Annotated in this window: 109 protein-coding genes, 1 tRNA gene, 1 other RNA gene and 3 riboswitches (1 of these 114 running past the window's edge); of the genes, 28 read left to right on the top strand and 83 right to left on the bottom strand. The window is 49.0% G+C overall.

The genetic code is table 11. The annotated features are described in order from the left end of the window. The 5 genes from Q4G98_RS03980 to Q4G98_RS03960 all read right to left on the bottom strand — a co-directional run. Positions 1-1,320 carry the 5' portion of an MATE family efflux transporter gene (locus Q4G98_RS03980; RefSeq protein WP_298565550.1) on the bottom strand. 36 nt of this gene lie to the left of the window's left edge, so only the first 1,320 of its 1,356 coding nucleotides appear in the window; it begins with the start codon at positions 1,318-1,320; its stop codon lies off the left edge, out of view. Positions 1,321-1,347: 27 nt separating this feature from the next. After that, positions 1,348-3,264, bottom strand: a complete 1,917-nt coding sequence (locus Q4G98_RS03975; RefSeq protein WP_298565549.1) for an ABC-F family ATP-binding cassette domain-containing protein — start codon at positions 3,262-3,264, stop codon at positions 1,348-1,350. A gap of 63 nt (positions 3,265-3,327) precedes the next feature. Next, positions 3,328-3,597, bottom strand: a complete 270-nt coding sequence (locus tag Q4G98_RS03970) for a barstar family protein (RefSeq protein WP_298565547.1) — start codon at positions 3,595-3,597, stop codon at positions 3,328-3,330. 11 nt (positions 3,598-3,608) lie between these two features. After that, a complete protein-coding gene (locus Q4G98_RS03965) occupies positions 3,609-4,127 on the bottom strand; it encodes a ribonuclease domain-containing protein (RefSeq protein WP_298565545.1) in 519 nt (172 codons plus the stop codon). Positions 4,128-4,138: 11 nt separating this feature from the next. Next, a complete protein-coding gene (locus tag Q4G98_RS03960) occupies positions 4,139-5,623 on the bottom strand; it encodes a helicase HerA-like domain-containing protein (protein WP_298565543.1) in 1,485 nt (494 codons plus the stop codon). 177 nt (positions 5,624-5,800) lie between these two features. After that, positions 5,801-5,886: riboswitch (ZMP/ZTP riboswitch) on the top strand. Positions 5,887-5,963: 77 nt separating this feature from the next. Here Q4G98_RS03960 and Q4G98_RS03955 point away from each other — a divergent pair. From Q4G98_RS03955 to Q4G98_RS03945, 3 genes are all read left to right on the top strand, one after another. Next, positions 5,964-7,187, top strand: a complete 1,224-nt coding sequence (locus Q4G98_RS03955; protein ID WP_293717454.1) for an OFA family MFS transporter — start codon at positions 5,964-5,966, stop codon at positions 7,185-7,187. A gap of 250 nt (positions 7,188-7,437) precedes the next feature. Further along, a complete protein-coding gene (locus Q4G98_RS03950; protein ID WP_298565541.1) occupies positions 7,438-8,001 on the top strand; it encodes a chromate transporter in 564 nt (187 codons plus the stop codon). Beyond that, a complete protein-coding gene (locus Q4G98_RS03945; protein ID WP_293717450.1) occupies positions 7,998-8,576 on the top strand; it encodes a chromate transporter in 579 nt (192 codons plus the stop codon). The genes Q4G98_RS03950 and Q4G98_RS03945 overlap by 4 nt, the downstream gene beginning before the upstream one ends. A 51-nt stretch (positions 8,577-8,627) precedes the next feature. Here the strand turns inward: Q4G98_RS03945 and Q4G98_RS03940 are convergent, their stop codons facing one another. The 3 genes from Q4G98_RS03940 to Q4G98_RS03930 all read right to left on the bottom strand — a co-directional run bounded on the left by Q4G98_RS03940 (position 8,628) and on the right by Q4G98_RS03930 (position 11,050). Further along, on the bottom strand, positions 8,628-9,332 hold the full coding sequence (locus Q4G98_RS03940; protein WP_298565538.1) for a 4Fe-4S binding protein: 705 nt from the start codon (positions 9,330-9,332) through the stop codon (positions 8,628-8,630). A 127-nt stretch (positions 9,333-9,459) separates the two neighbouring features. After that, positions 9,460-10,632, bottom strand: coding sequence for an iron-containing alcohol dehydrogenase (locus Q4G98_RS03935; protein WP_298565536.1), 1,173 nt, complete (start codon positions 10,630-10,632; stop codon positions 9,460-9,462). Between the two features lie 13 nt (positions 10,633-10,645). Then, positions 10,646-11,050: a cupin domain-containing protein gene (locus Q4G98_RS03930; protein WP_366917023.1), complete on the bottom strand. Its 405-nt coding sequence runs from the start codon at positions 11,048-11,050 to the stop codon at positions 10,646-10,648. A 433-nt stretch (positions 11,051-11,483) separates the two neighbouring features. Here Q4G98_RS03930 and Q4G98_RS03925 point away from each other — a divergent pair, with 433 nt between their 5' ends. Continuing rightward, a complete protein-coding gene (locus tag Q4G98_RS03925) occupies positions 11,484-12,191 on the top strand; it encodes a flavodoxin (RefSeq protein WP_298565531.1) in 708 nt (235 codons plus the stop codon). A 41-nt stretch (positions 12,192-12,232) separates the two neighbouring features. Then, positions 12,233-13,087: a carboxymuconolactone decarboxylase family protein gene (locus Q4G98_RS03920; RefSeq protein WP_298565529.1), complete on the top strand. Its 855-nt coding sequence runs from the start codon at positions 12,233-12,235 to the stop codon at positions 13,085-13,087. 63 nt (positions 13,088-13,150) lie between these two features. Here Q4G98_RS03920 and Q4G98_RS03915 read toward each other — a convergent pair whose 3' ends face one another. From Q4G98_RS03915 to Q4G98_RS03890, 6 genes are all read right to left on the bottom strand, one after another. Next, positions 13,151-13,801 (bottom strand): flavodoxin, encoded by a 651-nt coding sequence (locus Q4G98_RS03915; protein WP_298565527.1) that lies wholly within the window; start codon positions 13,799-13,801, stop codon positions 13,151-13,153. A gap of 127 nt (positions 13,802-13,928) precedes the next feature. Next, positions 13,929-14,408: a 23S rRNA (pseudouridine(1915)-N(3))-methyltransferase RlmH gene (rlmH, locus tag Q4G98_RS03910; protein ID WP_298565525.1), complete on the bottom strand. Its 480-nt coding sequence runs from the start codon at positions 14,406-14,408 to the stop codon at positions 13,929-13,931. Then, a complete protein-coding gene (locus Q4G98_RS03905) occupies positions 14,409-15,512 on the bottom strand; it encodes a S1C family serine protease (protein ID WP_298565523.1) in 1,104 nt (367 codons plus the stop codon). It lies immediately after the preceding gene. An 11-nt stretch (positions 15,513-15,523) separates the two neighbouring features. Continuing rightward, a complete protein-coding gene (locus Q4G98_RS03900; protein WP_298565522.1) occupies positions 15,524-16,303 on the bottom strand; it encodes an MBL fold metallo-hydrolase in 780 nt (259 codons plus the stop codon). Beyond that, complete coding sequence (gene deoC, locus Q4G98_RS03895) at positions 16,300-16,950, bottom strand: deoxyribose-phosphate aldolase (RefSeq protein ID WP_293661244.1); 651 nt, start codon at positions 16,948-16,950, stop codon at positions 16,300-16,302. The genes Q4G98_RS03900 and deoC overlap by 4 nt, the downstream gene beginning before the upstream one ends. 239 nt (positions 16,951-17,189) lie before the next feature. Continuing rightward, positions 17,190-17,615: a Fur family transcriptional regulator gene (locus tag Q4G98_RS03890; RefSeq protein WP_177560455.1), complete on the bottom strand. Its 426-nt coding sequence runs from the start codon at positions 17,613-17,615 to the stop codon at positions 17,190-17,192. A 229-nt stretch (positions 17,616-17,844) separates the two neighbouring features. Between Q4G98_RS03890 and Q4G98_RS03885 the strand changes: the two genes are divergently transcribed. Both Q4G98_RS03885 and Q4G98_RS03880 read left to right on the top strand, forming a co-directional pair. Next, positions 17,845-20,010, top strand: a complete 2,166-nt coding sequence (locus tag Q4G98_RS03885) for a Tex family protein (RefSeq protein WP_301961844.1) — start codon at positions 17,845-17,847, stop codon at positions 20,008-20,010. Between the two features lie 79 nt (positions 20,011-20,089). Continuing rightward, positions 20,090-20,875, top strand: coding sequence for a 4Fe-4S dicluster domain-containing protein (locus Q4G98_RS03880; RefSeq protein ID WP_298565519.1), 786 nt, complete (start codon positions 20,090-20,092; stop codon positions 20,873-20,875). A gap of 62 nt (positions 20,876-20,937) precedes the next feature. Here the strand turns inward: Q4G98_RS03880 and Q4G98_RS03875 are convergent, their stop codons facing one another. The 15 genes from Q4G98_RS03875 to Q4G98_RS03805 form a co-directional block, all read right to left on the bottom strand. Continuing rightward, positions 20,938-21,543 carry a lysine exporter LysO family protein gene (locus Q4G98_RS03875; RefSeq protein ID WP_177560461.1) on the bottom strand — a complete coding sequence of 202 codons (606 nt, stop codon included), beginning with the start codon at positions 21,541-21,543 and terminating at the stop codon, positions 20,938-20,940. After that, on the bottom strand, positions 21,540-21,836 hold the full coding sequence (locus tag Q4G98_RS03870; protein ID WP_293545223.1) for a LysO family transporter: 297 nt from the start codon (positions 21,834-21,836) through the stop codon (positions 21,540-21,542). The genes Q4G98_RS03875 and Q4G98_RS03870 overlap by 4 nt, the downstream gene beginning before the upstream one ends. 68 nt (positions 21,837-21,904) lie before the next feature. Beyond that, a complete protein-coding gene (locus Q4G98_RS03865; protein ID WP_298563157.1) occupies positions 21,905-23,515 on the bottom strand; it encodes a DAK2 domain-containing protein in 1,611 nt (536 codons plus the stop codon). A gap of 19 nt (positions 23,516-23,534) precedes the next feature. After that, a complete protein-coding gene (locus tag Q4G98_RS03860; RefSeq protein WP_298563156.1) occupies positions 23,535-24,392 on the bottom strand; it encodes a DegV family protein in 858 nt (285 codons plus the stop codon). Positions 24,393-24,708: 316 nt separating this feature from the next. Next, entirely contained in the window at positions 24,709-26,157 is a 1,449-nt protein-coding gene (locus tag Q4G98_RS03855; protein WP_298563155.1) for an LCP family protein, read from the bottom strand. Between the two features lie 26 nt (positions 26,158-26,183). Beyond that, entirely contained in the window at positions 26,184-26,837 is a 654-nt protein-coding gene (locus tag Q4G98_RS03850; protein ID WP_298563152.1) for a CoA pyrophosphatase, read from the bottom strand. Positions 26,838-26,967: 130 nt separating this feature from the next. Continuing rightward, complete coding sequence (locus tag Q4G98_RS03845; RefSeq protein ID WP_177560474.1) at positions 26,968-28,179, bottom strand: dicarboxylate/amino acid:cation symporter; 1,212 nt, start codon at positions 28,177-28,179, stop codon at positions 26,968-26,970. A 193-nt stretch (positions 28,180-28,372) separates the two neighbouring features. Beyond that, positions 28,373-29,191, bottom strand: a complete 819-nt coding sequence (thiD, locus tag Q4G98_RS03840; RefSeq protein ID WP_298563149.1) for a bifunctional hydroxymethylpyrimidine kinase/phosphomethylpyrimidine kinase — start codon at positions 29,189-29,191, stop codon at positions 28,373-28,375. Between the two features lie 22 nt (positions 29,192-29,213). After that, positions 29,214-29,549 (bottom strand): pro-sigmaK processing inhibitor BofA family protein, encoded by a 336-nt coding sequence (locus Q4G98_RS03835; RefSeq protein WP_293545244.1) that lies wholly within the window; start codon positions 29,547-29,549, stop codon positions 29,214-29,216. Between the two features lie 18 nt (positions 29,550-29,567). Further along, positions 29,568-30,167 (bottom strand): recombination mediator RecR, encoded by a 600-nt coding sequence (recR, locus tag Q4G98_RS03830; RefSeq protein ID WP_177560478.1) that lies wholly within the window; start codon positions 30,165-30,167, stop codon positions 29,568-29,570. Positions 30,168-30,169: 2 nt separating this feature from the next. Further along, a complete protein-coding gene (locus Q4G98_RS03825; protein ID WP_177560480.1) occupies positions 30,170-30,496 on the bottom strand; it encodes a YbaB/EbfC family nucleoid-associated protein in 327 nt (108 codons plus the stop codon). A 43-nt stretch (positions 30,497-30,539) separates the two neighbouring features. Then, positions 30,540-32,288 (bottom strand): DNA polymerase III subunit gamma/tau, encoded by a 1,749-nt coding sequence (gene dnaX / locus Q4G98_RS03820; RefSeq protein WP_298563144.1) that lies wholly within the window; start codon positions 32,286-32,288, stop codon positions 30,540-30,542. A gap of 207 nt (positions 32,289-32,495) precedes the next feature. Further along, positions 32,496-32,595: signal recognition particle sRNA small type (ffs, locus tag Q4G98_RS03815), an RNA gene on the bottom strand. Positions 32,596-32,650: 55 nt separating this feature from the next. Further along, a tRNA-Ser gene (locus Q4G98_RS03810) sits at positions 32,651-32,740 on the bottom strand. 151 nt (positions 32,741-32,891) lie between these two features. Beyond that, on the bottom strand, positions 32,892-33,752 hold the full coding sequence (locus Q4G98_RS03805; protein ID WP_177560484.1) for a universal stress protein: 861 nt from the start codon (positions 33,750-33,752) through the stop codon (positions 32,892-32,894). Positions 33,753-33,941: 189 nt separating this feature from the next. Here Q4G98_RS03805 and Q4G98_RS03800 point away from each other — a divergent pair, with 189 nt between their 5' ends. Continuing rightward, positions 33,942-34,973, top strand: coding sequence for a magnesium transporter CorA family protein (locus Q4G98_RS03800; RefSeq protein WP_298563141.1), 1,032 nt, complete (start codon positions 33,942-33,944; stop codon positions 34,971-34,973). A 67-nt stretch (positions 34,974-35,040) separates the two neighbouring features. Here Q4G98_RS03800 and Q4G98_RS03795 read toward each other — a convergent pair whose 3' ends face one another. From Q4G98_RS03795 to Q4G98_RS03785, 3 genes are all read right to left on the bottom strand, one after another. Beyond that, positions 35,041-36,438, bottom strand: coding sequence for an FAD-binding oxidoreductase (locus tag Q4G98_RS03795; protein ID WP_298563139.1), 1,398 nt, complete (start codon positions 36,436-36,438; stop codon positions 35,041-35,043). 76 nt (positions 36,439-36,514) lie between these two features. Further along, positions 36,515-37,915, bottom strand: coding sequence for an FAD-binding oxidoreductase (locus tag Q4G98_RS03790; RefSeq protein WP_298563137.1), 1,401 nt, complete (start codon positions 37,913-37,915; stop codon positions 36,515-36,517). Then, the gene (locus Q4G98_RS03785; RefSeq protein ID WP_298563134.1) at positions 37,912-38,706 is read right to left on the bottom strand and encodes an EFR1 family ferrodoxin; all 795 of its coding nucleotides are present in this window, start codon (positions 38,704-38,706) and stop codon (positions 37,912-37,914) included. The genes Q4G98_RS03790 and Q4G98_RS03785 overlap by 4 nt, the downstream gene beginning before the upstream one ends. Before the next feature lie 221 nt (positions 38,707-38,927). Between Q4G98_RS03785 and Q4G98_RS03780 the strand changes: the two genes are divergently transcribed. Next, positions 38,928-39,299: a helix-turn-helix domain-containing protein gene (locus Q4G98_RS03780; protein ID WP_177560997.1), complete on the top strand. Its 372-nt coding sequence runs from the start codon at positions 38,928-38,930 to the stop codon at positions 39,297-39,299. Positions 39,300-39,384: 85 nt separating this feature from the next. Here the strand turns inward: Q4G98_RS03780 and Q4G98_RS03775 are convergent, their stop codons facing one another. From Q4G98_RS03775 to Q4G98_RS03725, 11 genes are all read right to left on the bottom strand, one after another. After that, on the bottom strand, positions 39,385-39,984 hold the full coding sequence (locus Q4G98_RS03775) for a hypothetical protein (RefSeq protein WP_298563131.1): 600 nt from the start codon (positions 39,982-39,984) through the stop codon (positions 39,385-39,387). A gap of 5 nt (positions 39,985-39,989) precedes the next feature. Beyond that, the gene (locus Q4G98_RS03770) at positions 39,990-40,445 is read right to left on the bottom strand and encodes a D-Ala-D-Ala carboxypeptidase family metallohydrolase (RefSeq protein ID WP_298563126.1); all 456 of its coding nucleotides are present in this window, start codon (positions 40,443-40,445) and stop codon (positions 39,990-39,992) included. Further along, positions 40,432-40,812, bottom strand: a complete 381-nt coding sequence (locus tag Q4G98_RS03765; protein ID WP_298563123.1) for a hypothetical protein — start codon at positions 40,810-40,812, stop codon at positions 40,432-40,434. Before Q4G98_RS03765 ends, Q4G98_RS03770 begins: the two co-directional genes overlap by 14 nt. Next, complete coding sequence (locus tag Q4G98_RS03760; protein ID WP_177560993.1) at positions 40,812-41,162, bottom strand: hypothetical protein; 351 nt, start codon at positions 41,160-41,162, stop codon at positions 40,812-40,814. Before Q4G98_RS03760 ends, Q4G98_RS03765 begins: the two co-directional genes overlap by 1 nt. 169 nt (positions 41,163-41,331) lie before the next feature. Continuing rightward, positions 41,332-41,826, bottom strand: coding sequence for a DUF4376 domain-containing protein (locus tag Q4G98_RS03755; protein WP_298563121.1), 495 nt, complete (start codon positions 41,824-41,826; stop codon positions 41,332-41,334). Further along, a complete protein-coding gene (locus tag Q4G98_RS03750; protein ID WP_298563119.1) occupies positions 41,807-42,811 on the bottom strand; it encodes a radical SAM protein in 1,005 nt (334 codons plus the stop codon). The genes Q4G98_RS03755 and Q4G98_RS03750 overlap by 20 nt, the downstream gene beginning before the upstream one ends. After that, a complete protein-coding gene (locus Q4G98_RS03745) occupies positions 42,735-43,559 on the bottom strand; it encodes a hypothetical protein (protein WP_298563116.1) in 825 nt (274 codons plus the stop codon). Before Q4G98_RS03745 ends, Q4G98_RS03750 begins: the two co-directional genes overlap by 77 nt. Beyond that, positions 43,556-44,587, bottom strand: a complete 1,032-nt coding sequence (locus tag Q4G98_RS03740; protein ID WP_298563113.1) for a radical SAM protein — start codon at positions 44,585-44,587, stop codon at positions 43,556-43,558. The genes Q4G98_RS03745 and Q4G98_RS03740 overlap by 4 nt, the downstream gene beginning before the upstream one ends. Further along, a complete protein-coding gene (locus tag Q4G98_RS03735; RefSeq protein ID WP_301961843.1) occupies positions 44,559-45,476 on the bottom strand; it encodes a radical SAM protein in 918 nt (305 codons plus the stop codon). Before Q4G98_RS03735 ends, Q4G98_RS03740 begins: the two co-directional genes overlap by 29 nt. Next, the gene (locus Q4G98_RS03730; protein ID WP_298563108.1) at positions 45,473-46,714 is read right to left on the bottom strand and encodes a hypothetical protein; all 1,242 of its coding nucleotides are present in this window, start codon (positions 46,712-46,714) and stop codon (positions 45,473-45,475) included. Before Q4G98_RS03730 ends, Q4G98_RS03735 begins: the two co-directional genes overlap by 4 nt. Before the next feature lies 1 nt (position 46,715). Beyond that, positions 46,716-49,628: a phage tail protein gene (locus tag Q4G98_RS03725; protein ID WP_298563106.1), complete on the bottom strand. Its 2,913-nt coding sequence runs from the start codon at positions 49,626-49,628 to the stop codon at positions 46,716-46,718. A 160-nt stretch (positions 49,629-49,788) separates the two neighbouring features. Here Q4G98_RS03725 and Q4G98_RS03720 point away from each other — a divergent pair, with 160 nt between their 5' ends. Further along, positions 49,789-50,259 carry a hypothetical protein gene (locus tag Q4G98_RS03720; RefSeq protein ID WP_293661287.1) on the top strand — a complete coding sequence of 157 codons (471 nt, stop codon included), beginning with the start codon at positions 49,789-49,791 and terminating at the stop codon, positions 50,257-50,259. A gap of 12 nt (positions 50,260-50,271) precedes the next feature. Here Q4G98_RS03720 and Q4G98_RS03715 read toward each other — a convergent pair whose 3' ends face one another. Then, a complete protein-coding gene (locus Q4G98_RS03715; protein ID WP_298563099.1) occupies positions 50,272-50,931 on the bottom strand; it encodes a hypothetical protein in 660 nt (219 codons plus the stop codon). Positions 50,932-50,972: 41 nt separating this feature from the next. Between Q4G98_RS03715 and Q4G98_RS03710 the strand changes: the two genes are divergently transcribed. Further along, positions 50,973-51,476, top strand: coding sequence for a hypothetical protein (locus Q4G98_RS03710; protein ID WP_177560664.1), 504 nt, complete (start codon positions 50,973-50,975; stop codon positions 51,474-51,476). Positions 51,477-51,521: 45 nt separating this feature from the next. Here the strand turns inward: Q4G98_RS03710 and Q4G98_RS03705 are convergent, their stop codons facing one another. The 14 genes from Q4G98_RS03705 to Q4G98_RS03640 form a co-directional block, all read right to left on the bottom strand. Continuing rightward, positions 51,522-52,337, bottom strand: a complete 816-nt coding sequence (locus tag Q4G98_RS03705; RefSeq protein ID WP_298563096.1) for a DUF2163 domain-containing protein — start codon at positions 52,335-52,337, stop codon at positions 51,522-51,524. Beyond that, entirely contained in the window at positions 52,334-52,684 is a 351-nt protein-coding gene (locus Q4G98_RS03700; protein ID WP_298563090.1) for a hypothetical protein, read from the bottom strand. Before Q4G98_RS03700 ends, Q4G98_RS03705 begins: the two co-directional genes overlap by 4 nt. Continuing rightward, the gene (locus Q4G98_RS03695; RefSeq protein WP_298563087.1) at positions 52,681-53,088 is read right to left on the bottom strand and encodes an NlpC/P60 family protein; all 408 of its coding nucleotides are present in this window, start codon (positions 53,086-53,088) and stop codon (positions 52,681-52,683) included. The genes Q4G98_RS03700 and Q4G98_RS03695 overlap by 4 nt, the downstream gene beginning before the upstream one ends. A 13-nt stretch (positions 53,089-53,101) precedes the next feature. Then, positions 53,102-55,111, bottom strand: coding sequence for a hypothetical protein (locus tag Q4G98_RS03690; protein WP_298563084.1), 2,010 nt, complete (start codon positions 55,109-55,111; stop codon positions 53,102-53,104). Between the two features lie 164 nt (positions 55,112-55,275). Continuing rightward, complete coding sequence (locus tag Q4G98_RS03685) at positions 55,276-56,922, bottom strand: hypothetical protein (protein ID WP_298563081.1); 1,647 nt, start codon at positions 56,920-56,922, stop codon at positions 55,276-55,278. Positions 56,923-56,936: 14 nt separating this feature from the next. After that, positions 56,937-57,095, bottom strand: a complete 159-nt coding sequence (locus Q4G98_RS03680) for a hypothetical protein (protein WP_298563079.1) — start codon at positions 57,093-57,095, stop codon at positions 56,937-56,939. Between the two features lie 44 nt (positions 57,096-57,139). Next, positions 57,140-57,508, bottom strand: coding sequence for a hypothetical protein (locus Q4G98_RS03675; RefSeq protein ID WP_298563077.1), 369 nt, complete (start codon positions 57,506-57,508; stop codon positions 57,140-57,142). 63 nt (positions 57,509-57,571) lie between these two features. Then, the gene (locus Q4G98_RS03670; RefSeq protein ID WP_177560672.1) at positions 57,572-58,339 is read right to left on the bottom strand and encodes a hypothetical protein; all 768 of its coding nucleotides are present in this window, start codon (positions 58,337-58,339) and stop codon (positions 57,572-57,574) included. Positions 58,340-58,361: 22 nt separating this feature from the next. After that, positions 58,362-58,775 carry a hypothetical protein gene (locus Q4G98_RS03665; RefSeq protein ID WP_298563075.1) on the bottom strand — a complete coding sequence of 138 codons (414 nt, stop codon included), beginning with the start codon at positions 58,773-58,775 and terminating at the stop codon, positions 58,362-58,364. A 375-nt stretch (positions 58,776-59,150) separates the two neighbouring features. Next, positions 59,151-59,882, bottom strand: coding sequence for a LysR family transcriptional regulator (locus Q4G98_RS03660; RefSeq protein WP_298563072.1), 732 nt, complete (start codon positions 59,880-59,882; stop codon positions 59,151-59,153). Between the two features lies 1 nt (position 59,883). After that, positions 59,884-60,156, bottom strand: coding sequence for a hypothetical protein (locus Q4G98_RS03655; RefSeq protein ID WP_298563069.1), 273 nt, complete (start codon positions 60,154-60,156; stop codon positions 59,884-59,886). A gap of 124 nt (positions 60,157-60,280) precedes the next feature. Then, positions 60,281-60,433 (bottom strand): hypothetical protein, encoded by a 153-nt coding sequence (locus tag Q4G98_RS03650; RefSeq protein WP_177560676.1) that lies wholly within the window; start codon positions 60,431-60,433, stop codon positions 60,281-60,283. Positions 60,434-60,859: 426 nt separating this feature from the next. Next, the gene (locus Q4G98_RS03645) at positions 60,860-61,378 is read right to left on the bottom strand and encodes a hypothetical protein (protein WP_298563066.1); all 519 of its coding nucleotides are present in this window, start codon (positions 61,376-61,378) and stop codon (positions 60,860-60,862) included. A 151-nt stretch (positions 61,379-61,529) separates the two neighbouring features. Next, positions 61,530-62,780: an OmpP1/FadL family transporter gene (locus Q4G98_RS03640; protein WP_298563063.1), complete on the bottom strand. Its 1,251-nt coding sequence runs from the start codon at positions 62,778-62,780 to the stop codon at positions 61,530-61,532. Positions 62,781-62,969: 189 nt separating this feature from the next. On the opposite strand from Q4G98_RS03640, the gene Q4G98_RS03635 reads away from it, so the two are divergent. The 5 genes from Q4G98_RS03635 (at position 62,970) to Q4G98_RS03615 (ending at position 67,259) form a co-directional block, all read left to right on the top strand. Continuing rightward, positions 62,970-63,416 (top strand): MarR family winged helix-turn-helix transcriptional regulator, encoded by a 447-nt coding sequence (locus tag Q4G98_RS03635; RefSeq protein WP_298563060.1) that lies wholly within the window; start codon positions 62,970-62,972, stop codon positions 63,414-63,416. A 9-nt stretch (positions 63,417-63,425) separates the two neighbouring features. Next, the gene (locus tag Q4G98_RS03630) at positions 63,426-63,920 is read left to right on the top strand and encodes a GNAT family N-acetyltransferase (protein ID WP_298563057.1); all 495 of its coding nucleotides are present in this window, start codon (positions 63,426-63,428) and stop codon (positions 63,918-63,920) included. A 220-nt stretch (positions 63,921-64,140) separates the two neighbouring features. Continuing rightward, positions 64,141-64,635, top strand: a complete 495-nt coding sequence (locus tag Q4G98_RS03625) for an ECF transporter S component (protein WP_298563055.1) — start codon at positions 64,141-64,143, stop codon at positions 64,633-64,635. 20 nt (positions 64,636-64,655) lie between these two features. Continuing rightward, positions 64,656-66,659, top strand: a complete 2,004-nt coding sequence (locus Q4G98_RS03620) for a TonB-dependent siderophore receptor (RefSeq protein ID WP_298563053.1) — start codon at positions 64,656-64,658, stop codon at positions 66,657-66,659. Between the two features lie 9 nt (positions 66,660-66,668). After that, a complete protein-coding gene (locus tag Q4G98_RS03615) occupies positions 66,669-67,259 on the top strand; it encodes a class I SAM-dependent methyltransferase (RefSeq protein ID WP_298563051.1) in 591 nt (196 codons plus the stop codon). A 98-nt stretch (positions 67,260-67,357) separates the two neighbouring features. Here Q4G98_RS03615 and queC read toward each other — a convergent pair whose 3' ends face one another. The 11 genes from queC to Q4G98_RS03560 all read right to left on the bottom strand — a co-directional run bounded on the left by queC (position 67,358) and on the right by Q4G98_RS03560 (position 81,401). Next, complete coding sequence (gene queC, locus Q4G98_RS03610) at positions 67,358-68,035, bottom strand: 7-cyano-7-deazaguanine synthase QueC (RefSeq protein WP_293545306.1); 678 nt, start codon at positions 68,033-68,035, stop codon at positions 67,358-67,360. 12 nt (positions 68,036-68,047) lie between these two features. After that, positions 68,048-68,779, bottom strand: coding sequence for a hypothetical protein (locus Q4G98_RS03605; protein WP_298563049.1), 732 nt, complete (start codon positions 68,777-68,779; stop codon positions 68,048-68,050). 171 nt (positions 68,780-68,950) lie between these two features. Next, entirely contained in the window at positions 68,951-70,075 is a 1,125-nt protein-coding gene (gene alr, locus Q4G98_RS03600; protein WP_298563047.1) for an alanine racemase, read from the bottom strand. Between the two features lie 151 nt (positions 70,076-70,226). Further along, on the bottom strand, positions 70,227-70,388 hold the full coding sequence (locus Q4G98_RS03595) for a FeoB-associated Cys-rich membrane protein (RefSeq protein ID WP_177561513.1): 162 nt from the start codon (positions 70,386-70,388) through the stop codon (positions 70,227-70,229). Between the two features lie 215 nt (positions 70,389-70,603). Next, a complete protein-coding gene (locus Q4G98_RS03590; RefSeq protein ID WP_177561514.1) occupies positions 70,604-71,260 on the bottom strand; it encodes a YitT family protein in 657 nt (218 codons plus the stop codon). A 261-nt stretch (positions 71,261-71,521) separates the two neighbouring features. Next, positions 71,522-76,609 (bottom strand): autotransporter domain-containing protein, encoded by a 5,088-nt coding sequence (locus Q4G98_RS03585; RefSeq protein ID WP_301961842.1) that lies wholly within the window; start codon positions 76,607-76,609, stop codon positions 71,522-71,524. A 217-nt stretch (positions 76,610-76,826) separates the two neighbouring features. After that, positions 76,827-76,912, bottom strand: a riboswitch (cyclic di-GMP riboswitch). A gap of 183 nt (positions 76,913-77,095) precedes the next feature. Beyond that, on the bottom strand, positions 77,096-77,404 hold the full coding sequence (locus Q4G98_RS03580; protein WP_177561516.1) for a DUF898 family protein: 309 nt from the start codon (positions 77,402-77,404) through the stop codon (positions 77,096-77,098). A gap of 42 nt (positions 77,405-77,446) precedes the next feature. Beyond that, entirely contained in the window at positions 77,447-78,889 is a 1,443-nt protein-coding gene (gatB, locus tag Q4G98_RS03575) for an Asp-tRNA(Asn)/Glu-tRNA(Gln) amidotransferase subunit GatB (RefSeq protein WP_177561517.1), read from the bottom strand. After that, a complete protein-coding gene (gatA, locus tag Q4G98_RS03570) occupies positions 78,889-80,355 on the bottom strand; it encodes an Asp-tRNA(Asn)/Glu-tRNA(Gln) amidotransferase subunit GatA (RefSeq protein WP_301961841.1) in 1,467 nt (488 codons plus the stop codon). Before gatA ends, gatB begins: the two co-directional genes overlap by 1 nt. Before the next feature lie 17 nt (positions 80,356-80,372). Further along, a complete protein-coding gene (gene gatC / locus Q4G98_RS03565; RefSeq protein ID WP_177561519.1) occupies positions 80,373-80,660 on the bottom strand; it encodes an Asp-tRNA(Asn)/Glu-tRNA(Gln) amidotransferase subunit GatC in 288 nt (95 codons plus the stop codon). Positions 80,661-80,825: 165 nt separating this feature from the next. Next, complete coding sequence (locus Q4G98_RS03560) at positions 80,826-81,401, bottom strand: hypothetical protein (RefSeq protein ID WP_293661319.1); 576 nt, start codon at positions 81,399-81,401, stop codon at positions 80,826-80,828. Positions 81,402-81,618: 217 nt separating this feature from the next. Between Q4G98_RS03560 and Q4G98_RS03555 the strand changes: the two genes are divergently transcribed. Continuing rightward, positions 81,619-82,119, top strand: coding sequence for a flavin reductase family protein (locus Q4G98_RS03555; protein ID WP_298562720.1), 501 nt, complete (start codon positions 81,619-81,621; stop codon positions 82,117-82,119). Between the two features lie 87 nt (positions 82,120-82,206). On the opposite strand, the gene ligA is transcribed toward Q4G98_RS03555, so the two are convergent. From ligA to Q4G98_RS03530, 5 genes are all read right to left on the bottom strand, one after another. Continuing rightward, positions 82,207-84,339 (bottom strand): NAD-dependent DNA ligase LigA, encoded by a 2,133-nt coding sequence (gene ligA / locus Q4G98_RS03550; RefSeq protein ID WP_298562718.1) that lies wholly within the window; start codon positions 84,337-84,339, stop codon positions 82,207-82,209. 767 nt (positions 84,340-85,106) lie between these two features. Then, complete coding sequence (pcrA, locus tag Q4G98_RS03545; protein WP_177558865.1) at positions 85,107-87,335, bottom strand: DNA helicase PcrA; 2,229 nt, start codon at positions 87,333-87,335, stop codon at positions 85,107-85,109. Positions 87,336-87,494: 159 nt separating this feature from the next. Then, on the bottom strand, positions 87,495-87,878 hold the full coding sequence (gene mutT / locus Q4G98_RS03540; protein WP_298562716.1) for an 8-oxo-dGTP diphosphatase MutT: 384 nt from the start codon (positions 87,876-87,878) through the stop codon (positions 87,495-87,497). Continuing rightward, positions 87,875-89,830 carry a DUF2075 domain-containing protein gene (locus Q4G98_RS03535; protein WP_298562714.1) on the bottom strand — a complete coding sequence of 652 codons (1,956 nt, stop codon included), beginning with the start codon at positions 89,828-89,830 and terminating at the stop codon, positions 87,875-87,877. Before Q4G98_RS03535 ends, mutT begins: the two co-directional genes overlap by 4 nt. Before the next feature lie 148 nt (positions 89,831-89,978). Next, positions 89,979-92,468: a LuxR C-terminal-related transcriptional regulator gene (locus tag Q4G98_RS03530; RefSeq protein ID WP_298562711.1), complete on the bottom strand. Its 2,490-nt coding sequence runs from the start codon at positions 92,466-92,468 to the stop codon at positions 89,979-89,981. Between the two features lie 419 nt (positions 92,469-92,887). Here Q4G98_RS03530 and Q4G98_RS03525 point away from each other — a divergent pair, with 419 nt between their 5' ends. The 3 genes from Q4G98_RS03525 to Q4G98_RS03515 all read left to right on the top strand — a co-directional run bounded on the left by Q4G98_RS03525 (position 92,888) and on the right by Q4G98_RS03515 (position 94,480). Continuing rightward, the gene (locus tag Q4G98_RS03525) at positions 92,888-93,100 is read left to right on the top strand and encodes a cold-shock protein (RefSeq protein ID WP_177560584.1); all 213 of its coding nucleotides are present in this window, start codon (positions 92,888-92,890) and stop codon (positions 93,098-93,100) included. A gap of 132 nt (positions 93,101-93,232) precedes the next feature. After that, positions 93,233-94,024, top strand: a complete 792-nt coding sequence (locus Q4G98_RS03520; protein ID WP_298562709.1) for a tRNA 2-thiocytidine biosynthesis TtcA family protein — start codon at positions 93,233-93,235, stop codon at positions 94,022-94,024. Between the two features lie 84 nt (positions 94,025-94,108). Continuing rightward, on the top strand, positions 94,109-94,480 hold the full coding sequence (locus Q4G98_RS03515; protein ID WP_301961840.1) for a DUF805 domain-containing protein: 372 nt from the start codon (positions 94,109-94,111) through the stop codon (positions 94,478-94,480). 149 nt (positions 94,481-94,629) lie between these two features. On the opposite strand, the gene Q4G98_RS03510 is transcribed toward Q4G98_RS03515, so the two are convergent. The 4 genes from Q4G98_RS03510 to Q4G98_RS03495 all read right to left on the bottom strand — a co-directional run bounded on the left by Q4G98_RS03510 (position 94,630) and on the right by Q4G98_RS03495 (position 95,907). After that, complete coding sequence (locus Q4G98_RS03510; RefSeq protein WP_177560587.1) at positions 94,630-94,785, bottom strand: YvrJ family protein; 156 nt, start codon at positions 94,783-94,785, stop codon at positions 94,630-94,632. A 1-nt stretch (position 94,786) separates the two neighbouring features. Continuing rightward, positions 94,787-94,999, bottom strand: a complete 213-nt coding sequence (locus tag Q4G98_RS03505; protein ID WP_293545336.1) for a DUF2922 domain-containing protein — start codon at positions 94,997-94,999, stop codon at positions 94,787-94,789. 75 nt (positions 95,000-95,074) lie between these two features. Beyond that, positions 95,075-95,296, bottom strand: coding sequence for a DUF1659 domain-containing protein (locus Q4G98_RS03500; protein WP_177560589.1), 222 nt, complete (start codon positions 95,294-95,296; stop codon positions 95,075-95,077). Positions 95,297-95,301: 5 nt separating this feature from the next. Next, positions 95,302-95,907: an N-acetylmuramoyl-L-alanine amidase gene (locus Q4G98_RS03495; protein WP_298562705.1), complete on the bottom strand. Its 606-nt coding sequence runs from the start codon at positions 95,905-95,907 to the stop codon at positions 95,302-95,304. A gap of 420 nt (positions 95,908-96,327) precedes the next feature. Between Q4G98_RS03495 and Q4G98_RS03490 the strand changes: the two genes are divergently transcribed. Continuing rightward, positions 96,328-99,000 (top strand): transporter substrate-binding domain-containing protein, encoded by a 2,673-nt coding sequence (locus tag Q4G98_RS03490; protein WP_298562704.1) that lies wholly within the window; start codon positions 96,328-96,330, stop codon positions 98,998-99,000. Positions 99,001-99,129: 129 nt separating this feature from the next. On the opposite strand, the gene Q4G98_RS03485 is transcribed toward Q4G98_RS03490, so the two are convergent. The 3 genes from Q4G98_RS03485 to Q4G98_RS03475 all read right to left on the bottom strand — a co-directional run bounded on the left by Q4G98_RS03485 (position 99,130) and on the right by Q4G98_RS03475 (position 102,842). Continuing rightward, positions 99,130-101,175: an autotransporter outer membrane beta-barrel domain-containing protein gene (locus tag Q4G98_RS03485; RefSeq protein WP_301961839.1), complete on the bottom strand. Its 2,046-nt coding sequence runs from the start codon at positions 101,173-101,175 to the stop codon at positions 99,130-99,132. Further along, a complete protein-coding gene (locus Q4G98_RS03480; protein WP_301961838.1) occupies positions 101,087-101,539 on the bottom strand; it encodes a hypothetical protein in 453 nt (150 codons plus the stop codon). The genes Q4G98_RS03485 and Q4G98_RS03480 overlap by 89 nt, the downstream gene beginning before the upstream one ends. Positions 101,540-101,981: 442 nt before the next feature. After that, positions 101,982-102,842: a methionyl aminopeptidase gene (locus Q4G98_RS03475; protein ID WP_298562702.1), complete on the bottom strand. Its 861-nt coding sequence runs from the start codon at positions 102,840-102,842 to the stop codon at positions 101,982-101,984. A gap of 177 nt (positions 102,843-103,019) precedes the next feature. On the opposite strand from Q4G98_RS03475, the gene Q4G98_RS03470 reads away from it, so the two are divergent. Beyond that, positions 103,020-103,676, top strand: a complete 657-nt coding sequence (locus Q4G98_RS03470) for a DedA family protein (protein ID WP_177560594.1) — start codon at positions 103,020-103,022, stop codon at positions 103,674-103,676. Between the two features lie 13 nt (positions 103,677-103,689). Beyond that, a complete protein-coding gene (locus tag Q4G98_RS03465) occupies positions 103,690-104,724 on the top strand; it encodes a low specificity L-threonine aldolase (RefSeq protein WP_298562701.1) in 1,035 nt (344 codons plus the stop codon). Positions 104,725-104,812: 88 nt separating this feature from the next. On the opposite strand, the gene Q4G98_RS03460 is transcribed toward Q4G98_RS03465, so the two are convergent. Together Q4G98_RS03460 and Q4G98_RS03455 are read right to left on the bottom strand one after the other, a co-directional pair. Then, the gene (locus Q4G98_RS03460) at positions 104,813-106,942 is read right to left on the bottom strand and encodes a diguanylate cyclase (protein ID WP_298562699.1); all 2,130 of its coding nucleotides are present in this window, start codon (positions 106,940-106,942) and stop codon (positions 104,813-104,815) included. Between the two features lie 141 nt (positions 106,943-107,083). Next, positions 107,084-108,283, bottom strand: a complete 1,200-nt coding sequence (locus tag Q4G98_RS03455) for an alanyl-tRNA editing protein (RefSeq protein WP_298562697.1) — start codon at positions 108,281-108,283, stop codon at positions 107,084-107,086. Positions 108,284-108,944: 661 nt separating this feature from the next. Between Q4G98_RS03455 and Q4G98_RS03450 the strand changes: the two genes are divergently transcribed. The 5 genes from Q4G98_RS03450 to Q4G98_RS03430 all read left to right on the top strand — a co-directional run bounded on the left by Q4G98_RS03450 (position 108,945) and on the right by Q4G98_RS03430 (position 115,286). Further along, positions 108,945-109,595: an HAD hydrolase-like protein gene (locus tag Q4G98_RS03450; protein ID WP_298562695.1), complete on the top strand. Its 651-nt coding sequence runs from the start codon at positions 108,945-108,947 to the stop codon at positions 109,593-109,595. A gap of 224 nt (positions 109,596-109,819) precedes the next feature. Then, a riboswitch (cobalamin riboswitch) is annotated at positions 109,820-109,991 on the top strand. 162 nt (positions 109,992-110,153) lie between these two features. After that, complete coding sequence (locus tag Q4G98_RS03445; RefSeq protein ID WP_301961837.1) at positions 110,154-112,304, top strand: TonB-dependent siderophore receptor; 2,151 nt, start codon at positions 110,154-110,156, stop codon at positions 112,302-112,304. 59 nt (positions 112,305-112,363) lie between these two features. Then, entirely contained in the window at positions 112,364-113,452 is a 1,089-nt protein-coding gene (locus Q4G98_RS03440) for an ABC transporter substrate-binding protein (RefSeq protein ID WP_301961836.1), read from the top strand. A gap of 11 nt (positions 113,453-113,463) precedes the next feature. Beyond that, the gene (locus Q4G98_RS03435; protein ID WP_298565940.1) at positions 113,464-114,516 is read left to right on the top strand and encodes an iron ABC transporter permease; all 1,053 of its coding nucleotides are present in this window, start codon (positions 113,464-113,466) and stop codon (positions 114,514-114,516) included. Next, positions 114,513-115,286, top strand: a complete 774-nt coding sequence (locus Q4G98_RS03430; RefSeq protein ID WP_298565937.1) for an ABC transporter ATP-binding protein — start codon at positions 114,513-114,515, stop codon at positions 115,284-115,286. Before Q4G98_RS03435 ends, Q4G98_RS03430 begins: the two co-directional genes overlap by 4 nt. Positions 115,287-115,343 lie beyond the last annotated feature (57 nt).

The raw sequence follows: 115,343 nt of genomic DNA, 5'->3' as shown, positions 1-115,343 counted from the left end.
GAACATCCGCAGCGTTAAGAAAACCGCCGAGAAGAACAAACCTATATCCAGGCTCTGCCAGTAGGCGGCCGGGCCATGATCCAGCACAAAATCGAGGAAACAGCCCAGCGGCAGACATACTGCCCAATAGGCGAAAAAGCCGGAATAAAAGGTCGCCTTCACATCCTTATAGCCGCGCAGTATACCCTGGATCGGCGCTGCCGTTGCGTCAAACAGCTGGAAGAAGATCGCATAGAACAAAAAGCCGACGACCTTTTCGATGATGACGGGATCAGTGGTATAAAGCAGGGCGATCTGCGGCCTGTTGGTATAAACAAGGATCGTTAAAAAGACGGCGATGCTCATATTGACGGCAATGCCCAACCGGCTGATTTTTTTTGCTTCTTCAAAGCGTCTGGCCCCCGCTTCGACACCGACTAAGATCGTCAGCGCCATAGAAAAGCTGAGCGGCACCATGTACAGCAGCGAAGTGAAACCCAGCGCCGCCTGATGCGCCGCAATGATGACCGTGCCGAATTTGGCGATGAACAGCGCTACGACGCCAAAAATACTGGCTTCCATAAACATGGCCAGACCGATCGGCACCCCGATGCTGAGATTTTCCCGCAGCTGTTTAAAATCCAAGCGGAAGCGGTCTTTAAAGATCCTGAAATCAGCAAAAGCAGGCAGCTTGTGCACGATCCAGACAAAGATGGCAAATTCCAGCCAGTAGGTGATGCCAGTCGCCACACCGGCGCCAATACCGCCCAGCCGCGGCAGCCCCAGCTTGCCGAAAATAAAGCAGTAGTTCAAAAAAGCATTGACTGGCAGTGCCAGCAGATAGATTTTCATGGTGATGCCGGTATGACCTAAAGTGTCGATCAGCGCCCGCAGCGAGGTAGACATAAAGAACGGCACTACGCCTACAGCCACGGCCGCCATATACATTTTGGCGATATAATGCACCTGCGCTTCCAAATGCAGGTGCGTCAGCAGGGTATCTAAAAACAAAACTCCCATTAAAATAATGACAGCTGAAAAAGCTAACGCCAGAAAAATCGTATGCCGGATAACTTTACCGATGTCCCCGCGTTTGCCGCCCCCTAAAAGATGGGCGACGATCGGCATGGCACCCAGTAAAACGCCGTTAGTGCCGACAAAGATCGGCATCCAGATATTACCGCCGATGGACGTGCCGGCCAGATCGACCGCACCCGCATGGCCCGACATGGAAGAATCAAAAAAATTCATGGCCATGATCGCCGTCTGAGTGATCAGGATCGGGATCATCACCGAAAAAAGCCGCCGCAGGCGTTGTTTAAAATTTTCGTCTACTAACATAGCTCTCCCTTTCTATAGAGGAACAAATCAGGAAACTCCGCCCGCCTCAGCCAGCTCCGTAAGATAGGCCCAGCGTTCCACAAGCTGTTCCAGCCGCTGCTCAGCGTCCTGCTGCTGCTTGGTAAGCTCGCCCAGCTTCACAAAATCGCTGCCGGCGCTGTTGATTTCCTGCGCCAGCATTTTCAGTTCGGCTTCAACGCCGGCGATGGTCGTTTCGATCTGCTCAAATTCCAATTTTTCTTTATAAGTCATCTTCTGCGGTCTGGCCTTGCCGGCAGTATTTTCTGTTTTAGCAGCAGTTACAGCCGCTTTGGCAACTTTAGGCGCAGCTGCCTTAGCCGCTGCGGCAGCCGCTTCGTATTTACTGTAATCGCCGATAAACTGTCTGATCTCGCCGCCGCCCATAAAGGCGAAGATCTTCCCTGCAAAACGGTCCAGAAAGTACCGGTCATGGGAAACGGCGATAACGGCGCCGTTAAAGCTGTCCAGATAATCCTCCAGTACTGATAACGTCGGAATATCAAGATCGTTGGTCGGTTCGTCCAAAAGCAGTACGTTGGGTGCGCCCATCAGTACCCGCAGCAGATACAGGCGCCGTTTTTCGCCGCCTGACAGTTTATTGACCGGCACCCATTGCAGTTCAGCGGGAAATAAGAAGCGTTCCAACATCTGCGCAGCCGTGATCCTGGTCCCGTCCTGAGTTTCGATATGGTCGCTCACGTCGCGGATATATTCCAGCACCCGCTGCTCACTGTCCGGGAACTCGCTGTGCTGCGAAAAATAACCGATCTTGACAGTCTGCCCGATCTGGACGCTGCCGCGGTCAGGCGTCAGCCTTCCGGCCAGAATATCCATCAGCGTGGTCTTGCCGCTGCCGTTGGGCCCCACGATTCCGACACGGTCGTTACGCAGCAGCACATAGCTGAAATCTTTGATGTAGGTGACGCCGTTGTAATCAAGCCCCAAATGCTCGCACTCGACTACGGTCTTACCCAAACGGCTGCCTGCCGAAGACATTTCCAGCTCGCTTTGATTGGAAATACTTTTTACTTCCTGTTCCAGCTCATTAAAACGCTCGATGCGTTCCTTGCTTTTAGTACGCCGAGCTTCCGCACCACGGCTGATCCAGGCCAGCTCACGTTTATAAATATTGCGCAGGCGCTGGGCCGCCGTCTGCTCTGACTGCCGCCGTTCCTCACGCTTTTGCAGGAACAGGCTGTAATTGCCCGTATATAAATAGCATTGTCCGCCGTCCAGTTCCAACGTGCGGTTGACGACTCTGTCAAAAAAATAACGGTCATGGGTAACCATCAGCAGCGCGCCTTTGCGCTTCAAAAGGAGCTGCTCGAGCCAGGCTACGGTCGCATTATCCATATGGTTGGTCGGCTCGTCCAAAATCAACAGGTCGGACGGGCGTACTAAAACCCCGGCCAACGCTACCCGTTTACGCTGACCACCCGAAAGCTCTGCCATCGGCTGCTGGAAATCACTGATCCCCAGCTGGTCCAGCACTGCTTTAGCCTCGCTTTCCAGCTGCCAGGCATAGGCGCTGTCCATCTGCTGCTGCAGTTCCAGCAGCTGCCGCTGCCGGGCACTGCTTTCAGGTTCAGCTGCTGCCAGCGCGGCGGCCCGTTCATAACGGCGCAGCAGGTCAAGCTGCGGTGAATCGCCCTGAAAAACCTGCTCTAATACCGTCGCCTGCGGATCATAGTCGGGATTCTGCGGCAGATATTCGATCACACAGCTGCCATTGGCCGTGATCCTGCCGTTTTCGCCGTTTTCGCCGGCTTCGCCGCGGGCGATATCACGCAGCAGCGTGCTTTTACCGGTGCCGTTGATGCCGATGATACCAATCTTATCGCCCATTTCAATATTAAAAGTTACATTTTGAAACAAAGTTCTGACGCCATAGCTGTGCGACAGATTTTCTACACTTAAAATCATACTTTTCGCCCTCTGTAAAACAGAATAAAAGCAGCCTGCCGCTTGGAGCAGACTGCATATATTTTAAATAAGCTCTACCTGGAGATTAGGATTGACAGCGGCAGCATCCTGCACCACTGCAAGCAGCCTTGCGCCATACCACCCTAATTCCGAACCTGCGGCTACCGCCTGCGGTATTTTTAGTATAACAGGCTCGCAGACTTCCGTCAAACAATCATAAAGCGCGTCCAGATTCTCTCCGTAATACTCCGGCAGATCGAGCTCCGCACGCAGGTAATTATGCAGCTGTCTGACCGACCGCATCTTTGCCAGTGCCAAAGTTACCGTTTTCATCAGCAGCCTCCTTAATATAGCCTTGTAAAGCTTTTATAGTGATCGTCGGTGTAGTAGATTAACCCGTCATTGGAATAAACGATCCGTCTGGCATCACGGCTGCCGCCCTGATAGCCGATGTCACATTCCTTCCAGCTGCGGCCTTCCTTCTGCGGCAGCCGCCCTTCATAATTGCCATACCTGTCGCCGCCGATACTTTTGCCGGGCGCCACTTCGTCCAGCGTGCCTTTACGTTTCCAGCCCAGACGTTCAGCCTCGCGCTTGGTAATAAAATTACCCGGCAGTTTATGAAAGGTATGGATATATAAGGCCACCTCCGCTTTACCTGTATAAGCACGCCCTTCTTCGACTTTAACAGGTGCCTGCTGCGTATCCTGCAGCTTGTCCAGTCCCTTTTGGGCCGCTTTGGTCACCTGTTCAACGGCCTGTTGTTTGGCCTGATTCAGTTCTGTAGACGGCGCTTTGCCACAGCCGAGCAAAACGCCGGCCATAAATAATACAGCCAGTAAGACTGCAAAAAGTTTTTTCATTTTCAGCACCTTCAGAACCATTTTTTCATTTGATTGAAAATACCGCGGACGATAGTGTCCACAGCTTTATTTTCCATACGCGTCATCGTTTTATTGAGCAGCTTCTCAGCGACCGTCGGCGGTTCTTTTTTCGCTGACGTACTGCGGCTGCGCAGCTCCTTCTGCAGCTCTGCTTCTTCCTGCGCTTTGGCGGCGGCTTCCGCATCCTGCCGCGCTTTGGCCGTCAGTATTTCGTAAGCCGACTCTCTATCGACAGCCGTGGCATATTTACTATACAGCGGGCTGGCAGCGATCAGCTGATTGCGCAGGGCATCGTCGGCTACGCCCAGATAACTGCGGGGCGGCATGACATAAGCACGCTGCACCATTGCCGGTACGCCGTCGGCATCCAGCAGCGACACTAAAACTTCACCTGTTCCCAGCTCTGGCAGCACTTTGACTGCGTCCAGGTCAGGGTTGGCCCGAAAGGCCTGCGCCGCGGCCTTCAGGCCCTTCTGGTCTTTTGGCGTATAAGCGCGCAGCGCGTGCTGCAATTTGTTGCCCAGCTGCGACAGCACCGTATCAGGGATATCCGACGGCTGCTGCGTGATAAAATAGATACCCACGCCTTTGGAACGGATCAGACGCACGATCTGCTCCACTTTATCCAGCAGTGATTTCGGCGCGTCTTTAAAAATCAGATGCGCTTCGTCAAAGAAAAAGACGATCTTCGGTTTTTCCAGATCACCTGCTTCCGGCAGCAGCTCATACAGTTCCGACAGCATCCACAGCAGGAAAGTGGAATATAAAAGCGGATTCTGGAACAGCTCTACGCAATGCAGCAGATTGATATAACCGCGCCCGTCATCGGCAGTTGCCAGCCAGTCACGAATATCCAGCGCCGGTTCGCCAAAAAAGACGTCGCCGCCCTGTTCTTCCAGACGCAGCAGGGCTCGTTGGATCGCGCCGACGCTCTGCGCCGAAACATTGCCATAAGTGGTTTTGAACTGCGCCGCATTGTCGCCCACATACTGTACCATCGAACGCAGGTCCTTTAGGTCCAGCAGCAGCAGTCCCTGGTCGTCGGCGATCTTAAAGACGATCGTCATGATACCGCTCTGGGTAGCGTTCAGCTCCAGCAGCCGGCTCAGCAGGTCGGGGCCCATCTCGGAAATAGTCGTCCGTACAGGATGGCCCTTTTTACCGAAAACATCAAAAAAACGTACGGGAAAGCCTTTAAATTCAAAATTTTCCAGACCTAATTTATGCAGACGTTTCTGAAAGCCTTCGCTGCTTTCACCGGCTTTGCACATCCCGGAAACGTCACCTTTGATATCGGCCAGAAATACCGGCACACCCATCTCGCTGAAGGATTCGGCCAGTACCTTCAAGGTAACTGTCTTACCCGTGCCTGTCGCTCCGGCGATCAACCCGTGACGATTGGCCATTTGGGGCAACATACAGATCTTCTCCTCGCCCTTACAGACCCAGATCTTGTGTTCGTCAGCTAAATACATGCTAGTTCCTCCCGAATTTTTATAAAATAATTCACATCTTTATATTAAATTTATTATACGTTATTTGCAGTCAGTAGTAAATAAGCTGAACAGGCACTGCTTTTGCACTGCCGGATTTTTTATTTTTCCTCGCTTGACAATCTCGCACAGCTTGCTATAATTAATACATAAATCAAATAGACCTCGCAGGACTGACGGATAAAGTGGAATCAACCACGTGTACTGCGAAGCCATAGAAACAGCCGACCGTCTGGGCAGAGAGTACTGATCCCGGATGGTTTTTTTATTTTCCGGAACAGGGCTCTCGGATTTTTCTAGTGTGAAAAGGAGATGTTTACCTATGAAAAACAGATGGCTCATTGCTTTGTCGGCTATCGGCATCCATATCTGTATCGGCAGCGTTTACGCCTGGAGCGTACTGACCAAGCCCATTATGCAGGCTATGGGTTTTACCCTGAAGGAAACGACCTGGACTTTTTCGATCGCGATCTTATTTCTCGGCCTGTCGGCGGGATTCTTAGGCGATTATGTAGAAAAATACGGTCCGCGTAAAAGCGGCCTCACCTCGACCTGCTTTTTTGGTCTGGGCATGTTCGGTACGGCGCTGGCGCTGCACCTGCACAGCTTGACACTGCTGTATATCTGTTACGGCGTGATCGGCGGCATCGGCCTGGGCACAGGTTATATCACCCCTGTTTCCACGCTGGTCAAATGGTTCCCCAACAATCGGGGCTTTGCCACCGGCCTGGCTATCATGGGCTTCGGCTTTGCCAGCCTGATCGCCGGCCCGCTGATGCAGATTTTAGTTGCTAAATACGGTTTAGTACAGAACTTTATCATCCTCGGCTGCGCGTACATGGTCATCATGGCCGCGTCGGCTTTATATCTGGAACCGCCTAAAGCCAGTAACGGCGGCCCGGCCAGCAGCAACGTCAAAAGCATGCTGCCGGATACCCAGTTCACTTCTAAAGAAGCACGCAAGACCTGGCAGTTTTACGCCCTCTGGTGGATCTTCTTTACCAACATCACCTGCGGCATCGGTCTTTTGGCCGTAGCCTCGCCCATGGCGCAGGAAGTAGTAAAAATGACGCCGATGGCGGCGGCCTCCATGGTCGGCATCATCGGTCTGATCAACGGTCTGGGACGTATCTTCTGGTCGACTATTTCCGACTATATCGGGCGCAGCACTGTTTACGTAGTCTTTTTCCTGATCCAGATCATTGCTTTTTATTCGCTGGCAGAAACAAGCAGCGCCTTTATCTTCCAGCTGATCGTCTTTGTCATCATTTCCTGTTACGGCGGCGGCTTCTCCTGTATGCCTGCTTTCCTCAGCGATCTGTTTGGCACTAAAGAACTCAGCGCGATCCACGGCAAGATCCTGACTGCCTGGGGTATGGCAGGTATCGCCGGTCCGCTCCTGCTGTCCTGGATCCGTGAAACGACCAACAGCTATTCCATTACCCTGTATTTCTTCTCCGCCTGCTTTGTTGTCAGCCTTATCATCGCCATTATTTTAAAATGGCGGACTTCCGTAGGCGTACTGATCGAAAAAAAACATCTTTGATTTAACTGCACACCCTCCGCTGCAACTGCGGAGGGTTTATTTTATGCCTTTTTAGACTGCCGTTATTCGTTAGCGTCATAGCGTGGGCAGTTTTTCTCTATATCTGGTATTGATTTTACTTTTCATACTATATCTTGGTCCAAAAGCCATAGACGACCCTGCTGCCGATCTCAACCGGGCTTGTAATCCTGAGGCAGATAGCCGATAATTAAAGTATCACCATTTATCAGACTGAAAAGAGGCGGCCATTATGGACACTAAGCACCCGCGTTATCTGCATATGTTTCTTGTTTTCGTTAAGATTGGACTGTTCACGATCGGCGGCGGCCCGGCCATGATCCCGCTGATCCGCGACGAATTTGTGGAAAAGCAAAAATGGATCGGCAATGAAGATATTACTGATGTGCTGGCGCTCTCGCAGTCATTGCCCGGCGTCATCGCCGTCAATGCTTCCACCTTTCTTGGCTACAGACTGGGTGGACTGAAAGGTTCGCTGATAACGACTATCGGCGTGGTGCTGCCTTCCTTCGTCATTATTTTCGTCATCGTTACGCTCTTCACGGCCAGCGGCTTTGACCAGCACCCCCATATCCTGAAATTTTTTGACGGCGTCAATTCCGCTATCACTGCTTTACTGATTGCCGCGACCCTGAAATTGATCCCTTATTCCATCAAAAACAATTTCGGCTGGTTCATTCTGGCCTTTGCACTGCTGGGCATTTATTTTTTTCATCTTGATATAGCCGTGATCGTGCTGCTGGCTTCGCTGCTTGGTTACGTCGCCACTAAATATCTGGGGAGGGCTGCGAAATGATGCTGTACTGGGAATTATTCACTGTCTTTTTCAAAATCGGGCTTTTTTCTTTTGGCGGCGGTCTGGCAATGATCAGCATCATCCAGCAGGAGGTCGTTGGCCGCGGCTGGATACCTGCAGCTGAATATGCGCGCATCATCACGATCTCGCAGATCACCCCCGGCCCTATCGCTGTCAATACGGCGACCTACGTGGGCGCCAGAGTCTGCGGCCCGGAATTCTGGCATGCCCTGCTGGGTTCTTTTGTAGCGACCTTCAGTGTCAGTCTGCCTTCTTTCGTGCTTGTCGCCATCGTGGCCCGCTCGCTCAAAAAATTCAATTCTTCACTGGCCGTCCAGGGTATCCTCAACGGCTTGCGCCCTTCAGTCATCGCCCTGATGCTGACAGCAGTTTTCTTCTTTATGCGGGTCACCTTTTTCCCCGCGGCCGGCGGCGTCACGCTGGAAGCTTTGCTGCCGTATTTTAAACTTTGGCCAACGCTGCTGACGGCGGTGCTTTTTTATCTGCATTACTGCCGCAATCTGGGCGCGATCCCGCTGATGCTGCTGGCCGGCTGTGCCGGACTGCTGATGTGAGCCGAAAAGTAAAATAACCTGCTTGAAGCAGGTTATTTTTTTATTATTTCCTTAATATTTACAGCCCAGAGAAAGAGCTTTGGTGGGACAGACCTGCCGGCATTTACCGCAGCCGATACATTCTCTGTCACCAACCCGCCTGCAATCCATCAGGCAGCTGCGCACACAAAGCTGACAGCCTGTGCATTTGCGCCGGTCGACGCTCATGCCGAAAACGGCCACCCTGTTGAACAGGCTGTAAAAAGCGCCCAGCGGGCAGCAGAAGCGGCAAAAGGGCCGATAGATAAAGACTGCCGCCACAACAAAAACACCAATGACCCAGCGCCAGTCCAACCCATGCAGGTCAAAAAAATAAATATCACCGGCAAAAAGCAGCAGGATCACATATTTAAAGTATGATAAATAGTAAGTAAGTTTATTTTTAGGCAGTTTGACTGCCGGTATTTTATCTAAAAGCTCCTGCGCAAATCCGAAAGGACACAGCCAGCCGCAAAGCAGCCTTCCCAGCAACAGAGCGCTCAAAACCAGAAAGCCCCAGACCTTCCAGCCAAAGGGCAGGGCAAAGCCAGACAGGGTATGCTGCGTCATGCCCCAGGGACAGCCAGCCTCAGCATAGCGGCAATAGCCGCAATTTACACCCGGCAGACAGACATTTTTCCAGTTTTGATCGGCTCCAAACAGATACGCCGCACCGCGGCCATTATAGAGTACCGCTGCCGCCAGCTGCGTGCAACGACGCTGAAAAATTTTAAACATATTTTACCGCCTCTTTCCTGTACTGCTTTCAGTGTAAACGCTGGAGTTAACTCACAGTCAAGCAGTTTACAAAAAATCTACATAATCAAAAAACAGAGTCTGCGATTAATTCGCAGACTCTGTTTTTTTACGCTTGCAGCGTTTCCTTCAATATCGCAATGATCTCGTCTTTATTCAGCACCTTATAGCCGCCCTCAAGAATAAACGATCCCTGGGCAATACCTTCAAGCATCGTTTCGTCCATACCGAGCTCCCTGCCATTCAGCACAAGTCCCAGCTCCCGCATATAGCTTTCCATAGCCGCCAGGCCTGCCTCCGCTATCTGCTCATCAGTTTTGCCCTCCGGCCGCACGTCCCAGACATTGACGGCATAGCGTTTAAATTTTGTCAGGCCGTAAGGCAGGATATGCCTGTAATAAGGTATTGATACCGCCGCTAAAGTCATTCCATGTGTAGCATCCGTATAAGCGCCGATCGACTGGCCGATCATGTGTACCATCCAGTCCGTCGCTTTACCTTTGGCTACCAGCGTATTCAGCGCCCAGGTAGCGGTCCACATGATATTGCTTCGGGCTTCATAATCTTCAGGATTTTTTACTGCGATCCTGGAGCTGTGGATCAGCGACCGCAACAGCCCTTCCATAATGTAGTCGGAGGTATTATCGTCAGTCCCCGAAAAATACTGCTCCAGAATATGCGACATGATATCAAAGAAGCCTGCCACCATCTGATAACGCGGTAAGGTAAAAGTATAGGTCGGATCAAGGATCGAAAACCTGGGGAACACCTCTTCGCCGAACACCCGCCCAATCTTGGCTTTGGCCGCATGATTGGTAATAACTGAACCGCCGTTCATCTCCGAACCTGTCCCCACCATCGTCAGAACACAGCCCACAGGAATGATCTTATTATTTACTTCTTCCTTGCGCAGATAATATTTACCCCACGGATCTTCCTCACAATACGCAGCTACTGAAACAGCCTTGGCATAATCGCAGACCGAACCGCCGCCGACGGCCAGGATCAGATCGACCTTATTTTCTTTGGCGATCCTGCAGCCCCCGTATAATTTTTCCAGCGAAGGATTGGGCATTACGCCCGCATCTTCAAAAACTGTTTTGCCGCTGTCCGTCAAAAGCTGCACGACTTTGGCATAGATACCGTTTTTCTTGATTGAACCGCCGCCATAGACCAGCATTATATTTTTACCATAACGTTCCAGTTCACCTGGCAAATACTCTAAAGAATTTTCACCAAAATACAATTTAGTAGGATTGGCATAAACAAATTTACCCAGCATTATTTTTGCTCCTTTATTTTAAAATATTATACTCCGCATCTGTAACAGGTTCCAGCCATTCATTAGCGGCCCCGTCTGCCGGCACCTCGACCGCCAGATGCGCAAACCAGCTGTCAGGGGCAGCGCCATGCCAGTGTTTCACTTCGGGCGGAATATTGACCACGTCTCCGGGATGCAGCTCACGTGCCGGCTGGCCCCACTGCTGATAATAACCACGCCCGCCGGTGACCAGTAATATCTGGCCGCCCTTATGGTGGATATGCCAGTTGTTGCGGCAGCCCGGTTCAAAAGTCACATTACCGATCACTACCCGCTCCGTTGACAGCATTTGTAAATAACTCTGCCCTACAAAATATTGTGCATAAGCCTCGTTCTTTTCACCTCTGGGAAAAACGCTTAAATTTGTTTCTGACATCATTGCCCACTCCGTTCCTGTTATATTTTCCTGGGCCAAAGCCTGTCCATCACCGGGCATACAGCCAACTGCCGCCAGACTCAGAACCATTAAAAATCTTTTCAGCTTTTTCATAAATATTACCTGCTTTCTCCGTTTAAATAATTAGCATACCACCGCTTAACTGCATCATATCTAATGGAGTTGACTCCAAGTCAAGTAAAATTTTTCAAAAGAACCGGTTCGAAAAAAACTGCCTCAATATCTGTTCCCCAGCTGGTACTGATGCTCATCATATTGCCTCTTCCTAAAAACCGCAGACCTGCAAAACACTTCTCTTATATTATAATTATATCCTGCTTCAGAAAAATAAACCTAAAAATTTCTGAAAACCCTTGACTTGAAGTTAACTCTAAGGAATAGAATAAACCTAAACTTACAAGGAGGAGAATCTATCATGCTCAGAAAAATACTTACTACTTCGCTGACTCTTGTGCTGACTGTCGCCCTTACCGGCTGTGGCGGCGCTTCCACTAAAGAAACCGCACAAACTCCCGTGCCGAAAACAATAACTGCCGCAGCGGCAGCAGAACAATCAGCAGTGCCCGCCCTTCAAGGCAAAAAGATACTGATTGCTTATTTTTCTTACAGTAATAATACCTATAAGACAGCGCAGCTGCTGCAAAACAAGATCGGCGGTGATTTTTTTGCCATAGAACCAGCTACTCCTTACAGCACTACCGATTACCGCAGCGTAGACTCACAAGGTCTGCGCGAAGTTCGCAGCGGTTACAAACCGCCGTTGAAAAATAAACTCGCCAACATTGCCGATTATGATGTTATCTTTCTTGGTTCACCGATCTGGTGGGGGACTATGGCGCCGCCTGTAGCGACCTTCCTGGGCGAACACGACCTGGCAAATAAAACCGTAGTGCCTTTCTGCACCCACGGCGGTTATGGCGCCGGTTCCTATTTTGCCGATACTGCTAAAGCGGCACCGAACGCCAGAGTCCTGACCGGCTTAGCTTTGGACAGACGCAGCGTTCCCGGAGCAGCATTGCTGAATGCTGACGGCGTCGATGAGAAATTACCGCCGGAAGAATTACAAAAATATCCGCCAGCCGATTCGGAACTTGATAACTGGCTGCAGAATCTTCAGTTATAAAAGGACTACAAAATAAAATTTCAGAAAGCGAGGATCAGTCTATGAAAAATTTTATCTCCATGTTCCTTACAGTGTCTTTAATTTTAAGCGGAGTTATCTTTACGATCGGCAAAATGAGCGTTTGTGCCGCTTCTAAAAACCGTGTCGCCGCAGCACAGGAAAAACAGACCCAGCTTTTTGGCGGCAGTCAGAGCAGCCTGGCAAAAACCGATCCCGGTTTTGCCGCTGTTATGGACAATTTTATCTACGGCGACGTCTATAACCGCGGTAAACTGACCGATAAACAAAGAGAATTAGTAACAATCACCACGCTGACAGCCAGTCAGGCTTTCGACGCTCTACCGGAACATATCGACGCCGCACTCAAAACAGGCGCGACGCCGATAGAAATCAAAGAAACCATCTACCAATGCGCTCCCTACATCGGCTTTCCCAAAACCGTCAGCGCTTTAGAGATCAGCAACAAAATCTTTGCCAAGCAGGGCATCAGTCTGCCGCTGCCAGACCAGGCAACCGTGACCGAAGCGACACGCTTTGAGGACGGCTTTCAAGTGCAGAGTGATATTTTCGGCGCAGAACACATTGCCGCCCTGCATAAAAATTCTCCGGCTAACCAAAAGCATATCGCCAACTATCTTTCCGAATTCTGCTTTGGCGATACCTATACCCGCAGCGGACTGGATCTGCAGATGCGGGAATTGATCACCCTCTGCGCCATCAGCACTATCGGCGGTGCGGAGCCGCAGGTCAAGGCCCATGTGCAGGCCAATCTTAATGTCGGCAACGATAAGGAACTGCTGCTGGACGCAGTTACCCAGTGTCTGCCCTATATCGGTTTTCCCCGCACACTGAATGCCATTGCCTGTATCAATCAGGTCATTCCCGACAATGCCTGATAACGGACGCATACAAAAGACCTGTACTGACCTCAAAATCAGCACAGGTCTTTTTTGCTGCCGCTATTGCACTGCCCGTTTTTTGTTAAAGGCGTCTACTTCACCGCGTACGCCTTCCAGCCAGCTGCTGATCAGCCGCTGCATCTTCCCGGTACCAATGTCCTGCAACGCCAGCCCTCTGGTAAAATCGGCCTGCGGGCAAACAGCCTGCAGTTCCTGCACGCTTTTCTCAATACCGCTTTTATTGCTGGTAGCAAAGGGCACAAGCACCTTGCCTCTGAAGTCATGCGCCGTCAGAAAAGTCTGTACCGCCATGGGCGCCCGGCCATACCAGATCGGATAGCCGATAAAGATCGTGTCATACCGGGAAATATCAGTCAGATCTGACGCCAGCGCCGGCCTGATATTTTCCTTTAGTTCCTGCCTGGCCCTTGCGCCGCAGGCTTCGGCATCATCAGGATACGCCTCGGCCGTCTGCAGTTCAAACAGCTGACCTCCGACCGCAGCCTGCACCTGCCAGGCCGCCAGCTGCGTATTGCCTGTATGTGAGAAATACACGATCAGTATTTTGGGATTGCTGGGCAGACCTTCCGGACTTTTGATCGCAACCGGTTTATTTTCATCCGTTACTTCATAACCGATCCCGCCGCAGCCGCCAACTACCGCCAGCAACAGCAGCCCCAACAGCAGCAGATATTTTTTACAGCTTCGCATAGTATCCCTCCAAATGCCAAATCATTCTTTCTTAATTGTATCATAAACCCTGAAGTTTACTCCATGTCAAATAAAACTTTTTCTTTACAAGCAAAAACAGCCCTGATGCATTATCAGGGCTGTTTGCTTACCAGTGGTATTTTTCGCCGCGGCTGATCTTAAAGGCACGATAGATCTGCTCTACCAGCAGCAGCCGGATCATTTGGTGGGTAAAGGTCATTTTGGAGAAGGAAATGCGCTCGTCGGCCCGGCGCCGCAAAGCGTCCGTATAACCAAAAGCGCCGCCGATCACAAAGGTGATATGACTGCTGCCGGCCAGGGCCAGCTTATCGATTTTCTCAGCCAGCTCCGGCGAGCTTACAGGCTTGCCGATAACGTCCAGCAGGATCACATGGGAATTTTCAGGAATTGCCGCCAGCAAACGCTCCGTTTCCCTGCCCAGCACCTGCTCTTTCAGGGCCGGCGACGGATCTTCCGGCATCCTTTCTTCACTGATAGCGATCGTTTCCAGCTTACAAAAGGGCTGCAGCCGTTTTGTAAATTCTTCGATGCCTGCCGTCAGGTATTTTTCCTTGATCTTACCCACACAGGCAATAGTGATCTTCATTTAACGGTTTTCCTCGGGAATTTCTTCCAGCGTCATATGAATGGTTTCTTCGGCGCCGCCGCGCAGGACCACAACGTCCACGCTGTCGCCGACTTTCAGCTCAGCCAGCTTGCCGCGCAGCTCTACTACTTTGTCGATCTTCTCGCCGTTGAATTTGAGGATAATATCGCCGGGGCGCAGACCGGCTTTAGCCGAAGGACTGCCTTCCCAGACCTTCATAACGAAGATGCCGTCATGCAGGTCGATATCAAAGCCGTAACGGTTGGCAATATCCTTATCGACCAGGCTGGCGCCAATGTACGGGCGCACTACGCGTCCTTTTTTAGCCAGCTCGTCCAGGATCGGTTTGGCCGAATTGATGGGGATCGCAAAGCCGATTCCTTCAACGCCGGAAACAGCGATCTTCGCGGAATTGATACCCACGACTTCGCCTTCCGCATTGACCAGCGCGCCGCCGGAATTGCCCGGGTTAATCGCCGCGTCGGTCTGGATCAGATTGAATTTACGTTCGCCCAGCTGGATCGAGCGGTTCAGCGCACTGATCACGCCGGCTGTGACACTGCCGCGGAACTCCAGCCCCAGCGGGTTGCCGATGGCGATAGCTGGCTCGCCCACCTGCAAGGTGGAAGAATCCCCGAAATCAGCAACGGGCAGATTGCTTTCATCGATCTTGACTACGGCAAGATCTGTAGCCGCGTCGGCACCCAAAACCTTGCCTTTGACGCTGCGTCCGTCTGTCAGACTGACGATGATCTCCGACGCGCCTTCAACAACATGGTTATTGGTAGCGATCAGGCCGGATTTATCGTAAATAACGCCGGAACCGGTGCCGCGTTCCGTCAGCTGCACCCGGTTGAAAATATCGCGTACATAGGCTTTATTAGTGATGCCGACTACCGCCGGGCCTACTTTCTTGGCTGCCACTACGATAGGCGTATTGCGGGCGCCCGAAAGGCTGGCGTCCTTCGGCGCTGCCGCGGCAGTTTTTTGTTCCTTCACTGCTTCCGCTTTGTTGTTATCGCTGCAGCCGCCGATGAGTACTGCAGCTCCCAGCAGAGCGCAGAAAAAGATATTCACGGTTTTTTTCATAATACTTCTCTCCATATCAACACTCCTCAATCATAATTTTTCACTATGTTCTCCTGCGAGGTAATATAAATTTTTGTATCCGCGCCCACTTCGTTCGCTTCCAGGATGCCCCGCACTGTCTGCAGGGCCAGGGAAGGCAGATTGTTTTCCTGGCTCAGATGCGCCAGAAAGACCTCCTCCGGCAGACGCTCCATATGCGCCAGCAGCCAGGCTGCCGAAACATTGGATAAATGCCCGCGCGTCCCTAAGATCCTCTGCTTGAGTATCTGCGGATAACTGCCATTTTTCAGCATATCCTCATCGTGATTGGCCTCCAGCACCACTACGTCGGCAGACGCTATATTCTGCCGCACCTCGTCTGTTACAAAGCCTACGTCGGTGAGATATACACATTTACTGCCGCCGCTTTTAAAAACGTAGCCTACTGTAGCTGCCGCGTCATGCGGGACGGCAAAGGGGATTATTTCCAGACTGCCGCTGCTCAGGCTTTTAGGCAGCAACCGGCAGCAGCTGCGTTCCATTTCGCTTTTTTTCGGCAGATACTGCCAGGTTTTTTCGTTGGCAAAGACCGGCAGCCGGTATTTACGGCAAAAGACAGGCAGGCCCTTCACGTGGTCGTTATGCTCGTGCGTTAAAAGCACGCCTGTCAGGTTCTCCGGTTTCATGCCGACCTGACTCAGCCGTTCCGTCAGCTGACGGCAGCTGATGCCAACATCGACCAGAAAAGCCTGCTCGCCGGCACGTATCACGGCAGCGTTGCCTTTACTGCCGCTGGCCAGGATCGTGATTTCAAACTCACTGCTCATGCTTCGCCTGCCGCTATTTTATGGCCGGCACTGGTGCCGATGCGTTCAGCTCCGGCGTCCAGCATGGCCTGCGCTGCTGCCGCATCTCTGATACCGCCGGCGGCCTTGACCTTCAGTCCATATTTTTTAGCCTCCGCTGCCAGCAGCTCCACGTCGCCGACAGTAGCTCCGCCCTGATTAAAGCCAGTACTGGTCTTGACAAAGGCCGCACCGCCTTCAGCAACCAAACGGCAGGCTGTACGCTTTTCAGCGTCAGTCAGCAGACAGGCTTCGATGATCACCTTGACCGGAAACGGTTTCGCCGCTTCGACCACACTGCGGATATCGCTGACCACGGCAGCATGATCCCCGGTTTTAAAAGCGGCAATGTTCATAACCATATCTATTTCATCAGCGTGCGCTTCGACCGCCATTTTGGCCTCCAGCGCCTTGACTTCGGAAAATGTTGCTCCCAACGGGAATCCCACCACTGTTACAACTTTGACGTCGGTACCGCTCAGCAGATGTCTGGCCAGTGCCACATAACAGGGGTTCACACAAACTCCAAGCAGCGCCTGCTCTTTGGCCTGGCTGCAAAGCAGCATGATATCCTCCACAGTTGCTTCGGGCTTTAATAAAGTATGTTCAAGATGCTGCGCAATCGTCATCCCCGACTCCTCCTCATCTTCTGTAATGATTTTTGCTTCTATATATTATATCAAAACTTTACACTTTCTGCTTTGACAAAAAAGTAAATTTTTATAAAAATACAGCCATAAATTTAATTATGACTGTTTATTGTGATTATACACCAACAATATTCTACCTGTCAGATAATAAAAACCTGCGCCGGCAATAAAGAAAGCCCCGGCCATAAGACCGGGGCGCTGCAGCGTCTTTTTGATACTCAGTGTTTTTTACGGCACTTCTCGCAAACGCCAAAGAAATAAAACTGGTGCTTGTCGATGCTGTAGCCGCTTGCTGCTTCCACCTTCGCGATCAGAGAGCTGTCATTGAGGGCAGGCACGTCGTCGACGCGGCCGCAGACAGTGCACTGCACGTGGCTGTGCTCGCTGATATCGGCATCATAGCGGAAGCTGTCTTCACCGGTATTGATGATCTGGATCAGCCCCAGCTTATTGAGGATCTCGACGGTTTTATAAACCGTAGCAAAGCTCATGGAAGGATATTTAGGCTGCAAGGTGCCGAACAGCATTTCAGCACTGGGGTGCTGCTTGGTATTAGCCAGCGCTTCATAAACTGCCAATCTTTGCGGTGTGACTTTATAACCGTTTTGACGCAGCAGAGCAGTCAGTTCCTGGTTGTTTAACATGATTTACCTCCTTGGCGGAAATGTTTCCTTGTTCGGCATTCATTGCCTGTTTAGTTTTAGATAATTTTTATCTATTATTTACTAAATTATAATAAAGAAACTTTTTCTTGTCAATATTTTATATCCTTTAATTGCTGCTCCTGAAACAGATTTCACAAAACTTCCACAAGGATTTTACTAATTAAAAGCGAATTTTATTATTATCTATACACAAGAAAGAGGTAGACCCATGACCATTGAACAACTGATTGCCGGCGAATTGTCGGTCAAAGCGCAGCAGGTAGCCGCAACTTTGGAGCTGCTGGACGACGGCAACACGATCCCCTTCGTCGCCCGTTACCGCAAGGAAGTTACAGGATCGCTGGATGAAGAACAGATCCGCACGATCAGCGAACGTGCCCAATATCTGCGTAATCTGGAAACACGCCGGCAGGATATCCTGGAATCGATAACCGCACAGGAAAAACTGACTCCGGAACTGGAAAGCCAGATCCAGGCTGCTGTAAAAATGCAGGAGCTGGAAGACCTGTATCTGCCTTACCGCCCTAAAAAACGTACCCGGGCCCAGATCGCCCGTGAACGAGGTCTGGAACCGCTGGCTGAACTGATCATGGCCCAGGCTCAGCCGGCACTGACTTTAGACAAACTGGCCGGCCTGCATATCGATCCGGAAAAAGGCGTCAATACTGTTGAAGAAGCCTGGGCCGGCGCCTCTGACATCGTAGCCGAAGATATTTCCGACCGTGCCGATATCCGTGAGCTGATCCGCAAAGAGCTCTGGAAGGGCGCCGAGCTTGCTTCAACGCTGACAGTTGACGAAACCGCAGGCCAGGACTACCTGATGTATAAGGAATACGCCGAACCTGTACGCCAGCTGCCGCCCCACCGCATTTTGGCCCTAAACCGCGGCGAAAGTAAAAACTGCCTGAAGCTCACCTTAAATTATCCGACCGAAGCCATGCTGAATAAACTGGCGCAAAAATTGAAGATCCAGCCGCATACAGTTTGGACCGAGCTTTATACAAACGCCGTAGCCGACAGCTACAAACGCCTGCTCTTTCCCTCGCTGGAACGGGAGCTGCGCAATGAACTGACAGAGAAAGCTGAAAAACAGGCGATCTCGATCTTTGCCGCCAATCTGCGGCAGCTGCTTCTGCAGCAGCCGATCGCCGGCCATACAGTTTTGGGCCTTGACCCAGGCTACCGTACCGGCTGTAAAGCTGCCGTCATCGATCCCAATGGGCGCACACTGGCGATCAACACGCTGTACATCACCGGCAGCCAGCATCAGCGCGAGCAGGCGGAAGCAGGTTTTCTAGAGCTGGTGACCAGACATAAAGTTACTCTGGTCGCTATCGGCAACGGCACGGCCTCTTTTGAAACCGAAGAATTTACGGCCCAGATGATCGAAAAACACCAGCTGGAGCTGGCCTATCTCATCGTCAGCGAAGCGGGCGCTTCCGTTTATTCCGCTTCCAAGCTGGCGCGTGAAGAACTGCCCGACCTCGACGTTTCTCTGCGCGGAGCAGTTTCCATCGCCCGCCGCGTCCAGGACCCGCTGGCCGAACTGGTCAAAATCGAACCCAAGGCCATCGGCGTCGGCCAATATCAGCATGACGTCAACCAGAAGGAACTGACAGCCACACTGGGCACCGTCGTCGAATCCTGCGTCAACCACGTCGGCGTCGAGCTGAATACGGCTTCGCCGGCACTGCTCGGCTATGTGGCCGGCATCTCCGGCACCGTAGCCAAAAATATCATCGCTTACCGTAACGACAACGGCGCTTTCCGCAGACGCAAAGAACTTTTAAAGGTCGCGCGTTTAGGCCCGGCAGCCTTTACTCAATGCGCCGGCTTTCTGCGTATTGCCCAGGCTAAGAATCCTTTGGACAACACCTCCGTCCACCCCGAAAGCTATGCTTTAGCAGAGCAGATCCTGGCGGAGCTGGGCTTTGACCTGAATCACTGCAACGAGCCTGCCGTTCAGGAGGCGGCTGCCAAAGCTGATGCCGCTGCTCTTGCTGCCAAGATGGACGCCGGCCTGCCGACGGTGACCGATATTCTGGAAGCGCTGACACGTCCGGGACGCGACCCGCGCGAAGATGCCCCGGCACCGCTGACCCGCAAAAAAGTCGCTAAGCTGAGCGATCTGGAAATCGGCAGCGTCGTCAAGGGTACAGTCCAAAATGTCGTCGATTTCGGCGTTTTTGTAGATATCGGCCTGAAAACCAGCGGCCTGATCCACCGCAGCGAACTGTCCAACAGCCGCTTCCGCCACCCGCTGGATGTAGTCAGTGTCGGCGACGTTATCGAACCGGTCATCATCAGCATCGACGAACAGCACAACCGTATCGGTCTGAGCCTGAAACAGACCAAAAAACCGGTATCCGAATAAAAAATGTTTTGCCGGCAGCCGGAGCAACAGCCCCAGATCGGCCAGAGCCAGCAAGCAGAACCATGAAGGAGATGGTCTTATGACAACAACGGCCAACAAGCCGGCAGCAATAGCTGCCGCTTATTTCAGTCCTACAGGCGGCACCAGAAAAGCAGCCCTGATGCTTGCAGAGGCACTGGCTGGCACCGCCCCGCTTACGGAAATAGATTTATCCGTACCTGATCTCAAAGGGCAGACCTTCACCAAAGCCGACGTTATCGTCGTTGCCGTACCAGTTTTCGGCGGCAGGGTACCGGCTTTTGCCCTGAAACAGCTGGCAGCACTGCAGGGGCAGGGAACCAGAGCGGTCGCCCTGGTCGCCTATGGCAACCGCGCCTATGAAGACGCCTTGCTGGAATTGAGTGACTGCCTGACCAATCAGGGCTTTCAGGTCATCGCCGCCGCTGCGGTGCTGGCCGAACATTCGATGCTGCGCAGCGTCGCAACCGGACGTCCGAATGCTGACGATCAGAAGCAGCTGGCTGCTTTTGCTGCCCAGATCACTTCTAAACTGCAGACGGAGACAGCGCCGCTGACGACGATACCAGGCAACCGCCCCTATAAAGACTGGCAGCCCATGCCTGTTGTCCCGCAGGTCAGCGAGTCCTGCACCAGCTGCGGTCTGTGCGCCGCTACCTGCCCCACTCATGCTATTCCCGGCAGTCAGCCGCAAACGACGGACCCCCAAAAATGTATCCTGTGCTTACGCTGCACCGTGGTCTGCCCGCAGCAGGCCCGTTCACTACCGCCGCAGGCACAGGCCATGATCGCTCAGAAGCTGGCGCCGATCAAGGATCTTTATAAAAGCAACGAATTTTTCTGCTGAAAACAAAAGCTCCCGCTCTTGCTATAAACAAGAACGGGAGTTTTTTATTTTACGTTTTTATTTCACTGTCCCGGCATCAGCAGCGAAAGCAGTACCGGTACCAGCAGCGTCAGCAGCAGGCCGTTGATGAAGGCAAACAGGCCGACGTGGATATTGGTATATTTGATCACCACCGGCAGGCCCGAATCCATAGTTGCGGCTCCCGAAGGTGCCAGCGCCAGGAACTTGTTGAGCTTGACCAGCAGCGGTATGAACAGAAAAGCCAGCACCTCCCGCAGCATATTGGCCAAAAAAGCGATCGTCCCGACCTCAACGCTGTACAGCGTGCTGATCACTACGGAAGAAAGGCTGTACCAGCCCAAAGCGCTGCCTACCAGCAAAGCGTCCTGCAGTGTCATGCCGGTGACAAAGGAAGAAAGCGCAGCGCCGCCCAGACTGCCCAGTGTGACAGCCGTGGGGATGACTACCGCCAGCAAAATACTCTGCGGATTACAGATTTTTTTGATGATATGCCGGTTGCCGCCGATCTCGATCCCGGCGACAAAGACCATGAAATATAACGCCGACATCAGAATCTCATCCAGCAGCTCCTTATGTTCCAGACCCAAAAAACAATAACCGCCGGCGATACCTAAAGCGATAAAGGCGAAAATCGCGTAGACCATCATTCATCGCTCCCTTCCGCCCGGGCCGCCGTTTTGGCAAACAGTTTCAGCACCAGCCACAACGCCAGTACGCTGCCGCCAATGATAAAAAGCGCCATGACCAGCGATTTGCCGCCCAGCTGAGCCAGCTTGCCCAAAAGCTCCGCGTCGCAGCCGATCTTAGCCCCCAGACACAGCAGCATAATGAACAGGCTGACCGTCGATAAACGGCTGAGCCATTTTTTGACATTGTAATCCAACAGGTCACTGCAACCTACGGCGATCCCCAAAACGATCGCGATCATGATCTCCTGCATTGCTTCCCCTCATTCCTGCAATATAAAACAAGCCCCGCCGCACGGCAGGGCCTGCAGATTATTGATTTTTATTCTAACGACAACAGCAGCGGATACAGCGGCTGACCACCGTCAAAAACAGCTACTTCCCAAGCGCCGTCCAAAGCTTCCAGCTCTGCGGCGATTTTCTCAGCTTCCTCCTGCGTCAGATCGCTGCCATAATAAAGGCTGATCAGTTCCCAGTCGCTGCCGGCCAGCTTGACCGTTGCCGCCGTGACTTCCGCCAGCGTTACGCCGGCATAGACGATCTTGTCTTCCAGCAGTCCGATATACTGGCCTTTTTTGACAGTGATCCCGTTGACGACGCTGTCACGCACGGCAATACTGACAGCCGCGCTGTGAGCCTCCCTGGCCTCGCGGCGCATCACGGCGCTGTTTTCCTGCAGCGTTTTAGCCGCGTCAAAATGCAGCAAAGCCGCCAGTCCCTGCGCCAGATTGGTCGTCGGCACATAATCCACCTGCGCCGCACCCAGCAGTTTTTTGACCTGCTCGGCCGCCAAAATGATATTTTTATTGTTCGGCAAAATAATGTACTGTTCGGCCGAACCATTTTCAATAACTTTGATAAACGCCTCTACAGGAGGGTTCATGCTCTGTCCGCCGCTGATGATCTCGGCCGCGCCCAGCTGATGCATGATCGTGGCGATACCGTTGCCCGCTGCCACCGACAACACGGCCAGCCCCTGCTTTTCAGTCTGTGGGCCTACGACGCGGTGCTGATGCTGCTCAGCCATATTATCGATCTTGATATCGTGCAGCGACCCCCAGCTCAGCCCCTGCTGCAGCACCAGACCGGGAGCCTTGCTGTGGATATGCACTTTGACGATATCGCCGACCACGGCCACGATCAGCGAATTGCCCAGAGGCTGTAAGGCCTCACGTACAACGTCTTCCTTAACGGCGGCGTCTTTGACGATAAATTCCGTACAGTAAGGATTTTCCAGATCGACTTCCATTTCGATCTCATTGGCAAAAGACGGTTTGGCCGGAGGCAGCTGCAGTTCGCCGGCGTCCTCGCCGCGGAACCCTGCCAGACAACCTTCCAGAAAAACTATCAGTCCCTGGCCGCCGGCGTCCACTACACCAGCCGCTTTCAGTGCCGGCAGCAGTTCAGGCGTACGTGCCAGTTCCTTTTTACCGCTCTCCAGCGCTTCGCATAAAACAGCTTCAAAGTCTTCACCATGACGCACCGCATGATAAGCGCCCTTGGCGATAGCGCGGGCCACGGTCAGGATCGTGCCTTCCACAGGCTTCGATACGGCCCGGTAGGCATAGAGGATACCAAACTGAAAGGCTTTGCCAACTTCATTGCTGGTAGCACGTTTCTTGCCGGCCAGGCCTTTGCCCAACCCCCGCAGCAGCTGCGACAGGATCACGCCGGAATTACCCCGGGCGCCCATGATCGCACTGCGGGCTGCCACCGTCCCGACCTCGGAAGCCGTAGCGTTCTGCAGCTGACTGATCTCCCTCGCCACTGCGGCCATCGTGTGCATCATATTAGTACCGGTATCACCGTCCGGTACTGGAAAAACATTCAAATCATTGATATATTGATAATTTTTTTCAAAACTTCTGTAAGCGCCCAGCAGCATATTTTTTATTTGTTCGCCGCTGATGATCGCCTCTTGTTTACTTGTCATAACGAGTCTGCACCTTTCTTCAGCGCTGCCGCCGCACAAAAAGGCCAATAACGCCGGGTCCTAAATGTGCTGCCAGAACCGTTCCGATGCCCGTTACCAATACAGGCACTTCGGGGAACAGTTCCGACATTGCTTGGCGCAAAGTTTCAGCGTCTTCCCGAGCCTCGGCATTCGCCACATAAACAGCTTCTATCGGGGCATTGGCAGCGGCAAGCTCGACCATGCGCTGCAATACTTTTTTACGGGTACGGCATTTATCGACAACAGTCAGCTCGCCGGCTTTGTCGATACGGACGATAGGACGAATGCCCAGGATATTACCCACTAAGGCTCCCACCGCGCCGATGCGGCCGCCCTTCTGCAGATATTCCAGCGTATTGACAGAAAAATAACTTTCCGTGCGGGCGATCAGTCCCTGCAGGTATTCCTCCAGCTCGTCCATCCCCGCGCCGGTCTCCGCATAAGCCAGCACTTCCATAGCCATGCCGCTGATCGGGCAGGCCGCCGTCAGGCTGTCGAACACGCGGATATCAGCGCCGGGGATCTCGCTCATGACCTGCCGGGCCGCTAAACGGGCCGTCTGCACAGTACCGCTCAAAACTCCGTCTACCATGATCGCGATAACCTTTTTGCCGTCGCCGGCCAATTCCGTAAATAAATCAAGAAATCTGCCAATGGCAGGCTGCGAAGTTTTAGGCAGCTGCCCGCTGGCTTCCACCAGGGCAAACATTTCCTGTAAGTTTTTTTCTCCGTCCACCCATTCGGTATCACCGTGCCTTACAAGCAGGGGGACTACATGACAGCGGGGATCATCCCGCAAGGGTGTTTCTTCTGCAACAGCAATACTGTCCAAGACGATATGGATATCGTTTCTCACTGCGCATCCTCCCTTGATCAAATTAACGTATCTGCTCTTATTTCAGTCAGACGCCTTTACAATATGTATATATTTTAGCATATTTCCGTTTCTATTTCCACTTATGGCATAATTAGCTGGCTTTTGTAGCCGTTTTTGTAAAAAAAGAAAGTGCAAACTGGAAAAAAGGCAAAAAAAAAGCCCTTACGAGAAGGGCCAAATGAGGGGCTGTTTTGATACTCTTAGTATAGCATTTTTGTATACAATATGCAATAGCTCTTTTCTGCCTTTTTCAGAAAATTTGTGCAAAGACAATTTACCTGCATTGGACAAAGGTTTATTGATAATCCTTACCGATAAAAATCACCGCGTCATAAGCCGCATCATCTGCACGCAGGATCCGCAGCGTATAAGGGAAAGGCACTGTCGACAGCTTACTGACCACACGGCCGTTACTGGTGGTAGAGACCACTGTCGTCTGAGCACGTTCGGGGTCGCTGCCGCCGTCGATGACATCAAAGCCCATAGCCGCCAGCCTTGCTGCCACATCACTGCCGGCGCCTTTGCCGCTGCAGTCAACGACTTTGACAGATACAACAGCGCGGCTGCTTTCTTTAGCCGGCGGTTTTACAGCCTTCGGTGCAGCAGTCATTTTATCTTCTGTTTTAGTCTCCACTGGTCCCAGTTCGTCTGCCTTGCTCTTTTTCGACTTGGCTTTCTTTTCGGCATCAGCTTTTTCTTTATTTTTCTCTTTAGCGTCTGCTTTGATTTTCTTTTCTGTCTGTTCCTCTTCTTTCAGCTTCTCTTCCACAGCCTGCTGCTTTTCTTTTTCCTGGGCAGCGATCAGGTTACGTTTATATTCGGCTTCCATTTTTTCGGCGCCCTGACGATAACGCTCCGTCATCTGCGCGCCCTGCATATCCACCATCTGCTCGCGCAGGTCGGTAATATCCGGGATCCAGTAGCTGATCTCGTCGATATATTCCGGCGTGCCAGGAACCGTCGCCATCTGCAGGCCGCCCTGCTCTTTCATCATGCCGTGCAGAGCGCCGCCCATCGCCAGCATATCTGAAACCGGCAAATCTGTTTTGACCATTTTCATGATCTCCGAAACCAGTCCCGGCATCTTCGTCAAAATCTGTGCCGAAGCGATCTTTTCGTATACCGCCAGCATAAACTTCTGCTGCCGTTTGATCCGGCCGATATCGCCTTCCTCGTCACGATAACGCACATACTGGATCGCTTTTTTACCGTCCAGATGCTGCGGACCTGCCGAAAGATCGATCAGGAAATCGTCCCAGTCGTCATAATAATACATATCCTTTTCCACATCAATATCTATGCCGCCGATCGCGTCTATCAGGCCTTCAAAGCCGCTGAAATCGACCATCACATAGTTATTGACCTGGATCCCCAAAAGCTCTTCCGTCGTCTGCTGCGTCAGCTTGTGCCCACCAAAGGCATAGGCATGGTTGATCTTGTCCCAGCCATGTCCCGGAATACGCACCCTGGTGTCACGCGGTATGGACAGCAGGGAAACATTTTTACTTTTAGGATCGAACATCACCACAAACAAAGTATCGCTGCGGCCGGGATCGTCGTCCTTTTCCCTGCCGTCCACGCCTAAGACTACAATATTGCGTTTAGACCCCAGACGTTCGTTGCGCGGCAGGTCATCCATAGTTTTAGCCAGCGTCCCGAACATCGGATCACCGTTCATATAAGCATATGCCAGATAACTGGCGGCAGCGATCGCCGCTACGACCAGCAAAATTATTTTCTTCAATCCGCTTCTTCCTTTCCCTCGTGCAATTACAAAATATTAGCCTGCAGTTCCTTCTGAAATCTTTTGAGGAAGCCATGCAGGATCCGGGCTGTAAGCCCCCAGATAACATGCCCCTGATACTCGTAAAAATAAATATTATAGCCCTTGCGTTTATGCCACTCGCGCGGATGCCGCGGCAGCAGATCGAAAGGAAAATCCTCCGTAGCACGGTTGGCCAGCTCCATATGAGCCACCCGCGGCTCGAAACGCAGTAAAAAATCCAGCGGCACTGTAAAGATCTCGGCTACCTCGTCGCTGTTACAGGCTAATTTTACATCATGCTCCAGTTTACCTACAAAGGGATGGATGATCGGGCCCATATGCGTCACTAAATAATCCAGCTCGCCGCATAATTCTATTTTATCTTCCGTGATCCCCAGCTCTTCGCAGGTTTCGCGCACAGCAGTTTTCGCAAAGCTGTCGTCGCCGCATTCATAGCGGCCCCCGGGGAAACACACATCGCCGGGCTGCCAGCCCAGACCTGCCGCCCGTACTTCAAAGAGCACTGCCGGGCCGTTCTCCGTATCTATCAGCGGCACTAAAACAGCGGCGTCCCATAAACGGTCGGCTTTATCGATCCGGGCAGGACGTCGCTCAAGTCGCTTGGTGATCTGTTTCGTAAGTTCAGCCATTTTTTCCATACAACAACCCCATTTCTACCTATATCCCTTCTGCGTGCGCGGCTTTTTTCCTGCCTTCTGTTGTGAATTATTCTTGAAATATAAAAGACGGACGGGTTTTAACCCATCCGTCAAAGAGCCCTGCTGTTTTTTAATAGAGCGGTTCTTCGATTTTAGACTTTTCGCTTTTATCGACCAGATAAGCGACGGTAGCGTCACCGGTAACGTTGACGCAGGTACGCGGCATATCCAGGATACGGTCGATACCGGCGATCAGGGCAGAACCTTCCAGCGGCAGGCCGATAGCGGTCAGGATCATGGTCAGCATGATAAAGCCCGCACCCGGAACGCCTGCAGTGCCGATCGAAGCCAGCGTGCCGGTCAGGACGATGGTTAGATATTGTCCGGTAGTAAGGTCAACACCGTAGATCTGCGCAATGAAAAGCGCGCAGACCCCCTGATAAACAGCAGTGCCGTCCATGTTGATGGTAGCGCCCAAAGGCAGTACGAAGCTGGAAATATCTTTGGAAACGCCTAATTTCTGAATACACTGCATGCTGACAGGCAGAGTGCCGCCGGACGAACAGCTGGTAAACGAAAGTACCTGTGCCGGTAAGATCGCTTTAAAGAACTTGAGCGGGCTGATCTTGCCGATAAATTTGAGCAGGCTGCCGTAAACGATGAGCGCGTGCAGCAGGCAGCCCAGATAAACGGCGACAACGACCTTCAAAAGTGGCAGCAGCACAGCCGGTCCGTTAGCCGCAACGACAGGAGTGATCAAGCCAAAAACGCCGATCGGCGCTACATTCATGATGAAGCCGACGATCTTGTAGCTGACTTCTGCCAGTCCGTCAAAAACATTGTACAGCGCTTTGGCACGGTCGCCGACAGCGGTGATACCAATGCCCATGAACAGGCTGAAAACGATGATCTGCAGCATGTTGGCTTTCAGCATGGCTTCCATGGCGTTAGTCGGGAAAATATCAGTAATTACTTTCATGATAGGCGGTGCAGCTTTAGCGGCTGCTTTAACGCCTTCAGTAGGCATATTGACGCCGGCGCCCGGCTCCATCACGGTGCCCAGCGCAATGCCCAGCACGATCGCGAAGGCCGTAGTGCCCAGATAATAGGCCATGGTCTTACCGCCGATACGGCCGATCTTTTTGATGTCGCCCAAACTGCAGACACCAATAACAAGAGACGAGAAAACCAGAGGAACGATGATCATTTTGATCATGTTCATAAAGATCGTACCAAACGGTCCGATCCACGTTTTAGCGAAATCTACACCTTCCGCACCCAGTTCCAGACCGGCAATGATACCAAGACCAAGACCGATCAGGATTTTCGTTGATAAATTCATCAAAACATCCCCCTTACGCATAATAAAATATTAAAATTACGTTTACAATAATTGGCTAAAAATAATAAAAATCCTGCTATTCATCATCATGTATACAGTATTTCTGCAAAATTGTTGCTGAAACTGCAGTTTTTTCAAAAAAAATATGCTAAAGTTTTTAGTTTTATCTAAAAGCTTTAGCATATTTCTGTATTTATTGATTATTTTCCAGCCGATAAGCGCAATGACTGGTAGCACCGGAATACTGGTTGAGTTTAAAAGAACCACGCAGAGCGGCAGCTACAAACTTCTTGGCCTGCTCGACAGCCTCCCTCACACTCAGCCCATTGGCCAGGCCGGCGGTGATCGCCGCCGAATAAGTGCAGCCCGCGCCGTGATTATAACAGGGCTCGATCTTCGGAGCGCTGGCAATGGTAAATTCCCTGCCGTCGTACAGCACGTCTACAGCTTCTTTACTGTCGTTGCGGGAACCGCTTTTGATAACTACATAGCCGGCACCCAGCTCTTTGATCCTGCCGGCCGCTTCCCTGATCTCGTCCAGCGTTTCTACCTTTGCCATATCGGCCAGATAGGCGGCTTCGATCGTATTCGGCGTAACTACGTCGGCCCGACGCATCAAAACAGCTTTGATCGCTGCTGCCGCTTCCGGCACCATGATCACGTCCACGCCTTTGCAGACCATGACCGGGTCGATAACGACATTACGCAGCTTGAAACGGTCGATGGTGCGGGCTACCAGCTCGACCAGGTCGGCGCTGCCCAGCATCCCCGTTTTCATCGCGTCGATACCGATACCGGCAACGATCGTCTCGATCTGCTTTTCCACAACGTCCAGCCCGATCGGGAAAATTTCGTGGTTCCAGTCTTTGTGAGGATTCTGGGCTACGATAACGGTCAAGGCCGTCATCCCGTAAACGTCCAGCTCCTGAAAAGTTTTTAAATCAGCCTCCATGCCCGCGCCGCCGCTGGCGTCGCTGCCGGCAATGGTCATGGCTTTATGCAGCATCGTCATAACTTACCTCCTGCTTCAAGCTTTACCTGGCGTAAAGCTCCCATAAAATAACTGCCAAACAGCCGGGGATACCAAAGAACCCGGCGATCAGCGCTTTGACAACGGTGATCTTGAGGCCGAAGCCTAAAAAACCGCCGATAAGATTGATAAACCATAAAGCCACCGCGCCGCAGATACCGTTCCAGATGAGCCGAAACGGCAGCGAAAAGCATTTGACGACGATGACCAGGATCAGTACGCCGATAATAAACGGCAGTGTGCCCTCCAAAGTGCCCGAATTGAGTCCTTTGACGGCATGGTCGATGCCCTGCATGGCCGAACCGCCCAGATCGCGGACAGCGCTTTCTATTTCCTGCATGCTCCAGTTCCTTCTTTCTTACATTCTGTGCCTGTTTTCCAAAGCGCGCGATAAAGTCAGCTCGTCGGCATATTCCAGGTCGCCGCCCACGGGCAGGCCATGGGCAATGCGGCTGATCACGATACCGATCGGCTTCAGCAGCTGCGCCAGATAGGCAGCAGTCGCTTCGCCTTCCACGTCAGAATTGGTAGCGATGATGACTTCCCTGACCGTATCGCCCTGCAGACGCCGCAGCAGTTCCTTGACGCGCAGGTTATCGGGCCCGATACCGTCAAGCGGCGACAAAACGCCGTGCAGCACATGGTAAACACCGTTATAGCCGCGGCTGCGTTCCATCGCCAGCACGTCCTGCGGCTGCTCGACGACGCAGACGACGCTGTGGTCACGCCCGGCATTGCCGCAGACCTCACAGGTCTCAGTATCGGTAAGATTGTAACAGATATCGCACAAACGGATCTGCCGTTTAGCCTCCACCAGCGTCTCAGCCAGCCGGCGCACCTCTTCTTCCGGCATATCGATAATGTGATAAGCCAGCCGCAGAGCTGTTTTAGAACCGATACCCGGCAGACGCCGCAGCTGTTCGTGCACATTGGCCAGCGGCCGGATCATTCTGGCCATTTTCAGAACATACCAGGCATTTTCATGCCGCCGGTCAGTTTGCCCATTTCAGCTTCTGTCATTTCGTCGACTTTACGCATACCTTCGTTGACTGCCGCTACCAAAAGGTCTTCCAGCATTTCTACGTCTTCCGGATCGACCGCGCTGGGATCGATCTTCACGCTGACGACTTCCTTCTTACCGCTGACAACTACGGTGACAGCACCGCCGCCGACAGTCGTTTCGATCGTCCGCTGTTTTAATTCTTCCTGCATCTTAGCCATATCGGCCTGTAATTTCTGAACTTTTTTCATCATGCCCTGCATATTTCCCATACCACCGTTGAACATTCTTGTTCCTCCTCATAATGATGCCTTGCGGCAGAAATTTGATTTATAATTTTTGCAGCGTGCCGCCAAAAGCGTCCAGCGCAGCCTTGACGGCAGGTTCGATGTCTTCTGCCGGGGGCTGCTGCCTGGGAGCGGCTTTAGGTTTGGCAGCGGCCGGTTTCGCAGCAGTGACGCATTCGAGCCGTACGCTTTGCCGTGCCAGCCGCAGCAGCACTTCTTCAAAAGCTTTCTTATAATCAGGATCGTTCATCCTGACGCACATAAACTGATTTTTGAAACCGACGGTCAAAACGCCGTTTTCATAGCCGGTAACGAAGCCTCCGGCAGCGCAGGCTACCATGGACTGTTTCTTTTCGTTTTTGAGCAGCTCCAATGCCTGCTTCCACAGGTCTTCCCCCGCAGTCCAGTCGCCGCTGTATTCCAGTGCCGGCGCGGCAGCGGCCTTAGCCGGTGCGGCGGTCGTCACTGTTTCCGTCTTCTCGACCGGTGCGACAGCTGATTCTGATGCAGGTTCTGCCGCAACTGCCGGAGCAGCGCTTACAGCAGGCGCCAATTTTACTTTGGGAGCGGCAGGAGCTGTGGCAGGCGCCGCACTTGCCCGTGCAGATCCGGTATTACTCTGTTCGCTCCCGGCTGCTCCAGTCAAAGGCACACCGCTGCGCACCTGCTGTTCCAGCTGCTCCACCCGAGCCAGCAAAGCAGCGATCGTGCTGCCTTCGATGCGGCACAGGTCAAACAGGCATAATTCCGCAGTGATCCGGCCACGCGCGCTGAAACGCAATTCGCCCAGCGCCTGATGCAGGCGTTCTTCCGCCGCCATCAGCCTGTCATTGGCAAACAGTGGCGCCAGCCCGGCAATCGCCTCTTCCGTATCAGTCAGATAAATTTCGTGATACCCCGGCGAAGCCTTATAAAGCAGCACCGCCCGCAGATATTCAGCCAGCTCCGTCAGGATCTGGCGTACGTCCTTGCCCTGTTCGGTCAACCGGTTCAGCAGCTGCAGAGCTGCCGACAGCTCCTGGTTGCCGATGGCGCGTACCAGCTCACGCAGCGCTTCGCGGCCAACGATACCTAAAACGTTCCGCACTGTTTCCGCAGTTACCGTATCGGCCATGACGCCGCACTGGTCCAGCAGGCTCAGCGCATCGCGCATACCGCCGTCCGACTGGATCGCGATCAGCTTCAAAGCGTCATCGTCGACCTTGATCTCACTGCCGTCAGCAACTTCACGCAGACGCTTTTCAATGTCCGCATTCGTCACCCGTTTAAAATCAAACCGCTGACAGCGGGAATGGATCGTCGCCGGGATCTTATGCGGCTCTGTCGTCGCTAAAATAAAAACGATATGCGCCGGCGGTTCTTCCAGAGTTTTCAGCAAAGCGTTGAAGGCCTCTGTCGTCAGCATATGCACTTCGTCGATAATATAAACTTTATACCGTCCATTGACGGGAGCAAACATTACTTTTTCCCGCAGGTCACGGATCTCGTCGATACCGCGGTTAGAGGCAGCGTCGATCTCGAACACGTCCATGCTGCTGCCGTCGTTGATGCGCTGGCAGTTGGCACATTCGTTACAGGGATTTGCCGTCGGTCCCTGCTCACAATTCAGGGCTTTCGCCAGGATCTTCGCCGTACTGGTCTTGCCCGTTCCTCTCGGTCCGGCAAATAAATAGGCATGCGCGATACGTCCTGTCGTCAAAGCATTGCTCAAAGCGATCCGCACCGCCTCCTGTCCTACCAGGGCATCAAAGCCCTGCGGACGCCAGCGCCGGTATAGTGCTACATAAGCCATTTTCTGCCTCCTTTCCTGTCGTTAAGCCACCAAGTTTCTTATCTACTTATTATATAAAATTTATGGATATAAGTACATATCCAATTTCATTAAAAATTTAAGGGACAGCTTTTGCATTTTCTTTCTGCCGGCTCCGCCTTCCATATACCAAAAAAACCGGCTGTCATAAACAGCCGGTTTCCTCTCAGTTGCTTCCCTGTAGGGCCACAGACGCAGGCACCCCCGCGGCACATAAGAGGCTCCGCTTAGTGCTGCTTCCTTCCGGACCTGACACGGTTCACAGACTCCTATTGCGCAGGACCCGCCGCCTGCGGTCCTACAGAAAAACAAAAAGCCGCTGACCGCGGCAAACTTTTTTTAAGTGGCGGAGAGAGAGGGATTCGAACCCTCGGTACGGTTTCCCGTACACACGCTTTCCAGGCGTGCACCTTCAACCGCTCGGTCATCTCTCCAGGTTGAAAAAATCAGGGATTATACAATTGTTTACCGCTTAAAAATAAACTTGCGGCTGGCTTAATCCAGCCGCAAGTAACAGTATACTGATTTCTGGAAGAGATGTCAAGAGTTTCCGCCGAGATTGTGTAAAAAAATTTTCACTTTTCCTTAATCATTGCTGACTTCATCAGCAGGCAGCAGCAGCAGTGAACGTTCGGAATTCAGCGTCACGTTCTGCGCCGTCGCACCCATTACCAGCCCTTTGACCAGACCGGCGCCTGTTTTAGTCATCGCGATCATCGAAACGTTTTCTTCCTCCGCCCAGCGGCAGATTTTCTTGGAAGCAGCCCCCTTATCGACCAGATAGGAAGCCTTGATCCCAAAAAGCTTCATTTCCGCTACCAGTTCCTCCATCCGCGATTCGGCATTCAGCAGCTTGCTTTCCAGGTCGTCCTGATTACGGCTGCGTTCCACCACATGCACAAATACTACTTCCGCTACGTGCTCACGCAGGCTGCGGATCAAATTGAGCGCCACCAAAGATTTTTTGGAAAAATCCGTCGGGATCATCAATTTGCGCAGCAGGTCGTCATCGGCCAGATCATCGCTGTCGCCATCAGTTTTGGCAACAAACAGCGGCCGCTTCGAAGCTCTGGCCAGATCAAAGGTAGTACTGCCCAGCAAAGCGCTTCTGAAAAAGCCTTTCCCATGCGAAGCAACCAGCGTCAGGTCCACTTCTTTATCGTCGCCGACGCGGGTTATTTCTTCAAATACTTCACCCCAGGGCGTTTCGATGCTGACGGCTTCATAACCGTTGCGCACCAGCTCGTTGGCATAGCCCTGCAGCTTGCTGTAAACTTTTTTATAGCTGCTGCCGTAAGGGTCTGCCTCCTCTTCTTCATCGAATACATAGGCTAAAATGATTTCCGTATTCGTGTCAGGACAGAGACTGTACAGACACGGAAGCAGGATTTCCGACTTAGGGGTAAGATCCATTGCTAACAAAACCCTTGTAAACATATCGTTCATTACTCCTCTTTATTCTTGAATAACCTGCCTTAAGCATAACAGAAGATTCTGCCGACAGGCGTTTTCATCCTATTTAAATAGTTATATTTCGCCATTTATAAAAAAAATCCTGCCTGATTATTGTAACTTACCAATTAACAGGTTAAAATATATACATAAAATCAAATTTGTACAAAAGGGGTCACCGCGATGCTGAAGCAAAAAATAGATACCGCCGCACTCTTTGCCCAAAAAAAAGCAGAAGTTTCCAGCAGCACCCGTACACTGCTGACTCTTGACGGCCGGGAAAACGCTTATTCCACTGTCGAAGAACTTACCGAAGATCTTTTGACTATCCCGGAAGAAGGCGCTCTTTGGCTCGATCTGTCGTTGTTTGGTTCACACGATCAGGTAATGACGATCGCTCGTTCCTTCAAACTAAGCCCCGCGACACAGAATATTTTAGAAAACAGAAAACAGCAGCCGCGGCTGTTCCGCGACGGCAATAACCGAATCCTGATCTGCCGTCATCTGCAGCTGAATGAAAGCGGCAACGCTGTTTTTTATAATAATGTTTGTTTTGCGGCCAGCGCCAACCGCCTGCTTTCCCTGCAGCATGGACGCTGTGACCGTTTAAAAAATGCACGCACTCTTGTCACTACCCTGCAAAAGCCTCATAACACTATCCCGCAGGCTTTGACTTTGATTTTGGGCAAGATCCTTGACGATAACTGCGAGGTCATCAACTTTCTGGAAGAAAGGCTGCAGCTTTTAGCGTCAGCCTACAGCGAACAGGACGAACCGATCGATCCTAAAGAACTGCTGCGCCTGCGCCGCAGTCTGGTCACCGCCAAACAGGCAGTTTATCCGATGCGCCGCATCGTCAGCCGTGCCCTGCGTCAGGACCCGCCTCTGCTGATCGGCTGCGAGAACGCGCCCGAACTTTTAAAGATCAAACTGGAAGGAGCCGCGCTCACTTTATCAGTAGCCGACGAACTGCTTGCTTCGCTGGAACAGCTCTGCAGTAACGCTGTGATCGAACGCAGCGCCGATATCCAGGCTACCCTGACAACAGCAGCGGTAGTCTTCCTGCCCCTGATTTGTATCAGCAGTATCTTTGCCATGAACTTCCAATATATGCCGGAATTGAACTCTCAATGGGGTTATCCCCTGTGCCTGGGCGTCATGGCGCTGGTCGCCATTTTCACGCTCAGAAAATTACAACGCAAAAAATGGTATTGAAACAAGCTGATCAGCTTGCCCCGGCCATACAAAAAAGCATCCGCAGAAAATGCGGATGCTTTTATTTTTAAGCGTTGAAGACCTTGCCCGGATTGAGGATATTTTTCGGATCAAGCGCCCGCTTGATCTCCTTCATCATTTTCATTTCTACCGGTTCGGTATATTTTTCCATAGCTTCGACTTTTTTGGCGCCGATGCCGTGTTCACCGGAAAGACGCCCGCCCAGACTGTAAACATACGGGTAAGCCTCGGCATGGAAGCGGCTGACTTCGTCCTCCCACTGCCCGTCGCTCATCTCGCCCTTCAAGATCTGGAAGTGCAGGTTGCCGTCGCCGGCATGGGCCAGCGTAAAGAGTTTAAAGCTGTAATTTTCGGCGACCTTCGTCAAATGACGGATACAGTTAGCGATCTGATCCACAGGCACGACCAGATCGTCGGAAGTGCTGACCAGACTCAGAACGCGGGTCGATTCCAGACAGTTGCGGCGCAGCTTCCACACGCGCTCGTCAGCTTCCAGCACATCGGTCGCGCCGCTGGCACTGCAAATCTCGTCCAGCTGTTCCATCTTGCTTTCCAGTTCGTCTTCATTAAAGGTTTCTACCGTTACGATAACGTAATAGCCGTCCTCGTAATGGGGCAGCTTCAATTCGCAGTAATCGCTGGAGCTGCGGACAAAGCCGTTATCCATAAACTCGACGCTGGTCGGGTTCAGGCCTGCTTTGATCAGGTTCGGCACCAGACTGACGGCGGCGTCCAGATCGGTAAAGATCGCCAGCAGGTCCAGTTTATAAGGACACAGCGGCAGCAGCTTCAAGGTGGCTTTGGTAATGATGCCCAAAGTGCCCTCGCTGCCCATGATCAGCTGTTCCAGGCAGTAGCCCGTAGATTTTTTCTTTAAGCGCGCGCCCACATTGACGATGTCGCCGGTAGGCGTAACGGCCTCGATAGCGTAAACCTGATCACGGGTAGTGCCATAGCGTACGGCTTTATTGCCGCCCGCATTAGTGGCGATATTGCCGCCGATCAGACAGCTGTCGGCACTGCAGGGATCGCCCGCATACAGAAAGCCTGCGGCGTTGGCCTTTTCCTGAATCTCGACCGTGCGTGCGCCGGCTTCCACTACCATATACATACCTTCGGTATTCAGCTCGATGATCTTATCCATGCGTTCCAGCATCAACACGATACCGCCGAAAACTGGGATCGCGCCGCAGGAAACACTGGTGCCCGCGCTGCGGGGAGTTACCGGCACATTATATTGATTGGCGATCTTCATGACCGCCGCAACTTCCTCGGTGCTGCCGGGCCAGACCACGGCCTCGGGCAGATGATGATAACGGGGATCAGTCTCCTCGTCGGTTTTGTACTTATCAAGTGTTTCAGCGTCGGTCTTGACATACTCCGCACCTAATGCTGTCTGCAGAGCGGCTACCACTTCTGCGCTGACCGGTTCATATTTACTCATAACTTCCATTCCTTTCTACTGTCCTACAAAAATTTATCTTTGCCGCAGCGGCAGAATACCGCCGCAGGCCAATGACCTACAGATCAAAAATCTTGCCCGGGTTCAGGATCAGCTGCGGGTCCATAGCCGCCTTGATCGTACGCATGATCGCCAGCTCCCCGGCCGGAGTATAGGTTTCCATTTCTTTGAGCTTCTTGGCGCCGATACCGTGCTCGCCAGCCAGCCGCCCACCGATGCTGTACGCATAGGTGTAGACCTCCTGGTGGAAGGCTTCTACCTGCTGCTCCCATTCTGCGTCGCTCAGCTCGCATTTGCATAAAACGATATGCAGGTTGCCGTCGCCGATATGGGCGTTGATCTTGACCGGGAAGGAATATTTTTCGCCAATCTGCATAATGAACTTGATCGTCCCGGCGATCTCGTTGACAGGCACGACCACATCGTCCGTCAGGGAGACCAGACTGATCAGGCGCACAGATTCCTGACAGTTGCGGCGCATATCCCAGATACGTTCGTCAGCTTCCAGCACGTCGATAGCACCGGCTTCGCTGCACAATTCGTCCAGCTGCTCCATTTTCAGGTCCAGCTCGTCTTCACTGAAGGTCTCGACCGTGATGATGACATAAATGCCGTCCTCATAATGGGGCGCGCCCTTAAATTCCAGATAATCGGCCGTACCGCGCACATAAGAATTGTCCATATATTCCACGCTGGTCGGATTGATGCCGGCCTGCATGATCTTCGGCACCACGTCCAAAGCCTTGACCGGGTCATCGAACACAGCCAGCAGATCAAAGCGGTACGGCGGGATCGGCTGCAGTTTAAGCGTCGCTTTGGTAATGATGCCCAAAGTGCCCTCACTGCCCATGATCAGCTGTTCCAGACAGTAACCCGTCGAACATTTTTTCAAACGGGCGCCCAGCTCCACGATCTCGCCCGTCGGCGTTACCAGCTCCACCGCATACACCTGATCGCGGGTCACACCGTAACGCACCGCCTTATTGCCGCCCGCATTGGTGGCAAGGTTGCCGCCGATCAGACAGCTTTCAGCGCTGCAGGGGTCGCCCGCATACAGAAAACCTGCTTCGTTGGCATATTTTTGGATATCGACAGTGCGCACACCGGCCTCGACTTCCATATACATACCCTCGGCATTCAGCTCAAGGATCTTATTCAGACGTTCCATTAACAGGACAATACCACCGCAGACCGGGATAGCGCCGTCTGCCAGACTGGTGCCGCCTCCGCGAACAGTCACAGGCACATTATACTGGTTGGCCAGCTTGACGACAGCGGCGATCTCCTGCGCGTCAGCCGGGGCAACAACCACCTCCGGCAGGTGGAACTTGCGGGGATCGGTTTCCTCATCCGTCTGGTACTGCTCTAATTTTTCAGGCTCGGTCCAAACGTAGTCAGCGCCAAGAGCGGCCTTCAATGCGTCCAGCACTGCTGCCGTTACGGGAGCGTAAGTTTTCATACTTCATCTTTCCTTTCCTTCTGCGCTGCCAGCTCCGCCGGTTTGATCTCCGGATGCGTGTAACGCGTTTTAGCATCAGGCTTTAAGCTGCCCAGACTGATAGCAGTCTGCGGGCACCAGTGCGCACAGCCAAAGCAATGCAGGCACTCTGTGCCGAAAACAGGCTTGCCCTCCGACAGCGTGATATTGCCTGCCGGGCAGACAGTAACGCATATGCCGCAGCCTACGCATTTAGCAGCATCGCAGCTCAGCGCGCCGATATTTTTCATTTTCTCCAGCACCCACCAGCCAATGGCTGTGCCGCCATGCTGCCATAAAAAGCTGCGGCTCAGATGACTGTAATTATCATGCCTGTTTTTGATATTGCGGGCGATCAGCCCCAGCTCTGACGGAGCATCGCGCAGCAGCTTTTCCTTCCTTGCAGCCGGAGACGGAAAAACGATGCTGTTATCCGGCAGCGCCGCCTGCGCGCCATAGGACAAACGCAGCTCCCTCTGCTCTAAAAGCTCTTTGCCCTGCCCTAAGGCCTGGCCCGACATGGCGCCCATCGTCACTACTAAAAAAATATACTGCGGCACCATTTTTACCTGCTGCAGAAAAGTCTCCACAACAAGCGGCAAAGCCATGCAATGCACAGGACAGACGATACCGACCACTTCATCCTGCACCTCGTAGGGCGCTTTTAAATAACCGGTAATACCCTCCAAACGGCAGGCTTCCAGTTCCTTTGCGATACTTTCAGCGGCATACAGGCTGTTGCCCGTACCGCTCAAATAAAAAATAACTGCCATGAGATTCGCCTCGCTTCTCGTAATACTTCCTGCGGCAGATAAATAACCGCTTTCATTATATACCAAATGAAGTTGGATAGTCAAAAGAGATACTTAATCTTCCTTTAGCTGCCTTCTACAATATTAGTTACACTTTTGCGCTTCTAGATTTTCTTGATTTTTCGCAGTTAAACTTGCTATAATATAGAAAAACAAGAAACAAAACAACTGGAGGAATCTGAATGGCAGCAGCAAAAACCAAAGCCCGCATCGACGTTAAATATCTGGCCGAACAATTACTAAAATGCCGTTTGGAAGCCGGGCTGAACCAGGCGGAAGCGGCGGCCAAAATCGGCGTTGCGCCTTCTAATTATTTTTATTACGAAACCGCCAACGCCACTAAACCAACCGAAAAATTTATTGCCAAAATAATGCAGGCTTATAACAAGCCCCGCGACTTTTTTATAAAAATCATTGCACCGGAAGATGACTATAATCAGCTGCTGCCGCCGGAAATCAGAACCTGGTGCCAAACAGAAGCTGCTATCCCCTATCTGCTGATGGCACACGCCAAATACGCAGCCGACAAACTGGCTGCCAAAAAAACAGAATAATCCTTACAGCAAGCCGCTACATGCAGCTTGCTTTTTTATTACTCCGGAAAATAAAAAAATGGGGCCGGGTCCTAAGACCCAGCCCCTAAAATTTACCATGCACACCAATCATGACAGCACCGCCGTCAACATCGTGATAAGCGCCGATATCGAACATTTTCGCATTATACCTTATGCCGGCATAAGCGTCTTTACTATCGGTATTATACAAAACGCCAAAATCAACTTTCCACATACGAGTATTGCTTTTAGCTTTGCTCTCTGCCGCTACCGCTTTATTAAACGCTTCAGTCAAATCAATAACTGTTTTCTGCGTTCTATCAATAACCAGCTTGCCCTGTTCAAATTTCTGCTTTTCGTCCACCGCAGACTGCAAAACACTTTCCTCACCATTATATCTGACCGCTATCTGATTACCAACATCATTAAACTCCACGTCAGTTTTTTCACCGTTCACTTTCGGCACATAAGCGACTGCGCTTTTTATATCCTCCTGCACAGTCGTTATCAGCGACGCCCTGTTTTGATAATCCTGAACAGCGGCCTGCAAAACAGCCACCTGCTTTTCGTAAGCAGGCACATACCTCTGATAACAGCAGATAAAACCTGCTGCAAATACTGCAAAACAAGCCAATAAACATAGTACATATTTATTTCCAACCAACCGTTTTATGAATTCCAGCACCACTATCACCACCTGCTGCAATAACCGCGGGTATCAAGATGCAGCCAGTCACCATAACAGCCCAAACCCAGTTCCGAACCATCAATCCCCTGCCAGCCTGCCGCCGTCAGCACCATCTCCTGTAATTGCTCTGCCGTGTACTCCTTACCGGCTACATGAATATCAGCCGCACAGCCACGGGTGTGATAGCTGCCTACAGCACCGCCGCAGGCAGCATTAACACCGTCATCCACCGTCCGAAAACCAGATTTAAAACTGGTCCCATATTCCGCATGATAGCCAGTAGTATTGATGACCCAATCAGAATCGCATTCACGTAAACTATCCAAAATCCTGAACAGTTTTTCCGTTTTGCTGTCTTCAGTGCACAGGCAGCCATTTTCATCATCCCAGGCATAAGCATTTTTATTTCTGCGCCAGCAATCCCATTCACTCACGCTCCAATATTTACTTACATACATTATTATCACCCACTTTACTGCTCACTTCATTCGTTTTATCATCGCACAGCTCTTCGTCGTCAGGGATACCATTATTATTTCTGTCAATTATGATCTTCGTGCTGGCAACTTTATCGGTAACATAACGCAGCAGTGCCAAAATGCCTGCTGAGCCGAGTACATTAACGCCCTTCAGCAGCATCTCCAAATCTAAGATCTTAAAAACTACCCACTGATAGACCCATCCCAACAGAAACAACGTAAACAGCAGACATAAATAAATGCACACGAAATTGATCATGTGCATTTCTCTGACATTATAGGTATTAAGTTTATCACTCGCGACCTGCAGGCTGCTTAGAAATTTGCCCACAAACACACGCCACATTATTGCAGCTCTCCCGGCGGGCAAGTCGGCAGCTTTTCCAGTTTTTTCATCAGGTCTGTACAGATACCGTTGCCACCCAGCGCATGGTAGGCATTATAAATACGGTGAAATTTATAACGTTTTTCCACCGGCATATAACCCTGCGCCGTATATCTTTCGTGCGCCTGATCGATACGGTCATTAAGCAGAGAACACAAGCCTTCTTTGATCGCCAGAAAATCATCGTCACGTTTTTTCGTTTCTATTTCACGCTGCCGCTGCACATTCTTTGCTTCGTCCTGCATCCGCAAAACCACTGCCGAAAGAAAAGTCACTACAACGCCAGTAATAATCTGTAAAATCACTTCCATTTATACACCTCGCTTGTAAAACTATTGATAACTTCTTCTACTTTCTTAAATTATTACGTTAAAACACCAATATCTTTCGCATCCAACTTTCTATTATCGTCTGACCATCTTGGTAACAGGGCTTACATACAAATTATGGTTAACGATTACAATAAGTTATAGTAGTTTCTCACAATGACTTCTCCCACTTAATATTATTTATAAAACTAATATCAGAGCTTCCTTCTATTTGTTCCCTATACTTGCGTGATTTTTGATGAAGCTCATTACTGTAGTTAGACGCAACAAGCGGGATCATTTGCAAATCCGAAAGAGAAAGTTCCATTGTCGAATTATCCTGCATTGTCCATTCCACAGTCGCCTCCGCCTCGGTGATTTTCCCCAAATTTATAGCTTCTTGAAGGGCATCTTTAGCCTGAGTCAACCTAATTACACTAAGCATATCGTAATCGAGAACAGACCCTTTAAATGGTACGCCTGATTTCTCTAAGTAATCTCGCTCTTGTTTTATTTCCTGCCATTTTGCATCTCTTAAATAATTAACTAAATCATTATTGTTATTCAGCAAACTCTCTACACTGTTTCTAAATCTAACAGGTATATCAGATAGCTTAACGATACCTGTCTTAACTTTTATTGCATATTCATATGTTTTGTTTTGCAAATTCTTCACCTACCAACTTTTTATAATATCCATATATTGACTTGAAAATCATACACTCATTATCTGTAATGTTAGCTATACAAGTATTTCTACAAACACTCCATAAATCACATTTTTTGCATCTCTCTGGTTTATATGAATTTACTAAATTCCAATCAATCCCCTTGTAAATATCGCCAACCTTAATATCACCATAAGCACATAACATAAAATCTCCTTCCATTGTTAAATGAACCATAGATTTATTGCAACACTTAAAACCATCATTATCGGGGATAGTTTTGATTATATTTAAGGTATGAGTGAACAATTTAATAAATGGCAATAAATAAAATTCAGCATCCCCTTTTTTATATAAGCTATATTCGTATTTCATTTCTTTGCAAACAAAACAGATATACTTTTCTACTGTCTCCTTATCCACTAAATCGACATTTTCGCGCTCTTTTGTTTGGTGGATAAAATTGGGTAATGACAATAAATTTTTACCTGAAATATTTATTGCCTTTTTTAGGTCATCGTAAAAATCCCCATAATTAAATTTAGCACTTACCACTGTGGATACCCCTGTGAAATTTTCTATCAATCTCACTCTACTAAAATCAGGGGTAAATCCTCTCAAATTATCTTCTCCATCATACGATATGCCATAAGCTATTTTATTATCATTTATCCATTTTATATTATCATCAGTGAGACAAGTTCCATTAGAGACAAAAGAGATAGTTATTTTGTTATTCATCTCTTTAACAGAATCTACAATCAGCTGTATAGTATCTTTGTACAATAACGGCTCTCCTCCCCCAATAGATATATGCTCCAAAGTATTTGTACCTTTCAGGAACTCTAAAACATCTTCATTTACTTTATAATCTCTTTTCTTTTGGTGACAATATTTGCATTTTAAATTACACCTGCTGCCTAATTTCAGATAAACTCTGGTCAAAGGAAGATATGTAAAAGTTGTCTTGTCTTTTTCTAGCATTTGCCTTATCCTTTTCAAATTCATTTTTTATGTTATCAGCGGTTTTAATATCTAGCACCGAAAATCTATCTGCTGATTTTAGAATATCAACTTCGTCAGATTTTCTATTCTCTGACATTTTCAAGACTAATCTTGTCAAAGCATCTACCTGCGACTCTAAATATGTAACAGTATCGTAAATATCCACCCATTCAGTAATATTCTCTCTTTTTTGAACATAATTTTCTATTTTTCTCTTACAAAAATCACTATGCTCCATCAGATGCAAAATATAAGACTTCCAAAGATTAGTTTCCAGTGATACATATTGGCCGTTTTTATAATCAGGCTTGAATGTTCTGCTCCTTAAAAATATTACAACCTCGCTGCCATCTTCATTGACCGAAAAGTTTAATATAGGGGCGTGACCTAAAGACCGATGGCCGTCACTCGTAAAGTCAACTAATCTTTGAAAAGAAAATCTGTCAGAGTAGCATAAAGTATAATCGCCAAATGTTCTCGAAATTCTTAAATTACGTATCTTCCCCTTGTGGTCATTAAAAATGATGTCGAATATTTTATTACAGGCAGGCATTTCAACTTTAGGCTTGTTGTCTATATTTTCTCCTTCGCTCACTTGTTCAGGGAAATACATATTAACTCTTACGCCCCCTGCTATATCTTCTAAACTATAAATACATTCAGGCTGCTTGTATCCTAACTCTGGATTGGTATTTTGTGGATATTCAAAATATAATATTTTTATCATATTACCACCTCCGTAAAAAACTCTTGTATTTTATTAAAATATAAACATTTAGCCTTACATATTGCTAATTTGCCTTCGCATGGTTTTTCAAGAGGACAGCCCGCTTTACAACTCATTACCCAATTACAATTACCACAATCAGCAAAACTAAACGCTTGATTTATTTGTTTGTCATACTTGTCTATCAAATAACTATAGTCATTTTTAATATTTCCTAATTTTACACTGGGGTGACACGCCATAACATTACCCTGTAAGTCTAAATTTAAAACTTTCTTCATTTGCTTACATCTAGGAGATAGTTCAGGAGATGGGCTAAATACAGACTTAATATCAGGGAGTACACTTCTTATCCTTACACTGTAGTTGTCTAAAAGAATGTCCCTTTTGATTACATTAAAATAGCTGTCTAGGTTATATTGATATTGGCTGTAATCTATATTGTATAAATCAGCAGGAGTACCTTCATCGCAATGCAGCCACTCGAAACACACTGGGACTTCCCTATCGAATTTATTATATATGTAGTCAAGAGTTGAAATATAATCATAATTATATGCGGAAATAACACTGTTGATCCCAAAATATTTTAATTTTCTTAACGTGTTTAATATTTTTTTATCCGACAATATATCAATATTTCTAGTCATGATAGTGTTAACTCCATCATGACTAATACCAACAGAAATTTTATTGTCATTAAAATAATCTACTATTTTATCTGTAAACAAAGAGCCATTACTTACAGTTCCATAAGTAAACGGCAACCCTTTTAATTCAGATATTATTTCTTGGATAACATACATATAAATTAGCGGTTCTCCACCCCAAAACATAATTTTAGTAGGTTTTTCTTTTGCAAATGGTTTTATGCTAATTAGATATTTTAGATAATCAATCAAATCCTTCTCAATATGCAAATCTGCCTGCTGCATATTTTTTTCATAACAATATTTGCAATTAAAATTACAGTTTAGTCCCAATACTATATATATAGTATCAATATCCATTTCTGTATAAATTCTCATATCTTTCCTCGTTCTCCAAATAATTACTGGCCTCTATTATTGCAAACTCTGCATTACAAAAATGTTTGTTGGAAAGCTGTCTTTTACCAAAACAAACAGAAGTATATTTACAACCAGAACACTTTTTAAAATCATCCCTTATTTTTTTGTGAACAATATCCTCATCATCAAAAACTGTTCCATACTTCTTAAATGTTGTTAAGCATACAATATCCCCATTTAACAAGACCATTGTTCCCAAAACATCGTCACAATCTTTATATTGTTTTACTGATACATTTTTGCTTTTATACACTGTTTGATACTCTACAAGATTCTTTCTAAATACTTTGTAGTCAAATTTATCTAAAAAGCGATCATCGTCATTTTTGTTTAAGTAAACATTGACAATGTGATTAAACGGTTTATTATTAAGTTTTTCTTGAATATCATTGTATACTTCTATCATATCAATATTTTCTCCTGATATTACAGAAGATATATACAATTTAGAGATCAAAGGAATTACATCTCGTTTCTTATCCAAAATATCACACCCTCTGTTTTTTTTAGTGCTTTTGCCGTCATAAGATAATGCGATTTCTATATTGTTTTCATTACAATATTCCACCACTTCTTTTGTTAGTAATATTCCATTAGTCATAATTCTTTTGGGTACAAATTTTGGAATAACCGTGCAACAATCTTTTATAGTCTTAAAATACAACAATGGCTCTCCACCAATAAATACTACTCTTTTGTAAAAAAAGGAGTATTCTTTCAAATACTCCTTAAATTCATCCGTTGCTATATTAGGGACATTCGGTTTTTTGTCAAAATTCCTGAAGCAATATTTACAACTACCGTTACAAGCTCCACCCAAGTATATGTTCAGCCACTTTAAAATCATTTTATATGCCTTGCGCAAGCAACAATATCTAGACCAACCATGCACCACTCGCAATTTTCAACGATAGGGGTATATGTTATAGTGCCACTAGGCATTTCTATAACCTCTATCCCTTCTGTGAGTTGACAAACTTTCTTGTCGTCTTGTCTTGCATATGTTCCCCAAACATATCCATCAGTAAGGCTTCTGCTTGCTTCTCGATGATAACCATTGATATCATAAGCATAATATTTATCATCATTGCTCCAAATTAAATGGTCGTCTGTTAAAATAATACCTGTATTTTTTAACTTTACAGCCTTCCTGTTCCCCAAACTAGATTTTTTTATGCCAACTACTTTGTGGAATCTAAACCCATCTCCTAATATAAAATCTCCAATGGCTAAACATTCAATAGGTTTAGCTCCACCAGCTGTCAATATATTTCCCTCAATAATACAAGAACCGTCGCTATCAGAACAATTACAATTACAGTTAGAATAAACATTAACAGAGCCATGAGTATGGCTTTTACTGACTAACCCCTGTAGCAAATTCTGTAAAGTGTATGTGCCAGCAGCAATACCAGCTATCCTTGTTAAAGTAGCACCAGAAAGGTTGTCACTATAGCCGGATTCTCCATGGTTAAGTTGGCTAGACCAATTCCCCTCTGTACTACCAGTAACAGATATGCTTGAGTCAGTCCCAAATAAGGGTATTGTCGGTAATTTTATGTTACGTTTATCATAATCAGTGACCCGACCTTTTTCATCAACAGTCAAATAAGGAACTGTAAACGTAGCACCATTGCCGAGATTAGCAGCGGCGGTATCACCCACTGTGCCTGCAGTTACTTTATCCGGCAGCTCTAGATTCAGCATCACCTGTCCGGCATTATCAACTGCTCCGCTGCCGGTAACATCACCTGTAACTTCGATATTATTAAATCGAGCAATCTTTTCCCACACTACCGAACCGTCACTGATTTCAGTTGCATTGACCTTCCAATCCGGTTCATTAGTTGCAGAATAGCCGCCAGTCTTTACTCTGGCCTCAATACCTTTGGGCATATTCGGGCTTCTTACCACATGCCCTTCCTGATATTCCGTTTCCGGCTGCCACAACCCATCGACAAGGCATTCCAGCGTTTCATGCTCATTTTTCATATAGGCCTGCAGATCGTCCTGTGTTGTCGGTGTCGCAGACCCTTCATACATAAAATATTTTTTGATATCCTTGATAAATTTAGGTATTTGCATTTTATACCAGCTCCCTTCTAAATCCCTGCCAGGTCAAATCACAAACTGCTTCCACAGGCTGACCTTCCGCATCAATGATCTGAATCTTACATGGGTTTCTTGTAATGATCCTGACATTGGCGACTGCCAGCGCACTCTGAATAGCATTGATCCGCACAGACGTCGTATAGTAATACGGCGTCTTGATCGGCAAAGTAAGCCCTTCCGCCGGAATCAGCAGATTACTGAAATTCTCGACCCGATCCGGCACATCGATAATAGCATTCAACTTGTTCACCTCAGCTCTGTTCCCTGCCTCAGGCAGAGAATGTACTTCCAAGTGCAGCGAATCCGTTGCATTGATAACAATTTTTCCGGTATACGGTTTAAAAATACCGCTGAAACGCCAATAATTATTCAGCGCTTCACCCCAGACAGTTTCCATTGGCGCAGACCACGCTAAACTGCCGCTGCCCAGGCAATATTTGACTGTAGACGGCGAATTCAACCCATACTCGAGCCACAGCTGACCGCCGGCCAATGGCTGCAGATGTACCAGCAGCAGTAAATCATCATTGATAGACTGTCCTTTCAGCACGCCATTTTCCACAACGCCGTCGTGCTCTACTTTTTCCCAATTATTCTCAGCCAAATCCACTTTCCAAAGTACGTTCTCCTCCAGCGGATCACCCAGATTCAAAACAGCATAAGCCGCATTGACACTCTCGTTGCCGCCATTATCGACAGCCTTGATCATAACCGTATGCACACCCTGACGCAGCGCCTGCGTTTCAAAAGGCTGCGATGTAATAATACCGCTGTGCAGCTCAAAAGCCGTTTGCCACTGCGGATTACTGCCCTGCGTATACTTGATCTTAAACCCGGCAATATCGTTTACCTTTGGATAAGTAAAATTCCACCAAAAACGGCGCGTACCATCCGGCAGCAGCTCTGCGTCCAGCAAAGTCACATCCGGCGGCGGCTTATCCCTGCCGGTGATCTCTACCATTGTGATTGCCGGCGCGCCCTTGACACCGTCGCGGCTAACCGCCTGCACCGATACCCAATAAGCACCCTGCTGTAAACCTGTCAGCGTCGCACTTGTATCAAAAGTTGACGAGTACGTTTTATAACTCTCGCCGTCCCGCGACAGGCTGACAGAATAGTGATCCAGATATGTATAATACATATCGTCCCACGTGATATCCATGCCCATCTGCAAAATGCCTTCCGCGCTGGTCCAGCTGTTCTCCTCAACAGTCAGCCCCGTTACCGAAGGCGGCGTCGTAGTATACGGCGGTTTGGAATTTGTATAATCAGGCATCACGATCGGCGCGCCCAGCTCGTCGTTATAAATCGACGGATTATACTGCCGGCAGGTCAACTGATAAGTCCCGGCGTTAGTTTCGTCGATCTCCGTAATCCTGAAAGGCATCTCCGTAAAAATACCACCATAGGAAACAGTGATCACATCGCCGCATTCCAGGCTCATGCCCTGCGTCGCCACACTGAACGAAATAGAAATCGAACAGGTCTTATTCAAATCACGATACAGCCGCGCCACACGCAGCGCCTGGTTCTGCGAGGTACAGCCAGCCAACGTGATCGTCTTTTCAATGATCCTGCCGTCCTGCTCCAGCTGCGCTTCCAGATCCTCGACCACCACCTTGATCTCTGTCCAGTTCTGCGACGGGTCAAAATAACCGATCTTATACCGGTTCGGCGTTTCTTCCAGCGCCGTCTGCGTGATCGACAGGCTGTCTTTGATGATCGTCGTATCGTCAAACGCATAACAAGGCATTTCTTCCTTCTCCACCTTCAGCGCGATCTGCCTGTTCAAGGTCAAAAATAAACCACCAACCGCCAGCATAGAACTCAACTGCTCGATTGGTGTTTTCTGCGAATCCAAAATGATATTCAATTTATAACGCGGCGCCTTCTGCTTCTCGCCCGCGGCATCCAGATATTCCACCTCTTCATCACAATAAGCCGCCACATCCTTAAAACTATCGTCATCGATCATTTCTTCCGAGATCCAGTGTCCGGTGCCATACCGTTTATTCGTCAAAAAGTCCCTGATGATCCAGGCCGGGTTTTCGCTGTATTCCCGCACCCATTCAGAACCGTTCCACACCTTCACCAGCTGCCCCTGTACAATACAGTTGACAGTCGGGTTGCCGCCGCTCAGCCTGCCGCTGGCAACCAGGTCGGTCCTGATCCAGGCCGTATTCGTATAACCGCCCACATCCTTAAAATTATCGGGAGCTACGCAATCATTAAAAGCAAAGCTGCCGATAGCATAACCCCTGTTATCCAGCACCACCATATTGCTGCGCGTCGGGTCGGCCGGATCGCAATAACAACCCACCGGCTGAGATGAATTGAACTGCATATTTTTAGCATTGATGCCCTTGCTGGTCCTGTCGTCAACAGCGCCGTCGATTTTCCAGCCGTTACCGCACTCGTTTCTGATCTTCTCGATAACAGTCGTCAAAAGCGCCGCCTGCTGATCCTGGCTTTCCACATCTTTCAGCGCATATTCATTGGTCTTGCCGCCGGCCTTTAACACCAGAGTATTGCCGCTGCGATAGACCACCGCATCCCGATGCTGGATATTATAAATACTGATCTTAGTATCATTTTTGATCAGTTCTTCGTTGGCGCAGACGTTATACACGCCCTTGATACCGCCTTCACAGATAATAACATCCTTCTGCAGATACCTTTCACCATTATAGGGATTATGCCACACTTGCAAACCACCCCATTTTCTAGTACCATAGATTACAGGGATAACGGCGTCCTGCGAAATATCGTTGGTAGTTGTGCTGAACTTACTGTAGTCGTCCTGGCTGTAGTCGCCATCAAGATTGCCGAAGGCATTTGGTTTTTGTGTTACCGACCACAGGGTCGAAGCGATTGACATACCGTACATACCGCCTTGTATAAATGTACACGCCTTATTAAATGCACCAAACCAACCTTGGGCAGCACCATATCCACCTAAAGCAAAACCCGCTATTGTAAAAGCTATTTTACCAGTCTTTTTCCCTTTACCCAAACTCTCACCTACTTTCTTTTAGGAGTTGATTATTATGAAAATAGTTATTTCATTACTCACAATTCTTTTAACTTTTCCTAATTTTGTTTATGCCGAAATAATCCAAAAAATAAATACTTTTGATAATACACCCCAAATCAAAAGCTATTATAAAGATAAAAACATTAAACTTCCTCAAATTCTGATCTTCAAAAAAACTGGTAATGACTATTATTTACTTGGAAAAAATGCTTTCAGAACAATTAATTATTTAACTACTCTTGAAAATGCAAAAATTAAAATCAATGATAAAATATACTCTGTTGAATACAGAACTTTTGATTTAAGCAACAATTTTTCTTTTAAATTTAATGATGAAATTTTAAAAGAAATAAAAAATGCCAACAATATTCAAATTCAATTACCAATTCATACAACTGTTGATACTGATATTGTCGACTATTATAGTTTTTCAATACCCAAAAATGTTCTCAACGAATGGAAACAAGTCATCGCTATGGAATAAAACTGTATATTCTTATGCTGCAAACAAAAACTGAGTTCGATATTGTATCGGGCTCAGTTCTTTTATTTTGTGATGCACGTTTCTGATTTTCTCGATAACAGTCGTCAAAAACGCCGCCTGCTGATCCTGGCTTTCCACATCTTTCAGTGCGTATTCATTGGTCTTGCCGCCGGCCTTTAACACCAGAGTATTGCCGCTGCGATAGACCACCGCATCCCGATGCTGGATATTATAAATACTGATCTTAGTATCATTTTTGATCAGTTCTTCGTTGGCGCAGACGTTATACACGCCCTTGATACCGCCTTCACAGATAATAACATCCTTCTGCAGATACCTTTCACCATTATAGGGATTATGCCACACTTGCAAACCACCCCATTTTCTAGTACCATAGATTACAGGGATAACGGCGTCCTGCGAAATATCGTTGGTAGTTGTGCTGAACTTACTGTAGTCGTCCTGGCTGTAGTCACCGTCAAGATTGCCGAAGGCATTTGGTTTTTGTGTTACCGACCACAAGGTCGAAGCGATTGACATACCGTACATACCGCCTGCAAAAGCAGCTCCTTTTACAGTAGCATCTATACCAAACATTGCAGGATTAGAGTATCCCAATGCGAAACCAGCTACAGCAAAAGCTATCTTTCCAACTTTTTTGCCTTTACCCAACTTCTCACCTACTTTCATTATATAAAAGGAGTTGACTTCTCATGAAAAAATTTATCCTATTTATATTTTCAACTTTATTTATAAGTAACATTTGTTCTGCCGAAATTATACGAGAAATAAATTCTTTTGACAATTCTACAATGCTAACTAGTGTCATAAACACTAAAGACTATGTCGAAGATATTCCTAGAGAAATTATTTTCAAAAAAACTTGTTCTAATTCCAATGAATCTAAATATTTTATTTCTTTTGTTAATCAATATACAATAAAAAACGGTTATTCACCATTTGAGCCAATAAAAATAAAGTTCAATAACTCATTAGAAGATATACAAAGTTATCCAATACAATTATACAGAACAGCTCAAAGAGGACAACTTGCTTTTTTAGTAGACAATATATTCATTGATAAATTAGAAAAATCGGATAATCTTCAATTCCAAATTCCTATATCAACATCATATGTTAGCCATGTAAAATATATTGATTTCACACTCCCCCAAAATATTCTCGACGAATGGAAACAAGTCATCGCTATGGAATAGCAAAGAGAGCCTGACGGCTCTCTTTTTTTATTGCCCGCGCAATAATCAGCTTAACCTAAATTCTTTCGGTACTGCCAAAAAGCCGCTATAGCGCTTACGGTTGTCGTATTTTTCGCACATCTCCGGTGTTTTATCGCAATTGCGCTGCAAGGAAGCCGTATCTGTAATAGCTCCTAAAAATGGATACTGCGTCACAACATAATGATTACCGTCATTATTATCAATAAAATTATCTTTGATCAATTTGGTTTCATAACCGATGGTAATAAGTCCGTTTTTATAGTAGCCTGCATCAATATCCGCAGCATCGAGTTTAATTTTATTGGGCAATGAGAGCAGCGGTTCAACAGCAACCTGCCGCTGGGCTTTATCCATGCCGCACTGCTCGTCGCCAAAGGCAGCATTGCAAAAATACTGCGTGATCCTGTTGGGGACCCTGTTATTGGGAAATGCCGCTTTGACTGTTACTGTAAATTCACCGTTACTATAGGCAGGCGTATCAAGATAGCCGTAAAAAACAGTTATAGCTATTTCTTCATCTTCCAGACTTTCCGGATACTGAATGCGAAAGATCTCGACATAACGTCCGCGAAAATCAAAGCCTTCCAGCAGTGCTGTTATTTTGCTGTTATCGGTATCGGCTATTTTCAATTCCACGTTGTCGATCTTGGCATCGACTGTGGATTTGATAGTACCGCGCTGTACCGGAACAGGATAGTATTCACAGCCGCCAAAGGTTATGATCTCATCACAATTGCAGATGCGAATAATACCTGTTTTAAGATGCAGGACATAGAGTTCAATAAAAAAAGAGCTGGCGCGTTCTTTGGCTTCCGCCATGCTGATGGGTAGAATTTTCATAGATTGACCACCCTCAATGTCAGCTCGACAGAAATTTTGCCAATAATGCGGCCGCGTTCATCAAAGCCCCAGGTATCTGTCGGCGCATAGTCGCTGGTAAACTGGCAGACGAACTGTTCGCCGTTATAGTTAAAATAGAACCGTTTTGATTTGCGGTGTTCCAAATAGAATGCTTCTACTGCCGCCATTTCGGCAGCTATGCTTTCAAAGGTCATTTGAAAGGTAATGATAGGATTGACGCCCACTTCCTGTACCTGAAAGGCTCCTGATTCAAATTCGATAGTCCTGTCAAGATAGCGGACGCTGCGTTTGACTTCGCTTTTAGGCGTAAATGTAAATGTTTTCAAGCTGTCACCTTCTTTCTGTAACCACTTTTAAAAAAGAGGTTGTTTTGCCTGAGTCTGACGATCATGGATTTTTGAAACTGCTGTAAGATCGTCAGTACTTTATGTTCACCAACGTAAACACCAGTATGGCCTTCACCGTTGATTTCGTATAAAACTATATCGCCATACTGCATGGCATCGACTTGTTTAATGCGCGTAAAATGTTTGTGCATAAAACGCGCCAGCCGGTATGGCTCAGTCACATACCAGTCTTTGGCGATCGGTCTGCCGTCACGCCATTCTAAAGCAATACCATGTTCCTGATAAAACAGCTGGCACAGGCCGATACAATCGACGCCGTCATAAGCGACGCCTAAAAATTTATAGGGCAGGCCGACAAATTTTTTTAGATTTTGTTTTTCCATTTTGCACCTGCCGTTAAGCCCTGCGTCCCATAGCGTTGTTTTTAGCCAGTACAGCCTGCAAAATATCCGAATTTTCATTCAGATATTCGGCAAAGCTGCGGGAATCGAGCGCCGTGATGACCACCTGTGTCGGAGCTTTGGCTGTGTTGTCCATAGCCCGCATGGCCACGGCCGCCAGTATTTCGTTACTGCGGCGGTCGCGGATACTGTTGACTTCCTCGCCCACCTGCAGCGTACGCAGCACTTCATCGTCTTTTAATGCCGGCACGACGCCGATGCGTCCTGCCATAACGTCACCGCCGCTATGCATTCTTGGGAAAGCAGAAATATTGCCGCCAGTATGTTCTGTCTCAGGCAATGGAAAACTTCCTGTATAATTATCTGTCCCATATTTATTTATAATGCCAATTAATCCAGCTCTATTTTTAGTTTTATTACCGCCACTACTCTCACCAAGTCCAAACATCCGCATAAGCAAACCAAGCAAGCTTACCTGTACTTGTACTTTAAACAATGAAGCGATCGCTTCTTTAGCCAATTGGCGCCACAAGTTTTTCCAAATGTCCTTCCAGCTGGCACCTTCAAACAGCAATTGATTAGTAATATCGAATAAACCCTGCCGTAAATCCTGGGTATTATCTAATTTAGCCTGCCGTAACCTGGCATAAGATTCCATTTGCTCTCTTTCCAAATTGCTTATTAATGCTAATGTCTGCTGATAACCTATATTATCAGTATCACTATCATACTGACTCAAATCAGACTTAGCTTGATCTAATCTAACTGCCCGAGCATTGATTTCATCTTGCAGCTTTTGGATCAAAGCACGCTGAACTTCTAATTTAGCATAAGGGTCGTTATAACCTTCTGTTTTAGATTTAGCGATTTCGTATTGATTATTGATCTCTGCCATTTTTTCTTTTAGCATAACATCTGGATTGGTAGATTTTTGCGTATTTTTCAATTCATTGTTAGCCGAAATAAGACTATTTTCAGTGTCTTTGATTTTAGTATTGACTTCCGAAATATTCTTGCTGATTGCAGCAAAAGTTTTATTTTGCTGCAGAACTTCTTTGTTGACCTCCATTATTTTCAGTTTTTCCTGTTCACTCAGGTCTGTTCTATAGCCAATCTGAGCTGACAATGTATTGTCTGAAATTATCCTTTGATCAAAGTCTAAAAGCATTTCCTTTTTCAGATTTTCCAAATTCATTTTATATTTATTTAAATCATCTACACGTTTCTTAAACAAATCGGCTTTAGCAATAGAAGTTTTTACAGTTATACCTTCCTGCTGCTCGGAATATCGCAATTGCTGCAAAGCAAGCTTATATTCTTCCAATTCTATTTTTGCGTCGTAATAAAGACCATTTTTCTTCTTTTGGTATTCCTGATCCTGTTCTTTTTCTGCATATCCATTATCGATACTGCCATAACTAAAACTGGAGCGACCCGGCAAAGAAGTATTAGAACTACCGCCTGATTTAAACCGACCGGCTCTAGTTACTGCAGCAGCATTCGCATTATATTCATATTTAGCTTTGAGAGTGGCCAGTTCATTATTTGCGGCATCTCTTTCCTCTGACAAACTAAAATATCGATCGCGCATACTTTGATAATCTTTTATTTTAGCCTGCCCAGCTATAGTACTGGCATCAGCACTTTCAGCTATTAATTTATTGGCTTCTACAATTGCCCATATTCTATCTAATTCTATATCATATGCAGCCAATCGATTTTCTGTGCTTTTGATAACCATTTCCGTTATCTCATTTTCAGCTTCCAGACTAGCAATCAGCTGGTTATTCTTAACTTCTCCCAATGATTGATAAGCACTTATTTCACTTTCAACAGCCTGCTGAGTCCATTCTGATGCTCTTAAATGTGCCCCAGCTTCATCGCCAAGTATTTCTATTAACTTGTTGCGGGTTTCGATAATTTTTTCCTTGGCAGCAACACGTTCTGCATCAGCTAAGTTCTCATCATTAGCCCGTGCAGTGTAAGTGTCAAGCTGCGCCTGCAAATTTTGAACCGCAGTTATCTGACTTTCAATAGCATCCTTTTCCTGCTGTGCAACAGCTACACTTTTGACCTGTTTTTCAAGAAAAGAATCATAGGCATTATTTAAAAGTTGTGCAGCGGTTACTGCCGTATTGGCATATTCGACAAAACTTACCAGCCCTGCTATTACCGGTATCGCCATACTGATCCCCTCGCTTTCCCTGTCTGCGCAGCGCGCCGTCCTAAAATAGCGCTGATACCCTCCTGCTCGCCGGCAAGCGTTGCTTCAGCAAGCGTCAGGATCGTCTGGAACAACAAAAGCAGTTCTGCACTGCCTTGAAAAGCCGCCATAAAATCCGGCTGTAAATTCTTCAATCCGTTCGACAATTCAGTCAGCACCAGTGTCAATGCCTGTTCGGCTTCTGTATTACCAGCCTGCAATTTTTGCAGCAAACTGTCTGCCTGCTGCTGCAACGCAAGTAACGCCAGGGCTTTTTTATGGCCGTTTTGCTGATACTGTGCTTTTGACCAGCCTTTAGCACTGCTTACTGTTTGCAATTTTTGCTGCAGTTCTGCTGCTGCGCCGAACAATACGCCTAAAGCGTCTGCCCTAAAATGTCCGTTAGCGCAATCGACCAGCACGACTTCAATATTTTGCGAGTAATGCTGCTGATGCTGCACTGCTTCCAAAATAACGTCCTGCAAGCGGCGCACTTGCTTTTTCCCCTGTCCATCATAGCTATAACAATCCACTCCCAGCTCCTGCAGCTGCTTGACTGCAGCAGGTGTCCCCAGCCACAGCAGCACTCCCCGCAGATAACGTCCGGCTGCTGCGCCGTTTAGCATGGAACTGTGCAGCAAACCTGCCACCAGCGCCTGCAGATAAGAAAAATCTACGCCGGCACGGTAAGCAGCTCCGGCTGCCTCGTCATTGGCCTGCGCCAGCTGTACCATAGTAAAGCCATACTCCGCGTTCATTTTACCCCAGCTGTCGATAACTTCGTCAGCCGCCAGTTCCGCCTCATAGACTGACGACAGTTCTACTGCATATTGCCGCAGCACAGAGCTTAAAGCATCTGCTGCGGCAGTCGGCTGCATTGTGCCAATATTGGCTAATTTCAGCGTTGCCCGCACCAGTGTTTTGACTATTTCTTCGTCCTGATAGAGCTGACGCCATTTATCGGCAACGGTAAAGGTTTCCTGCAGGTCTTTTTCATAGGCCGACATAACATCAAGAAAATCTGCCGCCAGCAGATACATTGCACCGTTATCACTACTGGCTGCCGGCTGCATTTGTTTACTGCTGCCGATGTCAAGCTCTGACAGCGCCTGCATCTTAGCTGCCAGATCGTCAAACAGCAGCTTGAATAATTCCTGCTGCCCGGCTGCTGCTGCGCCGCAGCGCAGTTTGGCGATAAAATAATCAATATCATTAAAATCTACGCTGCCGGCTGCCTGTGTAACACCAAAGGCGGCCTGCAGATCTTCTGCTTCCTGATGCAGCTTTTGATAGCTATCTACAGTCTGCCTTAGGCTGGCCAGCAAAGTTTCTTTCTTATCACCAGTGTTTTTCTGCAGCGCACGGTATAAAGCAGCGGCCTGCCTTTCAGCAGTAGCCAGAGCTTTTTGATAGTTGAAAAATGTCGCCGCTGCTGTCGGCCCCTGTAAATTCTGCCGCTGGGCAGCCTGCAGCGCCTGGCGTTTTTTAGACGTGCTGGCCGCACTGTAATCGAGCCTGCTTTTTAAAGCGTCTACAGAACTCAGAGTGCCTGCACAATCCTGCAGCAGCTCCAGTTTAAAACGGCCGCCAGTATTTAAATTATTTGTACTCATTCACGCACCTCCTTTTAGTCGATCTGACCGGAATCAAGCAAATACTGAATGGCGTCGGCATCGGAATAGGTAGAAGTATCTTTGCCCTGAATTTCTTCGCTATTCTTCCTGCAGCCCGCCAAAACGTATTCCAGCTGCGGTATCGACAGCTCCATCACGTCGCGCATCGTCATCGATGTATTTTGAATAATGGAGGCATACAGCTGATTCCATTCTGTTACGCCGGTATCGACGTCAGTTTCTTTTTTTTTAAACTGGAAATATCATAAAAAACTGTAAAGACCTGCCGCGCCAGCGCCAGATCCAAAAAGCCTTCGATTTCTTCCTTACTGTATCTTTCATCAAACGCCAGCACTAAAATCTCCAGCATGGCGTTCCAGGCGGTATCTGTATAGTCTAAGCCACTGTTTTCGCCCTCAGTGTCAAGGCTGAATATATTGTCGATAATAGCAAAATCGTTGAACAGCGGCGTAAGTTTCCTGATTTGGTCTTTATGCTTAAGTCTGGCAGGATAGATCCTGCGGGTAACGCCGTCGCGGCATTCCACATCTTCATAGGCTGTAAAAGGGTCTTTGATTTCTGTCATGGTAATCCTCTTTCATAAAAAAATAAAGGAAGTGCTTTGACGGCACTCCCTTTGGCAAATATTTTAGTCGACGTAGCTTACAGAGTAAGATACGAATTTTTTATCAGCACGCAGCGGATCAACAGATTTGAAGTTCAGCTCGGAAGCTGTCGCTTCACCGCGGGCATAACTGAGGGTCAGGCCGCCTTCACAGCGTGCTTTATAAACACGGGTAGTCAGCACGGCTTTACGGCCGTTAGGCAGCTCGGTCGGCTGGCTGGTATGACGCAGTTCCACGTACCCGGGTACGGAAGTAGTTTTGACGTCAACGGTAGAACCGTCCGTTACTGTATAGACGTAATCGACATGTACCTGCGTACCGGCAGTAATATCAGAACTGAAATCAAGCACGCCGCCGCTGGTCACTGCAAAGGTTTTAGTACCGGTCGGAGAACCTTCAACGCGGGTCAGGCCAACGCCGTCAACAACAGCGATCACAGATTCCACTTCCACGCCGGTAGTTACCAGCAGTTTATTGTCGCTGGCTTTGACAGTAATGTCTTCGCTGCCAAAAGCAAATGCGCCTTCGGCAACAGCTTCACCCTGGGAAGCCGCAACGACGTTCAGATCGAAGCAGGCATTTTTGAATTTGAAGCTGGCAGATTTTTCTTTGATATAGTTATAAATCGGGAACAGGCCGTCACCGCCAAACACGTCTTCCATAGTTGCGGTTACTTCGATCGTCATATCCTGCAAAGAGCCCAGCTTTGCGGAGACCTTGCCGTCGCCGGAAAGCAGGAACGCTTCGCCGACACCGTGCAGTACTAAATTTTTTGTATCAATTTTTGCCATTAATAAACACCATCCTTAATTTTTATTTTCCGTCGATCAACGGGCTATAAATCAATCTATATTTGTAAACACCGTCAGCACCAATGCTCTGCTGACCTTCTTCGCTGAGCAGGATCTCGTCATGCTCTCCTAAAACCTGCCGGAACCGTTTGGCCAGCAGGCCTGCATTCAGCAGAGCATCGGCATAGAAATCTACATAAAGCTCGCCTTTGTTGACCAGCCAGTTATGTTCCAGCTTTTCAGCGCGTGTAAAATAGAAAGCGATAAAGGGCACAGCTGCGGCGGTTACCGCTTCGTCCGCCTGACATTCAAGCCTTAACTTATCCTTCAATACGTCAGTATTCGTGTTATCCATAACACCCAGCATTCTCATCATTTCTTCATCGGCGACGCACCAGTTAAAAATATCGTTCAGCAAATCAAAACTATTGCGCATCAAGCACCTCCTTCAAGCTTTTACAGCACGCCGGCTGTAAATTTTAGATCACAGTAAACCTGCATCAATATTACATATCTATTTTTACTCATGTTGATCGATAAATATCAGCGCCGGGCCGCGGCGAAAATTTACGTCCCGGTTCCCGGCTGACTGCGGTCAGTTGTATGCAGCATGCTGTCCCACCCAATCCAGGCAAGCTGACCGCGAAGGCCTTTATCAGAAATTCTAAGCTTTTGTTCTTACCAAAATTCACATTAAGCCTGTGTTTGCGCAAACAGGTCCAATTGTTATTCAACCCTTCACTTATATATGAACTTTGAGCATTTTTTATACCCTGTTTTACAAAATATTTTTGAAGCTGCTGCTTCCTGTTCAGCCCACCCTGTTAGCGGCAATGATCTGTTCAAGCCTGTCTTGTTTCCACGGCTGCAGCAGCGGTGTTTCGGTACGCATCTCGCGGCGGGTACATTTTTTATCGCAAAGGGTACAGACTGAATTGGAGTTGGTATGCTGCAGATATTCTGGCATATGACACATGGTTTTAGTCTTAAAAACCTTACGGCCAAAACGTGTCTGCCACGAACTGCCGACCGCCAGCTTCATTTCCTGTTCAAAGGGCTGTCCCACACCCAGAGCTTTCTGCGCTTCCTGTACAGCTTGCGGCAGCAGCAGGATCTCTTTAAAATTATTCAGTCTGCTGCCGAATCTATTTTCCAGTTTCTGCCGTACGCTTTTGATAGTTTTAAAAATCACCGGCTGGCTGATGCCCAGACTGCGGGCAGCCGCCATAGTATTTTTGCCGCTGCGCAGATAGGCCTGCAAAATTTCCAGCTGCCTTGCCGTCAGCGCGGTTTCCATTTTCTGCCACAGATCAAGTAATTCTGCTAACCGTTCCCGTTCCAGTAAAACCGCTTCGGGATTATTTTTATTAGAAGCGATCCCCAAATTGATGAAGGCTAATTTCATTTTTAATTTTGTTTCCTTACTGCTCTGCGAGCTTTCCTGATATTTGCCCAATCTGTTCAGATCGCCGGCAGCCTGCTGTTCTGTCATTTCTCCTGCCTGCACCGCGCAGATAATATCTTCTATCGTGTATCTGGCCATCTTAATTCCCCCTTTGTTTAGCCGTCGCCGCATAATAACAGCAAAATTGCAGATCTATGATCATTGTCTCGCTGCCTATCAGCCTGTTGCCTCTGGCATTGCGGACATTCCGTTCCAGCATTTTCTGGGTGTTGAGAAAAGTCACCGCATCGGCATACTTGGCAAACCACTGCTGTGCTTCACTCTTTTTTCCAACAATCAAAGCATAATAACATTCACTCTTAAACCTGACAAAATACGCATGCACTTCGACGCGTTTTTCCTGTTCCTCCATCTTCCCACCTCTGTTTTTTAGAATAAAATAGAATTTTCAGAAGCAAAAAGGCATAAAAAATAAGCCTCTTCGCTGGCAGCATTGTTCCGCTTCAATAAATAGTCTTTTGTATAAACTTCTTTTTTCATAACGCACTTTTCCTGATGATATTGATGTAAATAAGTTTTTGCTCAAGCTCGTCAAATTCTCTCAAAAACTTTTCCACTTCACTAAGGCTTGTAAAGGTTTCCTGAAAGAGCCGTGCACCACCGAAAAAAATAAATTCTACAATATACATCAGAGCTTCCCTTCCTTTGTTTCTGCCGGTTAACATGTCTTGTACTTTATGTCTTGAATAAAGCAACCGCCAGTTATTCTGCAAACTTCTGTTCGTTTTATGTTATAATTATACTCCTTCATATTTAGCGTTGTCAACTGGCAATTTAATATCAGCAAGCAGGCTTTCATGCTGCAAAAACCTGTTTATAATGCTGTTTTTACTTAGTTGACAACATTTTCAGGCTTTTTTCAGTACAGTATTTTTTATAAAATTTTTTCACCGTTTTCTTGTTCGCATTAATGTTCGCACTTATAAAATTTTCTGCAGCGCTGGCTGCCAATAAAAAAAGACGCTCGCAAGAGCGTCTTTTTGATTCCTGAATATTATACCTAAGCTCTTCTTATTAACTTCGACAGCTATAAAGATCAAACAAATACTTTTAGCCTAACGATTCGCAAACATATCATATTCGGTGATCGTTGTTTTATCCTGCATAAATCTTTTTTCAGTATCCCAATAAAATTCTACTTTTGTTTTCTCCCATGTACCATTCTGATAGCCATAATAAAAGCGCCAGTGCTGCATCGCATTGGAGGGGTAAGACTTCTCTGCCTTAGCCGCCGCTTCTTTAGTGGGATACTCACCTGTAAATATTTCTGTATAGCGCTCGATCTCAAGGATACCTGTATACGGATACATGACAGAATCGTTCTGCTTAACGTCTAAAGAATAAACCGGTTCCAGATAACGCACCTTAGACCAGTGTCCTGCACCCGGCAGGCCATGCCTGGCCGGATCAAAATAGCGGATATGCGTAGTATTTTCTTTGTAGGTTGCAAGGACAGGCTGCATGATCTTCTGTACATGGCTCTTAAAAGAATCTACCACGTCCTGTTCGCCTGCCAAACCAGCATTACAGAGCCAAAGCAGCGCCATAAGCAACAGCAGTACACGTTTTACCATTTATACCACCCTTCCTGCTTTGATTATACAAACACAAAAATTTTATGTCAATTAACGCCTCAACAAATTTCCAGCTTTTTCTGCCGCAGCGTCCCGTCCTCAAAGCAAAACCTCTGCCGGAGCAGAGGTTTTGAACAAAGTTCTCTTTTATTTAAAAATTACGCTGATAGCTGATGCCGAAAACCTTGGCATAATTATCGTGGGTACTGGCTTCGCTGTAAGCGTCTGTTTCGTGGCCTTTGATGCGCAGGCCGTCGATGTCGATCAGGCCCAGGGTCAGCGCCAGCGTCTGCTTTTTATCGTGGTATTGGAAGCCCAGGCTATAAGTACGGCGGGCGCCGGTCGGCACGATGAAGTCAGCGCCGTCAAAAGGGATCGACGATTCGTCATAGGCATAGCCGCCCATGATGGTATATTTATCGCTCAGCTTATGCTCGGCGCCGATAGCATAACGCCAGCCGTTGCTCCAGTTTTTAGAACTGTAACTACCAGGTACATTTATACCCGGAACAACCGGCATAGGCTCATCAAAAGTAATATTCAACGCGTCATAGCTGCTCCATTTGGTATAGGTACCGTTCAGTTCCACCCGGGTACGGTCATCAAATTTATGATTGTAACCGATCGCCCAGCTGTCCGGCAAAGTTACTTTGCCATGTGCCTGAGTAAAAAAATCACCTTTATATGTACCATAGCCCCTAAAATCAGCATCCATGGTATGGGTCACTTTACTGCGATAAACTATGCCGAGCTCATTTTTAGCGTCAAAAGCATAATTGGCGGCGGCATTCCAGCCCAAAGCCCAGCTTTCACCTTTAGTTTGCGTTGCAACTGTCCCAAGCGGGGCAAAAACATTTTTCTGCAGCTCCAGTCCCACATAATTGATCTCTGCGCCTACGGCCGCGCTCCATTTTTTATCGAATTTACGGGCATAGGTCGGCGTCAGGCTGGCACCGTTCAAACGCGAGAAAAAAGCATTCGAGGACACGACGGAGTCGCGCTCAAATTCGGAGATCATGCCGAAACGGCTGTACAGACCAATGCCGAACCATTCCCTGTCATTGAGCTGCTTAACGTAATAATTGCCCGGAGCCCAACCGGCATGCACAACATTTTTACCTTCTTCAATAATCGCACCATTTTCATCATAGGCTTTATATTTTCCGTGCGGACTGATATAGACCGCGCTCTGTTTAAAAGCCTCGCCCCGCACTTTAGTGATCGACGCCGGGTTATAGGCGATATTGGCGGCATCATTCTCGGCAAACATGCGCGCCCCGCCCATAGCTACGCCTTCCGCCGACCATTCGTTGATAGCGAAGCCTTCGGCGCCGGCGTTGGCAGCCGGAACTGCCATAGCGCAGACCAGACCCATTATCGTAAAATGTTTCTTTGAAAACACAACAGACACCTCACAATTAACAAAATTTTCCAACATTAATAACAATATTTTACCAGCTTTTGCTTTTTAACGTGGAGAAAGTTTTAATCCAATAATTAAACCGCTTTGCCAACAATAGCTGCTTGCATTTTTGCGGCTTTTATGGCATAGTATTAGTTGAAAGTTCAACTAATACTGGTGGTGAAAGCGATGACGAAATTACATAACGAGCTGCTGCGCGATATTGGCACGCTGGCGCGCACGATCCATTATCTGCACGATCTGCATTTTAAGGAGCTGGCGCTGCAGCGGGGACAGTTTATTTTCCTGACCCGGATCTGCGAAAACGCCGGTATCAATCAAAACGATTTGTCGCTTTTATTGAAGGTAGATAAATCGACCACCGCTAAGGCTGTGCAAAAACTGACTGCCGCCGGTTATATCAGCAGGCAGCGCAGCAGCACTGACCAGCGTCAGTGGCAGCTTGTGCCTACGGCAAAGGCCCGGGCGGTATACAAGCAGATCATCGCCGAAGAAAATGCCAGTCTGGCCATCTGCCTGCAAAATTTTACACCGGCAGAGCAAAAGACTGTTGCCAGACTGGTACAAAAAATGTGCGCCAATGTGCAGACACACTGGCGGGAAAGCAAAATGTGAGGTGGGAGGATGTTAAGAGCAGCAACAATGCAGGATCTACCGCGTATTATGGAGATCGTACAGGCTACGGTGGCAGAAATGCACGCTTACGGTAATTACCAGTGGGACGCGGTCTATCCTACGGAGCGGGATTTCGCCGCCGACATCGCCCAGGGCGACCTTTTTGTTTCTCTAACGGACGGTCTGCTCTGCGGCCTGATCTGTATCAATCAGACCGAGCCGGCTGTTTATGCCGATGCTGACTGGAGCTTAAAGGAGTCGGCCCTGGTGCTGCACCGTATGGCAGTCGACCCTGATCTGCGCGGCCGCGGTACCGGTTCGGAATTACTGCGGCAGGCGGAAACACTGGCGCACAGGCTGGGACTGCGCTATTTAAAGACCGATACCTACGCCCTGAACGACAAAGCCCAGCAGTTATTTTTAAAGCAGGGTTATCACTTCTGCGGCGAGATCCAGTTCCGCAAAATGGAGCGCTCGTTTTACTGTTATGAAAAGGTGCTATAATACGCTGGCTTTGCATTGACAATCACGATAATCATGCTAAAATATTAAAGGTAGACATCGAAATGTTTACTTATGCAGGCGGGATATGAAATCCTGCCCGGTATCTGTCTGGAATAAACTCTGACCACAGCGGCATCATGAAGATGCTGCCTGTGGTTTTTTATTTTTGCTGCTGCCTGTACCAAAAGCGGCAGTCATCACCCAAGCAAGGAGGCAGGCTATGCCCAGTGTCAATCTAACCCGCAGCGCGCTGCTGATCGCGGCAGGACTGATCTTACCTTTACTGCTGCATACTTTAGGCGCGGCAGGCAGTATTTTTCTGCCCATGCATATCCCCGTTCTGTTAGCCGGCTTCTGCCTCGGACCTTACTGCGGCCTGACTGTCGGCTTGCTGACGCCGGCTCTGAGCAGCCTGCTGACGGGTATGCCGCCGCTGCTGCCGGTACTGCCGCTGATGCTGGCAGAGCTGGGCGTCTACGGCTGGTGCGGCGGTTATCTGTATCAGCGCCGCCGCTGGCCCTTATGGCTGGCTTTGCCCGCAGCGATGCTGGCCGGACGCCTGGCCTCATTGCTCGTGCTGGCGCTGTGCGCCTCAGCGCTGGGCATCCACCTGCCGGCCTGGAGTTATGCCGCCGCAGGCCTGATCACCGGTCTGCCCGGTATCGTCATTCAACTGATCCTGATACCGCTGATCCTGAAAAGAGTAAATATTTGATGTGGAAGAGGAAGATCGCTATGCATAAAATTTCTAAACTCACGCTGGCCTTGTGTCTGGCAGCAGTCCCGGTCTGGGCTGCTACCCCGTCTTACCAGATGGAGGAGATCATCGTTACGGCCACGAAGCCTGACGCTGACATCACCACTTCGGAAAATATCGACAGCAAATACGTCAGTCCCGGACGTTATGCCAGTATCCCCGACCTGCTGCGCTACAGCGCCGGTATCGACGTGCGCCGGCGCGGTGTTTACGGCGATAACCAGAACGATACCGTCAAGATCCGTGGTCTGGACGCCAACCGTTACAACGTCCTTATCGACGGGCAGCCGATCAAGATGTCCGGCGTTATGGGCGGCAACTTTATCGACTGGAACAGTATCCCGCTCGAAAATATCGAGAAGATCCAGATCACCAAGGGCGGCAAGCTGGCCAGCAGCGGCGATATTGCCGGTACGATCAATATCATCACCAAAAAAACTGCCTCAGGCGGCTCGGCCACTGTTTTGACCGGTGAAGAGGGCCGCGCCGAATACCGTCTGAATTACGGCTTCAACGCCGGCAAGCTCAACGCCTTTCTCAGCGGTGCCAAAAGCAGCAGCGACGGTTACCTGCTGAACAATGATTTTGACAATAAGCAGTACAATATCAAGCTGGGCTATAAGTTCAGCGACGCCGATGCCCTGCGTCTGGGCTACAGCAAAAACAAGCTGGAGCGCGGTTATATCCTGCTCAACCAGAAGGGCGACCCCTATTATGACCCCGGCTATCCCGAAACTATCGGCGACGGCCTGATCCAGCCCCAGCCCGGTGAAATCGGCAAGGCCGGCAATTATGGCCGCGGTTCCTACTGGTCCAAAGATACCGACCACTACGACCTTAATTATACGCATACCTTCAGCAACGGGTTTCTGCAGTTCGACTATTACCGCAATAACGAAGAACGCCACGAAGTGCTGAAAGACCACAGCGGCCAGGTGCAGTTGGACCGTGTTATCCCCAGCGACAAAACCGATTATTTTGCAATCAGCGGCCAAAGCGCCGTCAGCAGCAAGCATACCCTGGGCTATGGTGCACAGTATCAGCGGATGCGTTACGGCTACGGCCATTATAACGTTAAACCTAATGGCGCAGGCTCCCTGTACCCTTCACAGAAGATCGATAACGCCGCCGTTTATCTGGAAGATAACTGGCAGCTGGACGGTCGCTGGCGTACCTATCTGGGTCTGCGTTACGACCATTACAAGGCCGGCAAAGACGATGAGCGGGCTGGCGACATTCCCGAAGTTTCCGAAAGCAGCCTGTCGCCTAAATTCAGCCTGCAGCTGACCAGCGACGACAAAAATACTTCCAGTCTGTCTGTCAACCGCATCTGGCGCGCCCCCTCCATGCCTGAATACTACTGGTGGAGCCAGAAAAAGTTTACCGACTCCCTGAAACCGGAGCATGGCCTCAGCTACGAACTGGGCCACAAGCACAGATTTGACGACCGCTACAGCAGCAGGATCAGCCTGTTTTATCAGGACATCAACGATTACATCAACTTCCGTCATTATGCGCCGTTTAGGGCCTATAATATCGACAATGTCAAGATCTGGGGCGCCGAGATGACCAATGAAGTGAAATTCGATCAGCACAATAGCCTGCTGGTGAATTATACTAACCAGCACACCCGCAAGAACGGCGTTGCCGGCGGCGACATCAACAACGGCCTGACCGACGAGCTGGACTACAGCCCGCGCCACAAGCTGGGCCTGGCCTATCTCTATGACAGCGACCTCTGGAAGCTCCGTTATGACATCACCTACGTCAGCAGCCAGAAAGAATCCCCGGTAGAAACCGGCGGCGCAGTCTATAACATCGGCGGCTACACCGTCCACAATCTGTCGGTGACCCGCGTCCTGAACAAAAACGCCGAACTGTCGCTGTTCGTCGATAACCTGCTGGACAAAAAATATGTGGAGCAATACGGTTTTCCCATGTCTGGCCGCCTGTTCAGCGCCGCGCTGACTTATAAATTTTAGAGGTGCAAGATGACTACCATGACAGACGCAGAATTTTTTAATAAGCTGGCCCCGACCTGGGACAGCACCCGTGAACGTCAGCCGCAGCTGCTGCAGCAGCTGATGGCCAAGCTGGAGCTGAAGCCCCGGGACAGAGTGCTGGACCTGGGCAGCGGTACCGGCGTGCTGCTGCCGTATCTGGCGCCCCAGGCAGCGTACGTCATCGCCGTAGACTTCGCCGAAGCCATGCTGGAACTGGCGGCCCGCAACCACGCCAAATTGACCAATATCACCTATCTGCACGGCGATATTCTGGAACTGGCACTGCCGGCAGCATCTTTTGAGCAGATCACCTGCCTGAATTTTTATCCCCATGTCAAAGACTCCGCTGTTTTTCTCAGCAAGGCCGCTCGTCTGCTGGTCCCCGGCGGCAAGCTGACGATCATGCACGACATTCCCCGCAGCGCCGTCAACGCTATCCACGGCGCCTGCGCCCAGGTACAGGACGATAACCTGCCGCCGGCGGCCGTTGTCGCCCAAAGGCTGACCGACGTTGGCCTGCAGGTACTGTATCAGGAAGATACTGAAAATTATTATTTTGTGCAGGGAGTAAAGCCCTGACTTTAGCCAGCCTGTAAAAAGAAAAACCGTTCGACTCTGCCGTAAAGCCCCAGGCTAAGACAGCAAAGTCAAACGGTTTTTTATTGTTTACAGTCAACTTATAACGCCGGGTCTGCCACGCCGTTGGCCTTAAAGGCGTTGGCCCGGTCGATGCAGGTACCGCACGCGCCGCAGGGTCTGTCGCCGCCTTCGTAGCACGACCAGGTATACTGGTAGGGCGCGCCCAGTTTCAGGCCCAACTCCACCACCTGCGCTTTGTTTTTGTGCAGCAGCGGCGCTTCCAGATGACACAGCTTGCCGCTGCCTTCGTAGATCGCCGTATCCATGGCCGCATAAAACTCCGGTGTACAATCGGGATATGCCCGCCCGGCCGCATCGTCGGCATGAGCGCCATAGCAGATAGCGCCTGCTTCCAGCGAAATAGCGATCGCTGCCGCCGCACTGATCAGGAGCCCGTTGCGGAACGGCACATAGGTCGCTACCGTACCTTCGCCATGCTCAGCCAGCTGCTCGGCGTAGCTTTTGTGTTCGATCGCTTCACTGCTGCTGGCCAGCAGCGAGCAGTTACTATAGGACATGATGCCGGCAATATCCTGCTCCAGCAAACGCACGCCGTAATAAGCGGCAACCTTGCGGGCCGCCGCTATTTCCCGGCTGTGCTTCTGTCCGTAAAAAACGCACAGCGCCGTAACATTTTCCGCGCCGCATTCGCTGACGGCCTGTGCCAGACAGGTGGTGCTGTCGATACCGCCGCTCAATAACACTACTTTTTTCATATTGCGCCCCCTTTACAGATCACGCCTGATAATCGCAGGCGGCAATTCTTCCCAGGGCTTGTACTGGATCGTGCTGCAGAAAGCATAGGCTTTGTAGCGTTCCGCCGGGTCTACGGCCGCCGCGGCTTTAGCCAGGTCACGCTCACCGGCCGCGCTGACAGGATAATATTTGAAGGCTTCGGCAAACAGCTGCGAGGCCTTGGCATCATCGCCGTTATTATGCTCATGCTCGGCTAAAAACTTATACGCAAAATAACGGTAGGGGTTGATCCCGCCGCTCTCCGCTTCCATATCCAGCATCACCGCCGCTTCCTGCACGGCCTGTTCTTCCTTGCCGACCTCGCGCAGGATCGCCAGCCGGCGGTAAAACATCTCGCCGCGGGAGGCACTGCGGAAAGGATGCTTGTAAGCCCTGCTCAATTCATAAGCCTGCCCCAGATAATTTAAGGCGGCGTCCTCGTTATGGGCCAGCTTCCAGACGATCTCGGCCACGTCGCGCAGGCACAGCACTTTATGCTCGGCCTCGCTGAGCCCCATTTCCGGGGCATCCTCCATATCAGGCTCCACGTCCAGCACTGTTGCCAGCACCCGCATCGCCGCTTCCACTTCATCCATCCAATATAAAGCGCGGCCCACCGTCGAGCGGCAGCGCCAGTCGTTATAGTTGCTGATCATACCGCGGGGAATGGGATATTCGCCGCCGGCCACATGGTTCACACACGCCAGCCATTCCTGTTCGTTCATAGTCAAGTCACACTCCTTACTGATTTCTGTACTATTATTGTAGCATATCACAGCCGCCGCGTCCCCGGTAAAATAACGTCGACGCAGTTTAACAGCTGCCGCAAATAAAAAAGGGCTGCCCGGCCGAAGCCAAAAGCAGCCATAAATAAGGGAAAGCGTTTTAAAAAAGACTCACTTTTCGTTGCGCACATAACGGCGCGGCATCCGCGGACTGACGCTGCAGACCAGCTCGTAGCAGATCGTACCGGCCCACTCGGCCACCAGCTCCATCGGCAGCTGCCTGCCGCCAAAAACCGTGACCTCGTCGCCTACTTTGACCGGCGGCAGGTCGGTAACGTCCAGCATCACCTGATCCATGCACACACGGCCCACGATAGGAGCCTTACCGCCATTGACCAGCATATAACCCACGTTGGAAAGACGTCTGTTGACGCCGTCGGCATAACCGACCGGCACCGTGGCAATAACGCTGGGACGGCTCAGGGTATAGGTACGCCCGTAACCGATAGTCGCTCCGGCCGGCAAGGTCTTAACAAAGCTCACCGTCGATTTGACCGTCATCACAGGCTCAAAATCTTTGTAACAATCACCCATATGCGCAGGGTGCAGACCATATAAGGTAATGCCCTGACGCACCATATCCATCTGATATTCGCGCAGCTCCGTCAAAGCGGCGCTGTTGGCGATATGGGCCAACGGCACCTCGATGCCCTGCGCTTTGATCAGCGCCAGCGCTTCCTGGAAACGCTCGAACTGATGGGCCGCATAGGCTTTATCATCAGCGTCGGCCGTCGCAAAATGCGAGAAGACGCCTTCGATCTCGATGCCCGGCAGCGCTGCGGCCTTAGCCGCAAATTCGCCCGCCTCGCGCACGTGCACGCCGATACGGTGCATACCTGTATCAATAGCGATATGGATCTTGGCTTTTTTATGCAATTTCACAGCTGCTTCGTTCAGGGCGTATAAACGCTCTTCATCAAAAACAGCATGACTGATATCAAATTGAACAACAACATTGGCTGCGCCCGGCTGCAAAGAACCAAGCACTAAGATCGGCAGCCTGATCCCTGCTTCACGCAGCTCCAGACCTTCCTGCAAAAGGGCGACCGCTAAAAAATCGGCGCCGTTCTTTTCGGCTTCGCGGGCTACAGCGACCGCGCCATGACCATACGCGTCAGCCTTGACAACAGCACACAGCTTCGTCTGAGGATCGAGATTGCTTTTGGCGATCTGCACATTATGCGCCACGGCGTCAAGATTGATCTCGGCCCACGCGCCCCGGTCGATATGATACATAAATGAACCCACCTTCACAAAAAAACGCAGGACACGTACTTCTGCGTGCGCCTGCGGCTGGTACAAAATCCAATGACCTTATGGTCAAATTATATGCTTTTTAAAATGATTTGTCAATAATCTGCACTTGCTTCAACGCCGCTGCTCACGCTCATTTGGGAACAGTCTCCCGGTCGTGCCCGTGACAGCCGGAAGCGCAGCCACTACAGCCGCTGCAGCCACTGCAACCGCCGGAAGCTGTTTTTTTGAAGACGCTGCGCAATGCCAAAAGCGCCAGCACTGCCAAAATACCGCCAATAATATAATCTGCCATTTTTTACACCTGCTTTCGTTGACGCTGCACCGCTGCTGTCGGCGGTGCTCTATGCCGTTAGAAATTTAAATACGTTTAGGTTAGCTTTCGCTAACCACATTGTACTACGTTCCGTCCTCTTTGGCAAGTACCTAAAATATTTTTTACAAACCTGCCACTATTTCCCTCCGGCGGAAAAATAAACTTCTTCGCTGCCAATAGTGCCGCACCGCCGGCTACGCTTCTACTTTCCAGCGGTCGAAAAAACGCAGCCTGTTTTCATAAAGATGCACACAGCGGCCCACTAAAACAGCAGCTACTACCGTGCCGGCACCGACGCCCTTTAAAATACCGAATTGGTTCCAGGAAATAATAATGGCGATCGTGACCAGCGTAATATCGAAACAGTTTTTGATGAAACTGAACTTTTTCTGCGTGACAAAAGCCAGCACACTGACCACGCCTTCGCCCGCTACCAGAAATATTTTAGCGCGCACCTCCAGAAAAACACCTAAAGCCAAAACGATGATGCTCAGCAGGCAGGCCAGCCATTGTTCCAAGGCACTGGCAGGCACGAACCAGTCCAGCAGACCCATAGAAAAATCGATGCTGTAGCCAAAGGCCAGCGTCGTTGCCAGCTGGCCCGCGATCTCCCGGAGATACACAGCCCTTAAAATAAGCGGCTGCAGCAGGATCATCACCAGATTCATCGCGATCGTGATACCGCCGAGGCTCCATGAAGTAAACATACTCAGGACCCACGGCACGCTGGAGATCGGCGACGTACCCAAATCAGCCTTACAGGATAAGGCGATACCCAAAGTCATTAAAAATATCCCCACGGCAAACATCGCCAGCCGCGGCTTAAAATGCTGATTGACAGCTGCTTCCACTTTACTTTCCTTCTTTCAAAAACATGTCGCAGAACCTGCCGCAAATAAAAAAACGGTCCTCGGCATGCAAGAAACCGTACGGTCAGGCCATCTGATTGTAAGTATATTGTAACATATCTACCGGCAATATAACATGACCCTGGAGAAAACTTACTCTCAAAATGCATGCGCCGTTTTAGTATTTCTTCCAGTACTGGCTGCGGCAAAAAGCAAGGCGGCACCTCGAAGGATACCGCCTGTAAGCTATTGCCCGGTCACTTATCAGAAGCTATATTGAACATTGACGAACCATTTACTGCTCTGTGCCGCACTGCCTTTCTGGTAACTGTAGCTGACGCCGTAAGACCAGTCGTCTTTAGCCGCTTCCAATCCCAGCCTGCCGGCAAAGAAGCCTTTTTCCATCAACTCATAACCGACCCTGTCGCCGGCATCGACGCCGGGAACCGTCACCGACATCAGATTATCCCTGTCGCCCAAAGCCCAGACATAGGCCAGATCTATCGAGGGGCGTAACAGCCAGCCGTCCGCACCGCTGCTGACATGACTGATGTTGATGCCCAGCGGCAGCAGCCACACATCGGCTTTATCCGGACTGTAACGCGCCGCCGCACTGCCGCCGATCGTACCGGTGTAAGCATCGGCATCGATATGCAGATACCTGAGCCCGGCATAGGGAACAAATCTGGTACCGTGTCCGCCGTCATAGCTTTGCTCGCCTTTAATACCTAAAGTAAATACCTGTGCTGACGGTTCGGCTTTGACAACGCCTTTGAACTCACTGCTCGTTTTGCTGTAGCCGGCGTCAAAGATCAGATTGGTATCGGCATTGCGGACAGAACCGTAATAGCTGAGTCCCCAGAAATCAAATTCATTTTTGGACGCGCTGCCGGTACTGCTGCCGCTGCCATAGCTAAAAGCTACGCCGCTGCTGTATTTGCCCCGGGGCGCAAAATCGCCGCCAATGACCACGCCGTTATACTGCGCATCGTAGCTGACGCCGCCAAGGTCATTGACCTTATCCTTGTTATGCAGATACTGGGCCCAGATATTGCCGCTTTCTGCCTGATCCTCTCCCCTGCCCAAGCCGGCAGGTATTTCGCCGCCCAAATTGGCAAAAGACAGATGTTCCTGCACCGCATTGCCTATTTCGGCTGCCGCTAAAGCACTGCTGCGGCTCGTGCCGCTGCTTTCCGCGCCGCGGGCAAAGTCATTGACGGCTGCGACAAATTCAGACGGGCTAAGACCGGTATCATTGGCCAATTCAGTCAGATATTTAATACCGGCATATTCTGTTTTGCTTTGGTCCATGGCCTGCAGGATATGCGGCAGGGAAATGCCGTCATAAGTTTTTTGAACATCCTTTTGCTTAACAGTTACCGTATATTTGCCATTGGCAGCATCTTGCTCAACTTTCTCGATTTCAGAAAGTTTATTCACACTGACCTCAGCTTTCGCAGCATCGGCAGACCAGCCAGTGATACTACTGCTATTTGTAAAATTATCAGTAATTACATAAGTTCCGGCATTAGTACTGGTCAGATACAGCCTGGCGCCGTCAGCAACTGTCAGCTTAGAATCGGCGCTGCCTGTTAAAGCCGCAGCTCCACTGGTTCCTATACCTGCTCCATTAACGATCAGCAGCGACCCAGCGGCAAAATTCGCCTTATTAGCTTCAGCTGCCGCAGCATCTTTATTCCCGTCAATGTACAGGCCGCCGCTGGCAGCCAATTGCTGGGCTCTGTCAATATACAGAGCCGCACTTACACCATTTTCACCCCAGGTCAACCCTGTTTCACTAAAAGCCGTTTCCGCTTTTGCCGTATCGTCTGTGCCCAGGCTCAAAACCGAGTTCCGTCCTACTGTCATCAGGCCATCGACACTGTTATTAATAAAGGTCAAAGCTGCCTTAGAAGCCTGTCCGATCGTATCATTGCCCTGCCACACAGGATCAAGCACCACGGCAGCACCATGTAGTTCGGCATTACCTGCAACCAAACTGCCGGCGCTGTCACCAGTACCGACGTTGATTTTTGCATTACTGTCAGTTACCTTAAGATTACCAGCCTTAGCCGTACCTGTAACTTCTATCGTTCCTTTACTGATAGTCATACTCTGAGCTTCTAATGTACCTGTCCCGCTGAGCTTAACCGTACTTCCTTCTGAGCCAACAGTCAAACTCTCTGTCTTGAGTGCTGCGCCTTCGTTGACGCTGATCGCACCTTTATCGGCACTGATTTCATTAACTTTAAACGTACCGGCATCGACATTCACTTTACTGTTATCATTAGCAATGACAACCGCCGCATTTAGATTACCGCCGCTGGCAGTTCCTGCAACACCAAGATTTAAAGTTCCTGCGTTTGTACTGTTACCAACTAACACAGCAACATCAGTTTTAGCAGTACCATCAGCAGTTTTTACTAAAGCATCATTTTCACTGCCGCCACCGACCAAAGTCAATGCTTTACCATTCCCTACAGTTATTTTGCTCGCATCTGCAGCTGAACCGCCAAGAGCCAAATCTTTAGCACCGAGATTTTCGAGGCTGCCACTGCCTATAGTAACGTCCTTTTCAGTAACAGTAGCAGTTACCCCCGCATGTACAGCACCTGTGGCAGCAAGATCATCAGCCGCAGCTTCTGTTTGTTCTTTGCCACCAGCAGTGACTAAAATACCAGTAAATACTAAACTCATCGTTCCATAATCCGCATCATTAAGAGCCGTTTTAGCTGTTTTTAGCCAGCCCATATTATATTTCGCATCGGTCAGGATCAGCTTGCCATTATTAAAATCTACAACCTGGTCAACCGCATCCAAGATTTTACCACTTTTCGCAGTAGTACCTGCCGCCGTTAAACTATTGGTAAAAATATCCTCAGAAGCAGCTTTTAAAGAACCACCACTAACAACGAAAGAATTAGCGGCTAAATTTTGATTATTCAACATACCGAAATTCATCGTACCGCCGCTCAATTTGACGCTGCCATCACTGCTAGTCCCTTTAGTAACGAAGCTGTTGATGCTGATATTATTATAAACAGCGTCACTGGCGCCGTTCAGATTAACAGTACCACCGTCAACCGCCTTTACTATACCGTTAATGGTGTTAGTTTTACCGGCAATATTAATCACACCATTATTTTTAGCAACAACGTCGCCATTCAGATCAACGGTTTTACCAGCGCTGCCCAGGCTGACGTTAGCGCCACTAGATGCATAAACAGAATAAGCTTCCGTTTTGCCTACAGTTTCAATACTAATATTACCTAAAATAGCAATATTAGCTGCGTTTGCACCACCGATACCAACCGCAGTATCACCCTGTGCCGTGATTAACGCATCTCCCAAAACGGTGGTTTTATTGTATTTGCCCGTTCCATAAATCCCGTAGGCCTCTCCTTTTTCAGCAAGAATATCAAGCGTTAAATTTTTACCAATAGTAATAATGCCATCAGTTCCTGATTCTACAACGTCAGAAAGATCACCATAAATGCCCGTAGCGTCACTATCATTACTAATAACTGTGGCTGTAAAATTACCTAACAACTTTGCATTGCCATTATATTTTTCAAAGTCTGTAACATAAAGGCCATTAGCATATATATTTCCTTGCACAGTTGCTGTGATATCCGTATCAGCACTGGCATTAACATTAGCACCATATTGAGACCAAATAGCAACTGACTGAGACTCTTCACGACTTTTATTAACAACAGTGATATCAACTTTTTTACCAGTAAAATTCACAGTACCACCGGAAGGTTCAACCGCCATAACAAATCTTGCCCCGCCTTCGGCTTTAATAGAAGTTTCATCACCATTAAAATTAATAACTGTTGCCGTGGTACCAACATCACCTAATGCATTAACCCCTATTACTTCACTGCTTACCTGATCCCCTCTTACAGTAACCTTCGTATTTCCGTTAAAATCAACATTCCCCTGATTCGCTCTAACAGCTTGGCAAACGCTATTAGCACCCTCTTGCAGCGCATTGATCGTTATTAAGTTGCTATTTAGCGCTATCGTTTTCCCGGCATTTACAGAATTATCAATAGCAACGATCCTGTCAACACTTAAATTATCACTAGCTACAGACTGCAAATCAATATCAATTTTGTCAGCATCAATAGTAATATCAGAGCCCTTTGTAGCATAAATACCCATAATCCTGCCGCTGGTCGGCGCAGTTGCACCGCTATTGATAGTGACATTCTTAGCTTTAATGCTTATGTCAGCAGCTTCAGCACCAATAGCGGCATAGTTGCTGCTTCCATTTGCAACAGGCCTACTTAGCGCAGCGATATTCCCTGCGTCAATAAACCTGATGTCTCCACCAGAAGCAGCATATATCGCACCCGTCTGGCCGGCGTTTTTAACAAGTATCTGTCCACCATTTTCAGCAACGACATTGCCAGTAAGATTTACTTTAGCCGTGCCATTGTCATTGATTTTTACTAAAGCGTTAGAACCGGCATACAGTGCATTGGTATTGCCAGTAATACAGATGGTTTTACCGGCTTCAATGCTAATAAAAGCATCATTCTCTTTTCTGCCATTAGTTGCATAAACAGCATTTCTAGCGCCCTTAATAACCACAGTTTCGTCAGCATTTAAAATAATCGCTGTTTTACCAGTCATATGATCATTATTTTCATAGAAATTATAACTATATGAAGATAAGCCAGTTGAGCTATCTGAAATAATAGAAATATTTTTTGCTTTTAAATTTACTTTTACCTCATTATCAGAAATCGGTTCACTCCAGTTAACAGCAGCAATAGTTATACCAGTTGTATGAAAATCGATAGTATTAGCATTAATGTCAACAACTGCATTTTGGCCATTGGATTCATCTTGCACGCCGCTCAATTGCGCTAAAATAGCCCTATCATATAATATATCATTTTTACCTACAACAATTACACTATCAGCCTGTAGATTAACTTCACCGGCCATAGTATGTATACCAATACCGGAGTCTTCACTGTTTTCAATTTTTAATAACCCTATATGATCTAAATTAATAGATCCTTTAGCGTTAGTATATAATGCACTACCATTATCATTGGTTATCCATGCGCCACTGATATTAATTTCTTTTATATTAGAAAAATTTATTTTAGAATCTTCACCATGGAAAGCTCCTATTCCATACTGATAAGTATTATCACCAACTATTTTAAGCGTCTCTTTACCTGTACCCAAAAGTTCCCGTTTTGCAGTTCCGTCACCGAACGTAACATTGCTGATAATATTATGCCCGTTCATCTCTATCGACATTGGTATTTCATCAATAACATTATAAACAGTATCGCTATTTAGCTTTACCGTCTTCTCAGCCCACACGTCCCCCCCGGATATACAAACGGACATTGTACCTGCCATAAGCAACGAAAGCATCACTTTCTGACTTAAAATTTTTTCCCTTTCCACTTTCCCCGACATGCTGCCGCACCTTCTTTGTCTTTGTTATATCCCCTGAACTTATCGCATAAATAAAAATACCCGACCGTATAACGGTCAGGCATCAACATTGTCCAAAACAGAGAAATACCCCTGATTAATGAGCAACTGGCTGTCATTTCGTTATACGAAGTAGACCCTATAGCTTTGCGTCACTGCCTTTCGACAGCTTTGCCATTTTTGCATTAATTAATATTCTTTTATTTATTAAAAGAATACCATAAATTTTATATATTAACAAGTTTATTTATTTACATTCTGAAATATTTTATATACAAATAAAAATAAATCTCTGCTGAGCAAAAAAGCTCCGCCTTTCAGGCGGAGCTTTAGCTGATAACTGTTATTCACTTTAATTATCTGTTGGCGTCAATCATCAAAAACCGTATTGCGGGTCTCCCAGCGTTTGAACTGGCAATAGCCCCAGGGCGCATAGATGCCAAAGGTTATAGCCGTCAGGATCATGATGACCAGCCACTGGAAAAAGAAGCCCAGCCCGGTGCCGTCAAAACGCAGCCGTCTGCCTTCAACGTAGGTATTAGCACAGATCCAGCGCTGCTGCGCCGAGTAGGCCCACGGGAAAAACAGGCCCAAAGTCACAATAGAAACGACAGTCGTCCAGATCAGCAGCCATAAATAGCCCAGCCCTGAACCGACAAAAACAAACGGTTTATTCACTACGGCACCTCCATTTTACAAACTTTAAAATCAGCAGTCAGATTACTGCATTTTCTCTACTAATAATTTGTTGACCATACCCGGATTGGCTTTACCGCGGGATTTTTTCATGACCTGACCAACGAGGAAGCCGATAGCGCGGTCCTTACCGGCCTTAAAATCGGCGACAGACTGCGGATTTTCAGCCAGCACTTCGTCGACGATAGCGGCAATAGCGCCTTCGTCGCTGACCTGCTCCAGTCCCAGCTCTTTAACGAGGACTTTCGGCGATTTGTCAGCTTTGAGCATTTCGGCAAAAACTTTTTTCGCCAGTTTGCTGGACAGGACGCCGCCTTTGATCAAAGCGACCATTTCGCCCAGATTTTCCGGTTTGATCGGGAAAGCGTCGATCTCGATGCCTTCGTTGTTGAGGTAAGCAGAAACGTCGCCCAGCAGCCAGTTGGACACGCCTTTGTCGTCGCCGGCATTTTTGCAGGCAGCGTCAAAGTAATCAGCCATAGCTTTTGTAGCCACGATCAGACCGGCGTCGTAAGCAGGCAGCCCGTGTTCGGACATCAACCGCTGCTGACGCTGTGCCGGCAGCTCCGGCAGTTCCTTCTGTACCCGTTCGATCCAGGCATCATCGATCTCTACTGGCACCAGATCCGGTTCCGGGAAATAACGGTAATCATGGGCTTCTTCCTTGCTGCGCATGGATAAGGTCATGCCCTGGGCGTCGTCCCAGGTGCGGGTCTCCTGCACTACATGGCCGCCGCTCTCGATCAGGTCGATCTGACGCTCGACTTCATATTCGATAGCGCGTACTAAAGCCCGGAAGGAATTGAGGTTTTTGATCTCGGCGCGGGTACCGAATTCAGTAGCGCCTTCCGGCATTACAGAAATATTAGCGTCACAGCGCAGACTGCCTTCCTGCATTTTGCAGTCGCAGACGTCGGTATATTCCAGGATCGCTTTTAACTGTTCCAGATAAGCACGGGCTTCTTCCGAGCTGCGCATATCCGGCTCGGAAACGATCTCGATCAGAGGTACGCCGGCACGGTTGTAATCGACTGCCGAGGAATCGGAAGTGCTGATGGTAGCGCCGCTGTGGTTCAGCTTGCCTGCGTCTTCTTCCATGTGGATGCGGGTAACGCCGATGCGTTTTTTCTCGCCTTCCACTTCGATGTCGATATGGCCGCCCAGACAGATCGGCTGATCAAATTGAGAGATCTGGTAGTTTTTGGCCAGATCGGGATAGAAATAGTTTTTGCGGTCGAATTTATTGAATTTCTGGATCTCGCAGTTCAGTGCCAAACCGGCACGGATAGCAAATTCCACGACCTGTTTATTGAGCACGGGCAAAGCACCGGGCATGCCCAGGCATACCGGGCAGACATGGGTATTGGGCTCGCCGCCGAATTCTGTGGAGCAGGAGCAGAATGCTTTGGAATGTGTTTTCAGCTCGGCGTGGACTTCCAGACCGATAACAGTAGTATAGTTTCTCATTATTTGTTACCTCCTAACGGTGCCAGTACCTTATGGTAGTCGTTGGCTTGTTCAAAGGTATAAGCTGCGCGCAGCATGGTTTCCTCATCCAGTGGCTTACCGATCAGCTGCATGCCGACAGGCATACCGTCAGCAAAGCCGCAGGGCACGGAAATACCCGGCAGTCCGGCCATGTTGACCGGGATCGTATAAACGTCGAGCATATAGATGGAAAGCGGGTCCATTTTGCCGTCGATAGGATAAGCAACGACCGGCGAAGTAGGAGCCAGGATCACGTCACATTTGGCAAAAGCGCTGTCAAAGTCGCGGCGGATCAGGGTACGGACCTGCATGGCTTTTTTGTAATAAGCGTCGTAGTAACCGCTGCTCAAAACATAGGTGCCCAGCATGATGCGGCGTTTGACCTCGGGGCCGAAGCCTTCGGTACGGCTGAGCGTGGTCATTTCCGGCGCGCTGGTGGCGTTGGCGGCACGGAAGCCGTAACGGACGCCGTCGTAACGGGCCAGGTTGGCAGAAGCCTCTGCCGGGGCAATGATATAGTAAGTGATAACGGCGTATTCGGTATGGGGCAGAGAGATCTCGACGATCTCGGCGCCCATGGCTTCATACTGCGCGATCGCTTTTTTCAGCTCGGCATGTACTTTGGGGTCCAGACCTTCGCCATAATATTCTTTCGGCAAGCCGATACGCAGGCCTTTCACGTCCTGACGCAGGGCTTTGGTAAAATCAGGCACTTCCACGGGCAGCGAGGTAGAATCGTGTTCGTCCTTGCCGCAGATGGTGTTGAGCACGGTAGCGGCGTCGGTAACGTCGCGGGTGATCGGCCCGATCTGGTCGAGGGACGAGGCAAAAGCCACGCAGCCGTAACGGGAAACACGGCCATAGGTCGGTTTGATGCCAACGCAGCCGTTAAAGGAAGCCGGCTGACGAATGGAGCCGCCGGTATCGGAGCCCAGCGTCCAGATAGCTTCGCCCGCCGCGATGGCAGCGGCGCTGCCGCCGGAGGAACCGCCCGGTACACGGTCCAGGTTCCAGGGATTATGGGTAGCCTGGAAGTAAGACGATTCGGTGGTGGAACCCATGGCGAATTCGTCCATATTGGTTTTGCCGAGGAAAATAGTTTCTTCGGCACGCAGTTTTTTGATAACGTGCGCGTCATAGATCGGCACAACGTTAGAAAGCATTTTGGACGAGCAGGTCGTCAAAAGGCCTTTGGTGCAGATATTATCTTTGATCGCGCCGGGGATACCTGCCAGCGGGGCGATCTTCTCGCCGCCGGCGATCATGGCGTCGACTTTGGCAGCCTGTGCCAAAGCATTTTCCTTATCCAGCGTCACATAGGCCCTGACCTGGTCCTCGACGGCGTCGATGCGCTCATACAGGGCGTTCGTCAGTTCCACGGAGCTGATTTCTTTCTTGACAAGTTTATCGTGCAATTCATGAGCAGTGCTCTTGTAAAGATCCACAGTAGTTCCTCCCTCTCTTATTCGATGACGCGGGGCACTTTAAAGCCGCCGTTATGGACTGCCGGAGCATTTTTCAGCGCTTCTTCCTGAGTAACGCCGGGCAGAGCTACGTCCTCGCGGAACGCATTGCTGATCGGCAGCACGTACGGAGTCGGCTCGATGCCTGCGGTATCAAGCTGCTGCAGAATATCGGCATAATTGAGGATCTGGTTGAACTGTTCCGTGAATTTTTCCATTTCACCTTCAGGAATAGTCAAACGGGAAAGCTGGGCGATGTATTCTACATCTTTGGTCGTGACCTTCATTTTTTCACCTTCCTATGATAAATGTTCTTCATTATATGCAGTAAATCGGATATATTATATCACAAAATATCCCATACTTCTATAATATCCATTCGATCCGGCTTTGTTTCGGTGACTGATGCGGCAAAAAAATAAACCTGCCTTCAAAGGCAGGTTTATTTTTGTTTATTTAATTCTGAAATTGGTAACCTGGCCGGTCTGGATATCGCCGGTCACATATGCGTCTTTCCGCTCCCCTTTGACGGTGGCCGAGAAAGTAAGCTGCTGCTTTCTGACATTGAGATCGATCATGATGCTGCCGCCCAGTGAAGCCTTGTCGATACCTTTTTCTTTCGCCATTTTTTCTGTTTCCGCAATGAAAACAGGCAGCGCCGACCAGTTCACATCGTCGATATTGAATAAATTATCTGCCAGCTTGCCGTTGCCGCGCAATTTGACGATTTTGGGTCCCTGCCAGCCTGTATTAGGCGTCCAGACAAAATTATCGACGTTTTCTTTATTTTTGGGATCCTGCCGGGAAAAATTGATAAAGTCCGGACCAAAATGCATATTCTGGAAAACCATGAGCGGTGCACCACCGCCTTTAGTCTTGATTTCTGCAACGGCCTTATTGATCGCCGCCTGATCGTGAAAAAGATCACCATAGCCCTTACTGGTGATACTGCCGCCGCTGCCGCCACAACCTGCCAGCATCAAAGCGCATACCATGACCATCACTATTGCCCACACACTTTTCTTCACTATAAAACACTCCTTAAAAAACAATTTTACTAGCATACAGTTTAAATTATTTCTTTTGTGCTGTCAACAGAAGCCCTGCAAATATTTTGGCCGTCGTAAACTTACCATAGCAAAATACCGTACCGGTATTTTGCGTGCTGCCGGTTTCTACTTACAGAAATTTACAGCATTGACACAAAAAAACGATTATAATAAAGGCAAAAGGAGTGTGAGCATTATGCAAAATATCAACGCTTTCGACCATGCGGAAACTATTTTAAAGGTTTTGGCGAAGGGTGCGTTCCTCACTACTGCCGCAGACGGCAAACAAAATACCATGACGATCGGCTGGGGCGCGCTGGGCAACATTTGGGGCCGCTCTGTTTTTACGGTAATGGTACGCCATTCCCGCTATACCCACGAGCTGATCGAGGCCCACGACGAATTTACCGTCAGCCTGCCGCTGACCGCGGCTTTCAGCAAAGCACTGGGCCTGTGCGGCACTAAATCTGGGCGCGACCTGGATAAATTCGCAGCGGCGGAATTGGTAGCCGTACCGGGTCAAGTCGTCAAAGTGCCTGTGATCAAAGGCGCCGGCCTGCAGCTGGAATGCCGCATCGTAGAAAAACGTGAAATGGCCCCAGAAAACTTTGACAAAGCCTTAGCTGAAAAATGGTATGCCGATAAAGACTGGCACACCTATTATACAGGCGAGATCGTAGCCGCTTATCTGGACTGAGCCTCAAAAAAACTGTCAACTGCATAAAAATATCAAACGCCGGCATAACTGAAGTTATGCCGGCGCTGCTTTTAGGTTTTAGTATTTTTAAAACAGATCCTGTTCTTTGGGTACGTCAGCGTCTGCCGCCACTGATGCATCTTCACTGTCAGCGCCTGGACCGGCGTCAGCTTTTACTTCCCCTGCATTAGCCATAGCAGCAGCACCGCCCTGCAGCAAGCGCAGGAATTCTGCTTCGTCGATGACGGTAACGCCCAGCTGTTCAGCCTTCGTCAGCTTACTGCCAGCTTCGGCCCCAGCCACGACGTAGTCTGTCTTTTTGCTGACGCTGCCGCTGACCTTAGCGCCTACGTCCTGCGCCATTGTCTGCGCTTCAGCGCGCCCCAGCGTCGGCATCGTCCCGGTAAAGACCATGGTCTTGCCATAAAAGGGATGTTCCTCGCTGACAGTCTGGACCTGCATCTCCATGTTCAGCCCCAGCTCTTTCAGACGGGCGAGCAAGTCGCGATTCTCCGGCGACGCAAAATAAGTAACGACGCTCTCGGCGATCTTCGGGCCAATATCGTCGATAGCGGCGATCTGTTCTGCATCAGCCGCCAGCAAGTTTTCGACCGTACCGAAATGCACTGCCAAAAGCCGCGCCACCTTCGCCCCCACATGTCGGATACCCAGACCGAACAACAAACGGTCAAAGCTCTGCTCTTTGCTGGCAGCAATAGCCTGCACCAGATTTTCAGCCGATTTTTCGCCCATGCGCTCCAGCTCCACCAGCTGTTCTTTATTCACTAAGTAAAGATCGCTCACGTCACGGATCAGCCCGGCGTCCAGCAGCTGGTTGATCACTGCCGGGCCGCAGCCGTCGATGTCCATAGCGCCTTTAGAAGCAAAATGGATCAGTCCTTCGCGTCCCAGCGCCGGACAATGGGGATTAGTGCAGCGCAGGGCAGCTTCACCGTCCTTGCGTTCTACGTTCCAGCCGCATTCCGGGCACACTGCCGGCATAGTGTAAGGCTCTGTGCCTTCCGGCCGTTTGCCCAGCACCACGTGCAGCACCTCGGGAATGATCTCGCCAGCTTTATTGATGACCACCGTATCGCCGATGCGGATGTCCTTCGCTTTGATAAAATCCTCGTTATGCAGCGTGGCCCGGCTCACAGTACTGCCCGACAGCCTGACCGGCGTCAGCACTGCCGTCGGCGTCAGCACACCGGTACGCCCCACCTGGATCACGATGTCCTCCAGTTTGGTTTCCGCCTGCTCCGGCGGGAACTTGAAGGCAATGGCCCAGCGGGGATCTTTACCCGTAGCGCCCAGAATATTCTGCTGGTACACAGCATTGACCTTCAGCACCGCACCGTCTGTATCATAAGCCAGGCTTTGCCGTCCGGCATCGAATTCTTTGATATATTGGAGCGCCGCATCGATGCTTTGGACCACGCGGTAATTTTCGCTGACCTTGAAACCATATTCCGCCAGCATCGCCAACGAATCGGCATGCTTGTCCCGCGCGCCTTCGCCTACGGCGTAAGCAAAAAAGCTCAATGACCGCTGGGCCGTGACGTTTGGGTCCAGTTGACGCAGACTACCGGCAGCCGCATTACGGGGATTGGCAAATTCGCTCTCCCCTGCCTCCAGCCGCTGTTCATTGAGCTGCATAAAAGCATGGCGCGGCATATAGACTTCGCCCCGTACGTCCAAAAGCTCCGGCGGCGCTTCGCCATTTTTCAGATTCAGCACTAAAGGGATCGACCTGATTGTGCGCACATTGGCCGTTACGTTCTCGCCGACCACACCGTCGCCACGGGTAGCGGCCCGCACCAGACGGCCGTTTTCATAGATCAGGCTGCAGGCCAGCCCGTCGATTTTCGGCTCCATGACATATTCTACTTCGCTGCCTTCCGGCAGACCGCTGCGCACACGCTGGTCAAAGGCCAACAGTTCTTCATCTGAAAAAGCATTGCCCAGGCTCAAAAGCGGTGTTAGGTGTTTGACCTCGGTAAATTCCGGGTTCACCTTGCCGCCCACGCGCCGCGTCGGAGAATCGGCCGGCACATCGTCGGGCCAGGCGGCTTCCAGCTCGCGCAGACGCACCAGCAGCCGGTCATACTCGGCGTCGGTAATCTCGGGTGCGTCCAGCACATAATATAAAAATTCGTGGTGGCGGATCTCCGCCCGCAAATGCTCGGCCTCGTTCTTCGCCTGTGCGCGTTCCAGTTCCATAGCTGCCTCCCTCGTTGTGCCGCCTTGCGGCGTGCAGTAGATTTATCTTTTGCTTTTTGGGGTTTGTTTTTTTGTTCAACAATTAGCTTGTTGAATTTATTTTTTCTCTTTTTCTATGCCGCTTTCTTCCAGAAGCAAGCTGCGCAAAGACTTTTCTCTTTATAATGTTCATTTCTTTTAGCGGTAAAAGAAACGAACCAAAGAAAAACCGGCACGTCACAGATTTTTATTTTGCTTCGCTCAACGGCGGCTCCGCGAAACTCGGCATTGTTGCCGAAGATAAATAACCTGTGCAACAATGCCTCAAACAAGTCACTCCGCTATCGCCTTATTCGCATTGCACATAACAAAATCTGCTCAATGTGCTCTAACACCCTACGTTCTACTGCTTTAGCCAATAAATACGGATAACAGCAGGCTGTAGATACATTGCTTATGAAATTCAGCAGTAATTTGTACGATGCAGGGTTTTGAGCGCACATTGTGATCTAGTCCGCTGTGTGCGACGTAAGCTGTAAGCGCTGGAGGGACTGTTTGAGCAGCACAGCTGCGAGTTGCCCGGAAGCCGGACAGCGAACAAAGCTAAACAGGACTCGTCACAGTGCGCAAGCTTCTTTGCTGCCCTTTCTTCTCGAAGAAAGGGCTATTAAAATTTTGCCGCCAAAAGAAATGAACATCTAAAAAGAGAAAACTAAAGAAACGAAAAACAAAATTAAAATATTTATAAAAAATTCTACTTACGTTTCTTGTAACCCAAGAAACGTAAATCACACCTTCTTCAACACCGCATACTTGGTCAGCAAACTGCGGATACCGGCGCCGGCAAAAGCGATCTTCACTTCCTGACCGTCCTGCGACGATGCCACGCTGACGACAGTGCCCACGCCCCATTTGGCATGGCTCACCTTGTCGCCGGCCTTAAAGTCGCCGCCGGCAGCGCCGCCCGCCATATTAACGTTCTGCCTGGGAATAAAACTCTCCTGTCCGCCCAGGAACCAGTTTGTATCACGGCTGCGCTTCTGCGGCTTCGTTTCCACCATATTGATCGTCCTACGTTCTAAAGCCGGACGTTTAAAAACTGTCACCAGATTGCGCGGTACTTCCTGTAAAAACCGCGAAGGCGGATATGATACCGTATGCCCGTAAATCGTCCGCATTTTGGCATTGCTCAAAAAGAGCTGCTTTTCCGCACGGGTAATGCCCACATAGCATAAACGACGCTCTTCCTCCACTTCTTCCTCGTCCATCAGCGTCCGCGCATGCGGGAAGATACCTTCCTCCATGCCGGCCAGAAAAACGACCGGGAATTCCAGGCCTTTGGAAGAATGCAGGGTCATCAAAGTGATCGCTTCTTCACCCAGCTCGGCATCGTCGATATCCGACACCAGCGCCACGTGGCCCAGGAAATTCTCCAGATTGTTCTCCTCTTCTGTCTTGGCAAACTCCTGCCCAACAGAGATCAATTCCATCAGGTTGTCGATACGGCTCTGCGCCTGCGCCGTATGCTCATTGCGCAGCTCCTCCATATAGCCAGTCTTGTTCAGCACCTGCTCGATCAGCTCTTCCACAGGCACGTTATCAGCCTGGTTCATCAAATCGAAAATGATCGCCGCCAGCTCGTCCAGCTTACTGATAAAACGGACGCTCAGCCCTTCGACCTGAGACGCATTGGAAACCACATCAAAAAGTGACAGCCCGTTTTCAGCAGCGTGCGCCTGCAGCCTGGCCAAAGTAGCGTCGCCGATACCGCGGCGCGGCACGTTGATGATCCGCAGCAGGCTCAGCGAATCCGCAGGATTAAAGATCACGCGCAGATACGCGATAATATCCTTGATCTCCTTACGCTCGTAGAATTTTAACCCGCCTACCATATTATAAGTGATACCGCTCTTAATGAGCATTTCCTCAAAAATACGCGACTGGGTATTTGTACGGTACAAGACCGCCATCTCGCCCAGCTTCATGTTCTGCTGCGCCTGCAGCTCCTGCAGCTTTTCGATCACAAAACGGGCCTCATCGCGCTCGTCGATAGCCTGAAAATAAGTGATCGCCACGCCATTAGCATTATCCGTCCACAGGTTTTTCGGCTTGCGGCCGGTATTATTTTCAATGACCGCATTGGCAGCATCCAAAATGACCTGCGTACTGCGGTAATTCTGTTCCAGCTTGATGACCTTAGCTTCGGGATAATCCTTTTCAAAATCAAGGATATTCTGGATATCCGCCCCGCGCCAGCCGTAGATACTCTGGTCGGCATCGCCCACTACGCAGATATTACGGTGCCGCGCTGCCAAAAGCTTCGTCAGCAGATACTGGGCATGATTGGTGTCCTGATATTCGTCCACCAGCAGATAATCGAACCGCGCCTGATACTTCTCGCGCACCTCATCGTTTTCCTGCAGCAGGCGGATCGACAGTACCAGCAGATCGTCAAAATCCACCGCATTATTGACCAGCAGCTTATTCTGATACCGTTCATAGATCTCCGCCACCTTCTGATTATAAAAATCCGAAGCCGCTTTACTGAAATCACTGACGCTTTGCAGCTGGTTTTTGGCATTGGAGATACGCGCCGCGATGCCGGACGGCTGAAAACGCTTTTCATCCAGGTTCAGTTCTTTTAAGATCTGTTTGATCAGGTTCTGGCTGTCGCTGCTGTCATAGATAGCAAAATTACTGCCATACCCGCCTAATTTAGTTATTTCCATCCGCAAAAAACGGGCGCAGAAGGCATGAAAGGTAAACAGCCAGACATCTTTAGCCGCCGCTCCTGCCATTTTATCGACGCGCTCGCGCATTTCCGCGGCTGCTTTATTAGTAAATGTGATTGCTAAAATACGGTAAGGACGCACGCCCTGCTGCAGCAGATGTGCGATCCGGCAGGTCAAGACCTTGGTCTTGCCGCTGCCCGCGCCTGCCATGATCAGCATTGGTCCGTTAGTTGTCTGTACTGCTTCGGCCTGCTCTGGATTCAGGCCCGCTAAGGTCTCTGTCATTGGTTCCTCCGTCTGTTCGGCACTGCCTGTGCCGCAGTTTTTTATTTTATCGTAACTTTAATATTATTCGCTTCAGATTCATTTTTTCCTGCTGTTTCAGCTCCTGCCGGCAAGAAAAAAATGAGCACCGAAAGTAAGCTTCAGTGCCCCTGCCTTATTTTACCCGCCTGCCAGCCTGCTGATAATTTCCGTATCGGCAGGGCAGAAATCGTACTGCGGCAGCGCTGCCGGCTGCACCCATAAAATTTCCTGATGCACCCTTTTCTGCGGTACGCCGCTGTTGATCCTGGCTTCAAAAAACGTAACTGTCACTTCATTTTCGGGATATGTATAACCGGCCTGTTCAGCCAGCCCTGCGACCTCTATTTCGACGCCCAGTTCTTCACGGCATTCACGCACTAAACACTCTGCTGCCGTTTCGCCCGCCTCCTGCTTGCCGCCGGGAAATTCCCATAAAAAGGCGCAGCTGCCGCCAGACCCGCGCCGGCAGATCAATATTTCTCCTGCTGCATTGCGAATAATCGCCGCTGATACCAAAATCATAACTCATTCAGTCCTAACTTTTTTAAATAATTGTATGTTTCATCATAAAAAGCATTATGCCTAGTTTCATCATGCTCATCACCCTCTGGAACAAAAATTATTACCCCTTGACGAGCACGTGTCAGTAAAACACGATAAGTATTTTTTAAATATTGCTGATTCTCTACTTTATTAACTCTTTGCCACCCAGCACCAATAAACTTAAAATATTCAAAATGATCCTCTACAAATCTCAAATCAGCATCCCAAGCAACAATACTCCAATCTACTTCTAGCCCTTGAATATCAAATTCTGTTGCTACCTCTTCTAAGGCATATGACGACCGCACATCATACTTGTCATCTAAAAACCAATGCTTAGCATCTATTTTGCTTTGTACCCAAATTCCACAGCTACGTAACCTTTTGGCCCCAGAACTAGCTATTAAACCATACCGTTCTGTACCTTTTGCCCTACTCCGTACCCATTCTTTAGCTTTTTGCAAATTTCTCGTTAAAAAAATAGGATAATTTTTACTTGTTTCAGTATAAAGCCTTTGAGCACATCTACTGTCAGCGTCCAACAATGCTTTAACAAAACCTGCTACTTTCTCAGAACGAAAAGAACGTAATGAAACTGCTAAATGTAAAGTAGTAACAATATGATGATTTAATGTTGACAGTCTCTCTATTAATGGTTTATTTTGCACATATTCGCTGTCAGTAATTTTATCAGACACATAAATTTCCCATTGGGGAAACTTTGTGGCTAACGCATCAAACCACTCAGACAAACCAGCTTCACCAGTATTAATTTCTTGCCCTCCACCAACAAGGCAAATAATAACAGCCCAATCTTTATGCCTATCCATAACGTCAATTAAAAATTCTGGCTCAGACATGGTAAAATCAGCTACACCCTTTTTACGTTTCATAAATTCCGACAATTTTTCTTGTGTCCAAGCTCGCTGCGCTTCGTCAAAAATAACAACTTTTTCGTTAGGAGGCTCTTGCGTTATTAGCTCAGCATCACGGAAATGATGAATCATTTGAATAAAAGGTAATACCTTTTTGGTAGCCTCTTGCTTAGAAATATTCTTTCTAGAACTTTCATCACGGATTAAGGCTTCACGCAAAACATCTACTAATGGTTTATTTCCAGAAAGAAATACTGCATGTTCTTCCTCTGCAAAATTATGGCGTTCATTAGCAATATTTAGCCCTGCTAAAGTTTTTCCAGCTCCTGGAACTCCAGTTATAAAACAAATAGCTTTAGAGTGCTTTTGTTTACTCTCTTCGATAATTTTATTAATAGCTTCAGCTGTCTGTTGTAAATTGACAGCCTTTGCATCATTACGCGCAATATCTTTAACACTATGATTACTATATAGTGCCTGTGCCGCTTCTATAATAGTTGGCGTTGGCATATATACAGACTCTATCCACTCACCCGCATCTAATTCTTTTTCGTCATACTGCTGTAAAACAGCATTAATTACTGTTGCTAGATTGCTTTTGTTGCAATATAGCACATTAAGAATACCCGGCCTTAACTCTTGCAAATCATTACTTCTTTCCAGTGCTTCAGTAGCAACTAAAATTGGTACAAGAATTCTATTATGACTTGCTTTATGAAAATTCTTTAAATCTAAAACATAATCTGTCACCTGATCAATCGCAGATCGGGAATAATTTTTTTCACCCACCTTAAATTCTAATGAAAATACCAATCCAGATTTTAAATATACTACGTCAATTCGTTCGCCAATTCGTGGTATGGTATATTCAAAAATTATATGGCCTGTTTCAAAAACTTCTAACTGTTTTTTGAGAATCCTAATTTCTGCTAACCAAGCATTACGTTGTAAATCTTCTAATGCATATTCATTATTGCGAGTTAAAATACCTAATATTAAATTTTCATCACGCTGCAAAAAATCTTGTAAAGAACTTTCATAATAAGCTCGTTGCATAACTCTTACTCCGATCCTTAGCTTTATATCAGCATTGTATCATAAAACAGGGGCTGACCGCATAAAAAATACTCCGTCATGACGGAGTATTTTTGTTATCGCTCTTACTTTTAACCGCTTCCTGCCAAACGCGATCGCGCGCAAAACATTACAGATCGGCGTTCAGCGCCATGACCAGTTCCAGACGAGTATCCACGCCCAGCTTGCGGTAGATCCCCTGCAGGGCTTTCTTGACCGTGATCTCGGCAATAAACATTTCGGCTGCGATCTCCGCATTGGTTTTGCCCTGCACAACAAAATTTGCGATCTCAGCTTCACGGACAGTCAAAGTTTTGCCGCCCACAGTATAGGAAGCATTATATTTGATATTTTTCAGGTTTTCCTGATACAGCCCGCCCAATTCCATGATCCTGCCTAACAATTCCGCATCTGCCGCCGTTTCCCGGACGGCTTTTTGCAGCAGCGGTTCCAAAACGTCAAAATTTTCCACAAAGGGCATCACGATCCCGTCTGCCGCCGCCAGTGCCAGCGCCCGCCGTAATTCGCCGTCAGCCTCGGCCTCGTTGCCCAGCCCAGCCTGTGCCGCCGCACTGTAAACCGCCGTATAAAGGCTCAGCAAAAAGTTCTGGAAGCTCTGCGCCGCTGTTTCAAACTCGCGCAGCTGCCCCAGCAGCAGTAAATATTCCTTCTGCACCAGCAAATAACGTCCATAAACGATATATAAACAGCCCCAGGCTGAATACAGCAGTCCTGATTTTTGGAAATCACCCTGCTGCAGCCACGGCACTATTGCCTTGCCCTTATCCACCAGCTGCAGGTCGATCCAGGTCCGGCAGGCTTCGATCGTTTTCCGGTATAAATGCTCCTGCACTGCGGCCGTCAAATTATCCAGCCGCTTACTGGTCTCACGGATACTTTTTTTATTGCCCAACGCTATATTGCTGCGCATCGCGATGAACTCTGCGCACAATTCCACGCTGATCTGCTCATTACGGCGCGAAACATTCAACGCCTCCGCCGCTAAAATGACTGCCTTTTCCCACTGGCCTCTCTGGAAATGCGCCTCGGCTGCCAGCACATATTCAGCGCCGGCGCCATGATTTTGCACCAATCGGTAATAATCTGCCATCGCCTTTGGAAAAATAGCCAGCGTTTTTTGCAGCGTGCCCGCCTGACGATAAAACATGAATAAAATAGAATTGGCGCCGCCGCCCCAAATCGTCTGCGGTGAGAAGAAACGGACCGGCTGCCTGATGAGCCTGGCCGCCTTTTTAAAATGCCGCGCCATAGCCTCTACATCATTATACCTGGTCTGCCCCAGCAAAAACTCCAGTTCCCCCAGGCACTGCTCACGCTCCTCTTGGTCCGCAAGCAGGGCGATATGTCTTTGCAGCTCTTTGATCTCCATCTCCAGCAGCAGCTTTTCACCGCTCAAAAACAGCCACAGACCGTAGATCAGGCCTGCCTTGATATGCTTTTGCCTGATAGTTTCAGGGGCTTCCGCAAAATAAGCCATGATCTTGTTTTTATAGGTATTTTCAAAACTGCAGCCACGGTCATTTTCGAATACCGTCAGCATCCTGTCGTAATCGCCCGCCGTATGGTAATAGCAGAACGCCTTCAGGAAGTCATTCTGCAGCTCATACCATTGGCCGCTGCGGCTGTACAGCCGGCTGCGTTTTTCCGGGTCTAATTCTTCACTCAAACGCCGCAGATAATCCTGCAAAGCGCTGTGGATATGATAATGGCCGCTCGTCAGTTCATAACTGATGAAGCCATGCCGCGCCGCCAGATGTTCCAGCAGGGCCTGAGCTGCGTCATTTTCAGTTATATAAGCCGCCTGGCGGCCGCTGAAATCTTCGTTTAAAACGGCCAGTTCTGTCAAAAGTGTTTTTTCCGCCTCACTGCAGGGAGCATAAGCCACGTCACGCACCAGCCGCAGCAGCGCTTCGCCCGGCTCCTGCCGCAAGCCGCTCTGATATTGGCGCAGATACAGGTACAGGGCGCTGATCCAGCCTTCCGTTGCCGCCAGCAAATGCTCTGCTTCCCCGCGCTCCAGCACGATCCCGTTTTTACGGTAATATACAATAATATCATTCAAGCCAAAAGCAAAATCCTCGCGCTGTAAATGCAGACATTCACCTTTCAGCACCAGGTCTTCCAGACTGAAATCCGGCTGCTGCCGCGTCAGGATCACAAAATGCCAGTTCGGCAGTTCAGCCTCAGCCAAAGCCAGCAGCAGCTGGTCACAGGCAGCGCTTTGCAGCAGCTGATAGTTGTTCCAGACAAAAACCACTTTTTTTTGCAGGCGGGCCGACTGCAGCACTTCAATGATCCGCTGGCGGGTCGCCGCGTTCCGGGGCAGCTGCTGCCAGGTCAGGGGCGAGGTATCGACACCGGCCGCCTGCAGCGAGCGGACGAAGCAGCGCCAGAAAACCGTTTCAGCCTCAGCCTGGCAATTGTCCCAGAACATATCCACAGACAGGGACAGCAGTGTTTTTTTTACAGCAGTCGTTTTGCCGTAGCCAAAAGGCGCGACAGCCACCGTCAGCGGCACAGCCAAAAGCTGTTTCAGCCGTTCTGCCAGCGACGGCTTCAGATATATTTTTTTAGGAAAAGCTTCGTTTTTCTTCGGCATCGCTCTACCTCTTTTGATACTGTTTTTATTTGTTGCCATAATTATTTATTATAATTATATTGTACCGTAAAACCTGCTTTAAATACAGGCTTTTTAACATTCAGGACTATCTTTTTTAAAAAATCTGCCCATATTTTCAACTATTTATATAAAAATTTCTTTGTATCAAAACAAAACTTTTTCATTTTCCAACGGTAAATCCGCTCTGTTGCTTCTCAAAACAGCCCCCAAAACCACTGCAAAAATATTTTTAATAAAAGCTTGACTTATTTTTATCCCCATGTTACTATATACAAGTAGTCCGAATATACAAATTGTACTCGCATATTTTTGTAAGTCATTTGCTATTGAATGAGTTACAAAAATATGCGACTTTTTTTATACTTTTGGATATAATAATTTTTTAGGAGGTACTCGTTATGATGAACGGTACTGTAAAATGGTTTAACTCTGATAAAGGCTTTGGTTTTATTACTCCTGCTGACGGCAGCGAAGATGTATTTGTACATTTTTCCGCTATCGTAAGCGACGGCTTCAAAACTTTGGAAGAAGGTCAACCTGTGACTTTTGATACCGAAGCTGATCCGAAAAACAGCCGCAGAATGCGCGCTGCTAACGTAAAAGTAGCTTAATTAAACCTGCAGACACCTGCTCTTTCAAGAGCAGGTGTTTTTTTATTATACCGTTGTCGCCGCAGCTGCTGAAAACGCAGCCGCTTATGATATAATGGTATCATCTTATACTAGCATTGAAGGAGAATGACCATGAGCCGTACACCCTTTGTACCAGCTGATCTTTTAAGTAAATTATGGCGGGCCGTGATCGAATTTGATATGCTGCAGGCCGGCGACAAGATCCTCATCGGCCTTTCCGGCGGCAAGGACAGTATGTTTCTGACGGCAGCGCTGGCTGAAATCCAAAAATATGCCCCCGTGCCCTTTGAGCTGGCCTGTTATACCGTCGACGCCATGTTCTCGCCGTCTTTCCCCAAAGCAGAGCTGGAAGCCTTCTGCGCTCACTACGGTCTCAAGCATTACAGCGAGAAGGTCGACGTCAATTCAGCTTGGCAGAACAAAGGCAGCACGCCCTGCTTTACCTGTGCTTATTTCCGCCGCGCCGCCACCAACCGTACCGCTTTGGAGCTTGGCTTTAACAAAGTGGCTCTGGCCCATCACCATGACGACGCAGTGGAGACCTTTTTGATGAACGTGCTCACCTCCGGGCAGCTGCGTACCTTTTTACCGGTCACACCGCTGTCAAAGACCGGCCTGACCGTACTGCGGCCGCTGCTGTATTACCGCGAAAGCGAAATCATTGCAAACGTCAGCCAGCTTGAGCTGCAGCCACTGCGCAATCCCTGTCCTTACGACGGCCATACCAAGCGTCAGGACATCAAAGAACATATCCGCGAGCTGGAAAGCCTTAGTCCCGAGGTCTACGACCATCTGGCCGCCGCCATGCGCAGCGCCCCCAATCAGGAGCTGTGGCCGGCCCAGCTGAACCAGAAACAGCTGGCTGATAAATTCCATAACTTTTGGCGGCAGAAAAGTAATTAAAATAATCTGCCCTGTTATGCTGTCTGTGTTATGATTACTATAGTAACAGGTAATTATTTGATGTTATCTAAAGGAGGGTTCCTTATGGATTTTCAGGAAATGTTTTTCACTTTTGACGGCCGCCTGAACCGCAGGCCCTATATTCTGCGCTTTTTGCTGCGGAATGCCATCATCTGGTGTCTGGGCCTTATCATCGCCGCTTTTTTCACGCCCGGCGGCACCATGTTCGAGATTCTGACTTTTGCCCTGACCTTTATCGCCGCGCTCAGCTGCCTGTCGCTATATGTCAGACGGCTGCACGATCTTGATCACGGCCCGCTGATGGTACTGCTGGCCTTTATTCCGCTGATCAGCTTTTTCTTCGCGATCTACCTGATGTTTTTCCGCGGCACGATCGGACCCAACAGCTACGGTCCCGACCCGCTGGCCGATGGACGCGGGATCGACGCCTGGTAAATATAAACACAAAACCTCACTGCAGCCTGATGCTGCCAGTGAGGTTTTTTCTTGAGCCGCCCATTTTAGGCTCGTACCTGCGGCAACGGCCAAAAATATAAGTAAGCATATAAAAAAGACGCAGCCCAAGCTGCGTCTTTCGTCTTTTTTTAAGCTGTCTTACCGGCCGCGATACTGCGGGTCAGGCTGTTGATACTGTCCGTCAGCCTGTCGAGCCTGCTTTCCATGCGCACCAGCAGATACCACGACAAGACCATGGGGAACCCATAGTTAGCGACCTGCTGCAGCAGCGTTTCCGCATCCATCTTATGCTAAAACGCTGACGTCCGTAGTGCGCACACGGGCTTCAACTGCTTCGGTCAGGCCGATGCCGTCCGCTGCAAAAATATCGGCAGCAATAACCGTCTGCATGGCAGTTCTGGCTTCGGCGGCAGTAACGTCGTCACGGGGATCGGTAACACTGAAGACCTTCTTAGTGCCGTCAGCTTTTTTAAATACCAATTGTAAAACTTTTTCCATCAAATCCATCTCCTTTCAGCGGGCAGCAATTGCCTGCTTTTTGCTTTCTCCATTTCCCTGAAAAAACAGCCGCTTTTATTGAGCCAGCTCGGCTTTTTCAGTCACGACCACGCCCAGCAGCTCGTGGCCGATCAGGCCTCCCAGCGCTGCTGCCGCCTGCATGATCGCAGCCGGCTCTGCTTCCGGACGTACGCCGGCATAATTATGGCCTTTGGTTTTGGCCGCACCCTGGCTGTTGACGCCGTCTTCGACGTTCAATGTCAGGGTCTGTTTGGTAACAGTTTTAGTGATTGCCATTACTTTCACCTCCTTTGCCTCAAAATCTCGCTGCGATACCATAAGGCTTTGCTGCGGATAACATACCCGCCCGGTTTTAAAGCACTCTCCAGCGGCAGGTCGGGCAGATACCACAGATCCCAGCGCAGCTGCGGATCGCCGCTGTGCGGTCCGTAGCCGTCAAACAAGGCCGCTTCGCAATGCGTCGTCACTGTCAGGACGTTGATCTCCAATCCCAGACAGGCCGTCAATACCGCGACCGCCTGCGCCAGAGCCTCTATCTGCATCACCGTCGGCGGCTCGCTGCCAAAATCAGTATCCCAGCCGCTGCCGGCCTGCGCGTCTGCAGCGCAGCACAGCGCAATGCCAATACTGCCCGTGTTGCGGCGCCAGGTATGCTCCTTCAGTTCCGTCAATGTTGTGCAAGTAAGATACATCTCACCGCCGGGGCCGATGTTCAGGTGATAATCGTCATAAACATCCTCGTAATGGCCTGCCGTCCAGTGCAGATACAGTCTTTTGACCCGGCCCTTAGCCTGCAGGGCCAAAGCCGCCAGATCACGGTTCGTAACAGTTTGCGGATCGACATCGATCATTGTCTCACGACCTTTCAGCCCTGTAGTCGCCACCACGGTAAAAAAACGGAACTGCCTGCAAAACAGCCGCCGCTGTTCCGCTTTTCAGCAGCACTGCTGACTACAGGTGTGACGATTCTTTTCTTGCTCTCTCTTTTTCTTGTTTTTCTCTCTCCTTCTTTTCTGGCGCTCTTAAAAACCTCCTTTTACCAAAGGTTTATGTTTTAATTTACCTATATTTTATTTATAATACTTTTAATTACCCCTGTTTTGATAAGATTTGTTTTCTTAAAATTAATAATATATAATAAAGACAGTTGATAACGTACTTTTGCAAACAACCGAAATCACTACACTTCAACCCGGAAAGCTGGCCTTTTGATGAAATATCTACGCACATTTTTTCAGTTACCTATACTCTGCGCCGCGCTCTGCTGCTGTTTACTGCTGCTCCCAACCGCAGTCTCCGCTACAGGTATGCGCCCCCATCCCATCCGGGTCGGCTACACCGACAGCCCCGGTTTTATCGAAAAAACAGCCGACGGCACTATCGACGGTTACGGCGTCGCCTATCTCAACGAGATCTCGCACTATACCGGCTGGCGCTACGAATATGTGTATGCTACCTGGCAGGAATGCCTGGAGCTTTTAGCCAAAGGCGAGATCGACCTTTTAGGCATGGCGCAGTACACTCCCGAACGCAGCAAAAAATATGACTTTGCCTCACTGCCCAGCGGCGTTGAATACATGGTCATGTACGTCCGCAACGATGATAACGGGATCTACTATAACGATTATCAAAGCTTTAACGGACTGAAGATCGGCGTTCTGAAAGGCAATTTTCAAACTGAAGTTTTGAGCGAGGTAGCCCGAAAAAATTCGTTTACTTACCAGCCAGTACTTTTTGATTCCAGTCAGTCCATGATCGCCGCACTGCAAAACAAGCAGATCGACGCCGTCGTTACCGGCAGCATGCCGCTCTATAAAGATCTGCGTTTAGTAGCCCGCTTTCAGGCCGACCCGATCTATTTTATAACCACCAAAGGCAACAAAGCGGTTCTGCAGCGCCTCAACGACGCTTTAATGAACATCCACGCCAACACGCCGGAATTTGAGAATACCACCTACGCCACCTACTATGAGCGCGGACCGGTCACGATCGGCTTTCTGCCCAATGACGAACCGTTATCCTCGCTGAACAGTGACACGCAGCAGCCGGCAGGTATCCTGCCCGGAGTAGCAAAGGAACTGGAACGCCTGGCAGGCGTCAAGGTCATCCTGAAGCTGCTGCCGCCCGGGGCCCGGCTGGACCAGAGCCTGCAGACAGAAGGCTTTGATCTGATCGCCGGCGTTACCGATTATGAACCCTACCGCAACAATATCTCGATCAGGCTTTCCAAAACCTTTTTTCAGGGCCGCGTCATGGCCGTTGTCAACAAAAACAACTTTATCGACATCACCAAGCCGCAGAAGGTAGCTCTGCCCTTTAACTATGTCGCCTATAAAAACCTTATTTTAAGCAATTATCCGCATTTCTCCATTATCAACAAAAATAATACCCGGGACTGCCTGCTGGCAGTAGCCGACGGCGAAGCCGACCTGGCCCTGCAGAACAGCCATATCATCAGCTACCACCTGCAGAATCCCCGTTTCAGCGAGCTGAAGATCCTGTCTTTATTCAATTTTCCCGATAATCTTTCTCTGGCGGCTGTCAACAACGCCGACGGCAATCAGCTGCTGACCATTTTCAATAAATGTATCGATACGCTGAATCCCAAAACACTGGATAATATCGTGATGTACGAAACGGTCCAGTCGCCTTACCAGCCTACGCTGACCGATCTGATCTATAAATATAACTATCTGATCACCGCCTTGGTCATCGTCCTGATCGTGCTTTTTACCGCCTGGCTGTATTTTACACTGCAGCGGCAGAAATATCTGGAACTGCTGGAAGCCAAAAACCTGGAGCTGGAAAGAGCCGCCAAACAGGCACTGGCTGCCAGCGAAGCCAAAAGCAGCTTCCTGTCGCGCATGAGCCACGAGATCCGAACGCCGCTCAACGCTATCCTGGGCTTTACCAGGCTGGCCCTGCAGCCGGATAAACACAACTGCCACAATGAATATCTGCAAAAAATCAGTTATTCTTCCGAGCTGCTTTTAGGTATCGTCAACGACGTCCTCGATATGTCCGCCATCGAAAACCAGAAGCTCAAGCTCGACAACTCACCTTTTCAGCTGTCAAAAATCCTGCAGGAGCTGCAAAGCATCTACAGCGCCCAATGTCAGGACAAAAATATCAGCTTCCGGCTGCACTGCGATGCCGCCGGCCACGACGTCCTGCTGGGCGACAGTCTGCGCCTGCAGCAGGTCCTGAGCAATCTGCTTTCCAACGCCGTCAAATTCACCGAAGCCGGCGGCCAGATCACGCTCAGTATCACTCAGCAGCAGGCCGAAGCTGCCGGCAAAACAGTTCTGCTTCTGGTCGTCAGCGACACCGGCTGCGGTATGTCGGAGCAAATGCTGGCCCAGGTCTTCCAGCCCTTTGAACAGGAAGACGGCAGTACCGCCAGAAAATACGGCGGCAGCGGCCTGGGGCTTTCCATCGTCAAATATCTGGTCGAAGCGATGGGCGGCAGCGTCAGTGTCCACAGCGTCAAAGACAGCGGCAGTACCTTTACCGTACGGCTGACTTTGCCCTACGCCGAAAACATTACCGCAGCTGGCAGCGGCACCGGCACAGCCCAAAGCCTGATCGGACTGCATCTGCTGCTGGCTGAAGATAACCTGCTCAATCAGGAGCTGTGCCTGGAGCTTTTACAAAGCCGCGGCATCAGCAGCGACTGCGCCGGCAACGGGCAGGAAGCGCTGGAGCTGTTCAGCGGCAGCGCTCCCGGTACCTATGACCTGATCCTGATGGATATCCAGATGCCGGTCATGGACGGCTATCAGGCTACACAGGCGATCCGCGCCAGTTCGCACCCGCAGGCGCAGACGATCCCGATCATCTCGCTCTCGGCCGACGCCTTTACCGAAGATATCCAGCGCGCCTATGCCAGCGGTATGGACGCCCATGTCAGCAAGCCGGTCGTTCCCGAAGAATTGTTTGCGGCTATTGAAAGGCTTGTGCAAAAAAATCATAAAAAATAAAAACCAAAGCCCAGAGTTTAATCAACTCCGGGCTTTGGTTTTATTAAAATTAAAGGACAATGAAAAATACTTTTTTCCTTTGGTCGTTTATGTAGCCTTCCTTTTCAGAAAGTCTACCGTAATGCTCACTTAGAACTTCCAGACAAAATTCACATTGCCTGTGAAGCCCTGTTTTTTGCCGCCCCAGCCCTGCAAATTGATGTCGATTGCCGGGTCGTTGGCCCCTTTGGGCTGCAAAATATAGCCCAATTCCAGCAGGCCGCTGCTGCCTTTGATGCTGGGCGACGGCGTGCTGAAGCCCAGTACTGTCGCTTTGGCTTCGCCGTCAAATTCGTATTCGTAGGCCAGCCCTGCATAACCGGTGCCGCGCTCGCTATAGGCTTTGCTCACTCGCGCACCTACTCTGACGCGGGTGCTGTCCACAGCGTCAAAGTCGTATACTTCGCCGTTGCCTTCGCCACGTAAAGCCACGCTGTCGCCGTTTTGGTGGGTGTACATAAATTTGGCATAAACATCGGCCTTAGTAGTATCGTTCAGCTTATTCACCTTGCCTATTCCCAGATGCACGCCGTAGTAGGCACTGCTGCTGTCGTAGCTGGAAGCAACTTTGCTGCTTAAGGCACCGATCATATCGCCGCTGGCGTAATCAGCGTTCCTGCGGCCATAACGCAAGCTGCCTTCGTAGTACACGCCGCTGTTGTTGTCCTGCCGTGCCAGCACGCCGACGCCGTAATACTTGGTATTACCGTCGCCGCGGATACCGTCGTCCAGATGGCTGGTGTATTCGCCTTTACCATATTCTATAAAGGGCCCAAAGGTCAGCTTGCCCGCGTTGTTGGTTACTGCTTTGCCGAAGCCCATCGCCAGGTTATAGCCTTTGACATCGGCATACGACCCTGTCTTATAGCGCATACTGCCGCCGCCCATAGTACCAAAGATCGCGCCGTCCTCTGCGGACGTTACTGCTGTCATGCTGGCGATGCCGCCGCCCACCAGCAGATCAGCCCCGCTGTTGAGGAAGGCCGCCGTGGCTGCCTGTGTCTCGACCGGTGATTTGGTCTGCTCTAAAACTTTGCCGCCGTCAATAGTGGTAACTAATTTATGCCCATCTTCATTCAGGCCTGTCGTGATGTCGTAAACTACGCTGACGCCCTGACGCATTTCTTTGCCGTAATCCATATTATCAGCTTTGATAACGCTGCCAGTACCTGGTGTATCAGTATACAGCAGGGTGATCTGGTCGCCGGCTTTAAAGGCTGCCGCTGTGCCTTCGGCACTGACCTGTACCTTGCTGCCTGAAATATCGGCGCCATTATCCGCCGTCATCGTCAGCAAAGTAGCGTCGGCCCTGGTGCCGCCGGGCAGACAGAAGTTATAGGCATCAAAATTTTGCACCTTACTGAGAGTCAGACCTTTACTGTTAAAATTCAAAGTATTACCACTGACCGTGCCATTTGTACTAAGGCCACCATAAAGTACTGTATTTTCGCCAAAAGCCGGTGTACCGCTGATATTTACGCTGTTGCCTGTAACAGCACCGCTTCCACTATAGCCGCCGTAAATATTCCCCTTGATCGTACCACCGCTGATAACTGCACTGTTGTATTCCACCGCTCCAATATCGCTTTTACCACCATAAATATCTTCCTGGATTAATCCCGCGCTAACTGTGGCACTATTGTACGTAGCCGTTCCTCCGTTGTTACTTTCTCCACCCAATATATCACGCGCTATCTTACCACCGTTAACGACCACGCTGTTGTATGCAACAATTCCAGTGCCGTTTTTACCACCACATACATAACCATTGATTATAGCATCACTACTGATAATAATACTGTTGCCAACAACTTCTTTTGTATTACTACTCCAGCCCCAGCCGCCAAAGGCAGATTGTTCAATCGTACCGCCGCTGATATTTACGCTGTTATGCATAACAACACCGTCTCCGTAAGTAGAACCGCCGTAGACAGCATAAACCGTACCGCCGCTGATATTTACGCTGTTGTGCATAATAACACCGTCTCTGAGAGTATAACCGCCGTAGACAGTTTTTTTAGCCGTGCCGCCGCTGATATTTACGCTGTTATGCATAATAACGCCGTCTTCGTAAGTATAACCGCCAACGGCAAACCGTACCGCCGCTGATAATAACACTATTGCCTGTAACAGCACCGCTAGCGCTCCTGCCGCCGTAGACGTACTCCATCACACCACTCTTGATAAAAACTTTATTGTTCTTAGCGGCCTCTGTACCTGCGGCATAACCGCCGTAAACATAACTATACCCGCTGCTGCCGATACTGGGGCTGTTACCGCCGACATCGGTTCCGATAGTAACAATGTTATCAGTCAGAGACTGCTGCGGTTTTACATAGCCATTACTGTCTTTAACCTTCTCATAAGCTTCCTGCGTCACCACATTGATCACTTCGCCCGCCACTGCCGGCTGGGCATAAAAGCTGCTGCCCAGCAGCAGCCCCAGCATTAAACCTGCCAGAATCCTTTTGCTCAAAATACTTTCCCGCTTTTTCATCATTTCCCCTCCCGTTTTGCATAATTTATATTTTTAAACAATAGCACTGATTTTTATATAAAATAATGTTATTTATTTAAATTATAGCATAGACTTCCCCCCCGGCAAGACATTCACTTTTGCTATGAGTACAACGCCCGCTGGTCTTGCTAGCGCTTTACGCCGGCGGCTTTACCTCTGTCGGCGTCTGCGCCCGGCCTGTGCTAAGTTCGTTTTGCCGCTGCAACTGAAAAACAACCTGAAAAAGCTGCACCCCTGCCTCGAAAAACAGACAGTAAAAAACACCTCCTGTTGTAGCCTAAAAACTACAGCAGGAGGTGTTGTCAGCTCAGAAAAATATACCAGAGTTGAAAGTTTTAGTATGGAATTTTTGGGGAAACTCTGAAAACATGGGGTCTCCTCGCACAAAATTTATCATTCCGGCAGAGGCGGGGCAAGCATAGTATCAGTAGGTCAGCACTTCGTTGCCGTTTTCCGTGATCAGCACCGTATATTCCCATTGCGCGCTCATACCGCCGTCCTGGGTATAGACGGTCCAGTCGTTGGCAGCGTCCACATAAACATCACGCTTACCGGTATTGATCATCGGCTCGATCGTAAAGATCATGCCCGGCACCAACAGCATCCCGGTCTTGCGTTTGCCCACATGACAGATAAAGGGCTCCTCATGGAAGTCCACACCCACGCCATGACCGCCGAATTCAGTGACGACGGAATAGCCATGCTTGTGCGCAAAGCTGGACACGGCAGCGCCGATATCGCCGACAAAAGCCCACGGCTGCGCAGCTTCCAGTCCCCGGCGCAGGCACTCTTTCGTGATTGCTACCAGATCCTGCTTCTTTTTATCGACCTTGCCGACCATAAACATCCTGGAGGCATCGGCATAATAGCCGTTATAAATAGTGGAAACATCGACGTTGACGATGTCGCCGCTTTTGAGGACATCATGCTCCGAAGGGATACCGTGACAGACCTGATCGTTGATCGAAGTGCAGACACTTTTGGGAAAGCCGCAGAAATTTAGCGGCGCCGGGATCGCGCCGTGGCTGACGGTATATTCGTGCACGATGGTATTGATCTCCTCCGTCGTCATGCCGGTTCTGATATTTTTTTCCACTTCGTCCAAAACTGCCGTATTGATCTTGCAGGCCTCGCGGATACCGGCGATCTGCTCCGGCGTTTTCAGCATCACCCTGTCGGGCACTTCGTGCCCTGCCTTACGGTATAATTCGATCCTGTCGTCTATTTCCTGGTGGCAATCGGCATAGGCCTTACCGCTGCCGCACCAGCACAAATCAGTTGTCATATGTACTGTTCTCCTATCTGCATAAACTTTACTTGCCGCTGCCGCAGGCTGTTGCCTCCCGAAGCAGCTCTTAACGATAATGTCATTATACCACAAAACATCTGATTTTCTCATATCAAATTCATGTATTTTGTGGTAAAATAAACTTAGTTTTTTGCGAAAGGAAGTAATCTGCTAATGGAAGCTCTTTACTCTAATTTTTTTGAATATCTCCTGCATTTCGACCGCTATCTGCCCCTCGTCATGGATCAGTACGGCCACTGGATCTACGCAATCCTGTTCGTTATCGTTTTCTGCGAGACCGGCCTGGTCGTGACCCCGTTTCTGCCAGGCGATTCGCTGCTTTTTGCCTGCGGCGCCCTGTCGGCCACAGCAGCAGGTCTTGACCTGACTACGCTCGTAATTATCTTTCTCGTTTCCGCAATTTTAGGCGATGCCTGCAATTACATGATCGGCGAAGAATTCGGGCACCGGATACTGCGGAATTATCCCAAGCTCATCAAACCTGCACACATCAAGAAGGCCGAAGATTTTTATGCCAAGCACGGCCATAAAGCTATCTTCCTGGCCCGCTTTGCCCCTATCGTCCGCACGCTGGCGCCTTTTGTGGCCGGCATCGGCAGTATGCATTACCGTACTTTCGCGATCTATAATGTGACCGGCGCTGTGACCTGGGTCTTCTTATTCGTCGGCGGCGGTTACCTTTTCGGCAATATGCCCTGGGTAAAAAGCAATTTTTCCCACGTTACGCTGGGCATCATCATTTTCTCACTGATGCCTATTTTCTACGAAACCCACCTCAAAGGCTGGCTGGCCAAACGGAAAAACAAGTAAAGGAAGTGGCGCTATGTATTATTTTACCAGCGACTACACAGAGGGCGGGACGCCCGAAATACTGGAAGCACTGGCGGCAACCAATTTTGAACAGACCGGCGGTTACGGTATCGACCCCTACTGCGAAGCGGCAGCCTCGCTGATCAGAAAAGAATGCGGCCGCAGCGACATCGACGTCCATTTTATGACCGGCGGCACCCAGACCAACCTGACGATCATCTGTGCGGCGCTGCGTCCCTTCCACGGTGTTTACGGCACTGTGCAGAGCCATATCAACACGCACGAAGCCGGCGCTATCGAACGTACCGGTCATAAAGTGCTCGACCTGCCTACCACGGACGGCAAAATCACCGCCGCCATGATCAGCGAACAGCACGAGCTGTATCTCAACGATCCCAGCCGTGAGCATCTGGTCCAGCCCAAAATGGTCTATATCTCGCAGCCGACCGAGATCGGTTCGCTGTACCATAAGGACGAGCTGGAAGCGCTGTACGCTGTCTGCCAGCGTTACGGACTGTATCTTTTCATCGACGGCGCCCGCCTGGGCTACGGCCTGACCGCCCCTGACAATGATCTGACCCTGGCCGATATCACCAATAACTGCGACGTCTTCTGCATCGGCGGCACCAAATGCGGCGCCCTGTTCGGCGAAGCGGCAGTTATCGTCAACCCGGCCTTAAAAGCCGATTTCCGCACGATCATGAAACAGGGCGGCACTGTTTTAGCCAAAGGACGCCTGCTGGGCCTGCAATTTGAAACGCTTTTTACAGACGGCCTTTATTATAAGATCTGCCGTCACGGTATCGAGCTGGCCCTGCAGATCAAAGCCGCCGTCAAAGAGCGCGGCCTGGAATTCGTGACTGATTCTACTACTAACCAGCAGTTCATTATTTTCCCGCAAACGATGTATGACGAGCTGAGCAGGCACTTTGTCCTCGCACCCTGGGAATATCTCAGCGGCGACAGGATCGCGGCCCGCATCTGCACCAGCTGGGCCACAGACCCGGCCCAGGTCGACAAGCTGTGCGAATTGATCAAAACACTGTAAGTAAATACTGCTGCGGCAGAGAAAAAGCCTCTCAATAAAATTTTATTGAGAGGCTTTTATTTATCAGCGCACCGAACGCAGTCCGGTCCTATTCACTTTCCGCCACGGTGATCTGCGACATAAACGGTTCTGCTTCCAGCTCTTTACTGTAAATAACGCAATTATTTTTACCGCGCTTCTTCGCCTCATATAAAGCCTTATCTGCTTTATATAAAAGCGTTTTCTCGTCCGTACCGTCCACCGGATAGAACGACACGCCTACAGACACCGACAGCGGCACCTGAATATCAGCTTCACGTCCCAGCCTTTCGATGCCGGCCCTCAGGTCATCTGCTTTCAAAAGCGCCAGACCGCTGTCCCTGACATTCTGCATGATAATCAAAAACTCGTCGCCGCCGATACGGCAGACGATATCATTGGACCGGAACTGCCCGCTGATCTCATTGGCGATCCGGCACAGCACTTCATCGCCGAACAAATGCCCGTGCCTGTCGTTGACCATTTTAAAATTATCAACGTCCAGAAACATGACCGCGGCTTTTTCCTGCTGCGGCTCGCACAGCAGCTGCTGCAGCAAACGCTCACCATAAGCCCGGTTGCCCAGCTTCGTTAAGGCATCGCTCTCAGCCTGCCTTTTCCACAGACCGATCTCACGCTTCATTTTATCGATACTGATCATCCTGCCGACAATGCTGAGCATCACGCCATAATGTTCCTTGTCCCAGATCGAATTGACGTGGAGCCTGTACCATTTTTCTTCGCCGAACTTGTCGATCAGCCGTACATCCTTGACATAGCCGCTGTTTTCTTCGGTCAAAGCATGCGTCAGTTCCCTCAGCTCCTGCAGATCTTCCGGCAGAATGACCATACTGCTGCCCATGGCTGCCCTGGCGTTTGTGACCACACATTCGCCGCCAAAGACTTTTTTATATTCATCAGAAAAGATGATCAAATCTTTTTCAACGTCATAATCAAAAATAATATCGCCGCTCATGGCAAACAGCGCCTTCTGTTTTTCACGCTCTATTTCCAAAAGCCGCGCGACACGGCTGTTTTTATCCATATCGCAGCTATAGCATTTTTTCCCGCTGAACTTTTCGGTATTGGGATGCTGATAATGATATACGACTGCCGGCAGCCCGTCATCCGACTGCAAAATTTCCGGCAGGCTCGGCGCGATCTTCAAAAAGCACTGCAGCAGATCAGGACTGAAAGCACCGCATTCACCCTTTTCGATCATTTTGACCGATTCCTCATGGGTAAAAGCGCCTTTATAACAGCGGACACTGGTCAAAGCGTCATAGCAGTCGGCCAGCGCCACGATCTGCGCGTAAATGGGTATCTCTTTGCCGATCAGGCCATCGGGATACCCGCTGCCGTCCCATTTTTCATGGTGCCAGCGGCAAATATTATAGTGATAGCGGTACTGCTCTTTATTCTGCTTCAGGCTGTCGATGCTCTCCAGGATCTCGCAGCCGTACAGCGTATGTTCCTTCATGATCGCAAATTCTTCTGCCGTCAGACGGCCCGGCTTATTCAGGATATAGTCCGGGATCGCGATCTTGCCGATGTCATGCAGCGCCGCCGCCATCGAAATATCCTCGATCGTCTTATCGCTCATTTTATATTCGGCATTCTGCCGTCCCAGCTCCTTCAGCATGATCTTGGTCAGCTGACGGATGCGCTGGACGTGCTGTCCTGATTCACAGTCACGGAATTCGACGATCGTACTCAGCGTATCGATCATGGCCACGTTAAAATTACGCAGCTGCTCGTTCTGCTTTTCGATCTTGTTCATCTGCTCCTGGACCAGATTCTCCAGCTTGTAACGGTAACGGTACAATTCAATGATATTATTGACGCGCTGACAGATATTATCAGGATTGAACGGTTTTAAAACAACGTCGACCACGCCCAGGCGAAAGCCTTTGGAAATAGCGTCATTGGACGATTCGGCCGTGATCAGGAAGATAGGAGTTTTCTCGGTCAGGCCTTTGGCGTTCATGATCTCCAGCGCTTCCAGACCGTTCATGATCGGCATCACGATATCCATCAGCACGATCGCAATTTCTTCGTGATACTGCTGCATCAGTTCTACAGCCGTTTTGCCGTTATCTGCTTCCAATATTTCGTAGTCCCCGGCAAAAAGTTCACACAGTATCGCCCGGTTAAGCTCTACGTCATCGACTATCAGGATTTTATCTTTTTGCTTCTCCAAGCCTGTCTGCCCCCTTTGGCGGTTATTTTAGTCGCAGATTACAAGCAACTGTAAAATTCATAACAATAACAATTCTATATGTTCTATTATATTATTTTTTTACATTTTATACAATAAAAACTTCTTCTTACAAATAAAATATCACACTCCCTGTAATATTTGCTGCAGCCGCTGCAGTTTCTGCCGCCAGTCACTGCTGTAAGCCCCGCCGCCCTGGGCAAAGCTCTGCGATCCGCCACCCTTGCCGCCGAACAGCTCGCCTGCCTGTCTGCACAGATCACGGCAATCGGCCTGCGTCTGCTCACCGCAGCCCAAAACATAATTGACGCGCTCGCCGGAGCTGTATACCACCGCCGCCACAGTACGCCCGCCTGCCAGCAGTTTGTTCAGCAGCAGTTTGGCGTCGGCGGCACTGCAATCCTCCTGCGCCGCGGCGATATATTTGATGCCGCTTGCATCGACAGCAGCCTGCTCTAAAAGCTGCGGCGCTAAGAATTCATACAATTTAACAGTCTGCGCTTTCAAACGCTCGCTCTGCGCCGCCAATTCGCCCTGCAATTTACCTATCCCCTGCGGCACGCCCTCCGGCTTCATGGAAAGCAGCCGTCCTGCCTGCCAGACGTAGTCGTTTTTTTGCCGCGCGTCCTCTAAAGCCCAGCGCCCGCACAAAAATTCTACCCTGATCCCGTCCTTATGCTTATCGAAACGGTTGATCCTGATCAGCCCGATCATCCCTGTGCGGGCAGGATGCGTACCGCAGCAGGTGCAGACATCGCCGCCCTCCACAGTAACGATCCGCAGCGTACCGGTCAGCTTCTCATTCTTCTTGCGCATTACCAGCTCCGGCAGCCTGGTATGCGGCAGATAACTGACCGTGATCGGCTTATCCTCCCAGATCTGTCTGTTGGCATAATCTTCAGCCTGCGCCAGCTCGGCTGCCGTCAGCTCTTTATCAAGATCGATAGTCACCAGCCGCTCACCCATATGAAAACCAATGTTATTGGCGCCAAACAGCTTCCACACCGCGTGCGAAAGGATATGCTCGCCGGCATGCTGCTGCATATGGTCCAGCCGGGCCTGCCAGTCCAACACCGCCTCGACCTGCGTGCCAGCCGCCAACGGCTGCTCGCAGTAATGCAGCACCTCGCCGTCACGCTCAGCGGCATAAGTCATCTTCACGCCGCCCAAAGTGCCCCGGTCGCTCAGCTGACCGCCGCCCTCCGGGAAAAAGACCGTCCTGTCCAAAACGACGGCATAACCGCCACTGGTTGCCTCGCAGCTCTGCACCGTTGCCAGGCAGCTTTTTAACATCGAATCCTGTTCATACAATTTTTCCGTCATTTTTAAAACCCCTCATCAATAAAATTTCTCTTTTCATTATAGCACTGCTGCCGTCGGCCGTTAAGCAATAACTGCCGCTGTTTTGCACCGCAGCTTATTTGTGTTATAATGTGAACACTTGGCGAGGTATTTTCGAGCCTAGTGAGAACATATACCCTTGCGGTATAATGTAAACACAATGCGCTGCTGGGACACACGCCAACCTCAACAGCAGTGCTGGTGTTGGGACGATGTCGGTGCAGGGATAAACGCAAGGGTTTTATTACCACGAACGCATCCTCCATGACCTGACCCGCAGCCGACCAGGAAAAACACCTGCGCTGCCGGATCACAGGTCAGCTTCAACAGCAGTGCTGGTGTTAGGACGATGTCGGCGCAGGGATAAACGCAAGGGTTTTATTACCACGAACGCATCCTCCATGACCTGACCCGCAGCCGACCAGGAAAAACACCTGCGCTGCCGGATCACAGGTCAGCTTCAACAGCAGTGCTGGTGTTAGGACGATGTCGGCGCAGGGATAAACGCAAGGGTTTTATTACCACGAACGCATCCTCCATGACCTGACCCGCAGCCGACCAGGAAAAACACCTGCGCTGCCGGATCACACGCCAGCCTCAACAACAACACAGACCTGAATATTATCAAATCAAGGAGCAAACAATGTATAAATATATCCTTTTCGACCTCGACGGCACCCTCACCGACTCTGCCCCCGGCATCATCCGCTGCGTCCAGTACGCCTTGGAAAAAAGCGGCAAAGGCAGCTATCCCGACCACGAACTGCTGCCCTTTATCGGCCCGCCGCTCACCGAATCCTTCCAGAATTTCTGCGGCATGAGCGAAGGCGAAGCCCACGCCGCCCTTGAATATTACCGCGAGCGCTTCGCCCGCGTCGGCATGTTTGAAAACTCTGTCTACGACGGTATCCCCCAGCTGCTGCAGACCCTGCGCCAGGCAGGCAAGATCCTCGCCGTTGCCACCAGCAAGCCGCAGCTTTACGCCGAAAAAATTTTAGAACACTACAAACTTGCCCCCTATTTTACGACTGTTGCCGGCCCCGGCTTCAACGGCGAACTGCCGACCAAAGCCGACGTTATCGGCGAAGTGCTGCAGCGCCTGCACATCGAAAGCGACGCTAAAACCGCAGCCGTTATGCTGGGCGACCGCGAACACGACGCCATCGGCGCACAGCAAAACGACATCGCCATCATCGGCGCCGGCTACGGCTACAGCTCCCCCGGGGAACTGACTGCCGCCGGCGTCAGCCAGATCGCTGCCAAGCCGCAGGACTTTGCCGAACTGCTTCTTTAACGATCCTCAAACAGCGATATTTTCTGTAAATCAATACTGCTTGATAACTTTATTTTCACCACAGCGTCCGGCTTTTGCCGGGCGCTGTATTTTTTTGCCCTTTAACTGTTATTTTTTTCAAGTTATACACCTGTGGAAAACTTTTGCTTGCGGGGGGGGGGCAAAGTGCTATAATACAAAGCAAAAGTTAATTTTTTTATCTTTTCAAGGTATTTTATTTGCCAATCGAATATTCATGATCAGGTGCAGCATTGCCTAACAGAGAAATCGGTTTAAAGCCGATGCGGTCCCGCCGCTGTAATGCCGAGCAAGCCTCATAACGTCACTGGGAAACCGGGAAGGCGAGGTAAGCGATGACGCAGAGCCAGAAGAACTGCCTGATCATCCGTCCACACCCTCCTGCGAACGACAGGCAGAGCGTTAGAAGCTTTTTTACGCTTTTCTGCCTTTGTGCGCAGAAAAGCGTTTTTTCTTTTGCTTTTAAATTTTTCGGCACGCGAAACTCGGACAGCTCGGTCGAAGGATTTAGAAAATAAATTTATAGGAAGTGTTTATTTGATGAATGGAAACAAGAAATTTTTAGCAATGGCGGTATTGTGCGCCGTTGCCAGCGTCGGCTTCGTACTGCCTGCCGCCGCTGAGGAAACCATGACGCACGATCTGGACGAAGTCATCGTCGAAGCCGACAGGGACGCCCTGCCGGGGGGATATATTACCTCGATCAGCAGTAACGGTATTTTGGGTAAAGGCAGCATTATGGATATTCCCTTTAGCAAAACCAGTTTTTCTAACAAAACAATCGAACAATTCAACGATCCTACCGCTCCCTTAACAAGTGTTTTAATCAATACTCCATCTGTGCGCAGCAGCAGCTATGGCTTATATAACGACTTTTCTATCCGCGGCATCCACACCACTGGTTATGCCTTATACGTCAACGGTGTTCCCGGTATGTTTACACAATCTACAATACCAACCAATTTTGCCGAAAGGATAGAAGTCAATGCCGGACCCAATATGGGTATCGAAGGTACTACACTGAATGAATCTGCTGGCGGTATGGTCAATATGGTTTCCAAAAAAGCTACGGATAAACCCATAAACCGGATCACACAAATTTTTTCAGGCAAAAGTACCTACGGTCAAATCATAGATATCGGCCAACGCTTCGGTAAAAACAAATCCTGGGGACTACGCATCAATGCCGAAAACATCAGCGGCAAAACAAGTGTCGATAACGAAGAACTCACCAACCGCGATATTTTCATCAACTTAGACCACCGCGACGAAAACAGCACTTCTAATTTATTTGCCGGTTATCGTCAATCAAAAATCAAAAATCCGCGCGGAGCATTTCAACTAGGCCCCAATGTAACAGCAATGCCGTCTGCTCCTAAAAACACTCTTAATTATGGTTATGACGGTCAGGAAGCTGCTTTGGATACCTGGATGGTGACTCTGAACCATGAACAAAAAATCGGTAAAGACGTTGTCGCATTCTTCAACGGTGGTTACAGCCGTTATGATCTATACAAAAACATAACCTGGCGTGCCGTAGACCCCTATATTATCACAAGTAACGATGGCACCTTCACCGCACATTCTGATCGGGACGGCGGTTTTCCAATGGATTCATATTATCTGCAAACAGGCATCAAAGGCAAAATTACGACAGGTACAGTAACTCACAACCTGGCCGGTACTGTTGACAGAATGTGGAAATACGGATACAGCCAATATTCTAACGGCGGCCCTAATATGGTAGATACGCCCAATGCCGGCAATATTTATGAAGGACGTTACGACGGCAAAATCCCCAATCTCAATATCAATCATAACGGATTCTACCGCAGCAACAGAACAAACTACTGGGGCTGGACTTTGGCAGATAATATCGAGTTTGGCAAAGCTACTGTTTTGTTAGGTCTGCACGGCCACCATACAGACACCCAATCCTACGGTAAAGACAGCGTGAAATCCAATGATACCAGCCCCACTTACGGCATTATGTATAAGCCAACTGATAAATTATCAGTTTACGCCTCACACTCCGAAAGCTTCGCAGCCGGCAGCGTTGTCGGAAGCGGCTACAAGAATACTGATGCTATCCTTGACCCTGCTAAAACCAAGCAAAACGAGGTAGGCGTTAAATACCAGGCCGGACAAATGACCACCTCTTTAAGTTTCTTCGAAATCACTAAAGCCAGCCAAAAAGTACAGCCCCAGCCGGTTGGTCTGCCGTTACTCACCAATGACGGCGAAAATACTTACAAAGGCATTGAACTTGCAGTAAACGGCAAAATCAGCGATAAATGGGCTTTAATGGGCGGCTTTATGTATCTTGACGCTGAACAGAAAAAAACTAAAAACGGCGACTTAGATGGCATTGCCGTCAACGGCGTTGCAAAATGGAATGCTGTTCTGACTGCCGAATATGCTCCCGATAAAAGCACTTCCTTCTGGGGCCGCGGCGTCTACACCGGTAATGCCAAAATCAACAACGAAAAATTCACCGTTCCTTCTTCTTTAGTTTTTGATCTCGGCGCCAGCTATAAAACCAAATTAGGCACTACACCGGTAACTGTAAGCGCCACCTGCTACAACGTGCTTAATAAAGATTATTGGCTGCCTCAAGGCGGCTACAGCAGCGGCAATCTTGCCATTGGTACACCGCGTACATTAATGTTGTCTGCACAGTTTGAGCTTTAAAAATAAATTAAGGGAGAAGGAACCTTCTCCCTTAATTTTAATTGTCTGGGAATAAAAATATGCGAACTAAATTTAATAAATCATCTATATATACTATGTTCTATCTGCTTATCATTTGCATCCTGTGTATGGGCTGTTCATTTCATAACCCGGTTGAGCAGCAATCCGCCACATTGATTACTGTTCGCGACAGTCTGGGCAGAAAAATAACTTTAGATAAACCGCTTACTCGCGTCGCTATTGCCAATGCCTATAATACAGACCTGACTGAACTAGTCACTGCTCTGGGATGTCTGGATACGATAGTTGGTATCGATCAGAATATCTTATGGAACAATGAAGCCTTCCACAATAAATTTACACAAGACCAATTGATTTGCGCCCGTGAAGGACTGGCTATAAATTATGAAAAAGTGATCGCATTAAAACCACAGGCTTTGCTGATCTCCAGTAAAGGCAGCTGGTTCGATGCACAGGAAAAATTATCACACTTCGGTATCAGCGTCATTGTCATCGACACGCATGATCTGGAACGGTTTGCTGATAATTGTGATTTATTGGGTAAAATTTTTGGCAAGGAAAACAGAGCCGGGGAAATAAAAAACTATTTTGGCGGACAGCTGCAATATGTCCAAAAACATCTTGCTGATATCAAAAATAGAAAAACAGTCTATTTTGAATGCGGCGGCCCTGGTGCAACAACTATGCCTGGCAGCTATTTTTACAGTCTTGTCAAATATACCGGCGGCATCAATATCATGGAAGACGCAGTAGAAAGACATATCGTACAGGAGGCCGTTATCTTAAGAAATCCCCAGTATATTGTCAAAATGTCAGATAATCGCTGGAAATATTCATATCGGCCGCCCACCTTAGATGAACATCAAAAAATAAAAAAAGAAATGCTTACAAGAAACAGCTGGGAAGAAATCAGAGCCGTACAAAACGATAATATCTTCCAGCTTTCCTATTTTGCCCATTGCGGCGCTTCAAAAATCATCGGCGTACTGTATGTAGCCAAATTTTTATATCCTGAATATTTACCCGATCTGCATCCTGAAGCAGTTTTTAAACTCTGGCTGACAAAATATTTAAATCTGGAATATTTGCCGGGGCATACCTATCCGCCTATGCAAATCAATGATTGAAAGGTAAATTTATGTCTATCGAAGAACAATACCAATACTATCAGCGAAAAAATAAATTTAAAATCATCTATATAACTTTAGGTATAGCGATAGTCTCCCTGCTTTGTCTTTCCTGGAATGCAACCATTGGCCCTGGCGAACTTTCAGCGGCACTGTTCAACTATTTTTCTACCCAGACTGTTACCGGTGAAAATACCGCAGCAGCTAAGGTAGTTTTGTTTCTGCGCCTGCCGCGCATCTGTCTGGCAATATTGGCAGGCTTCGGATTAGCTGCCGCCGGTCTGATGATGCAGTCGGTAACGCGCAACTTTTTAGTCAGCCCTTTCACTCTAGGAGTTTCTTCAGCAGCAGCTTTCGGGGCTTCTTTATGTATCGTTTTTGGTAATGCCACAATATTTTTTAACGACTTTTTAATTATTGGCAGCGCTTTTATTGCAGCAATGCTCAGTATGCTGATTGTTTTTACTGTAGCAAAAAAAGTTGGCATTACAGCAAACTCTGTCATTTTGGTAGGCATCGCACTAAACTATTTTTTTGCAGCTCTAACCGCCTCACTGCAATTTTTTGCCCAGGAAAACAAACTGGCCGCTGTAGTTCAATGGACATTTGGAACTTTTAACAGAGCCAACTGGGATGCAGTAATTATTATCGGCGCAGTTACGGCATTTTGCTCATTTTTTGCCATTAGTCTGCTTTCACAATGGAATGCCATGGCCAGCAGCAACGACGAATTAGTACGAAGTCTTGGCATCAGTCCACAAAAATTAAGGGGTTTAACGATGTTTTTAGCCGTACTCATTACAGCCACGATCATTAGTTTTACAGGCGTTATCGGCTTTGTCGGACTGATCGCACCACACATCGCCCGCCTTATTATCGGCAACGATCACCATTTTCTATTTCCGCTGTCCGGTCTCATCGGTTCCGGTCTGCTGGTCTTATCAGATACTTTTGGTAAATTTATTCTCTATCCTGTCAATGTTCCCGTTGGCATAGTAGTTTCGTTTTTAGGCGTTCCTGTTTTTATCCATTTAATTCTGCATACAGGAAAGAGTGATCTATGATGACTTTAGAAATAAAGCATTTATCATTTGCTTACCGGCCAGACAAACCAGTGCTTAATGACATCTCTCTCTCCGTAACTGCCGGTGAAATTTTAGGTATCCTCGGACCTAATGGCACAGGTAAAACGACTTTTATCAAATGTATCAATAATATCCTGCCTGTCACAATGGGTAAAGTATTCTTGAATGGTCACGATATAGTAACCATGTCCCCACAGGAAACAGCTAAATTTATTGCCTATGTACCACAATACACAGATAATTATTTCCAACTCAATGTTATCGATGCCGTGATGTTGGGGCGACTGCCTTACGCACGCAAGCACTATTCAGAAAATGACAAAGCACTCGTTTTTGATATACTTCAGCGAATGCAGCTGGAAGCGCTGGCCTTCCGCACACTGAATACCTTAAGCGGCGGTGAACGGCAGCGGGTTTTTATTGCACGCGCTTTGGCACAGCAGCCCCGCTGCATCATTCTGGACGAACCGACCAGCAGCCTGGACCTGCACAATCAGCTGTTTATCCTGCACACCATCACCAATTTAGCCAGACAAAATAATATCTCTATCATTATGACGATCCACGACTTGAACCTGGCTTCAATGTTCTGTGACAATATCCTGATGCTTAAAGAAACCAGAACATTTGCCTATGGTTCGGCACAAAGCGTATTGGGAAAGCAGGTTATTGATACTATGTACAATGTTAAAACCACTGTTACGGTCGAGGATTCTTTTAAACACATCCGTCTTTTAAAAAATTTATAACTATAACTTTATTTTCACCACAGCGTCCGGCTTTTGCCGGGCGCTGTATTTTTTTGC

This window comes from uncultured Phascolarctobacterium sp. (assembly GCF_958349595.1).
Taxonomy (GTDB): Bacteria; Bacillota; Negativicutes; order Acidaminococcales; family Acidaminococcaceae; genus Phascolarctobacterium.
The sequence above is the reverse complement of the archived record's forward strand: the minus strand, read 5'-3'. Positions and strand labels throughout refer to the sequence as shown.

Excerpts from the sequence above, each read along its gene's own strand:
- Q4G98_RS03975 (WP_298565549.1), bottom strand. The coding sequence starts at position 3,264 with ATGATTTTAAGTGTAGAAAATCTGTCGCACAGCTATGGCGTCAGAACT.
- Q4G98_RS03970 (WP_298565547.1), bottom strand. The coding sequence starts at position 3,597 with ATGAAAACGGTAACTTTGGCACTGGCAAAGATGCGGTCGGTCAGACAG.
- Q4G98_RS03965 (WP_298565545.1), bottom strand. The coding sequence starts at position 4,127 with ATGAAAAAACTTTTTGCAGTCTTACTGGCTGTATTATTTATGGCCGGC.
- Q4G98_RS03960 (WP_298565543.1), bottom strand. The coding sequence starts at position 5,623 with ATGTATTTAGCTGACGAACACAAGATCTGGGTCTGTAAGGGCGAGGAG.
- Q4G98_RS03955 (WP_293717454.1), top strand. The coding sequence starts at position 5,964 with ATGAAAAACAGATGGCTCATTGCTTTGTCGGCTATCGGCATCCATATC.
- Q4G98_RS03950 (WP_298565541.1), top strand. The coding sequence starts at position 7,438 with ATGGACACTAAGCACCCGCGTTATCTGCATATGTTTCTTGTTTTCGTT.
- Q4G98_RS03945 (WP_293717450.1), top strand. The coding sequence starts at position 7,998 with ATGATGCTGTACTGGGAATTATTCACTGTCTTTTTCAAAATCGGGCTT.
- Q4G98_RS03940 (WP_298565538.1), bottom strand. The coding sequence starts at position 9,332 with ATGTTTAAAATTTTTCAGCGTCGTTGCACGCAGCTGGCGGCAGCGGTA.
- Q4G98_RS03935 (WP_298565536.1), bottom strand. The coding sequence starts at position 10,632 with ATGCTGGGTAAATTTGTTTATGCCAATCCTACTAAATTGTATTTTGGT.
- Q4G98_RS03930 (WP_366917023.1), bottom strand. The coding sequence starts at position 11,050 with ATGATGTCAGAAACAAATTTAAGCGTTTTTCCCAGAGGTGAAAAGAAC.
- Q4G98_RS03925 (WP_298565531.1), top strand. The coding sequence starts at position 11,484 with ATGCTCAGAAAAATACTTACTACTTCGCTGACTCTTGTGCTGACTGTC.
- Q4G98_RS03920 (WP_298565529.1), top strand. The coding sequence starts at position 12,233 with ATGAAAAATTTTATCTCCATGTTCCTTACAGTGTCTTTAATTTTAAGC.
- Q4G98_RS03915 (WP_298565527.1), bottom strand. The coding sequence starts at position 13,801 with ATGCGAAGCTGTAAAAAATATCTGCTGCTGTTGGGGCTGCTGTTGCTG.
- rlmH (WP_298565525.1), bottom strand. The coding sequence starts at position 14,408 with ATGAAGATCACTATTGCCTGTGTGGGTAAGATCAAGGAAAAATACCTG.
- Q4G98_RS03905 (WP_298565523.1), bottom strand. The coding sequence starts at position 15,512 with ATGGAGAGAAGTATTATGAAAAAAACCGTGAATATCTTTTTCTGCGCT.
- Q4G98_RS03900 (WP_298565522.1), bottom strand. The coding sequence starts at position 16,303 with ATGAGCAGTGAGTTTGAAATCACGATCCTGGCCAGCGGCAGTAAAGGC.
- deoC (WP_293661244.1), bottom strand. The coding sequence starts at position 16,950 with ATGACGATTGCGCAGCATCTTGAACATACTTTATTAAAGCCCGAAGCA.
- Q4G98_RS03890 (WP_177560455.1), bottom strand. The coding sequence starts at position 17,615 with ATGTTAAACAACCAGGAACTGACTGCTCTGCTGCGTCAAAACGGTTAT.
- Q4G98_RS03885 (WP_301961844.1), top strand. The coding sequence starts at position 17,845 with ATGACCATTGAACAACTGATTGCCGGCGAATTGTCGGTCAAAGCGCAG.
- Q4G98_RS03880 (WP_298565519.1), top strand. The coding sequence starts at position 20,090 with ATGACAACAACGGCCAACAAGCCGGCAGCAATAGCTGCCGCTTATTTC.
- Q4G98_RS03875 (WP_177560461.1), bottom strand. The coding sequence starts at position 21,543 with ATGATGGTCTACGCGATTTTCGCCTTTATCGCTTTAGGTATCGCCGGC.
- Q4G98_RS03870 (WP_293545223.1), bottom strand. The coding sequence starts at position 21,836 with ATGCAGGAGATCATGATCGCGATCGTTTTGGGGATCGCCGTAGGTTGC.
- Q4G98_RS03865 (WP_298563157.1), bottom strand. The coding sequence starts at position 23,515 with ATGACAAGTAAACAAGAGGCGATCATCAGCGGCGAACAAATAAAAAAT.
- Q4G98_RS03850 (WP_298563152.1), bottom strand. The coding sequence starts at position 26,837 with ATGGAAAAAATGGCTGAACTTACGAAACAGATCACCAAGCGACTTGAG.
- Q4G98_RS03845 (WP_177560474.1), bottom strand. The coding sequence starts at position 28,179 with ATGAATTTATCAACGAAAATCCTGATCGGTCTTGGTCTTGGTATCATT.
- thiD (WP_298563149.1), bottom strand. The coding sequence starts at position 29,191 with ATGACGATGCTGCATAAAGCCATGACCATTGCCGGCAGCGACGCCAGC.
- Q4G98_RS03835 (WP_293545244.1), bottom strand. The coding sequence starts at position 29,549 with ATGCAGGAAATAGAAAGCGCTGTCCGCGATCTGGGCGGTTCGGCCATG.
- recR (WP_177560478.1), bottom strand. The coding sequence starts at position 30,167 with ATGGCCAGAATGATCCGGCCGCTGGCCAATGTGCACGAACAGCTGCGG.
- Q4G98_RS03825 (WP_177560480.1), bottom strand. The coding sequence starts at position 30,496 with ATGTTCAACGGTGGTATGGGAAATATGCAGGGCATGATGAAAAAAGTT.
- dnaX (WP_298563144.1), bottom strand. The coding sequence starts at position 32,288 with ATGGCTTATGTAGCACTATACCGGCGCTGGCGTCCGCAGGGCTTTGAT.
- Q4G98_RS03805 (WP_177560484.1), bottom strand. The coding sequence starts at position 33,752 with ATGAACGATATGTTTACAAGGGTTTTGTTAGCAATGGATCTTACCCCT.
- Q4G98_RS03800 (WP_298563141.1), top strand. The coding sequence starts at position 33,942 with ATGCTGAAGCAAAAAATAGATACCGCCGCACTCTTTGCCCAAAAAAAA.
- Q4G98_RS03795 (WP_298563139.1), bottom strand. The coding sequence starts at position 36,438 with ATGAGTAAATATGAACCGGTCAGCGCAGAAGTGGTAGCCGCTCTGCAG.
- Q4G98_RS03790 (WP_298563137.1), bottom strand. The coding sequence starts at position 37,915 with ATGAAAACTTACGCTCCCGTAACGGCAGCAGTGCTGGACGCATTGAAG.
- Q4G98_RS03785 (WP_298563134.1), bottom strand. The coding sequence starts at position 38,706 with ATGGCAGTTATTTTTTATTTGAGCGGTACGGGCAACAGCCTGTATGCC.
- Q4G98_RS03780 (WP_177560997.1), top strand. The coding sequence starts at position 38,928 with ATGGCAGCAGCAAAAACCAAAGCCCGCATCGACGTTAAATATCTGGCC.
- Q4G98_RS03770 (WP_298563126.1), bottom strand. The coding sequence starts at position 40,445 with ATGTATGTAAGTAAATATTGGAGCGTGAGTGAATGGGATTGCTGGCGC.
- Q4G98_RS03765 (WP_298563123.1), bottom strand. The coding sequence starts at position 40,812 with ATGTGGCGTGTGTTTGTGGGCAAATTTCTAAGCAGCCTGCAGGTCGCG.
- Q4G98_RS03760 (WP_177560993.1), bottom strand. The coding sequence starts at position 41,162 with ATGGAAGTGATTTTACAGATTATTACTGGCGTTGTAGTGACTTTTCTT.
- Q4G98_RS03750 (WP_298563119.1), bottom strand. The coding sequence starts at position 42,811 with ATGCTAGAAAAAGACAAGACAACTTTTACATATCTTCCTTTGACCAGA.
- Q4G98_RS03745 (WP_298563116.1), bottom strand. The coding sequence starts at position 43,559 with ATGATAAAAATATTATATTTTGAATATCCACAAAATACCAATCCAGAG.
- Q4G98_RS03740 (WP_298563113.1), bottom strand. The coding sequence starts at position 44,587 with ATGAGAATTTATACAGAAATGGATATTGATACTATATATATAGTATTG.
- Q4G98_RS03735 (WP_301961843.1), bottom strand. The coding sequence starts at position 45,476 with ATGATTTTAAAGTGGCTGAACATATACTTGGGTGGAGCTTGTAACGGT.
- Q4G98_RS03730 (WP_298563108.1), bottom strand. The coding sequence starts at position 46,714 with ATGCAAATACCTAAATTTATCAAGGATATCAAAAAATATTTTATGTAT.
- Q4G98_RS03725 (WP_298563106.1), bottom strand. The coding sequence starts at position 49,628 with ATGTACGGTATGTCAATCGCTTCGACCCTGTGGTCGGTAACACAAAAA.
- Q4G98_RS03720 (WP_293661287.1), top strand. The coding sequence starts at position 49,789 with ATGAAAATAGTTATTTCATTACTCACAATTCTTTTAACTTTTCCTAAT.
- Q4G98_RS03710 (WP_177560664.1), top strand. The coding sequence starts at position 50,973 with ATGAAAAAATTTATCCTATTTATATTTTCAACTTTATTTATAAGTAAC.
- Q4G98_RS03705 (WP_298563096.1), bottom strand. The coding sequence starts at position 52,337 with ATGAAAATTCTACCCATCAGCATGGCGGAAGCCAAAGAACGCGCCAGC.
- Q4G98_RS03695 (WP_298563087.1), bottom strand. The coding sequence starts at position 53,088 with ATGGAAAAACAAAATCTAAAAAAATTTGTCGGCCTGCCCTATAAATTT.
- Q4G98_RS03685 (WP_298563081.1), bottom strand. The coding sequence starts at position 56,922 with ATGAGTACAAATAATTTAAATACTGGCGGCCGTTTTAAACTGGAGCTG.
- Q4G98_RS03680 (WP_298563079.1), bottom strand. The coding sequence starts at position 57,095 with ATGACGATGCGCGACGTGATGGAGCTGTCGATACCGCAGCTGGAATAC.
- Q4G98_RS03675 (WP_298563077.1), bottom strand. The coding sequence starts at position 57,508 with ATGACAGAAATCAAAGACCCTTTTACAGCCTATGAAGATGTGGAATGC.
- Q4G98_RS03670 (WP_177560672.1), bottom strand. The coding sequence starts at position 58,339 with ATGGCAAAAATTGATACAAAAAATTTAGTACTGCACGGTGTCGGCGAA.
- Q4G98_RS03665 (WP_298563075.1), bottom strand. The coding sequence starts at position 58,775 with ATGCGCAATAGTTTTGATTTGCTGAACGATATTTTTAACTGGTGCGTC.
- Q4G98_RS03660 (WP_298563072.1), bottom strand. The coding sequence starts at position 59,882 with ATGGCCAGATACACGATAGAAGATATTATCTGCGCGGTGCAGGCAGGA.
- Q4G98_RS03655 (WP_298563069.1), bottom strand. The coding sequence starts at position 60,156 with ATGGAGGAACAGGAAAAACGCGTCGAAGTGCATGCGTATTTTGTCAGG.
- Q4G98_RS03650 (WP_177560676.1), bottom strand. The coding sequence starts at position 60,433 with ATGTATATTGTAGAATTTATTTTTTTCGGTGGTGCACGGCTCTTTCAG.
- Q4G98_RS03645 (WP_298563066.1), bottom strand. The coding sequence starts at position 61,378 with ATGGTAAAACGTGTACTGCTGTTGCTTATGGCGCTGCTTTGGCTCTGT.
- Q4G98_RS03635 (WP_298563060.1), top strand. The coding sequence starts at position 62,970 with ATGACGAAATTACATAACGAGCTGCTGCGCGATATTGGCACGCTGGCG.
- Q4G98_RS03630 (WP_298563057.1), top strand. The coding sequence starts at position 63,426 with ATGTTAAGAGCAGCAACAATGCAGGATCTACCGCGTATTATGGAGATC.
- Q4G98_RS03625 (WP_298563055.1), top strand. The coding sequence starts at position 64,141 with ATGCCCAGTGTCAATCTAACCCGCAGCGCGCTGCTGATCGCGGCAGGA.
- Q4G98_RS03620 (WP_298563053.1), top strand. The coding sequence starts at position 64,656 with ATGCATAAAATTTCTAAACTCACGCTGGCCTTGTGTCTGGCAGCAGTC.
- Q4G98_RS03615 (WP_298563051.1), top strand. The coding sequence starts at position 66,669 with ATGACTACCATGACAGACGCAGAATTTTTTAATAAGCTGGCCCCGACC.
- queC (WP_293545306.1), bottom strand. The coding sequence starts at position 68,035 with ATGAAAAAAGTAGTGTTATTGAGCGGCGGTATCGACAGCACCACCTGT.
- Q4G98_RS03605 (WP_298563049.1), bottom strand. The coding sequence starts at position 68,779 with ATGAACGAACAGGAATGGCTGGCGTGTGTGAACCATGTGGCCGGCGGC.
- alr (WP_298563047.1), bottom strand. The coding sequence starts at position 70,075 with ATGTATCATATCGACCGGGGCGCGTGGGCCGAGATCAATCTTGACGCC.
- Q4G98_RS03595 (WP_177561513.1), bottom strand. The coding sequence starts at position 70,388 with ATGGCAGATTATATTATTGGCGGTATTTTGGCAGTGCTGGCGCTTTTG.
- gatB (WP_177561517.1), bottom strand. The coding sequence starts at position 78,889 with ATGAGAAACTATACTACTGTTATCGGTCTGGAAGTCCACGCCGAGCTG.
- gatC (WP_177561519.1), bottom strand. The coding sequence starts at position 80,660 with ATGAAGGTCACGACCAAAGATGTAGAATACATCGCCCAGCTTTCCCGT.
- Q4G98_RS03555 (WP_298562720.1), top strand. The coding sequence starts at position 81,619 with ATGCAAAATATCAACGCTTTCGACCATGCGGAAACTATTTTAAAGGTT.
- ligA (WP_298562718.1), bottom strand. The coding sequence starts at position 84,339 with ATGGAACTGGAACGCGCACAGGCGAAGAACGAGGCCGAGCATTTGCGG.
- pcrA (WP_177558865.1), bottom strand. The coding sequence starts at position 87,335 with ATGACAGAGACCTTAGCGGGCCTGAATCCAGAGCAGGCCGAAGCAGTA.
- mutT (WP_298562716.1), bottom strand. The coding sequence starts at position 87,878 with ATGATTTTGGTATCAGCGGCGATTATTCGCAATGCAGCAGGAGAAATA.
- Q4G98_RS03535 (WP_298562714.1), bottom strand. The coding sequence starts at position 89,830 with ATGCAACGAGCTTATTATGAAAGTTCTTTACAAGATTTTTTGCAGCGT.
- Q4G98_RS03530 (WP_298562711.1), bottom strand. The coding sequence starts at position 92,468 with ATGCCGAAGAAAAACGAAGCTTTTCCTAAAAAAATATATCTGAAGCCG.
- Q4G98_RS03525 (WP_177560584.1), top strand. The coding sequence starts at position 92,888 with ATGATGAACGGTACTGTAAAATGGTTTAACTCTGATAAAGGCTTTGGT.
- Q4G98_RS03520 (WP_298562709.1), top strand. The coding sequence starts at position 93,233 with ATGAGCCGTACACCCTTTGTACCAGCTGATCTTTTAAGTAAATTATGG.
- Q4G98_RS03515 (WP_301961840.1), top strand. The coding sequence starts at position 94,109 with ATGGATTTTCAGGAAATGTTTTTCACTTTTGACGGCCGCCTGAACCGC.
- Q4G98_RS03510 (WP_177560587.1), bottom strand. The coding sequence starts at position 94,785 with ATGGATGCGGAAACGCTGCTGCAGCAGGTCGCTAACTATGGGTTCCCC.
- Q4G98_RS03505 (WP_293545336.1), bottom strand. The coding sequence starts at position 94,999 with ATGGAAAAAGTTTTACAATTGGTATTTAAAAAAGCTGACGGCACTAAG.
- Q4G98_RS03500 (WP_177560589.1), bottom strand. The coding sequence starts at position 95,296 with ATGGCAATCACTAAAACTGTTACCAAACAGACCCTGACATTGAACGTC.
- Q4G98_RS03490 (WP_298562704.1), top strand. The coding sequence starts at position 96,328 with ATGCGCCCCCATCCCATCCGGGTCGGCTACACCGACAGCCCCGGTTTT.
- Q4G98_RS03480 (WP_301961838.1), bottom strand. The coding sequence starts at position 101,539 with ATGATGAAAAAGCGGGAAAGTATTTTGAGCAAAAGGATTCTGGCAGGT.
- Q4G98_RS03475 (WP_298562702.1), bottom strand. The coding sequence starts at position 102,842 with ATGACAACTGATTTGTGCTGGTGCGGCAGCGGTAAGGCCTATGCCGAT.
- Q4G98_RS03470 (WP_177560594.1), top strand. The coding sequence starts at position 103,020 with ATGGAAGCTCTTTACTCTAATTTTTTTGAATATCTCCTGCATTTCGAC.
- Q4G98_RS03465 (WP_298562701.1), top strand. The coding sequence starts at position 103,690 with ATGTATTATTTTACCAGCGACTACACAGAGGGCGGGACGCCCGAAATA.
- Q4G98_RS03455 (WP_298562697.1), bottom strand. The coding sequence starts at position 108,283 with ATGACGGAAAAATTGTATGAACAGGATTCGATGTTAAAAAGCTGCCTG.
- Q4G98_RS03450 (WP_298562695.1), top strand. The coding sequence starts at position 108,945 with ATGTATAAATATATCCTTTTCGACCTCGACGGCACCCTCACCGACTCT.
- Q4G98_RS03445 (WP_301961837.1), top strand. The coding sequence starts at position 110,154 with ATGAATGGAAACAAGAAATTTTTAGCAATGGCGGTATTGTGCGCCGTT.
- Q4G98_RS03440 (WP_301961836.1), top strand. The coding sequence starts at position 112,364 with ATGCGAACTAAATTTAATAAATCATCTATATATACTATGTTCTATCTG.
- Q4G98_RS03435 (WP_298565940.1), top strand. The coding sequence starts at position 113,464 with ATGTCTATCGAAGAACAATACCAATACTATCAGCGAAAAAATAAATTT.
- Q4G98_RS03430 (WP_298565937.1), top strand. The coding sequence starts at position 114,513 with ATGATGACTTTAGAAATAAAGCATTTATCATTTGCTTACCGGCCAGAC.